The organism is Ancylobacter terrae (assembly GCF_045108345.1).
Lineage (GTDB): Bacteria > Pseudomonadota > Alphaproteobacteria > Rhizobiales > Xanthobacteraceae > Ancylobacter.
Genome location: NZ_JBJGXH010000001.1, coordinates 334,179 through 448,676, shown reverse-complemented (window position 1 = coordinate 448,676; position 114,498 = coordinate 334,179). Strand labels below are relative to the sequence as shown.

98 protein-coding genes and 1 other RNA gene (2 of these 99 running past the window's edge) are annotated in these 114,498 nt (G+C 68.4%); 57 read left to right on the top strand and 42 right to left on the bottom strand.

The window, feature by feature from the left end; translation table 11 throughout:
• Positions 1–451: the 3' portion of a phosphoserine phosphatase SerB gene (gene serB / locus ACEUEL_RS02070; protein ID WP_405701652.1), read on the top strand. The gene continues 440 nt to the left of window position 1, outside the view; only the last 451 of its 891 coding nucleotides appear in the window; its start codon lies off the left edge, out of view; the stop codon is at positions 449–451.
• A 16-nt stretch (positions 452–467) separates the two neighbouring features.
• On the opposite strand, the gene ACEUEL_RS02065 is transcribed toward serB, so the two are convergent.
• A complete protein-coding gene (locus ACEUEL_RS02065; RefSeq protein WP_405701650.1) occupies positions 468–4,088 on the bottom strand; it encodes an AsmA family protein in 3,621 nt (1,206 codons plus the stop codon).
• A 107-nt stretch (positions 4,089–4,195) separates the two neighbouring features.
• Positions 4,196–5,617 carry an FAD-linked oxidase C-terminal domain-containing protein gene (locus ACEUEL_RS02060; RefSeq protein WP_405701649.1) on the bottom strand — a complete coding sequence of 474 codons (1,422 nt, stop codon included), beginning with the start codon at positions 5,615–5,617 and terminating at the stop codon, positions 4,196–4,198.
• A gap of 228 nt (positions 5,618–5,845) precedes the next feature.
• On the opposite strand from ACEUEL_RS02060, the gene ACEUEL_RS02055 reads away from it, so the two are divergent.
• Both ACEUEL_RS02055 and ACEUEL_RS02050 read left to right on the top strand, forming a co-directional pair.
• Positions 5,846–6,358, top strand: a complete 513-nt coding sequence (locus tag ACEUEL_RS02055; protein ID WP_405701647.1) for a thioesterase family protein — start codon at positions 5,846–5,848, stop codon at positions 6,356–6,358.
• A 142-nt stretch (positions 6,359–6,500) separates the two neighbouring features.
• Entirely contained in the window at positions 6,501–6,704 is a 204-nt protein-coding gene (locus ACEUEL_RS02050) for a hypothetical protein (protein WP_405701644.1), read from the top strand.
• A gap of 54 nt (positions 6,705–6,758) precedes the next feature.
• On the opposite strand, the gene ACEUEL_RS02045 is transcribed toward ACEUEL_RS02050, so the two are convergent.
• From ACEUEL_RS02045 to ACEUEL_RS02035, 3 genes are all read right to left on the bottom strand, one after another.
• Positions 6,759–7,682: a 50S ribosomal protein L11 methyltransferase gene (locus ACEUEL_RS02045; RefSeq protein ID WP_405701643.1), complete on the bottom strand. Its 924-nt coding sequence runs from the start codon at positions 7,680–7,682 to the stop codon at positions 6,759–6,761.
• Positions 7,683–7,764: 82 nt separating this feature from the next.
• A complete protein-coding gene (locus ACEUEL_RS02040; RefSeq protein WP_405701640.1) occupies positions 7,765–10,089 on the bottom strand; it encodes an ATP-dependent helicase in 2,325 nt (774 codons plus the stop codon).
• 200 nt (positions 10,090–10,289) lie between these two features.
• On the bottom strand, positions 10,290–11,072 hold the full coding sequence (locus tag ACEUEL_RS02035; protein WP_405701639.1) for an ABC transporter substrate-binding protein: 783 nt from the start codon (positions 11,070–11,072) through the stop codon (positions 10,290–10,292).
• A gap of 173 nt (positions 11,073–11,245) precedes the next feature.
• On the opposite strand from ACEUEL_RS02035, the gene ACEUEL_RS02030 reads away from it, so the two are divergent.
• The 3 genes from ACEUEL_RS02030 to ACEUEL_RS02020 all read left to right on the top strand — a co-directional run bounded on the left by ACEUEL_RS02030 (position 11,246) and on the right by ACEUEL_RS02020 (position 14,067).
• Positions 11,246–11,875 (top strand): LysE family translocator, encoded by a 630-nt coding sequence (locus tag ACEUEL_RS02030; RefSeq protein ID WP_405701637.1) that lies wholly within the window; start codon positions 11,246–11,248, stop codon positions 11,873–11,875.
• Between the two features lie 105 nt (positions 11,876–11,980).
• Positions 11,981–13,819: an aminopeptidase P family protein gene (locus ACEUEL_RS02025; protein WP_405701635.1), complete on the top strand. Its 1,839-nt coding sequence runs from the start codon at positions 11,981–11,983 to the stop codon at positions 13,817–13,819.
• 95 nt (positions 13,820–13,914) lie between these two features.
• Complete coding sequence (locus tag ACEUEL_RS02020; protein WP_405701633.1) at positions 13,915–14,067, top strand: DUF3309 family protein; 153 nt, start codon at positions 13,915–13,917, stop codon at positions 14,065–14,067.
• Between the two features lie 33 nt (positions 14,068–14,100).
• On the opposite strand, the gene ligA is transcribed toward ACEUEL_RS02020, so the two are convergent.
• The 13 genes from ligA to ACEUEL_RS01955 form a co-directional block, all read right to left on the bottom strand.
• The gene (gene ligA, locus ACEUEL_RS02015; RefSeq protein ID WP_405701631.1) at positions 14,101–16,263 is read right to left on the bottom strand and encodes an NAD-dependent DNA ligase LigA; all 2,163 of its coding nucleotides are present in this window, start codon (positions 16,261–16,263) and stop codon (positions 14,101–14,103) included.
• A 9-nt stretch (positions 16,264–16,272) separates the two neighbouring features.
• On the bottom strand, positions 16,273–17,952 hold the full coding sequence (recN, locus tag ACEUEL_RS02010) for a DNA repair protein RecN (RefSeq protein WP_405701629.1): 1,680 nt from the start codon (positions 17,950–17,952) through the stop codon (positions 16,273–16,275).
• Positions 17,953–18,005: 53 nt separating this feature from the next.
• On the bottom strand, positions 18,006–18,872 hold the full coding sequence (locus ACEUEL_RS02005; RefSeq protein WP_405706525.1) for an outer membrane protein assembly factor BamD: 867 nt from the start codon (positions 18,870–18,872) through the stop codon (positions 18,006–18,008).
• Between the two features lie 263 nt (positions 18,873–19,135).
• The gene (gene lpxC, locus ACEUEL_RS02000) at positions 19,136–20,077 is read right to left on the bottom strand and encodes a UDP-3-O-acyl-N-acetylglucosamine deacetylase (RefSeq protein WP_405706523.1); all 942 of its coding nucleotides are present in this window, start codon (positions 20,075–20,077) and stop codon (positions 19,136–19,138) included.
• A 318-nt stretch (positions 20,078–20,395) separates the two neighbouring features.
• A complete protein-coding gene (gene ftsZ, locus ACEUEL_RS01995; protein ID WP_405701626.1) occupies positions 20,396–22,162 on the bottom strand; it encodes a cell division protein FtsZ in 1,767 nt (588 codons plus the stop codon).
• A gap of 90 nt (positions 22,163–22,252) precedes the next feature.
• Positions 22,253–23,542 (bottom strand): cell division protein FtsA, encoded by a 1,290-nt coding sequence (gene ftsA / locus ACEUEL_RS01990; protein WP_405706520.1) that lies wholly within the window; start codon positions 23,540–23,542, stop codon positions 22,253–22,255.
• A gap of 32 nt (positions 23,543–23,574) precedes the next feature.
• Positions 23,575–24,423, bottom strand: coding sequence for a cell division protein FtsQ/DivIB (locus tag ACEUEL_RS01985; protein WP_405701624.1), 849 nt, complete (start codon positions 24,421–24,423; stop codon positions 23,575–23,577).
• A 113-nt stretch (positions 24,424–24,536) separates the two neighbouring features.
• On the bottom strand, positions 24,537–25,457 hold the full coding sequence (locus tag ACEUEL_RS01980) for a D-alanine--D-alanine ligase (RefSeq protein ID WP_405701622.1): 921 nt from the start codon (positions 25,455–25,457) through the stop codon (positions 24,537–24,539).
• 26 nt (positions 25,458–25,483) lie between these two features.
• Complete coding sequence (gene murB, locus ACEUEL_RS01975) at positions 25,484–26,404, bottom strand: UDP-N-acetylmuramate dehydrogenase (protein WP_405701620.1); 921 nt, start codon at positions 26,402–26,404, stop codon at positions 25,484–25,486.
• On the bottom strand, positions 26,401–27,798 hold the full coding sequence (gene murC / locus ACEUEL_RS01970; protein ID WP_405701618.1) for a UDP-N-acetylmuramate--L-alanine ligase: 1,398 nt from the start codon (positions 27,796–27,798) through the stop codon (positions 26,401–26,403). Before murC ends, murB begins: the two co-directional genes overlap by 4 nt.
• Positions 27,799–27,862: 64 nt before the next feature.
• Positions 27,863–28,975, bottom strand: coding sequence for an undecaprenyldiphospho-muramoylpentapeptide beta-N-acetylglucosaminyltransferase (gene murG / locus ACEUEL_RS01965; protein ID WP_405701615.1), 1,113 nt, complete (start codon positions 28,973–28,975; stop codon positions 27,863–27,865).
• Between the two features lie 13 nt (positions 28,976–28,988).
• Entirely contained in the window at positions 28,989–30,152 is a 1,164-nt protein-coding gene (locus tag ACEUEL_RS01960) for an FtsW/RodA/SpoVE family cell cycle protein (protein ID WP_405701613.1), read from the bottom strand.
• 440 nt (positions 30,153–30,592) lie between these two features.
• Positions 30,593–32,083, bottom strand: coding sequence for an amino acid permease (locus tag ACEUEL_RS01955; RefSeq protein ID WP_405701610.1), 1,491 nt, complete (start codon positions 32,081–32,083; stop codon positions 30,593–30,595).
• A gap of 210 nt (positions 32,084–32,293) precedes the next feature.
• Here ACEUEL_RS01955 and ACEUEL_RS01950 point away from each other — a divergent pair, with 210 nt between their 5' ends.
• Positions 32,294–32,530, top strand: a complete 237-nt coding sequence (locus ACEUEL_RS01950; RefSeq protein ID WP_405701607.1) for a hypothetical protein — start codon at positions 32,294–32,296, stop codon at positions 32,528–32,530.
• 40 nt (positions 32,531–32,570) lie between these two features.
• On the opposite strand, the gene murD is transcribed toward ACEUEL_RS01950, so the two are convergent.
• Positions 32,571–33,965, bottom strand: a complete 1,395-nt coding sequence (murD, locus tag ACEUEL_RS01945) for a UDP-N-acetylmuramoyl-L-alanine--D-glutamate ligase (RefSeq protein WP_405701604.1) — start codon at positions 33,963–33,965, stop codon at positions 32,571–32,573.
• Between the two features lie 159 nt (positions 33,966–34,124).
• Between murD and ACEUEL_RS01940 the strand changes: the two genes are divergently transcribed.
• Both ACEUEL_RS01940 and ACEUEL_RS01935 read left to right on the top strand, forming a co-directional pair.
• A complete protein-coding gene (locus ACEUEL_RS01940) occupies positions 34,125–35,003 on the top strand; it encodes an MBL fold metallo-hydrolase (protein WP_405701601.1) in 879 nt (292 codons plus the stop codon).
• A 110-nt stretch (positions 35,004–35,113) separates the two neighbouring features.
• A complete protein-coding gene (locus ACEUEL_RS01935) occupies positions 35,114–35,437 on the top strand; it encodes a hypothetical protein (RefSeq protein ID WP_405701599.1) in 324 nt (107 codons plus the stop codon).
• A 253-nt stretch (positions 35,438–35,690) separates the two neighbouring features.
• Here the strand turns inward: ACEUEL_RS01935 and mraY are convergent, their stop codons facing one another.
• From mraY to rsmH, 6 genes are all read right to left on the bottom strand, one after another.
• The gene (gene mraY / locus ACEUEL_RS01930; protein ID WP_405701597.1) at positions 35,691–36,776 is read right to left on the bottom strand and encodes a phospho-N-acetylmuramoyl-pentapeptide-transferase; all 1,086 of its coding nucleotides are present in this window, start codon (positions 36,774–36,776) and stop codon (positions 35,691–35,693) included.
• Positions 36,777–36,944: 168 nt separating this feature from the next.
• Positions 36,945–38,387 (bottom strand): UDP-N-acetylmuramoylalanyl-D-glutamyl-2,6-diaminopimelate--D-alanyl-D-alanine ligase, encoded by a 1,443-nt coding sequence (locus ACEUEL_RS01925; RefSeq protein WP_405701595.1) that lies wholly within the window; start codon positions 38,385–38,387, stop codon positions 36,945–36,947.
• The gene (locus ACEUEL_RS01920) at positions 38,380–39,852 is read right to left on the bottom strand and encodes a UDP-N-acetylmuramoyl-L-alanyl-D-glutamate--2,6-diaminopimelate ligase (protein WP_405701592.1); all 1,473 of its coding nucleotides are present in this window, start codon (positions 39,850–39,852) and stop codon (positions 38,380–38,382) included. The genes ACEUEL_RS01925 and ACEUEL_RS01920 overlap by 8 nt, the downstream gene beginning before the upstream one ends.
• Before the next feature lie 217 nt (positions 39,853–40,069).
• A complete protein-coding gene (locus tag ACEUEL_RS01915) occupies positions 40,070–41,863 on the bottom strand; it encodes a peptidoglycan D,D-transpeptidase FtsI family protein (RefSeq protein WP_405701590.1) in 1,794 nt (597 codons plus the stop codon).
• A gap of 17 nt (positions 41,864–41,880) precedes the next feature.
• Entirely contained in the window at positions 41,881–42,552 is a 672-nt protein-coding gene (ftsL, locus tag ACEUEL_RS01910) for a cell division protein FtsL (protein ID WP_405701587.1), read from the bottom strand.
• An 11-nt stretch (positions 42,553–42,563) separates the two neighbouring features.
• Positions 42,564–43,583: a 16S rRNA (cytosine(1402)-N(4))-methyltransferase RsmH gene (gene rsmH / locus ACEUEL_RS01905; RefSeq protein ID WP_405701585.1), complete on the bottom strand. Its 1,020-nt coding sequence runs from the start codon at positions 43,581–43,583 to the stop codon at positions 42,564–42,566.
• Positions 43,584–43,828: 245 nt separating this feature from the next.
• Here rsmH and ACEUEL_RS01900 point away from each other — a divergent pair, with 245 nt between their 5' ends.
• From ACEUEL_RS01900 to ACEUEL_RS01885, 4 genes are all read left to right on the top strand, one after another.
• The gene (locus ACEUEL_RS01900; protein WP_405701582.1) at positions 43,829–44,605 is read left to right on the top strand and encodes an N-acetylmuramoyl-L-alanine amidase; all 777 of its coding nucleotides are present in this window, start codon (positions 43,829–43,831) and stop codon (positions 44,603–44,605) included.
• A gap of 219 nt (positions 44,606–44,824) precedes the next feature.
• Positions 44,825–45,637, top strand: coding sequence for a lytic transglycosylase domain-containing protein (locus tag ACEUEL_RS01895; protein WP_405701580.1), 813 nt, complete (start codon positions 44,825–44,827; stop codon positions 45,635–45,637).
• A gap of 261 nt (positions 45,638–45,898) precedes the next feature.
• Positions 45,899–46,292: RNase P RNA component class A (gene rnpB / locus ACEUEL_RS01890), an RNA gene on the top strand.
• 97 nt (positions 46,293–46,389) lie between these two features.
• Entirely contained in the window at positions 46,390–46,590 is a 201-nt protein-coding gene (locus ACEUEL_RS01885; RefSeq protein WP_405701577.1) for a hypothetical protein, read from the top strand.
• Between the two features lie 6 nt (positions 46,591–46,596).
• On the opposite strand, the gene ACEUEL_RS01880 is transcribed toward ACEUEL_RS01885, so the two are convergent.
• Positions 46,597–47,730 carry an extensin-like domain-containing protein gene (locus ACEUEL_RS01880; RefSeq protein WP_405701574.1) on the bottom strand — a complete coding sequence of 378 codons (1,134 nt, stop codon included), beginning with the start codon at positions 47,728–47,730 and terminating at the stop codon, positions 46,597–46,599.
• A 256-nt stretch (positions 47,731–47,986) separates the two neighbouring features.
• On the opposite strand from ACEUEL_RS01880, the gene pyk reads away from it, so the two are divergent.
• Both pyk and ACEUEL_RS01870 read left to right on the top strand, forming a co-directional pair.
• Complete coding sequence (pyk, locus tag ACEUEL_RS01875) at positions 47,987–49,567, top strand: pyruvate kinase (protein WP_405706518.1); 1,581 nt, start codon at positions 47,987–47,989, stop codon at positions 49,565–49,567.
• Between the two features lie 576 nt (positions 49,568–50,143).
• Positions 50,144–50,641 (top strand): hypothetical protein, encoded by a 498-nt coding sequence (locus tag ACEUEL_RS01870; protein ID WP_405701573.1) that lies wholly within the window; start codon positions 50,144–50,146, stop codon positions 50,639–50,641.
• A 49-nt stretch (positions 50,642–50,690) separates the two neighbouring features.
• Here the strand turns inward: ACEUEL_RS01870 and ACEUEL_RS01865 are convergent, their stop codons facing one another.
• On the bottom strand, positions 50,691–53,114 hold the full coding sequence (locus tag ACEUEL_RS01865) for a transketolase (RefSeq protein WP_405701571.1): 2,424 nt from the start codon (positions 53,112–53,114) through the stop codon (positions 50,691–50,693).
• A 168-nt stretch (positions 53,115–53,282) separates the two neighbouring features.
• Between ACEUEL_RS01865 and ACEUEL_RS01860 the strand changes: the two genes are divergently transcribed.
• On the top strand, positions 53,283–54,197 hold the full coding sequence (locus ACEUEL_RS01860) for a 5'-methylthioadenosine/S-adenosylhomocysteine nucleosidase (RefSeq protein WP_405701569.1): 915 nt from the start codon (positions 53,283–53,285) through the stop codon (positions 54,195–54,197).
• Positions 54,198–54,371: 174 nt separating this feature from the next.
• Here the strand turns inward: ACEUEL_RS01860 and ACEUEL_RS01855 are convergent, their stop codons facing one another.
• Together ACEUEL_RS01855 and ACEUEL_RS01850 are read right to left on the bottom strand one after the other, a co-directional pair.
• Positions 54,372–55,244 carry a phage antirepressor N-terminal domain-containing protein gene (locus ACEUEL_RS01855; protein WP_405701568.1) on the bottom strand — a complete coding sequence of 291 codons (873 nt, stop codon included), beginning with the start codon at positions 55,242–55,244 and terminating at the stop codon, positions 54,372–54,374.
• A complete protein-coding gene (locus ACEUEL_RS01850; RefSeq protein WP_405701567.1) occupies positions 55,241–55,444 on the bottom strand; it encodes a hypothetical protein in 204 nt (67 codons plus the stop codon). The genes ACEUEL_RS01855 and ACEUEL_RS01850 overlap by 4 nt, the downstream gene beginning before the upstream one ends.
• Positions 55,445–55,786: 342 nt before the next feature.
• On the opposite strand from ACEUEL_RS01850, the gene ACEUEL_RS01845 reads away from it, so the two are divergent.
• Positions 55,787–56,173 carry a hypothetical protein gene (locus tag ACEUEL_RS01845; RefSeq protein WP_405701565.1) on the top strand — a complete coding sequence of 129 codons (387 nt, stop codon included), beginning with the start codon at positions 55,787–55,789 and terminating at the stop codon, positions 56,171–56,173.
• Between the two features lie 101 nt (positions 56,174–56,274).
• On the opposite strand, the gene ACEUEL_RS01840 is transcribed toward ACEUEL_RS01845, so the two are convergent.
• On the bottom strand, positions 56,275–56,970 hold the full coding sequence (locus ACEUEL_RS01840) for an SIR2 family NAD-dependent protein deacylase (protein ID WP_405701564.1): 696 nt from the start codon (positions 56,968–56,970) through the stop codon (positions 56,275–56,277).
• Between the two features lie 167 nt (positions 56,971–57,137).
• A complete protein-coding gene (locus ACEUEL_RS01835) occupies positions 57,138–58,124 on the bottom strand; it encodes a ParA family protein (protein WP_405701562.1) in 987 nt (328 codons plus the stop codon).
• 482 nt (positions 58,125–58,606) lie between these two features.
• On the opposite strand from ACEUEL_RS01835, the gene ACEUEL_RS01830 reads away from it, so the two are divergent.
• The 4 genes from ACEUEL_RS01830 to ACEUEL_RS01815 all read left to right on the top strand — a co-directional run bounded on the left by ACEUEL_RS01830 (position 58,607) and on the right by ACEUEL_RS01815 (position 61,984).
• The gene (locus tag ACEUEL_RS01830) at positions 58,607–60,076 is read left to right on the top strand and encodes an N-6 DNA methylase (RefSeq protein WP_405701559.1); all 1,470 of its coding nucleotides are present in this window, start codon (positions 58,607–58,609) and stop codon (positions 60,074–60,076) included.
• Entirely contained in the window at positions 60,069–61,043 is a 975-nt protein-coding gene (locus ACEUEL_RS01825; protein ID WP_405701556.1) for a hypothetical protein, read from the top strand. The genes ACEUEL_RS01830 and ACEUEL_RS01825 overlap by 8 nt, the downstream gene beginning before the upstream one ends.
• A 113-nt stretch (positions 61,044–61,156) precedes the next feature.
• Positions 61,157–61,693, top strand: coding sequence for a hypothetical protein (locus ACEUEL_RS01820; protein WP_405701554.1), 537 nt, complete (start codon positions 61,157–61,159; stop codon positions 61,691–61,693).
• A gap of 9 nt (positions 61,694–61,702) precedes the next feature.
• Positions 61,703–61,984 carry a putative phage abortive infection protein gene (locus ACEUEL_RS01815; RefSeq protein WP_405706515.1) on the top strand — a complete coding sequence of 94 codons (282 nt, stop codon included), beginning with the start codon at positions 61,703–61,705 and terminating at the stop codon, positions 61,982–61,984.
• Here the strand turns inward: ACEUEL_RS01815 and ACEUEL_RS01810 are convergent.
• The 4 genes from ACEUEL_RS01810 to ACEUEL_RS01795 all read right to left on the bottom strand — a co-directional run bounded on the left by ACEUEL_RS01810 (position 61,961) and on the right by ACEUEL_RS01795 (position 64,584).
• Positions 61,961–63,250: a hypothetical protein gene (locus ACEUEL_RS01810; RefSeq protein WP_405701553.1), complete on the bottom strand. Its 1,290-nt coding sequence runs from the start codon at positions 63,248–63,250 to the stop codon at positions 61,961–61,963. The genes ACEUEL_RS01815 and ACEUEL_RS01810 overlap by 24 nt on opposite strands.
• Positions 63,251–63,501: 251 nt before the next feature.
• Positions 63,502–63,798, bottom strand: a complete 297-nt coding sequence (locus ACEUEL_RS01805) for a hypothetical protein (protein WP_405701551.1) — start codon at positions 63,796–63,798, stop codon at positions 63,502–63,504.
• A complete protein-coding gene (locus tag ACEUEL_RS01800; RefSeq protein WP_405701549.1) occupies positions 63,795–64,079 on the bottom strand; it encodes a helix-turn-helix transcriptional regulator in 285 nt (94 codons plus the stop codon). Before ACEUEL_RS01800 ends, ACEUEL_RS01805 begins: the two co-directional genes overlap by 4 nt.
• A 91-nt stretch (positions 64,080–64,170) precedes the next feature.
• The gene (locus ACEUEL_RS01795; RefSeq protein WP_405701547.1) at positions 64,171–64,584 is read right to left on the bottom strand and encodes a helix-turn-helix domain-containing protein; all 414 of its coding nucleotides are present in this window, start codon (positions 64,582–64,584) and stop codon (positions 64,171–64,173) included.
• A gap of 5 nt (positions 64,585–64,589) precedes the next feature.
• On the opposite strand from ACEUEL_RS01795, the gene ACEUEL_RS01790 reads away from it, so the two are divergent.
• The 29 genes from ACEUEL_RS01790 (at position 64,590) to ACEUEL_RS01650 (ending at position 95,758) form a co-directional block, all read left to right on the top strand.
• Entirely contained in the window at positions 64,590–64,838 is a 249-nt protein-coding gene (locus ACEUEL_RS01790) for a helix-turn-helix domain-containing protein (RefSeq protein ID WP_405701546.1), read from the top strand.
• A gap of 65 nt (positions 64,839–64,903) precedes the next feature.
• The gene (locus ACEUEL_RS01785) at positions 64,904–65,248 is read left to right on the top strand and encodes a hypothetical protein (protein WP_405701544.1); all 345 of its coding nucleotides are present in this window, start codon (positions 64,904–64,906) and stop codon (positions 65,246–65,248) included.
• Positions 65,245–65,550: a hypothetical protein gene (locus ACEUEL_RS01780; protein WP_405701542.1), complete on the top strand. Its 306-nt coding sequence runs from the start codon at positions 65,245–65,247 to the stop codon at positions 65,548–65,550. The genes ACEUEL_RS01785 and ACEUEL_RS01780 overlap by 4 nt, the downstream gene beginning before the upstream one ends.
• Before the next feature lie 8 nt (positions 65,551–65,558).
• Positions 65,559–66,173 carry a hypothetical protein gene (locus ACEUEL_RS01775; protein WP_405701540.1) on the top strand — a complete coding sequence of 205 codons (615 nt, stop codon included), beginning with the start codon at positions 65,559–65,561 and terminating at the stop codon, positions 66,171–66,173.
• A complete protein-coding gene (locus ACEUEL_RS01770; protein WP_405701538.1) occupies positions 66,170–67,276 on the top strand; it encodes a DUF7146 domain-containing protein in 1,107 nt (368 codons plus the stop codon). Before ACEUEL_RS01775 ends, ACEUEL_RS01770 begins: the two co-directional genes overlap by 4 nt.
• Before the next feature lie 12 nt (positions 67,277–67,288).
• Entirely contained in the window at positions 67,289–67,984 is a 696-nt protein-coding gene (locus tag ACEUEL_RS01765; protein WP_405701536.1) for a hypothetical protein, read from the top strand.
• Between the two features lie 15 nt (positions 67,985–67,999).
• Positions 68,000–69,850 carry a hypothetical protein gene (locus ACEUEL_RS01760; protein ID WP_405701533.1) on the top strand — a complete coding sequence of 617 codons (1,851 nt, stop codon included), beginning with the start codon at positions 68,000–68,002 and terminating at the stop codon, positions 69,848–69,850.
• Between the two features lie 653 nt (positions 69,851–70,503).
• Positions 70,504–71,142 (top strand): hypothetical protein, encoded by a 639-nt coding sequence (locus ACEUEL_RS01755; RefSeq protein ID WP_405701531.1) that lies wholly within the window; start codon positions 70,504–70,506, stop codon positions 71,140–71,142.
• 323 nt (positions 71,143–71,465) lie between these two features.
• On the top strand, positions 71,466–73,052 hold the full coding sequence (locus ACEUEL_RS01750; protein ID WP_405701529.1) for a hypothetical protein: 1,587 nt from the start codon (positions 71,466–71,468) through the stop codon (positions 73,050–73,052).
• Positions 73,053–73,540: 488 nt separating this feature from the next.
• On the top strand, positions 73,541–73,738 hold the full coding sequence (locus ACEUEL_RS01745; protein ID WP_405701528.1) for a hypothetical protein: 198 nt from the start codon (positions 73,541–73,543) through the stop codon (positions 73,736–73,738).
• Positions 73,735–74,397 (top strand): hypothetical protein, encoded by a 663-nt coding sequence (locus ACEUEL_RS01740; protein ID WP_405701526.1) that lies wholly within the window; start codon positions 73,735–73,737, stop codon positions 74,395–74,397. The genes ACEUEL_RS01745 and ACEUEL_RS01740 overlap by 4 nt, the downstream gene beginning before the upstream one ends.
• A gap of 127 nt (positions 74,398–74,524) precedes the next feature.
• The gene (locus tag ACEUEL_RS01735) at positions 74,525–74,746 is read left to right on the top strand and encodes a hypothetical protein (protein ID WP_405701525.1); all 222 of its coding nucleotides are present in this window, start codon (positions 74,525–74,527) and stop codon (positions 74,744–74,746) included.
• Positions 74,746–76,347 carry a portal protein gene (locus ACEUEL_RS01730; RefSeq protein WP_405701524.1) on the top strand — a complete coding sequence of 534 codons (1,602 nt, stop codon included), beginning with the start codon at positions 74,746–74,748 and terminating at the stop codon, positions 76,345–76,347. The genes ACEUEL_RS01735 and ACEUEL_RS01730 overlap by 1 nt, the downstream gene beginning before the upstream one ends.
• Positions 76,344–76,709 (top strand): hypothetical protein, encoded by a 366-nt coding sequence (locus ACEUEL_RS01725; RefSeq protein ID WP_405701521.1) that lies wholly within the window; start codon positions 76,344–76,346, stop codon positions 76,707–76,709. The genes ACEUEL_RS01730 and ACEUEL_RS01725 overlap by 4 nt, the downstream gene beginning before the upstream one ends.
• 254 nt (positions 76,710–76,963) lie before the next feature.
• On the top strand, positions 76,964–77,524 hold the full coding sequence (locus ACEUEL_RS01720) for a hypothetical protein (protein ID WP_405701519.1): 561 nt from the start codon (positions 76,964–76,966) through the stop codon (positions 77,522–77,524).
• A gap of 80 nt (positions 77,525–77,604) precedes the next feature.
• Entirely contained in the window at positions 77,605–78,471 is an 867-nt protein-coding gene (locus tag ACEUEL_RS01715; protein WP_405701518.1) for a phage capsid protein, read from the top strand.
• A 36-nt stretch (positions 78,472–78,507) separates the two neighbouring features.
• Entirely contained in the window at positions 78,508–78,783 is a 276-nt protein-coding gene (locus tag ACEUEL_RS01710) for a hypothetical protein (protein WP_405701515.1), read from the top strand.
• A 73-nt stretch (positions 78,784–78,856) separates the two neighbouring features.
• Positions 78,857–79,474, top strand: a complete 618-nt coding sequence (locus tag ACEUEL_RS01705) for a hypothetical protein (protein ID WP_405701513.1) — start codon at positions 78,857–78,859, stop codon at positions 79,472–79,474.
• Positions 79,471–81,552, top strand: coding sequence for a hypothetical protein (locus ACEUEL_RS01700; RefSeq protein WP_405701510.1), 2,082 nt, complete (start codon positions 79,471–79,473; stop codon positions 81,550–81,552). Before ACEUEL_RS01705 ends, ACEUEL_RS01700 begins: the two co-directional genes overlap by 4 nt.
• The gene (locus tag ACEUEL_RS01695; protein WP_405701508.1) at positions 81,552–82,154 is read left to right on the top strand and encodes a hypothetical protein; all 603 of its coding nucleotides are present in this window, start codon (positions 81,552–81,554) and stop codon (positions 82,152–82,154) included. Before ACEUEL_RS01700 ends, ACEUEL_RS01695 begins: the two co-directional genes overlap by 1 nt.
• A gap of 3 nt (positions 82,155–82,157) precedes the next feature.
• On the top strand, positions 82,158–84,092 hold the full coding sequence (locus ACEUEL_RS01690) for a hypothetical protein (protein ID WP_405701506.1): 1,935 nt from the start codon (positions 82,158–82,160) through the stop codon (positions 84,090–84,092).
• Complete coding sequence (locus ACEUEL_RS01685; protein ID WP_405701504.1) at positions 84,089–89,002, top strand: LPD38 domain-containing protein; 4,914 nt, start codon at positions 84,089–84,091, stop codon at positions 89,000–89,002. The genes ACEUEL_RS01690 and ACEUEL_RS01685 overlap by 4 nt, the downstream gene beginning before the upstream one ends.
• Positions 89,003–89,028: 26 nt before the next feature.
• On the top strand, positions 89,029–91,500 hold the full coding sequence (locus ACEUEL_RS01680; RefSeq protein ID WP_405701502.1) for an Ig-like domain-containing protein: 2,472 nt from the start codon (positions 89,029–89,031) through the stop codon (positions 91,498–91,500).
• A gap of 162 nt (positions 91,501–91,662) precedes the next feature.
• Complete coding sequence (locus tag ACEUEL_RS01675; protein ID WP_405701500.1) at positions 91,663–92,475, top strand: hypothetical protein; 813 nt, start codon at positions 91,663–91,665, stop codon at positions 92,473–92,475.
• Positions 92,476–92,479: 4 nt separating this feature from the next.
• Positions 92,480–92,884: a hypothetical protein gene (locus tag ACEUEL_RS01670; protein WP_405701499.1), complete on the top strand. Its 405-nt coding sequence runs from the start codon at positions 92,480–92,482 to the stop codon at positions 92,882–92,884.
• A 3-nt stretch (positions 92,885–92,887) separates the two neighbouring features.
• Entirely contained in the window at positions 92,888–93,214 is a 327-nt protein-coding gene (locus ACEUEL_RS01665; RefSeq protein ID WP_405701497.1) for a hypothetical protein, read from the top strand.
• Positions 93,211–93,432, top strand: a complete 222-nt coding sequence (locus tag ACEUEL_RS01660) for a hypothetical protein (protein ID WP_405701496.1) — start codon at positions 93,211–93,213, stop codon at positions 93,430–93,432. Before ACEUEL_RS01665 ends, ACEUEL_RS01660 begins: the two co-directional genes overlap by 4 nt.
• A gap of 101 nt (positions 93,433–93,533) precedes the next feature.
• Complete coding sequence (locus ACEUEL_RS01655) at positions 93,534–94,883, top strand: hypothetical protein (protein ID WP_405701494.1); 1,350 nt, start codon at positions 93,534–93,536, stop codon at positions 94,881–94,883.
• A gap of 5 nt (positions 94,884–94,888) precedes the next feature.
• Entirely contained in the window at positions 94,889–95,758 is an 870-nt protein-coding gene (locus tag ACEUEL_RS01650) for a hypothetical protein (RefSeq protein WP_405701492.1), read from the top strand.
• Between the two features lie 276 nt (positions 95,759–96,034).
• On the opposite strand, the gene bcsN is transcribed toward ACEUEL_RS01650, so the two are convergent.
• Positions 96,035–96,892, bottom strand: a complete 858-nt coding sequence (gene bcsN, locus ACEUEL_RS01645; RefSeq protein ID WP_405701490.1) for a cellulose biosynthesis protein BcsN — start codon at positions 96,890–96,892, stop codon at positions 96,035–96,037.
• Positions 96,893–97,208: 316 nt separating this feature from the next.
• On the opposite strand from bcsN, the gene bcsA reads away from it, so the two are divergent.
• The 7 genes from bcsA (at position 97,209) to ACEUEL_RS01610 (ending at position 107,031) form a co-directional block, all read left to right on the top strand.
• Complete coding sequence (bcsA, locus tag ACEUEL_RS01640; RefSeq protein ID WP_405701488.1) at positions 97,209–99,392, top strand: UDP-forming cellulose synthase catalytic subunit; 2,184 nt, start codon at positions 97,209–97,211, stop codon at positions 99,390–99,392.
• Positions 99,393–99,394: 2 nt separating this feature from the next.
• Positions 99,395–102,130 (top strand): cellulose biosynthesis cyclic di-GMP-binding regulatory protein BcsB, encoded by a 2,736-nt coding sequence (locus ACEUEL_RS01635; RefSeq protein WP_405701487.1) that lies wholly within the window; start codon positions 99,395–99,397, stop codon positions 102,128–102,130.
• Entirely contained in the window at positions 102,127–103,209 is a 1,083-nt protein-coding gene (locus ACEUEL_RS01630) for a glycosyl hydrolase family 8 (RefSeq protein ID WP_405701485.1), read from the top strand. The genes ACEUEL_RS01635 and ACEUEL_RS01630 overlap by 4 nt, the downstream gene beginning before the upstream one ends.
• A complete protein-coding gene (locus ACEUEL_RS01625) occupies positions 103,200–105,359 on the top strand; it encodes a hypothetical protein (RefSeq protein WP_405701484.1) in 2,160 nt (719 codons plus the stop codon). Before ACEUEL_RS01630 ends, ACEUEL_RS01625 begins: the two co-directional genes overlap by 10 nt.
• Positions 105,360–105,571: 212 nt before the next feature.
• Entirely contained in the window at positions 105,572–105,991 is a 420-nt protein-coding gene (locus ACEUEL_RS01620; RefSeq protein WP_405701482.1) for a hypothetical protein, read from the top strand.
• A gap of 27 nt (positions 105,992–106,018) precedes the next feature.
• Complete coding sequence (locus tag ACEUEL_RS01615) at positions 106,019–106,597, top strand: OmpA family protein (protein ID WP_405701480.1); 579 nt, start codon at positions 106,019–106,021, stop codon at positions 106,595–106,597.
• A 47-nt stretch (positions 106,598–106,644) separates the two neighbouring features.
• Positions 106,645–107,031 (top strand): acyl-CoA thioesterase, encoded by a 387-nt coding sequence (locus ACEUEL_RS01610; RefSeq protein ID WP_405701478.1) that lies wholly within the window; start codon positions 106,645–106,647, stop codon positions 107,029–107,031.
• On the opposite strand, the gene mgtA is transcribed toward ACEUEL_RS01610, so the two are convergent.
• The 6 genes from mgtA to ACEUEL_RS01580 form a co-directional block, all read right to left on the bottom strand.
• Positions 106,976–109,600 carry a magnesium-translocating P-type ATPase gene (mgtA, locus tag ACEUEL_RS01605; protein ID WP_405701475.1) on the bottom strand — a complete coding sequence of 875 codons (2,625 nt, stop codon included), beginning with the start codon at positions 109,598–109,600 and terminating at the stop codon, positions 106,976–106,978. The two genes, ACEUEL_RS01610 and mgtA, sit on opposite strands and share 56 nt — an antisense overlap.
• A 124-nt stretch (positions 109,601–109,724) precedes the next feature.
• Positions 109,725–111,128 carry an NAD(P)(+) transhydrogenase (Re/Si-specific) subunit beta gene (locus ACEUEL_RS01600; protein WP_405701474.1) on the bottom strand — a complete coding sequence of 468 codons (1,404 nt, stop codon included), beginning with the start codon at positions 111,126–111,128 and terminating at the stop codon, positions 109,725–109,727.
• A gap of 13 nt (positions 111,129–111,141) precedes the next feature.
• A complete protein-coding gene (locus tag ACEUEL_RS01595; protein ID WP_405701472.1) occupies positions 111,142–111,597 on the bottom strand; it encodes a proton-translocating transhydrogenase family protein in 456 nt (151 codons plus the stop codon).
• 345 nt (positions 111,598–111,942) lie between these two features.
• On the bottom strand, positions 111,943–113,097 hold the full coding sequence (locus ACEUEL_RS01590; protein ID WP_405701471.1) for a Re/Si-specific NAD(P)(+) transhydrogenase subunit alpha: 1,155 nt from the start codon (positions 113,095–113,097) through the stop codon (positions 111,943–111,945).
• An 8-nt stretch (positions 113,098–113,105) separates the two neighbouring features.
• Positions 113,106–113,399: an aa3-type cytochrome c oxidase subunit IV gene (locus tag ACEUEL_RS01585; RefSeq protein ID WP_405701469.1), complete on the bottom strand. Its 294-nt coding sequence runs from the start codon at positions 113,397–113,399 to the stop codon at positions 113,106–113,108.
• Between the two features lie 84 nt (positions 113,400–113,483).
• Positions 113,484–114,498, bottom strand: the 3' portion of a protein-coding gene (locus tag ACEUEL_RS01580) for an ABC1 kinase family protein (protein WP_405701468.1). Its footprint extends 362 nt past the window's final position; only the last 1,015 of its 1,377 coding nucleotides appear in the window; the start codon falls outside the window, past its right edge; its stop codon occupies positions 113,484–113,486.

Below are 114,498 nucleotides of genomic sequence, written 5' to 3'. Positions count from 1 at the left end.
CATCGCCGATCGCATCAAGCTGACGCCCGGCGGCACCGAGTTGGTGCGGACCATGCGGGCGAATGGCGCGCGCACCGTGCTGGTCTCGGGCGGCTTCACCCTGTTCACCGGCCGCGTCGCCGCCGCCATCGGCTTCGATGCGCATTTCGCCAACACGCTGCTGGTCGAGGACGACCGCTTCGCCGGCGGCGTGGCCGAGCCCATCCTCGGGCGCGAGGCGAAGCTCGCCACGCTCGAGCAGCAGCGCGCCACGCTCGGCCTCGCCGCGTCCGACACGATGGCGGTCGGTGACGGGGCGAACGATCTGGCCATGCTCGGCGCGGCGGGGCTGGGCGTCGCCTATCACGCCAAGCCTCAGGTCGCCGCCGCTGCCCACGTCCGCATCGATCACGGCGATCTCACCGCCCTGCTCTACCTGCAGGGCTATACGCGCGACGAATTCGCCGCCTGACGGCGCAAGGAACGCCTCAGGGGAAGCTGGGCGCGTTGCGCGGCGCGTCGGGAATGGGCGCCGGCGGGCGCAGCACATCGGCGCCCGGCATCTGGAACGGTGCCGGCGGGGGTGGCAACACCCGGGTTTCGATCTCGCGCGGGCGCACGGGAGCCGGCAGGCGGGGGCGCGGCGGGGCGGCGGCACGCGGCGCCGGCGCATCGGGCGCAGCTGCCGGACGATCCGGAGCGGAGGGCCGCTCGGGAGCCGACGGCGCCACCGCTGGCGGGGGTGCCGGTGTTTCGGGAACACTGCCAGGCGAGGGGGCCGGATCGCCGGTCGATGCGCCGGCATCCATCACCGGGGAACGGCCATACACGGCCTCGAGGCGCTTCGTCTCGCGCTCGACGGCCCGCATGTTGATGGCGGTGCCCAGCGCGGCGACATCGAGCCGTCGCTCGGGCGCCCACAGAGGCCCGCGCCAGGAGAGGGTCGCGCCCGGCGTCGCGCTGGCGCGGGAGTCGGTGGCGTCCTCCATTTCGAGGGAGGCGTCGAGATTGAGGCGTGGCAGATCGAGGCTTCCCGTCGCGGCAAAGCGCATCGATCCGACCGATACGCGCGCCGTGCCGGTCTTCACCGTCCCGCCGATGACGCTCAGCGGCGCCTCGATCCGCCCGAGCCGCAGCGGCCCGCGCGCCAGTGCCTGGTCGAAGAGCTGGACGAGGCGGCGATTGTCCGGTGGCGCGCCGCGTTCCGTCCCGAGCATCACATATTGCAGGCTGCGCGGATCCGCGCCGGCGAGATCGAATTCGTCGACGCCGAGGCTGCCCTGGCCGGCGAGCGCCTGCGCGAGCGCCAGCGGCGTCCGGCCCGCACCGGTCAGGTCGAGCACCAGTGTGGCGCGCCCCTTGACCACCGGCCGCCCCCCTACGGCCGCCACCAGCGGCACGATGTCGACACCGCTGGCATTGATATGCCCATCGGCCTCCAGCACCTCGCCGCGACGGCGCAGCTTGCCGTTGGCCGAAAGGCGTCCATCGGCAAGTGCACCGCTGATCTCATCGACCGTAGCCGTGGTTCCGTCGTGGCGCAGGCGAAGCCGGGCGCCGGTCATGACCAGGGCGCCGGGCAGGTCGAGATTGGCGATGTCGAGATTGGCGCGGAAGGGAAAGCCCGCGAGAGGCGCGGCGGCGAAACGTCCGTCCGACCAGGCACCCGTTCCCGACGCCGCCCCGGTGACGAGAGCGGCGAGGCGCAGCAGCGCCAGTCGGTCCGACGCAAGATCGGCTTGCCAGGGCTCGGCGAGGTCGGGCGAATAGCTGAGCGTGCCTTTCAGCCGCGTGCCGGCGAGCGTGCCGGACAGGTTCTCGATCCTGTAACTGTTGCCGGAGAGCGCGAAGCGCCCGGCAAAGGCGGCGTCGATGGTACCACCGGCCGGCACGGCCATCGCGAGATTGGGGAAGAAGCGGACGAGGTCGGCACCCTCGAGCGAAACGTCGAACTGGGGTTTCACCCCCTGCTGCGCATCAGGCTGCAGCGTGCCGCGCGCGCGCAAGGCGGCGCCCGCGAGGGCGAGGCTGGCATCGAGGGCTTGCGCGCCATCCTTCGGCGTCATGGTGGCCTCGATCCGGGCAACGCCGAGCCCCGACCGCAGGCCGCCGATACCGAACCGGGACAGGAGCGCGGCGCCATCGGCGATGTCGAGGCCGAGGCGCCCGCCGAGGGTGTTCCAGGCGCCGTCGGCACTGCCCTCGGCCGTCCCCGAGAGGGCTCCGAGGCGACCGCTGGCGGACAGCGTGACGGCTCGGCCGGACGTATCGAGCTTCACGGCGAGATCGAGCGGTGCCAGCGTGGCACCCAGCCTGTCGGCAACGCCGGCCGCGGCAGTGGCACCGGCAAAGCGCAGCAATGCGGGCAGGCCGGCCGCTTCATTTCCCGCCAGACGCAGGTCGAACTGTGCGGCCGGCGGGGCATCGGGCGCCGCCAGCCGTCCCGAGCCGGTGACGTCGATGCCGCCGAGCCCGACCACGTCGATGTCGTCGATGGCCAGCCCCCGCGGTCCCGCGCTCAGGCGGAAGGCCGCCTTGTCCGCGCCGAGACCCGCGAGCCGGATTCCGCTGCCCGTGAAGGCCAGGGCGACCGGCAGCCCACTCGTCGCGGCGAAGGCGCGCCGGACCGGCTCGACCAGCGGATCGAGCTCCAGCCCGGCCGCGGTCAGCGCGGCCTCGAGCCCACCGGTAGCGGGAGCCGCCGGGTAGGCATAGGTCAGCGTCCCGCCGACCCGCGTTACCGCCCCCAAGGCGAGATCGAGATCGGCGAGGCGAAGCCGATCGAGGCCCGCCGCGAAGCGGGCGCCGAGCTTGAGCGGCCCGGCGGGGAAGCCGGCCAGCACGGAAACGGCACCGGGTGCCGCCCAGCCGGCGAACACCACCGGGTCATCGGATTCGAAGGCGAGAGTGCCGGCGAGAGCGCCGCCATCCGCCGAGGCGGTGGCGCCGGTGATCCTCAGCGCGGAACGGCCGGGCAGCTTCGCTTCAATGGAACTGACCTGCCATCCCGTCGCCGACCAGCCGAACGCGGCACGCAGATCCCGCGTCGGCGCGCCGCCGAGGAGCAGCGTATCGGCCGAGAGCGTGACGGCCGCCGTCGGGACAAGGGTGATCACCGGCGCGAGCGCCGCGCCCATCGCGTTGAGAGCCGCGGTAGGAGACATGCCGGCGGCAGCGCCGAGATCGATCTGGCGGGCGGCGAGCGTGAGATCGAGCCGGGCGTCGCGGCCTGTCGCCAGCCGGCCCGATCCGGTCAGCTCGACCGGCCTGTCGCTGCCACCGAAGCTCAGGGTGAACTGATCGGCCTGGATCGCCTCGCGGCCGGCCTTGACCGTGCCGCCGAAACTCCAGCCGGACTTCGCCAGCGGCAGCACCGCAGCGGGGTCGGCCTTGCCGCCGACGCTCACCCGCCCTTCGAAGGCCGGCACGCCTGCGGCAAGCCGCAGGACGCCGTCCACGTCGAGCCCGAGCGGCGTCTCCAGTCCCTGAAGGTTCAGCCGGAGCTTGCCCGCACCGTCTGCACCGACCGCACCGAGTCCGCTGCGCAGCGTCATGCGATGCGCCCCGACACGGACCTCACCCTCGAGCTTGAAAGGCCCGCTGGTACCGCCGACGTCGCCGCGCAGATCGAGATCGTCGATACGGAGCGTGCGGTCGGCGCCGCGGTCAAGCACATCCAGCGTACCGTTCTCGACGTCGAGCGAGGCGACGCTGAAGCCGGCGGGTCGGGTGGCCCCGGTCGGCAGCGCGATGCGCCCGGTCGCGTCGACAACCAGCCGCAGGCGCGGCTCCACGAGTGTCAGCCCCTCGGCCACCACCTCGCCACGCATCAGCGCGCCGAGGGAAAGCGCGGCCCGCACCTCCTCGACCGAGCCCCCGGTCGAGACATCGTCGGAGCCGATCAGGACCTTGCGCAGCACGAGACGAGGAGTGGGCAGCAGTTCGGCATCAATGCCGCCGCGCACCAGCACCGGCGCCCCGACGACCCGCGTGGCCTGGGCCTCGAACGCCGAGCGCCATTGCGTCCAATCCACCAGGAACGGCGCCGCGAAGGCCGCTGCGACAGCCAGAATGATCGCACTCGCGATCGTCAGCAGAAGCGTCTGCACCTGGATCCTCCGGGCCGGTCGATGGGACGGACTTCGGCCGGTCTCGCCGCCCCCTCAGAGCCCCGCGAGGCCCGACGGAAAAAGCGCCACCTGTGCGCGAGGGGCGTTCATCCCGCCGCGCCGGAATCCGGCAGCACCTTGCCGGGGTTCATGATGCCATAGGGATCAAGCGCCTGCTTTATGGCGATCATGGCATCGATGGTCGCACGGCCGTGCTCGGCTTCCATATATTTGCGCTTGCCCTGCCCGACGCCATGCTCGCCGGTCGCGGTCCCGCCCATGGCGAGCGCACGCGTCACCATCCGGCCGATGAACAGCTTCGCCTTCGCGACATCCTGAGCGTCGTCCATGTCGACCAGCGTCACCGTGTGGAAATTGCCGTCGCCGACATGGCCGACGATCGGTGCGATCATCCCCATCTCCTCGATGTCGCGCTTGGTCTCGTCCACGCAATCCGCCAGCCGCGAGACCGGCACGCAGACATCGGTCGCCAGCGCTTTAGCCCCCGGCTTCAACGGCAGGCAGGCCCAGTAGGCATCGTGCCGGGCCTGCCACAGGCGGCTGCGATCCTCGGGCCGGGTCGCCCAGTCGAAGGCGCCACCGCCGAATTCGGCGGCAATCTCGCCGAACCGTTCCGCCTGCTCCTTCACCCCCGCCTCGGTGCCGTGGAATTCGACAAAGAGCGTCGGCTTCTCGGCAAGGTCGAGCTTGGAATAGGCGTTGCAGGCCCGGACCTGAACCTCGTCCAGCAGTTCGATACGAGCGACCGGCAGACCGCTCTGGATGGTGACGATGACGGCATGACAGGCGGCGCGGATGGTGGGAAAGGCGCACACGCCGGCGGAAATCGCCTCGGGCAGGCCCTGCAGCTTGAGAGTGAGGCTGGTGATGACACCGAGCGTGCCCTCCGCACCGATCAGCAGGCGCGTCAGGTCATAGCCGGCTGCCGACTTGCGCGCGCGGCGGGCGGTGGTGATCGCCTCGCCGTTCGGCAGCACGGCGGTCAGCGCGATCACATTGTCCCTCATGGTGCCGTATCGCACGGCGTTGGTGCCGGACGCCCGGGTCGAGGCCATGCCGCCCAACGAGGCATCGGCGCCCGGGTCGATGGGGAAGAACAGGCCGACATCCCGCAGATGCTCGTTCAGTTGCTTGCGCGTCACGCCGGGCTCGACCACACAGTCGAGGTCCTCGGCATGCACCGCCAGCACGCGGTTCATCCGCGAGAGATCGATGCAGATGCCGCCCTTCGGCGCGTTTACCTGCCCCTCGAGCGAACTGCCCACGCCATAGGGGATCACCGGCACACGCGCCTCGGCGCAGATGCGAACCACCGTCTGCACCTCATCCGCCGTCTCGACGAACACGACCGCGTCGGGAGCCTCGTTGGGCAGCCAGGTGATTGAGTTGCCGTGTTGCTCGCGGATCGCGCGCCCGGTCGTCAGACGGTCGCCGAACTGCGCCCTCAACGTCGCGACAACGGTCGAAATGGCCGGGGCGGCGGTGGCTTCCTGAGCGATCTCAACCATTTTGATACCTCACATGCGGATGCGCAGCCGTCCGGCATTCCGATAGCCGACAATTCCTCAAACGCAAATCCCGTGACGCTGGAATTGGCGCTAACCACGCTCCACGCTCGACTCGATTTTAGTTACGCGAATGCCATCTCGGCAGGTGACGATTGCTGGAAAACTCGGCACAATGCTTCCCAATAAGGCATAGCGGGTATCGGAACCGCTCATACAGGGATCGGCGTCATGCTCGGCGGGATCGATTTCGAACCCGTGTTTTTCGCTCCGTTCGTCTCCTCCGTCATGATGGTGGAGCCGGATTGGGTCGACTATAATGGCCATCTCAACACGGCCTATTACTCGCTGCTGTTCGATCGCGCCGTCGACGAGGCCGTGTTCCTGGTCGGTCTCGGCCCCCATTACGTCAAGTATCGCAGCGCCTCGTTCTTTACCGCCGAGTCCCACCTGCGCTTCCTGCGCGAATTGCGCGGCGGCCAGGAGGTGCGGGTGACCTTGCGGCTCATCGATTACGATGAGAAGCGGATGCATATCTTCCAGGAACTCCACCATGCCCGCGAGGGCTGGACGGCGGCAACCTGCGAGCAGATCGCCCTGCATGTCGACATCGGATCACGTCGCGTCACGTCGTTTCCGGACGACATCCTCGAGCGGCTGGCGCTTATGAAGGCGGCACATGGTGCCCTGCCCGATCCCGACGGGCTGGGCCGGCGGATCCGCATGCCGGTGCATCTGGCCTGACCCCGCTGCGCATGCGATCTACGCAGGACTGACATTCCCCTTGCGGCAGTTTCGCCGCAGGGCCGACGGCGTATGCTGCGCAGCAAGTCGTCGGAGGAACCCAAGAAGGTAACCACTCTGTGCCAACAGAAGGAGTTGCCTCATGGCCGTTGCAACCTTTACCGCCGGACAGACGGAACATACTGCGCGTGACACCCGGACTGCGCCCCGCGCCGCCGGTTCGTTCTGGTCTCGTCTTTTCGACCGGATAACGGAAGCGCGCATGCAGCAGGTGCGCCACATGCTGATCCAGCAGGGTTACGGCGCCGTGCTGTCGCCGCCTGCCGGTCGCGAAGCGGCGAAGTAACCCCGGCCCGGCCCGCTCGGGCGATCGACCGGCGATCGGCGTCCCTCGCGGGCGTCACGCCGGCCGGTGCCCGCTCGCCGCCAGCTCCAACGTCACCCAGCCTTCGATCGTGCGACGACGTACCAGGTGGAGCCCCTGCGCACGGTAGGCCGCAAGCGCCGCATTGGCGTGCGAGGGCAGCAGCCCGGACAGCACCACCGTTCCGCCCGGCGCCAGCAGCCGACGCAGCGGCCGTGCGATGCCCTTGAGCGGCGCCAGCAATATGTTCGCCAGGATCAGATCGTAGGGTCCGCGGGCCTTGAAGTCGCGCGCGCCCAGTCCCGGCGCGTGCAGGAACGTGATCTCGGTGCCGGCGCGATTGGCCCGCGCATTGGCGGCAGCGGTGCGAACGGCGACATTGTCGATATCGCTGGCCAGCACCGCCTCGTGGAACAGGCGGGCGGCGGCGATCGCCAGCACGCCCGTGCCGGTGCCGACATCGAGCACACGGCGCGGCCGGCGGCGCTTGCCATAGGACACGATCGCCCCGAGGCACCCCTTGGTGGTGCCATGATGTCCGGTGCCAAAGGCGAGCGCCGCCTCGATCTCGATGCCAATGCGGCTGCCTTCACCCAGCCGGTGGCGATCATGCGAGCCGTGGACGAAGAAGCGCCCGATCGCGACCGGCGCCAGCCCCTCAAGCGAGGCCGCCACCCAGTCCTTGCGGTCGAGCGTCGCGAACACCGCCGCCGCCGCCGCTTCGGGCGACACCAGGGCGACCAGTTCGCGGACGGCGTCCTCGTCCGGCGCCTCGCCGAAATAGATCTCGACCGCCCAACCCGATCCTTCCGCGCTGTCCTCGACCTCGAAGGCCGAAGTCGCCACCTCGGCGGGGTCAAAGCTCTCGCCCAGGAATTCCGCAATGGCGCGCGCCTCGCGCTCGGGCGCGTCCACGCGCATCACATGCGACGCCCCGTTGGGCGGCAGACCTTCAAGCATGGCGAACCTCGATGGAACGGCGGGCGCCGCTGTAGTGCCAGAGGCGTTCACCGAGCGCCAGTGGCGAGCGGCATGGCCAGCCTCATGCCGCCGACACGAAATTCTCCAGCACGTGCTTCTCGCCGGCCTTGTCGAACTGGATGAGCAGCTTGTTGCCCTCCACCGCCATCACCTCGCCATAGCCGAACTTCTGGTGGAAGACGCGGGCACCGATGGTGAAACCGGCAACGGGCCCGGTCGATCGGGCGATGAGTTGTCCCTCGATCACCGTGCCCCCGCGCCCCGGCGTCGGCGAATAGCGCCCGGCGGGCTCGGCAAGGCCGCCCATGCGGCCGGCCGCCGCGTTCTGAGCCCGCTGCCAGCCGGGCGTCGAATAGCTCGATCCGAAGGCACCGCCCTGGTCGAACCGGCTTGGGCCATAGCCATAGCGGCCCGCCTGGCCGCCGCCCCAGCCCTGGCCGCCCTTCGATTCGGTAACCTCGACATGCGCGTCCGGCAGTTCATCGAGGAAACGGCTCGGCACGCTGGATTGCCACGAGCCATGGATACGCCGGTTGGAGGCGAAGAAGACCTTGGCCCGGTGGCGCGCGCGCGTCAGCCCGACATAGGCCAGCCGGCGCTCCTCCTCCAGCCCCGCGCGCCCCTGCTCGTCCAGCGCACGCTGGTGAGGGAAAAGGCCTTCCTCCCAGCCCGGCAGGAACACCGTGTTGAACTCCAGCCCCTTGGCGGAATGCAGCGTCATGATGTTGACGGCATCCATCCCCCCCTCCCGCTCGGCGTCCATTACCAGCGAGATATGCTCGAGGAAGCCGACGAGATTCTCGAAGCTCTCCATGGAGCGGACGAGTTCCTTGAGGTTGTCCAGTCGGCCCGCGGCATCGGCAGAGCGGTCCTTCTGCCACATGTCGGTATAGCCGCTCTCCTCGAGCACGATCTCGGTGAGCTCGGTATGGGGCAGCCGCTCCATCTGTTCGCGCCAGCGATCAAAGCTCGCGACGAGATCACGCAGCGCCATCCGCACCTTAGGCTTGAGATCGGAACCCGCCACGAGCTGGCGTGCGGCTTCCAGGAGCGGCACGCCGGCCGCGCGCGCCTGATCGTGCACCTGGCGCAGCGCCGCGTCGCCAAGACCGCGCTTGGGAACGTTGACGATCCGCTCGAAGGCCAGGTCGTCCATGGGCGAGACGATGACGCGCAGATAGGCCAGCGCATCGCGGATCTCGGCCCGCTCATAGAAGCGTGGGCCGCCGATGACGCGGTAATTGAGGCCGAGCGTGACGAAGCGGTCCTCGAATTCCCGCATCTGGAACGAGGCCCGCACCAGGATCGCGACATCGGACAAGCCGTGCCCGGCGCGCTGCAGATCCTCGATCTCCTCGCCGATGGCGCGGGCTTCCTCCTGGCTGTCCCAGGCACCGGTCACCGTCACCTTCTCACCCGCCTCGCCCTCGGAAAACAGCGTCTTGCCGAGCCGCTCCTCATTGTGGGCGATGAGATGCGAGGCGGCGGCGAGGATATGGCCGGTGGAGCGGTAGTTGCGCTCGAGCCGGATCACCTTGGCGCCGGGGAAATCGCTCTCGAAGCGCAGGATGTTGTCCACCTCGGCACCGCGCCAGCCATAGATCGACTGGTCGTCATCGCCGACGCAGCAGACGTTGTGGGAGCCCTGCGCCAGCAGGCGGAGCCACAGATACTGGGCGACGTTGGTGTCCTGATACTCGTCGACCAGAATGTAGCGGAACCGGCGGTGATACTCGGCGAGAACATCGGGATTCTCGCGCAGGAGGCGGATGCCCTCCAGCAGCAGGTCGCCGAAATCGACCGCGTTCAGCGTCTTCAGCCGCGCCTGATAGGCGGCGTAGAGCGCCTGGCCGCGGCCACTGGCGAAGGTCGCCCCCTCGCCGGCCGGCACCTGCTGGGACGTGAGGCCGCGATTCTTCCAGCCGTCTATGGTGTTGGCCAGCAGCCGCGCCGGCCAGCGCTTCTCGTCGATGCCCTCGGCCTGGAGCAACTGCTTCAGTAGCCGGATCTGGTCGTCGGTGTCGAGGATGGTGAAGCCCGAGCGCAGGCCCACGAGTTCGGCATGCCGGCGCAGCATGCGCACGCCGATGGAGTGGAACGTGCCGAGCCAAGGCATCCCCTCGACCGCCTCGCCGACGATCGAGCCGATGCGCTCTTTCATCTCGCGCGCCGCCTTGTTGGTGAAAGTCACGGCGAGGATCTGCGAGGGAAAGGCGCGGCCGAGGCTGAGGATATGAGCGATGCGGGTGGTCAGAACGCGGGTCTTGCCGGTGCCGGCGCCGGCAAGGACGAGGAGCGGCCCCTCGAGCGTCTCCACCGCCTCGCGCTGTTCCGGATTGAGGCCGGCGAGGTAGCTGCCGGCCAGCGGGCCACGACTACCCGTCATGCCCGCCGCAGCCATGGCACGCGCGGCTATTCCCCCGGGCCGTGGCGCCGGTGGTGCCGGATCAGGGGTGCGGGGCTCATCCTCGCGGGAGCGTTTCAACCGATCGGCCAAGATGCGACACTGTCCTCAGCTGTGATTCCGATGCGAACAAAATGGCATCGCCCTCCCGCTTTGGCGAGGGCGCGGCGCGCCTTCCGCCATCACGGGCGCGGCAGCGGCTTCACCGTCGCCGATGACTTGTCGGGCAGAAGGCCGAACCAGTCGCGATGGATTTGTGCCAGCGTACCGTCCTTCTTCATCTGCGTGATGGCATCATCGACCTTGTCGACGAGAGGCGAGTTCTTCCGAAGCACGCCGACGAATCGGTCGGTCGTCGGAATGCGGGTCACGATGGCGAGATCCGAACGCTTCCCGGCCTCGTGGAGGAGCAGCGGCATATCGGCGACAAATCCGTCGACGGCACCCCGCGAAAGCTGGTCCAGCCCCTCGTCCGGCCGCGAGACCTTCTGAATCACGGCGAAGCCATAGCGCAGCTTGTTCGCATCCAGCCAGACCTCGTTGCCGCTGCCGGCCTCCACCGCCACGACCTTGCGCGCCATGTCGGCCAGCCCGCGAAGACCCGATTTCTTCTGGACGACGAGGCCTCGGCTGAAATCGTAATAAGGCTGCGTGACTTCGTAGCGGCTGGCCCGCTGTTCCGTGAGGACTATGGCGTTCATCGCCATATCCACGCGCTGCTGGTCGACGGCTTCGAACAGATCGCGGTTGGTGACGCCGACGAACTCGACGCGCATTCCGAGGCGGTCACCGATCCGATTCGCGAGATCGACCTCGAAGCCGACAACCTGATTCGTCTCGTTTCGGAACTCCCAGGGCTTGGTGTCGAGAACACCGCCAACCCGAAGGATGGGGGCAGAGGCACTGTCCGCGGGAGGTGACGTCATCAGGGCGACCGTGAAATTCAACGCCGCCAGAACGACCAATGGCCGACGCTTCTGCAAGAGCCGACGTATCAAACGAGCGTCCTCATGGAGCCTACCCCGCAGCCCGGCGGATCGTTACGGCGCAACCCGCCGTATGCCGCCGCCATTGACGCCTATCGTGAACCGCCCGATGGTCCTGCATTATCCGTTTCCCGTCCAGTTGGACCTCCCCCATGACCATCGGCCTCCTCTCTATGACAGCGCTCGCCGGCGCGCTCTATGTCCTTTCACCGGGTCCGGCGTTTCTCGCGCTGTTTTCGCTCGCCGCCACCCATGGCCGCATGGCCGGAGCGCGGTTCGTAAGCGGACATCTGGTCGGTGACGTGTTCTGGGGAACACTCGCCTTCGCAGCGATCATCGGCGTCAATCAGCTCGGCCCGACACTGTTCGACATACTCGGCGTCGCCTGCGGCCTCTATCTCATCTATCTCGGCGCGAAATCAGTTCTGGCGAAGTCGGGATCGGTGGCACCGATCGGATCGAACCGGCCCCTGACCACCGGCATATTGTTCGGCCTCACCAATCCGAAGGCCTACCCCGTCTCCGTCGCCATGTTCACCGCACTGACCGCCCACTATGCGGCTTCTATGTCATGGGACGCGGCACCGAGTCTAATGGCCGCGGCCTTTGCAGGGTTCGTCGCGGCGGACATCATCCTCGTCTGGGCAGCGGGTCTTGCGCCCGTGCGGCGCTTCTTCCTGCGCCACGGCCTGGCCGTCACCCGGGTGGTCGGCGTCCTCTTCATCGCATTCGGCGCCAAGTCGCTGATCGACGCGGCACGCGCCGTTGCCGCGCGAGACTAGCGCGCCCCGCCGCGGCTCCCGGTGGCGAGCGGCTCGCGGCCTTCCTTTTGTCCTTGTCGATACCCCGTCGCCGCCACGGGGCGCCCGGTTGTGGGAGTACACGCCATGTTCGAGGCCCGTTTCCAGAACTTCGACGATGCCGCCGATCCCGCCCGCGGCGCGATCCACCTCGCCTTGCTCCGCAAGGAACTCGCCCGCCGCGATCTCGACGGCTTCGTGGTGCCCCGGGCCGATGCGCACCAGAACGAGTATGTGCCGCCGTGCGACGAACGCCTCGCCTGGCTGACGGGCTTCAGCGGGTCGGCCGGGGTCGCCGTGATCCTGACGACCGAAGCGGCCATCGTGGTCGACGGCCGCTATACGCTGCAGGCGCGTCATCAGGTTGATCCGGCCTCCTTCGCCGTGGTGCCGCTGGCCGACACGTCGGCAGAGCAGTGGATCGAAGCTCACCTGCCCGCCGGCGGCCGGCTCGGCTATGATCCCTGGCTGACCACGATGGATGGGGTGGATCGGCTCCGGCGAGCGGTGACGGCCGCCGGCGGCGTTCTCGTCGCGGTGGACGGCAACCCGATCGATGCGGTGTGGCACGATCGTCCGCCAGCCCCCGTCGCACCGATCGTCATCCGTGCGCCCGCGCTCGCCGGCGAGACGGTTGCGGACAAGCTTGCTCGGATTCAGAGCGCCCTGCGCGCCGACAAGGTCGACGCGACCATCCTGTCCGATCCGCACGGCGTCGCCTGGACCTTCAACATCCGCGGCGGCGATGTCGCCTTCACGCCGCTGCCGCTGTCATGGGCGGTGATACCCGCGGAGGGCCGTCCGACCCTCCTCATCGATGGGCGCAAGCTCTCGAACGTCGCCCGCGCCGAGTTGGCGAACCACGCTGAAATCGTCGAGCCGGTTTTCCTCGACAAGGCCATCGGCCTGCTCGCGGGCAACGGCGCGACCTTCCGGCTCGACCAGGCAACGGCTCCCGCGCATCTCGCCGCGCTCGTCGAATCGGCCGGCGGCAAGGTGAGCAAGGGGCCGAGCCCCGTCGCGCTTCTTCAGGCCACGAAGAATCCCGCTGAAGTCGCGGGAATCCGAACGGCACACCGGCGCGACGGTCTGGCTCTGGCCCGTTTCCTCGCCTGGTTCGACCGCGAGGCTCCCTCCGGCAAACTGACCGAGATCGACGCCGTCAGCGCCCTCGAGACCTTCCGGCGCGAGACCGGCGCGCTGAAGGACGTCTCCTTCCCCACCATTGCCGGGGCCGGCCCCCATGGCGCCATTGTCCACTACCGCGTGAGCCGATCAACCAACCGCAGGATTGCCACAGGTGAACTGTTTCTCATCGATTCCGGCGCGCAGTACGAGGACGGCACGACGGACGTCACCCGCACGCTTCCCGTGGGCGATGTCGGCGCGGAAGAACGGGACCGTTACACCCGTGTCCTCAAGGGGCACATGGCGATCGACCGGGCGGTCTTCCCGGCCGGCACCAGCGGGGCCCAGCTCGATCCGTTCGCCCGCCAGTTCCTCTGGGCGGCCGGGCTCGACTACGACCACGGCACCGGCCACGGCGTGGGCGCGTATCTCTCCGTCCACGAAGGCCCCGCGCGGATTTCGAAGCTCGGCACCGTGGGGCTGCTGCCCGGCATGATCCTTTCCAACGAGCCCGGCTACTACAAGACCGGCGCCTATGGCATCCGGCTGGAAAATCTCGAACTCGTGGTGGAGCGGCCAGCCCCGGCCGGGGCGGAAAAGCCGATTCTCGGCTTCAGCTCGCTTACCCTCGCACCCTTCGACCGGCGCCTGATCGAGCGGTCCCTGCTCACCGTCGAGGAGGTCGACTGGATCGATAGCTATCACGCCCGTGTCCGGCACGAACTGCTCCCGCTGCTCGACGACGACACGCAAGGCTGGCTCGCCGCCGCGACGCGTCCCTTGTCGGAAGGGCCGTAACGGCGGCACGGGATGCTGCCGGTCTTATGGAACCATCGTAGAAATGACGCGTTACCGGTGCGGATCTTGGAAACATCCGCTTCGGAGGCGCCAGCATGACAACTCTTCTGATCATCATCTTGGTTTTGATTCTCGTTGGCGCTCTGCCGAACTGGGGATACAGCCGCAACTGGGGCTACGGGCCGAGCGGGCTCGTCACGATACTTCTCGTCGTCCTGATCGTGCTGCTCTTGACGGGACGCATTTAACGGCGGGGCTTTGGTCGGCGGCTTGAATGACCGTCAGCCGCCGGCCAGGGCCAGCCACTCATCTTCCGTCAGAACGGAAACCCCCAGTTCCCGGGCCTTGGCGAGCTTGGAACCGGCATCCTCGCCGGCGACCACATAATCCGTCTTCTTGGAAACCGAACCAGAGACCTTAGCGCCGAGCCGCTCGGCCATGGCCTTGGCTTCGTCGCGCGTCATGCGCGTCAGCGCGCCGGTGAAAACCACCGTCTTTCCCGCGACCGCACCGGTCGCGACGATCGCCTCGACCGGCTCGACCGTCACTTCCGCGAGAAGCGCATCCAGCGCTTCCTCATTGTTCGGCTCGGTGAAGAAGTCGACCACAGCTTCGGCAACGATTCCGCCGATACCCTCGATCCCCACGATCTCATGCCAGGCCTCGTTTCCCTTGGGAAATTCGGTGCCGGGTGGAATGGCGGCCTGCGCCGCATCGCGCAACGGCTGGATCGCCCCGAAATGGCGCATCAACCGCTTGGCGTTGGTCTCGCCGACATGGCGGATGCCGAGCGCGTAGAGGAAGCGATTGGCCGCTATCCGGCGCCGCGCTTCGATAGCGGCGAAAAGATTGCGGGCCGACGTCTTTCCCCACCCTTCCCGGTTCTCCAGACGTGTGAGCGAGCCCTCCTCGCTGCGCTGGAGGCGGAAGATGTCAGCAGGTGCCCGCACCAAGCCCCAGTCGTAGAAGGCCTGCACCTGCTTCTCGCCCAGCCCCTCGATGTCGAACGCATCCCGCGAAACAAAATGACGGATGCGCTCGACCGCCTGGGCGGGGCAGATGAGACCGCCGGTGCAGCGACGGACCGCCTCCCCCTCCTCCCGCACCGCATGGGAGCCGCAGGCCGGGCAGACGGTTGGAAAGATGTACGGCTTCGCCTCGGACGGCCGACGCTCCACCACGACATCGACCACCTGCGGGATAACATCGCCGGCGCGCTGAACGACCACCCAGTCGCCCTCGCGGATGTCGATGCCGCCGCGGATGGGTTCGCCGCCCCCGCCGATCCCGCGAATATAGTCTTCATTGTGCAGCGAGGCGTTGGAGACCACGACGCCGCCCACCGTGACCGGCGTCAGCTTGGCGACCGGCGTCAGGGCACCTGTCCGCCCCACCTGGATGTCGATCTTCTCCAGCTTCGTCGTCGCCCGTTCGGCGGCGAACTTGTGCGCGATCGCCCAGCGCGGCGAGCGCGATACGAAGCCGAGCCGGCGCTGCAGTTCGAGGCTGTCCACCTTGTAGACCACCCCGTCGATGTCGTAGCCGAGCGTCGCCCGTTGCGCCTCGATCAGCCGGTAATGCGCGATCAGTTCCTCGGCCGAGCGGCAGCGCACGGTCAGCGGGTTCGTCGGCAACCCCCAGCACTCGAATGCCTCGATCACGCCGAACTGCGTGTCAGCCGGTAGCCCGCCTTCGCTCACCTCGCCCCAGGCATAGGCGAAGAAGCGCAGCGGCCGGCTGGCGGTGATCTTCGGGTCGAGCTGGCGCAGGCTGCCGGCCGCGGCGTTGCGGGGGTTCATGAAGAGCGGCTTGCCCGCCGCCTGCTGCCGCTCGTTCAGCGCGGCGAAATCGGCGTGGCTCATATAGACCTCGCCGCGCACCTCGATCACCTCGGGTACATCGGGAGCCGTGAGGCGCTCCGGCACGTCGTCGATGGTGCGGACATTGGCCGTAACGTCCTCACCCTCGAAGCCGTCACCGCGCGTCGCGGCGACGCTCAGCCTGCCGCGCTCGAAGCGCAGGGAGCAGGACAAGCCGTCGATCTTGGGCTCCGCTGTGAAGACGATCTCGGCGTCACTCGCGAGCCCCAGAAAGCGCCGCACCCGGCCGACGAATTCCTCGACATCCTCGGTCGCGAAGGCGTTGCCGAGTGAGAGCATCGGCACCGCATGCCGGACCTTGGCGAATTTCTCGGAGGGCGTAGCTCCGACACGGTTAGAGAGGCTGTCGCCGGTCCTGAGTTCCGTGAACGCCGCCTCGAGCGCTTCGTACCGCCGGCGCAACGCATCATACTCGGCATCAGAGACGGTCGGCGCATCGTCGCGGTAGTAGCGCTGGTCGTGCTCGGCGATCTCCGCGCCGAGACGCTCATGTTCCGCCGCCGCTTCCTCAGCCGTCAGCTTCTCGATTTCGGGTTCGCGGCGGGGTGACGGGCGGGTGGCCATGATGAACGACTATCTCCCCGATTCCGCGCTCTTCAGCAGCCGTTCCGCGGCCGCGCGCGCCTCGCTCGTCACCTCGGCGCCCGAGAGCATGCGCGCGATTTCCTCGCGGCGATGGTCCGGGGCAAGAGGCGCCACCCGGGTCGTGACCGCGTCGAGGCTCGCATTGGCCTCCTTGGCGATACGGAAATGGTTGCTGGCGCGTGCCGCCACCTGCGGGGCATGAGTGACTGCGATCACCTGCACCCGGTCGCCGAGCCGGCCCAGTCGCGCGCCGATGGCATCGGCCACAGCCCCGCCGACGCCCGTATCGATCTCGTCGAACACCAGCGTCGGGGCCGAACCGCGATCGGCCAGCACCACCTTCAGCGCCAGAAGGAAACGTGCCAGCTCGCCGCCCGAGGCCACCTTCATCATTGGCCCAGGCCGGGTGCCGGGATTGGTGCGCACCCAGAACTCCACGCGATCGAACCCGTCCGCGCCGCCGCCCGCAAGATCCGTCTCGATCTCGGTGACGAACTGCGCGCGCTCCAGCTTGAGCGGCGCGAGTTCCTCGCCGACGGCAACGTCGAGTTCTCCGGCGGCGCTCCGGCGCAGATCCGACAGCTCGATCGCCGCCTGGCGATAGGCGCTCGCCGCCTCCTCGGCACGGGCGTCGAGCCGCCTCAGCGTCGCTGCACCCTGGTCGAGGGCCTCCAGCGCCGCCGCGAACCGCCCCGCAAGCGCCGGAAGGTCATCCACCGCAACCGCATATTTTCGCGCCGCCGCCCGCAACGCAAACAGCCGCGCCTCGGTTCGCTCCAGTTCCTGCGGGTCGAAATCGGCGGCGCGCAGCGCCGCGTCGAGATGCTGATGGGCCTGGTCGAGGCAATCAAGCGCCTGATCGAGCGCCTGCACCGCCGGCCGGATGAGCGCCTCCGCCTCGCCCGCGCGACGTTCCAGCCGGCGCACCGCCGCCGCCAGCGCCGGAACCGGCGAGGCGGCGCCACCGACGGCCTCCTGCGCATCGACCAGATCGGCGGCGATCTTCTCGAACCGCATCATCTGGGCGCGCCGGTCGGCGAGCAGCGTCTCCTCCCCGGCCTCGGGCGAAAGAGTGGTCAACTCGTCCAGGGCATGGCGGGTAAAGTCCGCATCCTTCGCCGCCTGATCGAGCCGGGCACGCTCGGCCTCCGCTTCCGCCGCCGCTGAGCGGTAGGTCCGCCACAGCGCGGCGACCGCCTCCGCGCGACCAGCTAGGCCACCGAAGGCGTCGAGCAGCGAGCGATGGGTGGCGGGATCGACCAGCGCGCGGTCGTCGTGCTGGCCATGGATCTCGACCAGCCCCCGGCCCAGCGTGCGCAGCATCTGCGCGCTGACCGGCTGGTCGTTCACGAAAGCCCGCGTGCGCCCGTCGGGATGCTGGATGCGGCGCAGCACCAGCGCGCCGTCGTCCTCGATGCCCGCATCCGTGAGAGCGATCCGAGCCGGATGGTCGAGCGCAAGATCGAACTCGGCCGTCACCTGTCCGAAGCCAGCGCCCTGCCGCACCAGCGAGCCATCACCACGCCCGCCCAGCGCCAGGGTGAAGGCGTCCAGGAGGATCGACTTGCCCGCACCGGTCTCGCCGGTGAGCACCGTCAAGCCGGCCCTGAAGGCGAGATCAAGCCGTTCGATGAGGACGATGTCCCGGATCGACAAGGCCGCCAGCATCGATGAACGCTCCAGAACGAATCCGCGACGGACGGGACGCCCGGACCCTTCTATCAGCCGAGGCCGATCTTCTTGAATGCCTTGCTGATCCAGGAGCCCTGATTTTCGACGGGCTCGAGGCCCTTCGACTGAACCAGACGATAGGCGTCCTTGTACCACGAACTATCAGGATAATTGTAGCCGAGCACGGCCGCGGAAGTCTGCGCCTCGTTGACGATACCCAGCGCCATATAGGCTTCGGTAAGGCGGTAGAGCGCCTCCTCGGCATGGCGGGTCGTCTGGTACTTCGTCACCACCACCTTGAAACGATTGATCGCGCCGGTGTAGTTGCGCTGGTCGAGATAGTAGCGGCCGATCATCATCTCCTTGCCGGCCAGCTGGTCGCGCGCAACCTCGATCTTCTTCTTGGCGCTGGCGGCATATTCCGTATCAGGATACTTGCGTATCACGTCTTCCAACGCGTCGATGGCGCGCTGCGTGCGGGCCTGGTCGCGGGAGATGTCGGGGATCTGGTCGTAATAGGAGGCCGCCATCAGATACTGGGCATAGGCCGCGTCCTGCGTGCCTGGATGCAGCGAGATGTAACGGCGGGCGGCGGCGATGGTCTCGTCGTATTTGCCCTGTTCGTAGTTCACATAGGCGATCATGAGCAGCGCCTTGCGCGCCCAGTCCGAATAGGGCTGCTGGCGATCGACGTCCTCGAAGCGTTCCGCGGCGCCCGCATAGTCGTCGCGTTTCATGAGGGTCAAGCCCTCATTGTAGAGGGTCTCGGCGGGAACATCCGGGATGACCAGATTGTCCTCCTTGGCGGCACAGCCCGCCAGCCACAGCCCGGCCACCAGCAGCCCCGCCATGCGCAGCGTGCGCGGGCCAACCGCCCGGATAAGTCCACGGGCCCTCGGGCCGCCATTGCGAGTCATCGACAAGTACGCTCCCCGCACATCACACCGCACGGCCAGCGCATCGATGCCGGCCAATTGCCCCAGACAAGCGGCTAAAGACGCTTTCCGTCCGGAATAAGGCGACTGAAGCCTACGCGGCGTCGACTGGTTACATCCAACGCATATTCGCGCCCACAGCGACATATCGGCATTCGACCAGCGACCGCCTCCGAAACGAAGAAGGCTCCCGCCGCGCCATCGCGGAGAGAGCCTTTGCCTCGACGGGGGCAAGCGCCAGCGGATCAAAGCTCCGGCGCGTAGGCCGGCAGCGCAATGGCGAGACCGAGCTCGATGTTGCCGCGAACGGGGCGGCGGGCCGGAGCGCGCGCCTCGACGATCTCATAGGCGGAGCGATCCGCCAGCAGGGCGTCGACGACTGCAAAGTTGAGCTTGTGCCCGCCCCGGTACGAGCGGTAGCGCGCCATCAGCGGCATGCCGCCGAGCGCGAGATCGCCCACCGCGTCCAGCGCCTTGTGGCGCACGAATTCGTCGGCGTAGCGCAGACCATCGGCGTTCATGACGCTGTCCTGGTCCAGGCAGATCGTGTTGTCGAGCGAGGCGCCGAGCGCGTAGCCGGCCTTCCACAGGCGCTCCACGTCACCCACGAAGCCGAAGGTGCGGGCCCGCGACAGTTCGCGACGGAAGACATCCGGCGAAAGCGTCGCCGCATAACGCTGGCGACCGATCAGCGAGTGGTCGAAATCGATATCAATCTCGATGCGGAAACCCGCATCATAGGGCGAAAGCTCGCCATAGCCGTTGGCGGTCTCGACGCGCACGGTCTTCAGCACACGGAGGAAACGGCGATTGCGACCCGTCTCGACGATACCGGCGTTGTCGAGCGCGGCCACAAAAATGTCGGCGCTGCCGTCGAAGATCGGAACTTCCGGGCCATCCAGATCGACCCGGGCATTGTCGACGCCGAGGCCGGCGAAGGTGGCCAGCAGGTGCTCGACGGTCGACACCGCCGGGCCACGGTCATCGCCCAGCACCGTGGCGAGATCTCCGGCCCGCACCGAGTTGCGGGAGGCACGCACGCGCTGGCCGGAATCGGAACGGTGGAAGACGATGCCCTGGTCGGCCTTCGCCGGCGAAATGCTGAGCCGGGCAGCCTTGCCGGAGTGAACACCGATGCCCGCCAGATCGATGCGGTTGGCAATCGTGGTCTGCCTTACAGCATTCATCCCCAACCCAAAAAGAGCGAAGGCCTGCCGCATCTGCGGCTCCTTCATCTCTCCCCCAAACTTCCCCAAAACCACCACAGTCGGGACGCCCTGTTCAGCTTGTGCTGCCGAATCAATCGCGACCCGTTGTTATTGTCTGAACGATACCGACCGGATTCCCGCGTGCCAAATCACGCTTGCTTACCGTATGTTACCGTCCTGCAGCACATCGTGTCACAGACTATTTCTCAGGCTCTTCAACGGCTTGCGCCCGGAGCGATGCCCCGGGCGTGCAGTGCGGCAGGCGTCTTTGTTACGCCATGTTTCAGCGTCCCGTGATCATCCCTGGCGCCGCAGAAAGGCCGGAATGTCGAGGTGCTCCTCCTCGCTCGGGCGGCTCGCCACCGGGCGGCCATGCGCGTCCAGCGGGCGACCGGCCGGCGCGCGCTTGGCGTAGTCACCGGAAGCATCCGGACGACGCTCGGCGAGCGGGCGCGACTCGGGAGCGGCCGGCTGCGGCGCGCGGCGGACCATCGGACGCATCTCCGCCGGCGGCTCCTGCTCCTCGTCTTCCTCGCGACGGCCGAGGCCGACATTGGCGAGACGCTGCAGCAGGGTCATCCGCTTCTTCTCGGCGTGGTGCGGATGATGGGCGTGATCGGGAGCCTCGCCGCGAGCGGCGCGGATCTCGTTCTGCGCCGGCACCGGCAGTTCGTCGACGCGGGGCATGCGGGGCGCGCGGTTCACCGGGCGCTCGGCCTGCGGCGGGATGAACGGCTCGATCACCTCGTCCTCATAGCCGGCATGGGCGGTCGGCTCGGCCGGCGTCAGATACGGCGCAGGCTTCGGCGTGACCTGCCGGATGGTGACGTCGTCGATCGCGGCTGCCGGCTGGGCCTGGGCATAGCTCGGCGCGGCATAAACCGGCTCGGCGTGGTCGGAGGCGTAGACATGCTCGCCCTGCGAGGGGGTCGCGAAGGCCGGCTCGCCATAGCTCGCCTCGTCCGCCAGCGCCGAGGCGACCGAACGCAGCGCCGCATCACGGCGGGCTTCCACCGCGGCGCGGCCGGCGTTCGAGACACGACGCCCGCCGAGATCCGCGAGGTTCGACAAACCGTGCGGGATCTGCTCGGGAATCACAGCCGGATCGATGCCGGTGGCGACCACGGAGACACGGATCAGGCCGTCGAGCGTCTGGTCGAAGGTGGCGCCGAGGATGATATTGGCGTCCGGATCGACTTCCTCGCGGATACGGGTCGCCGCCTCGTCCACCTCGAACAGGGTGAGATCCTTGCCGCCGGTGATCGAGATCAGCAGGCCGCGGGCGCCGCGCATGGACACTTCATCCAGCAGCGGGTTGGCGATCGCCGCCTCGGCGGCGTGCAGGGCGCGCTTCTCGCCGGAGGCTTCGCCCGTGCCCATCATCGCCTTGCCCATCTCGCGCATCACGGCGCGGACGTCGGCGAAGTCGAGGTTGATCAGGCCTTCCTTGACCATCAGGTCGGTGATGCAGGCGACGCCCGAGTAGAGCACCTGGTCGGCCATCGCGAAGGCGTCGGCGAAGGTGGTCTTCTCGTTGGCCACCCGGAACAGGTTCTGGTTCGGGATCACGATGAGCGTGTCGACACCCTTCTGCAGCTCGCCGATGCCCATCTCGGCGATGCGCATGCGGCGCTGGCCCTCGAAGTGGAAGGGCTTGGTGACGACGCCGACGGTGAGGATGCCGAGTTCGCGGGCTGCGCGGGCGATGACGGGAGCCGCACCAGTGCCGGTGCCGCCGCCCATGCCGGCGGTGATGAACACCATGTGCGCGCCGGCCAGGTGATCCCGGATCTCGTCGAGCGCCTCTTCCGCCGCGGCGCGGCCGACTTCCGGCTGCGAGCCCGCGCCCAGCCCTTCGGTGACCGCGACGCCCATCTGGACGATGCGTTCGGCCTTGGACAGGGTCAGCGCCTGCGCGTCGGTGTTGGCGACGACGAAGTCGACGCCCGACAGGCCGGCGGTGATCATGTTGTTGACGGCGTTGCTGCCGGCGCCACCCACGCCGAAAACGGTGATGCGGGGACGCAGTTCACGAATGTCGGGCATTTGCAGATTGATGGTCATGTCTATCGTCCCTTTACGCCGGCGGGTCCCAGCCCCGTCACGATCCCTGTAGAGCCGGTTCCGCCGGCGCGGATTGGAGTGGCGATCACGTCAGAAGGCCTCCCGAAGCCAGTGCCCGACGCGCGAGAAGTAGCCGTCGGCCGGAGCATTGGGGGCGCGTCGGCGCCTCGCCTCGAAATGCTCGAAGCCCGCGACCTGCGGATAGACGAGGAGGCCCGCCGCCACCGCGAAGGTGGCCCCACGCGCCGCCTCCGGCAGACGCGATATGCCGAGCGGACGGCCGATCCGGACCTGCGGCCCGAGGATGCGGCCGACGATCTCCGGCAGACCGGTGAGTTGCGCCGCGCCGCCGGTGAGCACGATGCGCTGCCCCGCTCCGCCGGCATGGCCGGAGGCGACCAGGCGCTCACGCACGAGTTCCACCGTCTCCTCGATCCGCGGGCGGATGATCTGCAGCAGGCGCGATTTCGGAACGGCCTGCGGGAGGTCGCGCTCGTCATCGCCGATCGACGGCACGGTCAGCATTTCGCGATCGTCCGAGCCGATCGCCGTCACGCCGCCGTGCAGCGTCTTGAGCCGCTCGGCATCCGCCACGCGGGTGGAGAGGCCGCGAGCGACATCGTTGGTGATGTGCTGGCCACCCAGCGCGATGCCGTCGACATAGACGCAATGGCCGTGCGAGACGACCGAAACCGTGGTCGTGCCGGCGCCAAAGTCCACCAGCGTCACCCCGAGTTCCGCTTCGTCGTCCGCGAGCGTGGAGAGCGCTGCCGCATAGGGCGCCGCCACCATCGCCTCGACGCCGAGATGGCAGCGCTCGATGCACAGCAGCAGGTTGCGCACGGTGGCGGTGCCGGCCGTCACGACGTGAAGGTCGACGCCGAGCCGGTGGCCCAGCATGCCGCGCGGATCGCTGATGCTGGTGGCGCCGTCGAGGGCATAGCCAACGGGAAGCGCATGCAGCACCGCCCGGCCGTCGCCGACCGCGAAGGTCGAGGCGGCGTCGAGCACCCGCCGGATGTCGCCCTCGGCGACCGCCGGCTCGGGCAGCGTCACCTCGGCGGCGAAGTGCTCGGAGGAAAGCCGGCCACCGGCGATCGAGACGATCACGGAGGCGATCTGCACGCCGGCCATGCGCTCGGCCGCGTCGACGGCATGGCGGATGGCGTTCTCGGCCCGCTCCATGTCCACGACGGCGCCGGCCTTCATGCCGTGGGCGCGGGTATGGCCGATGCCGAGGATCTCGACCGAATGGCTGCGCCGGCGCAGCACGTCACCGCCGTCGCGCGGCTTCAGTTTGGCGATCAGGCAGACGATCTTGGAGGTGCCGACGTCCAGCACGCCGACCACCATGGTCCGGCGCGGCGGCAGCGGGCGCATCTTGGGGGCGATCTCGAAGGGGGCGCGGGGTCTCACGTGTTGCCCCCCTTCTTCGCCTTGGACTTCGCCTTGAGCGCGTCCTGACGGTCGTTGTAGGCCGCTTCGGAGAGCCGGACCGACACCCGATCGGACAGGCGCAGATCGATGACGGTCACATCCCGGGTCAGCAGCTGCTTGTCGCGGTCGAGCACGGCCAGCGCGGCCAGCGCGCCGTCGATATCCTGCTCGGGCAGACGGACGTCGATGCCGTTGCGCATTTTCAGCGTCCAGCGCCGGTCGGCGACACGGATCGCGGCGCGCACCTGGTCGCGGACGCCCGGCACCCGATCGAGCGCCTCGACGACCTCGACCACATGCTTCTCGGCGCCATCGCCGACCACGATCGGCAGGCGGACGAAGCGCGGATCGTCGGAATAGGGCGCGATGACCGTGCCGTCGCGGGCGATCACGTTGATCTTGCCGCCCTTCTGCCAGAGCGCGAAGCCCTCGCGCTCGACCACCAGGATGTCCAGCCGGTCGGGATAGAGCTTCTGCACCGTTGCCTGCTTGATCCAGGCGAGCTGTTCCAGCCGGGTGCGTGCGCCTTCCGCATCGAGGAAGGGCAGCGAGGAGGTCGGCTTCACGCCGGCGGTCGCGAGAATCTCGTTCGGCGAGACATGCGACTGGCCCGACAGGTTCACCACCTGGATGCGGAATCCGGCGACGTTGGCGGCGGCGTCGACGACGTCGCGGCCGGTCTCGATGACGCTCTCGACATGACCGCCGCGCTGGATGCCGTAGGCCGCGGTCGCGGCGTAGAAGGCAGCGAGCAGCCAGACGCCGCCGCCATTGGCGAGGCGCGAGGAGCAGAGGCCAACCATCAGCCGCCTGGCGCCGATCATCAGCCGATCGGTAGCCCGGGTTTCCGGCTCCACCGGCGCGGGACCGTCGGCGGATCGCCGGGCGGCTACTCGGGACACACCCAGCCGGGCGCCGACCGGACTCTGCCGGGGCGTCAGCGGTCGAGCGAAGCGTCCTCTACCATCCATTTCACAAGCTCGCCGAACGAATAGCCCGCATGGGCCGCCAGTTCGGGCACGAGCGACGTCTCGGTCATGCCGGGTTGCGTGTTGACTTCCAGACAGACGAGCCCGGTTTCATCCCCGGAACGGTCGTCGAATCGGAAATCAGCCCTGCTCACCCCCCGGCAGCCGAGCGCGCGGTGCGCCGTAAGGGAGAGCATCCGTACCTTTTGGTAAATATTAGGTAAAAGTTTAGCAGGAAGAATGTGGCGAGACCCGCCCGGGGCGTATTTTGCCTCGTAATTATAAAAGCTTACGTCGGATTCGATCTCGATCACGCCGAGCGCCTCATCGCCCATCACCGCGCAGGTGAGTTCCAGCCCCGGCACGAAACGTTCCGCCAGCAGGTTCTCGCCCAAGTCCCAGTCGGACCGCGTTAACTCCTGCGGCGGATGGGCATGCTGCTCGGTCACGATGAAGACACCGACCGAGGATCCCCCGTCATTGGGCTTCAGCACATAGGGCCGCGGCAGGGCGTGCGCGCGGGCCGCCTCGAATCGCGAAATGATTCGCCCCTCCGCGACCGGCACGCCGGCGGCGGCGAGGACGATCTTGGCCTGCGCCTTGTCCATCGCCAGCGCCGAGGCCAGCACGCCCGAATGGGTGTAGGGGATCTGCAGGATCTCCAGCACGCTCTGCATCATCCCGTCCTCGCCGGGACGCCCGTGCAGGACGTTGAATGCGACATCGGGGCGGAGCCGGGCCAGCACTTCCGCGATGTCCCGGCCGACGTCGACCCGCGTCACCCGGTAGCCAACGCTCTCCAGCGCCTTGGCGCAGGCCGCACCCGAGCGCAGCGACACCTCGCGCTCCGACGACCAGCCCCCCATCAGCACCGCGACATGCTTGCCCATGGCGCTCTCCATCACGGCATTTAGCGCTAGGCGGCGACGCCGATGCGCTTGATCTCCCACTCCAGCTCGACGCCGGAATGCGCCTTCACGCGGCGGCGCACGTCCTCGCCCAGCGCCTCGACATCGGCCGCGCTGGCACCGCCGGTGTTGACGAGGAAGTTGCAGTGCATCGGCGAGACTTGCGCCCCGCCGAGCGTGAGGCCCCGGCAACCGGCAGCGTCGATCAGCTGCCAGGCCTTCTGCCCGGGCGGGTTCTTGAAGGTGGAGCCGCCGGTCTTCTCGCGAATCGGCTGGGAAGCCTCGCGTGCGGCAGTGATGCGGTCCATTTCGGCGAGGATCGCCACCGGATCACCGGGCCGGCCCTGGAACAGCGCCTGGGTGAAGATCAGATCGGCCGGCACCGAGGAATGCCGGTAGCTGAAGCCGAAATCGGCATTCGTCAGCACATGGACATTTCCCGCACGGTCGACGGCGCGCGCCTCGACGAGGCCATCGCGCGTCTCGCCATTATGTGCCCCGGCGTTCATCTTCAGCGCCCCGCCAATGCCCCCCGGTATGCCGCGATAGAAGGCCAGCCCGTCGATGCCGGCATCCGCCGCCGCCTTGGCGAGGCGCACATCCGGCACCGCCGTCCCGACCCGCAGGCGATGCCCCTCCTCCACCGCGACCCCTGAGAAACCGCGCCCGAGCCGGATCACCACGCCCGGCACGCCCCCGTCGCGCACGATGAGATTCGAGCCGAGACCAATCACCGTCACCGGCACATCCACCGGCAGATGAGACAGGAAATAGCTAAGATCGGCCTCGTCCGCGGGCGTGAACAGCGCCTGCGCCGGCCCGCCGACGCGGAACCAGACGAGATCGGCGAGCGGCTGGTTGGCCACGAGCCGGCCGCGCAGCTCCGGCATGCGGGCGCCGAGATCGCCGGTGATGTCCGGAAAGCTCACCCTTCGAGGTCCTTCGGCAGGTTGTAGGCCCATTGCGTGATATTGCCGGCACCGAGGCACACGACATAGTCACCGGGCTTCGCCAGTTCCCGCACGATACCCGCCAGCGCGTCCGGGCCCGGCAGCGCCGTCACCGAGCGGTGGCCACGGGCGCGGAGGGCATCCACCAGATGGTCGCGATCGATACCCTCGATCGGCGGCTCGCCCGCCGCATAGACCTCCGCCACGATGACATGGTCGGCATCGTTGAAGCAGGTCGAGAACGGGTCGAACAGCGACTGCAGGCGCGTGTAGCGGTGCGGCTGCACCACCGCGATCACCTGCCCCTCGGTGGAGGCCCGCGCCGCGCGGAGCACCGCCGCGATCTCCACCGGGTGATGGCCGTAATCGTCGTAGATGGCGACGCCGTTCCATTCGCCGGTGCGGGTGAAGCGCCGCTTGACGCCGCCGAAGCTGGCGAGCGCGGTGCGGATAGCCTCGTCCGGCACGCCGAGCTCATGCGCCACCGCCACCGCCGCGGTGGCGTTCAGCGCGTTGTGGAGCCCGGGCATGGGCAGGGTGAGGTCGCGCAGCTCGTGCACCACATTGCCGTCCCGATCGCGGAACAGCACGCCGAAGCGGCTCCTGCCGCCGCGCAGATCGACATCGACCAGGCGGGCATCCGCCTGCGGGTTGGCGCCATAGGTGATGACGCGGCGGTCTTCGACCCGCCCCACCAGCGCCTGCACTACCGGATGATCGGTGCACATCACCGCGAAGCCGTAGAACGGAACGTTCTCGACGAAGGCCCGGAAGGCCTCCTTCACCGCGTCGAACGTGCCGAAATGATCGAGATGCTCGGGATCGATATTGGTGACGATGGCGACTTCGGTCGGCAGCTTGAGGAAGGTGCCGTCGCTCTCGTCCGCCTCCACCACCATCCAGTTGCCGCCGCCCAGATGCGCGTTGGTGCCATAGGCGTTGATGATGCCGCCATTGATCACGGTGGGGTCGAAGCCGCCGGCATCGATCAGCGTCGCCACCAGCGAGGTGGTCGTGGTCTTGCCGTGCGTGCCGGCGATGGAGACGCAGCTTTTCAGCCGCATCAGCTCGGCGAGCATCTCGGCCCGCCGCACCACCGGGAGGCGCCGGGCCCGCGCGGCGACGAGTTCGGGATTGTCGCGCCGGATCGCCGAGGAGACGACCAGCACCGCGGCGCCCTCGATGTTCTCGGCGGCGTGGCCGATGAAGACCTTGATGCCTTTCTCGGCCAGGCGCTTCACATTGGCACTCTCGGCAACGTCGGAGCCTTGCACCGTGTAGCCGAGATTGTGCAGCACCTCGGCGATGCCGCTCATGCCGATGCCGCCGATGCCGACGAAATGGATGGGTCCGAGGGAAAGCGGGAGCTTCATCGTTTCGGTTCCTTGATCGGCCCGGAGCTTTAGCCGAGGCCGCGCGCGGCGTCACCCCGGCCCATTACCGACCCGCCCCGGCGAGCGACAGGACGAGGTCGGCGAGCCGCTCCGCCGCGTCCGCCCGGCCCATGCCCCGCGCGGCGGCGGCCATGGCGGTGAGCCGCGCCGGATCGGCGGCGAAGCGGACGAGTTCGGCGGCGAGGCGTTCAGGCGTGAAGATGGATTGCTCGACCAGCAGCGCACCACCCGACGCCGCCAGCGCACTCGCATTGGCGAGCTGGTCCTGGTCGAGCGCATGCGGCAGCGGCACCAGGATCGAGGGCCGGCCGATCACGCTGAGCTCGGCCACCGTCGAGGCGCCAGAACGGCCGATCACCAGCTGGGAACGGGCCATGCGGGCCGGCAGGTCATTGAAAAACGGCGCCAATTCGGCGGTAACACCGAGCCGCGCATAGGTCTCGCGCACGGACTCGATATCCTCCGGCCGGCTCTGCTGGACGAGGCGCAGCCGCGCGCGAAGCATGGGATCGAGCCGCTCCAGCGCCGCCGGCACCACCTCGCTCATCACCCGCGCGCCCTGGCTGCCGCCGAAGATCAGCAGCTCGAGCGTGCCCCCGGGCACGGGCGGAACGAAGGGAATGGCGGCCGCCTCGCGCACGGCGGGACGCACCGGATTGCCGGTATGATGCGCCTTGGCGGCGAGTGCGGGCGTGGCGGCGAGTATGTCGGGATAGCCGGTGGCGATGGCGGTGACGCGTGGCGCCAGCATGGCGTTGGCCCGCCCCATCACCCCGTTCGCCTCGTGGATCAGCGTCGGCCGGCCGGCCAGCACGCCGGCGAGGATCGGCGGCACGGTGGGATAGCCGCCGAAGCCGACCACGACGGCGGGCTTCAACCGGCGCATCATGCGGTAGCCCTTGAGGATGCCGGTCGCGAGCGTCAGCCCGGTGCGGGCGAGCGCCACCGGCGAGCGCCCGCGCACGGTCTCGGCCGGCAGCACGTGCAGCTCGCGGGCCGGGAAATGCCCGGCATAACGGGCGGCGCGGGCATCGGTGGCGAGGTCGACGACAACGCCGCGCGCCGTCAGCACGCCGGCCAGCGCCTCGGCGGGAAACAGGTGGCCGCCGGTGCCGCCGGCGGCCAGCAGGACGAGGGTCTTTTCGCTTTTATCCATGAAGACCAGTCGGTTATGCCGGCTTGGCGCCGAGCCGGGTGCCCAGCCGCTCGAGCTCCGCCAGCGTCGCGCTGCGCGGCCGGCGACGGGTGAGCGCGACGAGCATCCCCATGCCATAGGCGAGCGACAGCAGCGAGGAGCCGCCATAGGACACGAAGGGCAGCGTCATGCCCTTGGCGGGCATCAGGTGCAGGTTGACCATCATGTTGATGCAGGACTGCAGGCCGAACAGAATGGCAAGGCCCGACACCGCGAAGCGCACGAAGGGATCCTCGTCTTTCATCGCGTGGGTGAGGGCGCGCAGCACGATGAAGGCGAACAGGCCGACCAGCATCAGGCACAGCACCGCGCCGAACTCCTCCGCCGCCACCGCGAAGATGAAGTCGGTGTGCCCGTCCGGCAGGACCCGCTTCACCGTGCCCTCGCCCGGCCCCTGCCCCAGCCAGCCGCCATTGAGGAACGAATCGATGGCGAGGTCGATCTGGTAGGTGTCGCCCGATTCCGGGTTGAGGAATCGGTCGATGCGTTTCGACACGTGCGACACCGTCAGATAGGCGACCACCATGCCGAACGAGCCGATGCCGAACAGGCTGATCACCCATACGATGCGCAGCCCGGCGAGGAAGAACAGCCCGCTCCAGACCAGCGACACCAGCATGGTCTGACCGAAATCCGGCTGCAATACCAAGGGTGTAGCAACCACGCCGATCAGCCCGAAGGCGAGCAGCTGGGCCGGCATCTCCGGCCGCCGGACGCTCTCCGAGAACAGCCAGGCGGCGATGATGACGAAGGTCGGCTTCAGGAATTCGGAGGGCTGGATGGTGATCCCCGCCAGCGTCAGCCAGCGGCGCGAGCCCTTCACCTCGGCGCCGAACACCAGCGTGGCGTAGAGCAGCGCGAGGAAGACGATGAACAGCACCAGCGACACCCGCCGGATCTGCCGCGGCGACAGGAAGGAGGTCGCGACCAGCACGATGATCGCCGGGATCAGGAAGGTGACCTGCCGGTTGACGAAGTGGAACGGGTCCGGAATCCCGATTCGCGCGGCGATGGAAGGACTTGCCGCCAGAGCGAGGACGATGCCGATGACCATCAGGGCGCCGATCGCGCCCAGCAGCAGACGGTCGACGGTCCACCACCATTCACCGACGACGGTGCGTTCGGCACGCGAGATCATGGATTCAGGGCTCCGGCCAACAGAGCCGGCACTATCGGACCATTAGGGTTGACGGGGCCTTAATGCGATTCGTCGAATTCGCCCGTCACAGGTATCTGAGGACCGCAAACAGGAGTGACCAGTCAGTGCGGTGAGGTGGATGGTCGGTGCGATCGGTACGATGGGTGCGACGGCTCGCAACCGGATCCTGTCACGGTATCCAGAAACCTCACGCGACCGAACGGCGGCGCGCACGGCGTCGTCCATCCTGCCTTCCCGCGCGCGGGTCATGCCGGCCGGAGCGCCGCGCCGGACCGGCATCGTCCGCCGCGATGGGCGCCCCCTCCGTCACGCGGTCCCGGATCGCGCCTCCGGCGCGTCCGGGATGACGGAGGGCGCGGGCGAAACCGGGACCGGGCGACAGGGCGCGCGGCCGGGAGGCGCCTCCCGGCCGGCAGCCCTCAATGCGTGCGGTATTCCGCCTGCCCCTTGGAGAGCGCGAACTCCTCCTCCGGCGAGAGCACCAGCTTGTGCCGGCCGATCACCGCGAAATAGGCGACCCCCACGGCGAACCAGATCACCACGCCGATGACGCCGGCGCGGTAGACCGGGTCGGAGAGCTGGAAGAACAGCGTCACGATGGCGATCACCACCGTCGCGCCCGCCCCCACCACGCCGAACGGGCTCCTGTAGGGCCGCTCGATATGCGGGGCGTTCCTCTTCAGCAGGATGTAGGACAGCGCCTGCATCACATAGGAGAGCATCGCCCCGAACACCGCCATGTTGAGCAGCGTGCCGCCGATCACCAGCGCCCCCTGCTCCGCCCCCACCGCGAACCAGATGGCGAGCATGATGGCGAGCGCCACCATCGCGCCCACGAACATGGCGACATGCGGCGTCTTGCGGGTGCCATGGGTGACCGACATCCAGCGCGGGAAGTAGCCGGCGCGGGAGAGCGAATAGATCTGCCGGCCCTGCGCATAGATGATGGTGTGGAAGGACGCGATCAGCCCGATCACCGCCACCAGCGCCAGCACCTTGGCGAGCCCGTCCCCATAGATGGCGCGGAAGCCGTCGAGCAGCGGCTCGCCGGACTTGCCGAGCGCGAAGGCGCCGTTGGCGACGGACGAGTTCAGCCACAGGATCATGAAGGCCGAGACGATCAGCGTGCAGATGCCGAGGATGATGCCGCGCGGCAGGTCGCGCTTGGGATCGATCGATTCCTCCGCCGCCAGCGGCAGCTGCTCGATGGCGAGGAACAGCCACACCGCGAAGGGCAGCGAGGCCAGCACGCCATAGATGCCGAAGGGCAGGAACGGCCCGCCGCCCGCGGGCAGCTCGGTGCCGTCGGCCGCGATGTTCAGCGCCCAGCGGTGGAAATCGACATTCGGGATCGCCGACACCCAGAAGGCGACGAGGCAGGCCAGCGCCAGCAACGTCACCACCAACGTCACCTTGAAGGAGAGCTCGACCCCGACGACGTTCAGCCCGACGAACACCACATAGCCGAACACCCAGTAGACGGGCGTGAACTCCGGCGGCGTGCCGAAGATCGAGCCGAGATACGAGCCGATGAAGAACACCACCACCGCCGGGGTGACGACATATTCGACGTTCTCGCACAGGCCGGTGATGAAGCCGCCCCACGGGCCCATGGCGGTGCGGGCGAAGGAATAGGCCGCGCCGGTGTGCGGCAGCGCCGCGCTCATCTCGGCGATGGAGAGGGTGAGGCCCAGATACATGATGGCGATGATGATCGCCGCGATGAACAGGCCGCCCCAGCCGCCGGTGGAGAGGCCGAGATTCCAGCCCGAGAAATGGCCGGAGATGACCGCGCCCACCCCGAGCGCCCAGAGCGAGGCGACGCCGGCGTAACGCTTGAGCCCGCGCGCCTCGAAATAGGCGACGTCCACGCTCGTATAGGTGACGCCGCCGGTCGGCTGGTTCGACATGTGCCGCTATCCCCTGAATTCGCGGCCTCGTGCGCGGGACAGCGCATCGCCCCCGCGTCGAACCGCCCGTTTGTGATGTCGCCTCCCCGCGCCTGCCGCACGGAGAGGCATGCATGTTTTCAGGGCATTTCAACTTGGTCAATGGGAAAGACGGAGAAGTAAATGGGTTTGGAATGATGACGTTAGGGAAGTAAATGACGTTACGTCATCTTGGCAGCGCCGCTCATCGGGATGGCAGATACGCCGCGTCGGCGCGGGCCTGACAGGAAACGTCGCACCGCCGCGTCATCCGGGCTTATCCCGGAGGCCCACGCCGCCGCCGCCTCGCACCACGCCAACATCATCCCCGGGCTCGTCCCGGCGATCCACGCCTTTCCGCCCGGCGATATCATCACGGAAGACGTGGAGGACCGGGACAAGCCCGGCCATGACGGCGAAGCCGCCTAGGGGTAAAAGGCAGGCCGTTCGCCCGGACGGCGCGGTGACCTTACTCCGCCGCGGCGGGCAGCCCCTTCACCAGTTCCCGGAACCGGTCGCCGCGCACCTCGAAATTGGGGAACTGGTCGAAGCTGGCGCAGGCGGGGGAGAGCAGCACCACCGGGTGCTTGAGCCCCGAGGCGGCGGCATCGCGTGCGGCGGCGGCGACCGCCGTGGCGAGATCGCCGGAGATCTCGTGCGGCACCGCCCCGCCCAGCGTCGCAGCGAAGTCCGGCGCGGCGACGCCGATCAGATAGGCCTTGCGGATGCGCGGGAAATAGGGGGCGAGCGGGGCGATGCCGCCCTCCTTCGGCTTGCCGCCGGCGATCCAGAACACCTCCTCGAACGAGGACAGCGCGCGCTCCGCGGCATCCGCATTGGTCGCCTTGGAATCGTTGACGAACAGCACGTCGCCGATCCGCCGCACCGGCTCCATGCGGTGGGCGAGGCCGGGGAAGCTCTTCATCGCGGTGGCGATCACCTCCGGCGCGAGACCGAGCGCGCGGGCGGCCGCGAAAGCGGCGGCGGCGTTCTGGCCGTTATGCGCCCCGTGCAACGAGCCGATGCCGGCCAGCGGCAGGGTGAAGCGGGTGGCGCCGCCCTCGGCCACGATCAGGCGGCCGTTCTCGAAGTAAATGCCGTCGGCGAGCGGCCGGCGCACCGAGATGCGCACGACATTCGTGCCGGCGCGCTCGGCCCGATCGGCGATGGCAGCGCTGAGATCGTCGTCGACCCCGACCACCGCCGTGCCGCCCGGCTCGACGCCGGCGATGAGGCGCTCCTTCACGGCGGCGTAGTGTTCGAGCGTGCCGTGCCGGTCGAGATGGTCCGGCGTCACGTTGAGCAGGATGCCGACCGAGGGGTCGAGCGTCGGGGCGAGGTCGATCTGGTAGGAGGAGCACTCGATCACATGCACCCGCCCGCGCGCCGGCGGCGCGAGGCCGAGGATGGCGGGGCCGAAATTACCGCCGATCTGCACGTCGCGCCCGCCCACCTTCAGGATGTGGGCGAGCAGCGCCGTGGTGGTCGACTTGCCGTTGGTGCCGGTGATGGCGGCGAAATGCGCGCGGGGCGCGTGCGCGCGGCGCTCGCGGCAGAACAGTTCGATGTCGCCGATCACCTCGACCCCGGCATTGCGGGCGAGGCCGACGCTCCAGTGCGGCGCGGGATGGGTCAGCGGCACGCCGGGGGCGAGGATGAGCGCCGACACCGCCCCCCATTCCAGCGCGCGCAGGTCGCCGGTCGGGATGCCCTCGGCGGCGGCCGTCTCCACCGAGGCGGTCGAATCGTCCCACGCCACCACGTCGGCGCCCCCGGCGATCAGCGCGCGGGCGGTGGCGCGGCCGGAGCCGCCGAGGCCGAACAGCGCGACGCGGCGGTCCTTGAACGTGGTGACGGGGATCATGGTCGGGTTCCGATCGGGCACGGGCGGGAGCGGCTGTCGCCGGCGCCCCTTGGCTAGCCTATTTTCGCGCGTCGGGAAATCGGCCGCGCCGGCGGCGCGCAACCTGTTCTACTGTACCGCCCGGCAACGGCGCGCGGCGCGATGAAGGAAACGGACGGCATGATCGAACTCGGCTCCACCCTGCGCGTGCTGCGCCCGCACCCGAACGTCTACGCCTTCTATGACGGCCGGGTGCCGGGCGTGCGGGCCTGGTCGGCGGCGCCGAACTGGCTCGACGACGGCGCCTATGCGCTCGGCTGCGCCTCCTACGCCATCGCCGACGGCGGCGAGGCGCTCGTCTACGACACCAACATCTCGCTCGCCCACGCCCGCCACATCCGCCGCACGCTGGAGGAGGACGGCGCCCGCCGCTTCACCGTGGTGCTGAGCCACTGGCACGACGACCATGTCGCCGGCAACGAAGTGTTCGCCGATGGCGAGATCCACGCCCTCGCCCTCACCGACTCCCTGCTGCGCGCGCACCGCGAGGAACTGGAGAACGGCGATCCGCCGATCCGCCCGCTCATTCTGCCGACCCACACCTTCGAGGGGGCGAAGAGCTTCACCGTGGGGCGGCTGAAGGTCGAGGCCCGCCCCGCCGACATCCACAGCATCGACGGGCTGACGCTGGTGCTGCCCGATCAGCGCCTGCTCTTCGCCGGCGACACGCTGGAGGAGCCGATCACCTATGTCGCCGAGCCCGGGCGCCTCGCCGTCCACCTCGCCGAGCTCAAGCGCATGGCCGGCTGGGGGATGACGCGCATCCTGCCGAACCACGGTTCCGAGGAGATGATCAACGAGGGCGGCTACGGCCCCGGCCTGATCGAGGCGACGATCCTCTATGTCGAGAAGCTGCTGCGGCTGAAGGACGACCCCGCGCTGGCCAGCCTCGATCTGCGCCATTTCGCGCCCGAGGTCTTCACTGTGCCCGGCATCGTCTATTTCGCGCCCTATGAGGAGGTGCACGCGAACAATGTGAAGAAGATGCTGGGGGTGTGAGTCGCCGCAATCCCGGGATGGTTGGACGGCGGAAGCGAACGCGCTATCACCTCGCCGACGGCACCGAGACACCGTCGATCGCTCTCAGCGCAACCTTACGGAACAGAACGATGGGAAACGCCCGCCTCGCCTTGCTCAGCCTCGCCGCCCTGCTCGGCGGCACCGCCTCCGCCCTTGCCGCCGATCTGACATGGCAGCCGGGCAACGGCCAGTCCTGCGATGTAGCCTGCCGTGCCCTCGGCATGCAGCCGGTGCAGTCGGGATTCCACGCGCCGGGCGGGCGCGAGACCAAGGACCCGTTCTACATCTGCTCGGCGAACTACAACGGCTACCGGCCGGGCTACAACCTCCGGCCGAGCTGGAGCAATGCCTGTTACATCCCCTATGGCGGCAAGGAGGTCGCGGCCAAGAACTACCAATGCGGCTGCCTGTAGGGGGAGGCGCGCTGCATCGCCTGTTTCGCGCCCATGAGGAGGTGCACGCGAACAATGTGAAGAAGGTGCTGGGGGGCTGGGGTGAGGGGCCGGTTGGCTCCACCTCTGTCCCTCATGCCCGGGCTTGACCCGGGCACCCAGCTTTAGCTGGCACAGCACGCCCAAGTGGGTCCCCGGGTCAAGCCCGGGGATGAGGGAGAACGGTATCGACTGCGCTTCAAGCGTCAGCCCGTGGCGCCCCGCCGCCCCGCCCTCACCTCAGCTTCAGCGTCGACAGCCCGATCAGCGCCAGCACCACGGCGATGATCCAGAAGCGGATGACGATCTGCGGCTCGGTCCAGCCCTTCTGCTCGAAATGGTGGTGGATCGGCGCCATCTTGAAGACGCGCTTGCCGGTGAGCTTGAACGAGGCGACCTGCACGATCACCGACACCGCCTCCAGCACGAACAGGCCGCCGATGATGATCAGGACGATCTCGTGCTTGGTGGCCACCGCGATGGTGCCGAGCAGCCCGCCCAGCGCCAGCGAGCCGGTGTCGCCCATGAACACCTGCGCCGGCGGGGCGTTGAACCACAGGAAGCCGATGCCCGCGCCGAGCAGCGCGCCACAGATCACCGCCAGCTCGCCGACGCCGGCGACATAGTGGATCTGCAGATAGTCGGCGAACAGCACGTTGCCCGACAGATAGGCGATCAGCCCGAACGAGGCGGCGGCCACCATCACCGGCACGATGGCGAGCCCGTCGAGCCCGTCGGTGAGGTTCACCGCATTGCCGGCGGCGACGATGACCAGCGCGCCGAAGGCGACGAAGAACCAGCCGAGGTCGATCAGAAGATCCTTGAACAGCGGGAAGGCCAGTGAGGAGGAGAGCGGCACCCGGCCGACATGCATGATCACCACCGCCGCGGTGCCGGCGATGACGAACTCGATGGCGAGCCGCGTCTTGCCCGAGAGGCCGGCATGGGTCTGCTTGGTGACCTTCAGGTAGTCGTCATAGAAGCCGATCAGCCCGAAGCCGATGGTGACGCACAGCACCACCCAGACATAGGGGTTGGAGAGGTTCGCCCAGAGCAGGGTCGCCGCCATCAGCCCGGAGAAGATCATCAGCCCGCCCATGGTCGGCGTGCCGCGCTTGGTGATGAGGTGGGACTGCGGCCCGTCGGTGCGGATCGGCTGCCCCTTGCCCTGCTTCAGCCGCAGCGTGGCGATGATCGAGGGGCCGAACATGAACACGAACAGCAGCGCCGTGATGATCGCGCCGCCGGTGCGGAAGGTGATGTAGCGGAACACGTTGAGCGCGGGCACGCCCTGATGGAATTCGGCCAGCCATTGCAGCATGTCGTCTAACCTTCCGCGGGCACCCGCCCCTGATCGTCCGCCGGAACCCCGGCCCCTGGAGCGCGATCCGATCGGCCTGAACCGATCCGATCGGCAAATCGCCCTCTGACAAATTGATCGATAACGCCGGATCGATCGACGTGCGCCGCACGCCGGCCGGCGCGTGCTCTAGCCCCGCGCCGCGGCGTCCCGCGCGGGGAACTGCTCGGCGAGCGCCCGGGCGAGCGGGCCCATGCGGCTGCCGTTGGAGCCCTTCACCATCACCGCGTCGCCGGCGCGCAGCGCGCCCGCCACCGCCGGCAGCAGCGCGGCCGCATCCGGCGCCCAGCTCCCGCGGCGCTCGTCCGGCAGCGCCTCCCACAATTCGCGCATCAGCGGCCCGGCGCAGAAGACGAGATCGGCCTGCGCCGTCACCGGCCCGGCGAGGTCGCGGTGCAGCTCGGCTGCGGTGGCGCCGAGTTCCAGCATGTCGCCGAGCACCGCGAGGCGCCGGCCGCGCCCCTCGACTCGGGCGCCGCCCAGCACGGCCAGCGCCGCGCGCATCGAGGCGGGATTGGCGTTGTAGCTCTCGTCGATCAGCAGCGCCTCGCCGCCATTGATCACCAGCCGCACCCGCACGCCGCGCCCGGGCGGCGCGCCGAGGTGACCGAGAGCCTCTGCCGCCCGGCCGAGATCGGCGCCGGCGAGCTTCGCCGCCGCCAGCACGGCGAGCGCGTTCTGCACGATGTGGCGGCCGGGCAGACGGGTGGTGAAGCGCACCGCCTCGCCCAGCACGTCGGCGGTGGCGATCGCGCCGTCCGGCCCGAGATCGACCTCGACGAGGCGCACCTGCGCGTCGGCGGCCTCGCCGAAGCCGACGATGGTGGCGATGCCGGCGGCGCGGGCCGCAGCCGCGAGGCGCGCGAACTGCGCGTTGTCGGCGTTCAGCACCGCCGCCCCGCCCGGCGTGACGCCGGTGAAGATCTCCGCCTTGGCGTCGGCGATTTCCGCGAGGCTGGCGAACTCGGCGAAATGCGCCGCCTCGATGGCGGTGATGATGGCGATGTGCGGGCGCACGAAATCGACCAGCCGGGTGATCTCGCCGGCATGGTTCATGCCGAGCTCGAACACGCCGTAGCGGGCCGAGACCGGCAGGCGCGCGAGCGAGAGCGGCACGCCCCAATGGTTGTTGAAGGAGGCGGCGGAGGCGTGGGTCTCGCCATCGGCGCCCAGCGCGAGGCGCAGCGCCTCCTTGGTGGTGGTCTTGCCGACCGAGCCGGTGACCGCGACGATCGTCGCGGATGAGCGGGCGCGGGCGGCGCGGCCGGCCTCCTCCAGCGCGCCGAGCACGTCGTCGACGGTCAGCAGCGGCGCCGCCTCGGGCATTTCCAGCAGCCGCTCGCGGGCGACGACGGCGAGCCCCGCCCCCCGCTCCAGCGCCGCCGCGACATAGTCGTGCCCGTCGACGCGCTCGCCCTTGATGGCGAAGAACACCTCGTCGGGCGCGATGGTGCGGCTGTCGATCGAGACGCCGGTCAGCCCGGCGGAAGGCAGTCCCGTGATCGTGCCGCCGGTGGCGTCGGCCAGTTCGCCCGGCGTCCACAGCGGCGCGGGCGCGCTCGCATCAGCCATGTGAAGTTCCCCCCAGCCACCCGATCACGCTGTCGCGATCGGAGAACGGCAATGTCCGGTCGCCGATGATTTGGCCGGTTTCGTGACCCTTGCCGGCGATCAGCAGGACATCCCCCGGTTTGAGCTGGGCGATGCCGGCGCCGATCGCCTCGGCACGGTCGCCGATCTCGTGCGCGCCGGGGGCGCTGGCGAGGATCTCGGCGCGGATCGCGGCGGGCGCCTCGCTGCGCGGATTGTCGTCGGTGACGATGACGATGTCGGCGCCCGCGGTCGCGATCGCGCCCATCACCGGGCGCTTGCCGCGGTCGCGGTCGCCGCCGCAGCCGAACACCACGATCAGCCGGCCCTTCGCATAGGGCCGCAGCGCGGCGAGCGCATTGGCCAGCGCGTCCGGCTTGTGGGCGTAGTCGACGAAGATGCCCGCCCCGGCGCGGGTGCCGACCAGCTCCAGCCGGCCCGGCACGCCTTCGAGGTGGGGCAGCGCCGAGAGCGCGACGTCCGCCCGCGTGCCGGTCAGCATGGCGAGACCGGCCGCCACGAGCGCGTTCGCGGCCTGGAAGGCGCCCACCAGCGGCAGGTGCAGCTCGTGGCGGACATTGGCCGCCTCGACCACGAGGCGCTGGCCGAGACCCGAATCCTCCCGCTCGATCAGCGCAATGCCGGCGCCGTTCGTGCCGATGCCGAGCACGTCGAGCCCGTGATCGGCGGCGCAGTCGGCGACCTTGCCGCCCTCCTCGGTGTCGATCCACACCGCCGCGCCCGACCCCTTCGGCAGCAGGTGGGCGAACAGCCGCAGCTTGGCCTCGAGATAGGCCTCCATGGTCGGGTGGTAGTCGAGATGGTCGCGCGAGAGATTGGTGAAGCCACCCGCCGCGAGCCGCACGCCGTCGAGCCGGTGCTGGTCGAGCCCGTGCGAGGAGGCTTCCAGACAGAGATGGTCGACCCCCTCCCCGGCGAGCTGGTCGAGCGTGCGGTGCAGTTCGATCGGGTCGGGCGTGGTCAGCGAGCCATAGACCGCGCCGGAGGGCGCCACCACGCCGAGCGTGCCGAGGCTGGCCGCCTTGTGCCCCTGCCGCGCCCAGATCTGCCGCGTGAAGGCGGCGACCGAGGTCTTGCCGGAGGTGCCGGTGACGGCGGTGATGATCGCCGGCTGGCGCGGAAAGGCCCGCGCCGCCGCCAGCGCCACAGCGCGCCGGGCATTGCCGACGCGCACGAAGGCGACGGCCGGGTCGAGCCCCTCCGGCCGCCCGCCCTCGCCGACCACCGCCACCGCCCCGCGCGCCACCGCGTCGGCGGCGTAGCGGGCGCCGTCGGCCCTCGTGCCGTGGAGGGCGAAGAACACGTCGCCGGGGTTGGCCTTGCGGCTGTCGAGCACCGGCAGGCCGACCGCGAGGGCGGGATCGGCCTCGGCATAGTCGGCATCCGCGCCGACGAGGTCGCGCAGGCTGGAGCGGGGATCAGTCATGGCGGCAGGCTCCGCGAGCGGGCGCCGCAGCGGCGCGGTGAGGGAGCACCCCGGTTCGGACCCGCCTCAGCGTCGGCTTCATCTGCCATCCCCACGTGCGGCGAGCGCGGCTCCACCGGTTCCGCCGCGCCACACGCTGGGGTAGCCGAATCAGAACCCGGCTAGGCAATAGCAGATTCGCGCTTGCCCGGGCGAGACCCGGCCGGACGCGCCGGCCTCAGGGGTTCTGCGCGAGCTTGTAGTTGTTGAGCAGGCTCTCGACCGGCGGCACGTCCTTGCGCGGCATGATGCCGAGGAGGGGCGCGATGCGGGCGATGATCTTGCCGGTGGTGGGCCCCGAGTTCCAGCCGGCGGTGGCGAATCCATAGGTCCCCGGCGCGGCCTGCGGCTCGTCGAGGATGACGAGGACCAGGTAACGCGGGTCGTCCATCGGGAACACGCCGGTGAAGGTGGTCAGCAGCTTGGTCTTGGAATAGCGCCCGCCGATCACCTTCTCGGCCGTGCCGGTCTTGCCGCCGGCGTAATAGCCGGCCGCCAGCTCGTTCATCTTGGTGGCCGAGCCCTTCTCGGCGTTCAGGCGCAGCAGGTAGCGCATCTTGGCGCTGGTCTCGGGCCTGATCACCCGCTGGGACAGCTCGGCGACCTGCTCGGGCGTGCGCTTCATGAAGGTCGGCGGGATCAGGTAGCCGCCATTGACCAGCGCGTTGACCGCCATCACCGCCTGCAGCGGCGCCACCGCGAGGCCGTGGCCGAAGGCGATGGTGGCGGTGTTCAGCTCGCCCCAGCGGCGCGGCACGATCGGCGCGGCGCTTTCGGGCAGCTCGGTGCGCAGCCGGTCGAGCTGGCCCATCTTCTTCAGGAACGCCTTGTGCGCGTCCACCCCGCACATCAGCGCCATCTTGGCGGTGCCGATGTTGGAGGAATAGGTGAACACCTCGGCCGCCGACAGCACCCGGTTCTGGGCGTGGTAGTCGCCGATCTTGAAGCGGCCGAAATGCAGCGCCCCGCGCGCGTCGATCGGCGTGGTGACGTTGATCTTGCCGGCGTCGAAGGCCATGGCGAAGGTCAGCGCCTTGAAGGTCGAGCCCATCTCGAACACGCCGGTGGTGAGGCGGTTGAGGTTCTTCGGGTCGAGCGCCTTGCCCGGATCGTTGGCGTCGAAATCGGGCAGCGAGACCATGGCGACGATCTCGCCGGTCTTGACGTCGACGATGGTGCCGGCGGCGGCGATGGCCTTGAAGCGCTCCTTCGCGGCGACCAGTTCGTCGCGCATCACGTGCTGCACGCGCAGGTCGATCGAGAGGTTGACCGGCTCCTGCTCGCGGTCGGTGGCGAAGCCCGCGAGGTGGAGTTCCGACAGGCCGCGCGAATCGATCCACTTCTCGAGGCCGGAGATGCCTTCATTGTCGATGTTCACCGAGCCGAGCACATGCGCGCCCAGCGTCGCGCCGGGATAGACGCGCCGGTTCTCGGAAAAGAAGCCGATGCCCGGCAGGCCGAGCCGGTGGATCTCCTGCTGCTGCTGCGGGGTGATCTCGCGCTTCAGCCAGGCGAAGCCGCGCTTGGAGGAGAGGCGGTTGCGCAGCTCCTCGCCATTGACGTCCGGCATCACCGCGGTCAGCGCCTCCACCGCCTCGTCGACGTCGATGAGGCGCTTGGGCTCGCCATAGAGCGAGGCGGTTTTCACGTCGGTGGCGAGGATCAGCCCGTTGCGGTCGAGGATGTCGGGCCGCGCGGCGGCGACCGCGTCGGCATTGAGGTTGCGGCGGTAGCCCGGCAGGTCGGAGGCCGAGGCCAGCATGGCGAGGCGGCCGGCGATCACCGAATAGACGCCGGCGAAGACGAGGATGGCGAGCAGGATGCGTGCGCGCGCCACCACGGTCGGGTCCGGCCGCCCGCGCCCTGCGGCGCTGCGCAGCACGCCGAGAAAGGCGCGCCAGAGCACCCCGGGCGCGGCCTTGAGGCGGGCGAGGAGCGCTCCGGCGAGCGCCTTGGGCGAGGGCAGCTTCATCGAAAATCTCCGCAGGATCATTGTCCGACCGCTCCCGGCGGCAGCATCGGCGCGGTCGAGGTCACCGGCGCGGTCATCAGCGCCCGCCCCTGGGGCACGGCGGCGCCCGGAACGGCGGGCGCCCCGCCCATCACCCCGGCGGGCGGCATGGCGTAGAGCGGCAGCGGTCCGCGCGGGGCGGGCGGCGCGGCCGGCACCGCCGCGGGCGGCAGCGGATTGGCGATGGCGACCGGCGCCTCCCGGCGCGGGGCGGGCGGCGCCATCGCCGACGGCGCGGGCCGCGGCGCCGCCGCGGCCGGGGCGGCGCCGGGTGTCGCCCTCGCCGGCGCCTTGTCGCGCGGCAGCGACGAGGTGGTCATCGGCCCGTCGACCAGCGCCTCGATCATCCCGCCGAGCACGTCGTCATTGGCCGCGGGCTTCGCCGGCAGGTTGGCGAGGGTGTCCATGCTGTCGACGCCCAGCGGCTGCATGTCGAGATGCCGCTCCGCCAGCGCCTGCACCCGGTCGGGCGCGGTGCGCCGGGCCCATTCGGCGTTGAGCATGGCGATGCGGTCGCGCTCCTGCCGGATCTCCGAGCGCAGCTTGGCGATGCGCTGCGCTTCGGAGGTGGCGGCGTATTTGACGTTGTACACAGCCCCGGCGGCGGCCAGCAGCGCCAGGATCGAGACGAGGTTCAGAACGCGGAACATGATCGGGAACCTCAGCGGCGGACGGGACGGGCATCGGGTTCGGGCAGCGGCGGCAGCAGATCGTCGAGGTCGCCCCCGGGATGGGGCGGGGCGGCGGTGCGTTCCCCGGCCCGCAACTTGGCTGACCGCGCGCGCGGATTGCGGGCGATCTCGGCGGCGGAGGGTTCCACCGCGCCCTTCGCCACCAGCCGGAAGCTCGGCGCGCTGGCGGCGACGGCGGGCATGTGCCGCGAGCCGGCGGCGGGCTTGGCCCGCCCGTTCAGGAACGTCTTCACGATGCGGTCTTCGAGCGAATGGAAGGTGACCACCACCAGCCGCCCGCCGGGCTTCAGGATGCGCTCGGCCGCCACCAGGGCGCGGGCGAGCTCGCCCAGCTCGTCGTTCACGGCGATGCGCAGCGCCTGGAAGGTGCGCGTCGCCGGGTGCGGCTCGTGCGGCTTCGCCCAGACCACGGAGGCGACGATCTCGGCGAGGCGCAGCGTGGTGTCGATCGGCGCCTCGGCCCGCGCCTTCACGATGGCGCGTGCGATCGGGCGCGACAGCCGCTCCTCGCCGAAGCGGTAGATGAGGTTGGCAAGCTCCCCCTCGGGCAGCTTCGCCACGAGGTCGGCCGCCGAGGTGCCCTCCCCCGACATCCGCATGTCGAGCGGCCCCGCCCGGCGGAAGGAGAAGCCGCGCTCGCCCTCGTCGAGCTGCATGGAGGAAACGCCGATATCGAGCACCACCCCGTCGACCTGCGGCGCCCCCAGCATGGCGGCGACGCTGTCGAGATTCGAGAAGCGGTCCTGCGAGACCGCGAGGCGCCCGGGATGGGCCAGCACCAGCGCGGCGCTGCCCGCCACCGCGCTCGGGTCGCGGTCGATGCCGATTACCCGGCAGTCGGCGGCGTTCAGAATGGCGCGGCTGTAGCCGCCCGCCCCGAAGGTGCCGTCGACATAGACGCCGCCGTCCCTAGGCGCGAGATGGGCGACCACCTCGTCCAGCAGGACCGGCAGATGCGGGGCGGTCGCCTCCGGGCCGGCGCCGGTCATCGCACGCACCTCGCGTCGGCGCCCCGTCCGCCGGTCCCGGCGCGGCGCGCGACAGCCCGCGGCCGCGGGCCGGCCGGCGGGACGCGATCGAAGGGCGCGCGGAGACATGGGCGATGGGAGCTGGCGTTCAACGGAGGGCACGGGCACGAGGGGTTGGCGAGACGGAATGACTCGCCGCCATTAACGCTCTCTGAACCTTAAGAATCGGTTGAATCACCCCCCGCCGGGCGATTAGCTCTCGCGCCATGGACCCCGCGCCCGACGCCCTCGCCCCGGATTCGCCGCTCGTCGCCGACCTCATCGCCTCGCCGAACCATGGCGAGCGGATCGGCGTCGCCGCCCCCGACATGCTGGTGCTGCACTACACCGGCATGGCCTCCACCGAGGAGGCGATCGAGTGGCTGGCCGATCCCGCGCGCGCGGTTTCCGCCCATTACGTGGTGCGGGAGGACGGGCGCATCGTGCAGATGGTGGCCGAGGCCCGCCGCGCCTGGCACGCCGGCGCCTCGTCCTGGGCCGGGGCCACCGACATCAACTCGCTCTCCATCGGCATCGAGATCGCCAATCCCGGCCACGACCACGGCTACCCGGACTTCCCCGCCCGCCAGATCGAGGCGGTGACCGCGCTGGCCAAGGACATCGTGACCCGCCGCGCCATCCGCCCCGACCGCGTGCTGGCCCATTCCGACATCGCCCCCGACCGCAAGGCCGATCCGGGCGAGAAATTCCCGTGGGAAAAGCTCGCGGCCTTCGGCGTCGGCCATCTGGTGCCGGAGGAGCCGCCCACCGACGGGCGCTACTTCATGCGCGGCGAGCACGGCCAGCCGATCGAGGCGCTGCAGGCGATGCTGGCGCTCTACGGCTATGGCGTGCCGATCACCGGCACCTATTGCGGACGCACCGAACAGGTGGTGACGGCCTTCCAGCGCCATTTCCGCCGCGCCCGGGTCGACGGCATCGCCGACGTCTCGACGCTGGCAACCCTGTACCGCCTGATCGCCGCACGGCCCGGCGAGGGGTAAAAAATCGCCCGCGACGGTCGATTTGCCGCAATGCGGCAGAGCCCGCAGCAACCTCTTCGCACTGCAGTATAAATCCTGGGGTTGCCGTACCCCTCCCGCACGACTGTGGCGCGACCCGCCCGGCGCGCGCCGCAACCATCGCAATAGAGCCTCATTGAGGTCCGATTTCGCGGGCCAATGCGCCACCTTCGCGTAAACAGTACGAAGGTCAATTCCCGCATGACGCTCAAGAAGATCGGCTGTTCTGCCGTTGCCGCAGGCTTCATCTCGGCCTTTATCGCCACTTTCGCCTCGGCAAGCCCGAACAACGCTCCCGCGAGCAGGAACACCACCGGAAATACCGACACTTCCTCCACCATTCCGGCGCTGGTCGAGGCGGAAGCCCGCGCCAACGGCGTGCCGGTGGCGCTCGCCCGCGCCGTGGTGCGCATCGAAAGCAACTGGAACCCCGCCATGACCGGCCGCGCCGGCGAGGTCGGGCTCATGCAGATCAAGCATCCCACCGCCCGCGGTATGGGCTATGCCGGCACCCGCGAGGCACTCTACGAGCCCGCCACCAACATACGCTGGGGCATGCGCTACCTCGCCGGGGCCTACCGCCTCGCCGGCGGCGACACCTGCGGCACCGTCATGCGCTACCAGGGCGGCCACGGCGCCAGGCGCATGTCACCGGCCGCCCGGGTCTATTGCGGCAAGGCGCTGGCGCTGATCGGCAGGCCGGACGCGCCGGTGAAGGTCGCCGCCGGCGCCACGCCGGTCCGGGTCGCCGCCGCGTCCGTCGCGACGGCGGCAACCGCGACACGCAGCACGACACGCAGTACCTGGGCCGTCGCCTCGACCGGCAGCGCTCCCGTGGTCGTCGCCACGGTGGCCGATCGCGCCGCCCCGAGGGCCGGGCGGAAGCCTCAGGCGGCGCCGCACCGGTCCGCGCACATCGCCCCGGCGACGCTCGCCGCGAACGCGGCACCGGCCCGGGTGCCGGCCTTCGCCGCGCCCGCCCGCATGGCCCCGGCCCGTCTCGCGGCGAACTGACCCACTTGCGCGCGCGGGCGCCGGCAGACCCGGTGTCGCGTGACCCCGTCGCCCGCGCGCGCATCCCCGACGGGCGGCCTCCGGTCGAACCGTCATGGCCGGGCTTGTCCCGGCCATCCACGTCTTCGCTCCGCCTCGCCAAAGCCGTGGATCCCCGGGACAAGCCCGGGGATGACGCCGCTCATGGAAGTCCGGGGGATGGTGTCGCGGGCGCCCGGCAAGACTTGACGGCACGACCCATGTGGCCCATGTGCTGCCCCGCCAGCCGGCCGGACGGCCGCGTCGCCCTTCACGGGCGCCGAGGAAAGTCCGGGCTCCACGGAGACACGGTGCCGGATAACGTCCGGCGGGGGCGACCCCAGGGAAAGTGCCACAGAAAGCAAACCGCCTCGGGTCCGCCCGCGGCAAGGGTGAAAGGGTGGGGTAAGAGCCCACCGCGCGTCCGGCAACGGAAGCGGCATGGTAAACCCCACCGGGAGCAAAGTCGTATAGGGGTGGCGTGGGCCGGTCTCCGCAAGGAACCGCCCGATCCCGTCTCCGGATAGCCGCCCGGGTTGACTGCTCGAGGCGCCGGGTAACCGGCGTCCCAGAGGAATGGCCGTCGCGCGGGAGCGATCCCGCCTTACAGAACCCGGCTTACAGGCCGGCTGGCACCCTTTTTCGTGAACGTAAGGTGAGCCTCCGCCGGCTTGCGGCGGGCGGGACTGGGCCGGCCGGGCATCGTGCGCGCTCCCGTGGCGCCGGCGCGGGCGATGAGGCGCGCACCGCGACGGCATGAACGAGACGAGCCGCCGGACGCCTTCCGGGTCGACCTGAAGAAGCTCGACCTCTCCCCCGGCGCGCCGGTGAGGACGCGCACCCTCGCCGATAGCGAGGTCCATGCCGGCCAGGGGAGCGCCAGGTTCGCGCCGGCCGAGCCGTTCCGCGTCCTCCCCGCCCAGCCGCCGGCGTGAGGCGGCTCAGTCCTCGCCGGGAATGGCGGCGGGCGGCTCGATCGGGGCGAGGAAATTGAACGGGTTCCGCGCCGGCGTCGCGCGCTTCGGCCGGTCCGGCTCGGGCGCATAGCCGCGCGTCGTCGAGCCGGTGACGACGGGATCCGCGCCCTTCTTCCACTGCACCATCGGCACGCCGGCCGGCGGCACCAGCCCGCGCGGGGGCGGCTGCACCGGCGGCGGCGGATAGGCGGGCGCGGGATAGGCCGGCTGGGCGGCGCCATAGGGGTCGAGGCCAGAATAGGGCGGCTGCGCCGGCGCGGGATACGCCGCCGGCTGCGGCGGCTGGTAGCCGGGATCGACGCCGTGCGGCGCATCCGCGCCCGCCTCCTCGGGCGGGTTGGTCTCGGCCGGCACCTCCGAGGGGCGGCCCGGGAAGGAAACGCCGGTCGCGGGCGGCAGCGGCGTCGGCGGCATGGCGGGCGGGATCGGCACGCGCGCGGCCGGGTTGCAGATCGCACGCCCGCCATTGTGCCGCATCAGGTCGACATGGATGTGGTCGTAGTGAAAGGCGTTCGAGCCCGGCGCCAGCACGGTGGTGAAGCGCTCGCAGGCGCTCGCCTGCACCGTCCGCAGGAAACCCTGCTCGTCGGGCCGCCCCTTCCAGCCGGTCTTGACGCTCACCTCGCGCCCGTCGGCCAGCACGAAGCCGCCGATGTCGAGCGCATTGCCGAAGGCGTGCTCGGAGATCTTGCCGGTCTTGGCGCCGTTCATGTTGCGGCAGGAATAGGAGGACATCTGCCGCACCTGCACCACCGGCTGGCCGAACCAGGCCATGGCGGCGGGCTGCACGCCCTCGATCAGCCAGCGGTCGACCGCCGCGGTGGCCGGACAGGCCATGGTCGCGGTCGGGGCGATCGCCACCTGGCCGTAGACGAGGCCGGACACCTTGAAGGGATGGTCCATGCCGCAGGTGCCGGCGCCGTCGATGGCGCGCACCGGCGTGGTGTAGGCGGAGGGCTTGACCAGCCCCTCCGCCAGGCACCGTTCTTCCGCCTCCGAGCGCCAGGGATCCCGCTTTTCGAAAAGCGAGAATTGGCAACCGGAGAGCCCCATAACGACGAGCGGGGCTACGCAAAACCAGAAAACGCCGCGCGTCATGACGCTAAAATGCGACGCAGTTCGTTGACGCCGGGTTAAGCATGGCGGCCCGTCGCGCGAAATTCCGAAAAGGCTGATCGGCCTGCGGCTTAGCCGCGATCTCCGCGGGCGGCGCAACGCAGGGTAAGCCGGCCGCGCACTGTCGCCGCGCTGCGCTGCACGATGGCTGTCACGAGACAACCTTATACTTTTGGTTCATAGGGAAGTCGGATGCCGGCCGTCGCGGCCGGCGAACAAGCGGAGAAGAGCAATGCACATGAGGCGTGAGCGCGCGACCAAGATCGTGGCGACGCTCGGCCCGGCGTCGTCGAGCCCGGAGAAGATCCGGGCGCTGTTCGAGGCGGGCGTGGACGTGTTCCGGCTGAACTTCAGCCACGGCACCCAGGCCGACCACGGCCGGGTACTGGGCATCGTGCGCGCGCTGGAAACGGAAGCCCGGCGGCCGATCGGCGTGCTCGCCGACATGCAGGGTCCGAAGCTGCGCATCGGCAAGCTGGTCGACGGCGCCATCACCCTCACCCCCGGCACCACGATCCGCTTCGACACCAAGGACACGCCCGGCGACGCCAAGCGCGTGCCGATCCCGCACCCGGAGATCATCGAGGCGCTGCACGAGGGTTCCACCGTGCTGCTCGACGACGGCAAGGTGCGCGTGCGCGTGGTGAAGAAGGGCCGCGGCTACATCGAGGCCGAGGTGGTGGCGGGCCTCCGGCTCTCCAACAACAAGGGCTTCAACGTCCCCGACGTGATCCTGCCGGTCTCGCCGCTGACCGAGAAGGATCGCGCCGACCTCGTCTTCGCCCTCGACCAGGGGGTGGAGTGGATCGCGCTGTCCTTCGTGCAGCGCCCCGAGGACGTGATCGAGGCGCGCGAACTGATCCAGGACCGCGCGGCGATCAACCTCAAGCTGGAGAAGCCGGCGGCGATCGAGCACCTGACCCGGCTGGTCGAGCTCTCCGACAGCATCATGGTGGCGCGCGGCGACCTCGGCGTCGAATTGTCGCTCCCCGAGGTTCCCGCACTGCAAAAGCAGGTCATCCGCGAATCCCGCCGGCAGGGCAAGCCGGTGATCGTGGCGACGCAGATGCTGGAATCGATGATCACCGCCCCGGTGCCGACCCGCGCCGAGGTCTCCGACGTCGCCACCGCGGTCTATGACGGCGCCGACGCGGTGATGCTCTCCGCCGAGAGCGCCGCCGGCCAGTTCCCGGTCGAGGCGGTGGCGATGATGGACCAGATCATCAAGAACGTGGAGCGCGATCCGGGCTACCGCAACATCATCGATTCGCAGCGGCCCGAGCCCGGCCACTCGATCGCCGACGCGGTGACGCAGGCCGCCTACCAGGCGGCGAACGCCATCGATGCGGCGGCGATCGTCACCTACACGCTCTCGGGCACCACGACGCTGCACGCCGCCCGCGAGCGCCCGCGCATTCCGATCCTCGGCATCTCCGCCAAGCTCGCCACCGCCCGCCGGCTGGTGATGAGCTACGGCGTGCATGTCGTGCACGCGCCGGAGGACATCCACACCTTCGGCGAGATGGCGACCAAGGCGACGCAGGTCGCGGTGGACGAGGGCTTCGCCCAGCCGGGCGACCGCCTCGCCATCACCGCCGGCGTGCCCTTCGCCAAGCCCGGCACCACCAACGTGCTGCGCCTCGTCACCATCGAGAAGAAGGCGGAGAAGACCAAGCCCACCGAGGACGAGGTGAAGGCGCACAAGCGCGCCCCGGCCAAGTCAGCGGGCAAGGCCGCCGGCAAGGGCAAGAAGGACGAGAAGGCCGCCCGCACGGCCGAAAAGCCCGCCGCCCGCCGCGCGGCGGGGACGCGGCGCTGAGGCGCACGCCGATCGCCCGACGTCATGGCCGGGCTCGTCCCGGCCATCCACGTCTTTTTGCGCGGTGAAGGCGAAGGACCTGCATCCCCGGGTCAAGCCCGGGGATGACGCCCCCGCCCGCCGACGCCGCCGATGCCCTCTCCCCGTCGGGAAGAGGGTTAAGGGTGAGGGCTACGGCGAGCGGCACCGCCCTTTCCGGAGCGGGGACATCCCCCTCACCGACCCGCTTCGCGGGCCACCTCTCCCCGGCGGGGAGAGGGAAGAGACGGAGAAGCCCGGCGCACGCCGCGCTGCCGGCACACGGCGCTGTGGCGCGAAGGTCGAAAATCGAAGACTTTAAATTATTGATAAAAAACAAGTTTTCTAAAATTGACAGATGAGGCCCTCTCTTTGAGAGGGCCCTTTCTTTTTGCAGTAGCGATCCGTGAACCAAATTTACCCAGACCCCGAACACCTCACCGTCTGCTCGCCATAAAAACTGCTCTAATTTAGATAGAACACTCATAATCTGTTGACAGCAGATAAAAACCAGTTTATGTGTTGTATATTGTTGAAATCAAATTTGGAGGATTGACGATGAACTCAAATTTCAGCTCTACCCTGTCACGAGATTTGCGCGAACTTTATAATAAAGATGAAAGTGCCAAGAGAATTTTCTTGTGGTTCGATGACAGGAAAAAAGACTCTTGGGAAATGCCTGTCCGAATTGCGGCTTATCGCACCAATATTTCTGAGAGAGAAATTCGCCGAGTATTTAAGAAGCTTGAAGAAATTGGATGTGGCCGATTTATTAAAGGGCGAGGAGAGAACGCCGAGAGCAGAATGGCTTGGAAATTAAGTATTCGTGGAATTGCATCTGCCGCAAAGGGGGAAACCTTAAAGGTTGAAGAGGTTGCAGCTGCCCCCGAAGACACATTGGAAGCGGAAGAATCTACGGCTTCTATGATTGGATTTGTTACTCATACATTTAGACTTCGGTCAGATTTTGAAGTAAAGATAGAACTCCCCTCCGACTTCACTGAGGGTGAAGCGGAGCGGTTAAGCCGGTTCCTAAAGGCTATCCCTATCGTCTAGCAAAAATTGTCCATCCGAGTAGGTTACCGAAACGAACTCAGTGACCTCCTCACAGCGCCTTCAGATGCCGGATCGGCCGGCCCGGCGAGACCGACTGGGCGGCGGCGACGATGGCGTTGGCGTCGATGCCGTAGTGGCGGTAGAGATCGGCGATGGTGCCGGTCTGGCCGAAATGCTCGACGCCCAGCGCGCGCACCCGGTGCCCCGCCACCGCGCCGAGCCAGGACAGCGTCGCCGGGTGGCCGTCGAGCACGGTGACCAGCCCGCAGCCGCGCGGCACCTCGTCGAACAGCCGCTCGACATGGCTCTTCGCATGGACGAGGCCGCGCTCGCGGGCGCGGGCACAGGCGTTCCAGCCGGCATGCAGCCGGTCGGCGGAGGTGACGGCGAGCAGGCCGACATCCTTGCGGTCCTCCGCCATCAGCCCGATCGCCTCCAGCGCCTCGGGCGCCACCACGCCGGCATAGGCGACGACGACCTGGCAGTTCGGCCCGGGGCGGCGCACCCAATAGGCGCCGTCGATGATGTGGCGCGCGGTCTCCGCCTCGATCGCCCGGGCGGGCTGCGCCAGCGCGCGCGTCGACAGCCGGAGATAGACCGAGCCGCCGGCCTCGTCGCCGAGCCAGCTCGACTCCGCCGGGGCGGCCGGCGCCGCTCCGTCCGCATCCTCCCGCTGCAGGAAATCGAACGCCCAGCGCAGGATGACGGCGAGTTCGTCGACATAGGCCGGCTCGAACGAGGCCAGCCCGTCCTGCGCCATGCCGATCAGCGGCGTACCGATCGACTGGTGCGCCCCGCCCTCCGGCGCCAGCGTCAGCCCCGAGGGGGTGGCGACCAGGATGAAGCGGGCATCCTGGTAGCAGGCATAGTTCAGCGCATCGAGGCCGCGCTGGATGAAGGGATCGTACAGCGTGCCGACCGGGATCAGCCGCGCCCCGAACAGCGAGTGCGACAGGCCGAGCGCGCCGAGCAGGATGAACAGGTTCATCTCGGCGATGCCGAGCTCCATGTGCTGGCCCTTGGGCGAGAAGGTCCAGTCGAAGGTGGAGGGGATGCGCTCGGCCCGGAACAGGTCGGCCAGTTCCCGCCGCGCGAACAGGCCGCGCCGGTTCACCCAGCCGCCGAGATTGGTCGAGACGGTGACATCAGGCGAGGTGGTGACGATGCGGTCCGCCAGCGGCCCGCCGGCGCGCGCCACCTCCGCCATGATCAGGCCGAAGCCCTGCTGGGTGGAGAGCTCGGCCTGGGTGGGGCGCGGCAGTTCCGCCGGCACCTCGACGGTCGGCGCGGCATAGCGGCGCCGGCCGCGGGCGTTGAACGGCACGTTGGCGAGGAAGCGGTCGATCTCGGCGGGCGCGACGTCGAGCCCCTCGTGCCGGTCCCACTCATGGCCCGGCCGCACCTTCATCGCGGTGCGGAAGCTCTCCATCTGCGCCGGCGTCATCAGCCCGGCATGGTTGTCCTTGTGCCCGGCGAGCGGCAGGCCGTAGCCCTTGATGGTGTAGGCGATGAACAGCACCGGGCGGTCGTGGTCGACGGCCGCGAACGCCTCGACCAGCGAGGGCAGGTCGTGGCCGCCGAGATTGGTCATCATCCGCGCCAGATCGTCGTCCGAGCGGCGCTCGATCAGCGCGGTCACCTCGCCCTGGTCGCCGATCTCGTCGATCAGCCGCTTGCGCCACGCCGCCCCACCCTGGAAGGTCAGCGCCGAATAGAGCTGGTTCGGCGCCCGGTCGATCCAGTCGCGCAGCTTGTCGCCGCCCGGCTCGGCGAACGCCTCCATCAGCCGCGCGCCGTATTTCAGCGTCACCACCTCCCAGCCGAAGGCGCGGAACAGCGCTTCCAGCCGCGCCGGCAGCCCCTCGCGGATCACCGCGTCGAGGCTCTGGCGGTTGTAGTCGAGGATCCACCAGCAATTGCGCAGGCCCTGCTTCCAGCCCTCGAGCAGCGCCTCGTAGATGTTTCCCTCGTCCATCTCGGCGTCGCCGACGAGGGCGATCATCCGCCCCTCCGGCACGCCGTCGGCGAATTTGTGGGCGTGGACATAGTCCTGCACCAGCGAGGCGAACAGCGTCTGCGCGACGCCGAGCCCGACCGAGCCGGTGGAGAAGTCGACGTCGTCGACGTCCTTGGTGCGGGAGGGATAGGACTGCGCGCCCTTGAAGCCGCGATAGGCCTCCAGCTTCTCGCGCGTCTGGTTGCCGAGCAGGTACTGGATGGCGTGGAAGATCGGCGAGGCGTGCGGCTTCACCGCCACCCGGTCCTGCGGCCGCAGCACCTTGAAGTAGAGCGCGGCGAGGATGGTGGAGAGCGAGGCGCTGGAGGCCTGGTGCCCGCCCACCTTCAGCCCGTCATGGCTGGGGCGGAGATGGTTGGCGTTGTGGATAGTCCAGGCCGAGAGCCAGGCCACCTTGCGTTCCAGCGCGGCGAGAATGGCGGCGTCCGATCCTGGCCGGCGCTTGGTGTCGCTCATGCCCTGCCCTCCCTTGGCTGAGGGCGAGCATGCGTCGCCCCCGCGCGGGCGGCAAGCGCAGAGTGGAGCCGTTGCCGGCGATTTCGTATGAGAACAATAATGGTACCGCGCCGGCGCGCCCGCGGCCGGCCGTGCCCCACTCCTACCACCCCCCGCCGAGGCCGCAGCATGAGGTTTTCGTCCGTCCTTCTGTCCGCGCTCGCCATGCTGCTCGCCCTCGCCCCGGCGGCGCGGGCCGAGCCCGTCGACGCGACGCCGCGCATCGCCGTGCTCTCCGCCTACGAGCCGGAATGGAAGGCGCTGGAAGGGCTGAGCGCGGATGCGGTGCTGACGAAATACAAGGGCGTCAGCTTCGTCACCGGCACGCTGGAGGGCAAGAAGGTGGTGCTGGTGCTCACCGGCATCAGCATGGTCAACGCGGCGATGACCGCGCAGATGGCGCTCGACCGCTACAACGTCACCCGCATAGTGTTCACCGGCGTCGCCGGCGGCGTCGACCCCGCGCTCAGCATCGGCGACATCGTGGTGCCCGACCGCTGGGGCCAGTATCTGGAGGCCATCTTCGCCCGCGAGACCGCGAAGGGCTTCGAGCTGCCGCCGGGCTCGACGACCGACCTGCCGAATTTCGGCATGATCTTCCCGCGCGGCGTCCGCGTGTTCCGCGAGGGACAGGACGGCGCCCCGCGCCAGTTCTGGTTCCCGGTCGATGCCGCCATGCTGGAGGTCGCCCGCAGCGCCGGCAAGGGTGTCGCGCTGGAGCGCTGCACGCCGACGACGGTGTGCCTCGTGAAAGCCCCGCAGGTGGTGGTCGGCGGCAACGGCGTGTCGGGGCAGGCCTTCGTCGACAATGCCGACTTCCGCGCCTATGTGTTCGACACCTTCCGCGCGCAGGTGCTGGACATGGAGACCGCCGCCGTCGCCCATGTCGCGGCGACCAACGCCGTGCCCTTCATCGCCTTCCGCGCCCTCTCCGATCTGGCCGGCGGCGGCCCGGGCGCCAACGAGATCCGCATCTTCGAGCAGCTGGCGGCGAACAATTCGGTCGCGGTGATGCGCGCCTTCCTCCGGGCCCTGCCGCCATGAGGCTCGCGCGGGATTAACCGGCAGTCAATCTCACGCTCACCGGCGCCCGAAACGAGAAGCGTTGATCCGTAAGGGTTTTCGGGCGTTTCGGGCGTGAACAAAACGGAACCGTGAGACGGGCGTGAGACGCAATTCGCCCGTCTCACGTCTCACGTGAGACGATGCCTGTTCCTGCTACGTTTCGAGGGCGCTTGTGGGCACCCAAGTCGCCCTGCCCTTCCGCCCCGCGAACTGCCTGACATTGGTGCCGCGAAGGCCGTGCGAGCCCGGCAGGCAGCGCAGCGCGTGGCGCCACGCACCGGCCGACCAGGCGGTGCCGGCGAAGAGCTGATCGAGGAACGTGCTGCGGTTTGCCACCCATGCGCCGCCGGCGGCGGGCAGGATGCCGGCGGCTTCCAGTACCGGCCGCCAGCCGGGTGCCTTCAGCGCGGCGCGCACGGGCAGCACGAGGCCATCGGCGTCGACCAGCTCGGCCGACAGCAGCCGGGCGAGGCAGGCACGTCCGCCGGCCTCATCCATCCCTGGTGACGCCTCCCCGATAGCGCCGCCGAGCGCGGGAAGGCCCAGCCGCACCCAAAGCTCGCGCGCGGCGGCACGGCCATAGAGCCGGCGGGCGGCCTCCACCGCACTGACGCGCGAGGCGAGGCTTTCGGCCTCGTAGGTCTCCACCGGCACCGCCGGCGGCGCCTCGCGCGGGCGGGCAAAGAAGTGCTCGAACAGTACGCGGTAGCACTCGCGCTTGTAGGTGAGCACACGCTGGCGGGTTTCCTCGTCCTTCACGCGGCCTTCATCGATGCCGAACAGCCAGCCATTCAGCAGATCGAGCCGCAGCAGGGTCGTTTCCTGCACGCCGCCGGGGGAAGGTATGACCATCATGGTCATACCTTCGACCATGATGGGGTCGCGCTTCATCCTCTCAAGCTGCTTGTTCCACGCGATGCCTAGGCGTTCGCAGATGGACTTGATGACGACGAAGACGGCGCCATCGAGCTCGGCCGTCCAGAGCAGGTCACCGTGAAATTCGATGTGGGAGAGATCCGCATTCATTCCGCCGTGCCCTCCATGCGGGCGACGGCGCGCGAGGCAGCGCGCAAGCGATCGGCCATCACGCCGTGCAGGATGGCGACGGCGTCGCGCCAGCGGGCAGGGTTCGGATGCTCGGCTTCGGTGAGGAAGGCGCAGCACTCGAGGAGGAGCGAAGCCTCGTTGATGGCCGACTGCAGCTCACCGATATACTCGTCGTTCATGATCACCTCGGGTGGGTAGGGACTACCCGCTGCACCCTGAGGTGGACGATTTGAATGTGAGGTATTCCTTGCCGAGCCGCCCATGGCGCTGACCCCTAGCTCTCCTTGTGGCGGGAGACGCACGTTTCTCAGGCGAAACGCCTCCCGGGGCTGAGAAACACGGCTAGGACGTGCCCCCACGCCTTTAAGCTTGCGCTCTGGACATGCGCGCGGGGACCCCGGAAGATGTGATAACGGAATCACGCAACTGTCGGGTTGCGCGGCGCCGCCTAGCTGGTTCGTGTGGAGTTTCTCAGGCTCCAGGCGGAATCGTGAGGCGGTTTGTGGGGAAGGTCAAGGGGGATGGTCCCTCGCTGGGTAGAGTGGATCGGCGTCGCTCTCGCCTTGTGGCCATTCATCGCGATCGTCTGCATCAATGGATGGAAGGCTATGGCAGCAGCGGCAGGCGTGATCGGTCTCATATCCGCAGGGTGGTATTTCCTTGTTCCGGCCCAGCCCAAATATGTGCCTGTCGGCTTCCTCGAAGAGACGCGCACCTTCGGCGGCTATGAATGTACCAACGATTGCACGGGTCACGCTGCCGGCTATCGCTGGGCCGCGGAAAATCCACACCGCCTGGACGAGTGCGGGCGCGGCGGGCCATCCTTCTTCGAAGGCTGCCGCGTGTACACGGACGAGCCTTATCGCGGGGCGGAAGAGGATGACCAGGGCGAGGTGATTGAGGAGTGAGGTTAAATGTTAGCTCGCAGCTAACATCATCGGAAGCTGAGAAATCGGCGTTCTCGATAGCATCGAGAGCCAAAAAGACAGAGAAAAATCAAGGAGTTCGATCACCATAAACGCTCGTCGGAAAGCCTGTCTCTTGCCAGTTCAACTTGCGGCCCCAGCGCCGCCAAGGATTCCACGAGTTCCGCGTGCTCGGACTTACCAGAATAGAATAGCGGAACTAGATTATAATTCCTCTTCATCATTTCTCTATAATCGTTCGACCACTTATGAGAAGTTACAAAGTAATTTGGAGGCGAATCTCGGAAAGATCTCGCGTAATTCTCTAGTATGAGACTAATATCTGGATCAGAGCCGCCACAGCCGATAAATATAAACGTATTTGTAGTCACGAGAGCTTCTATTATGTGATAAAAGTTTGCATTCCGAGAACGCATCGAGGCATAATCATCTCTCGTAAATATAAGATGAGAAGGGCTGTCTATACATCCATGAATTTTAAGTATCAGTCTCTGACGCTCATTCGAACGAATGAAGCGAGCAAGATCATCCTCGTGATATTTTTTAATTCTGACACTATTAGAAGACTTTCCTGTCGCAAAATTATCGTAAATTCGATCAAAATTTGGCGTAACAATAATGCCGACATCGAGATCAAAAATATGCTCGTGTATTTTACTATGCTTAAAGCCCGGATAAAAAAATTTTTCCTCTAAGAATCCGATCCAATGGTGGTCAAGCCTCTGTTTTATCAACTGGCAGCACGTAAGCAGGTCGCCATCCTTCAGCAGCCTCAGCATTTCCTTCCGCGGAGAGGGGCACCTGCCTATGCCCTCACGAAGGAATTCGACCCAAAGAGGCGGCCGTGATCCGTTTGGAGAAAGAGCGTTTCGTGACACGCCCGCCCCTAGAAACAGCACCGCGCGCCGCCGAGCAATTGCGGTAATGAGATCCGCCGGCCAGTCAATCAAGATAGCAACCCCAGGTTAAGCTCGAAATTAAAAGCTATCTCAGAAAAAATCTGTTCCGATCTCTCAACACGAGTGAAATGGGATCCCACTATTCCATCTGCACTCTTAAGTGCAAACAAGGGCTTCCTATGAAACTGACTCATGGGTATCAAACTGTGCAGATTCGGAATTGTACCAAGCTCATAATCAACATACGTCGGCTCAGATTGATGATCAGCGATAATACCCTTCTGTATGGTCAAAGGGATTTGTTTCATTATTTTCTCGTAGGCGCGGACTGCCCGCCTTTCACCGCTTGAATTCTTCTTTGCTGTGTACTGCTGGCTGACGTAGCCAGCTAGCTTTAATTTCCAGTCAACTTGGGCAACCTCAAGGTCTGCCAAGTCATCAATACCATCCATGGCCCGAAGGAGCTTACGCTTCCAATCCGACAGCCACGTTGATATATTCTCGGTCGCCCTCAAGCTGAAGATATCGATAGATATAGGAACAACAAAGAAATCACACGCAAGCAAGACCGCCCTATTTATCGAGCCAAGAGACGGACCCATGTCAAAGAAAACATAGTCGTATTGACTGCAGCTTTCCAAAAATTGCCTAAACATAAATGTCGTTCGAAGACCACGAACACCGGCACTATTCCAATCAGCCGCCAGCGTATCCTCAATGAGAGCAAAACGAGGATCGCCCAAAAGAACATCAACACCAAAACTGTCAGACCTACTAAATTTGTGCGATGTAGAGTAACCCTTACCTTTCGACAGAGGAAGCGCCACACTATGAATTGTGTAGGACGCCTGTCGGCTATAAATGTCATCGATTACATTATCGTTAAACATATACATAGTTGCATTAGTCTGCGGATCGGCATCGACAACAAGTATCTTGCGATGACTTTTTTTTGATAAGTACCCCGCCAAATTACACATAAGTGTTGTTTTGCCAACACCGCCCTTATTAGTGAAGAACGCGATCGACTTCATATCAAACCCATGATCATATTTTGACGCATGTTCCTGTCAATACTACAAACGCGGCTCCGCGGAGATATCACTTTCCAAGCTTGGCGATCGGCACATAATGCTCCGCTGACGGCGCTCAGCGCAACAGCAACTAAATTCGTCCGGCAACTGCAGTGCACATCATCGATCGTATAGACTGAGTTGCAATCCATTTCCCGGGGACCGGCCGGGGTGACGGCCGGAGGCTAACGGTCACTGTGCAGAACCGCAGCGGTTGGGATTGTCGGATATAATGCAGGACATCAGGACCCACCCGGAAGACGCATTGCCTAACCAGGCTAGAACATATAAAGAACAAATACCTCCTCGCGTGAATGGCTGGTCATCGTGACACTCGACGCGATGCTCGGAGCCGATTATCCAACTCATTGCGCCGGAGGGCTCCAGCGCGCGGAGGCGGGTGTGTCGATTGGGCTGTTCCATAGTCTGCCGAGGCGCTGGTGATGGCACTCCTCAGCCAGAAGCATAGCGGCGCGTATTTCACGCCCGATCCGGTTGTCGCCGCGCTGGTCCGCTGGGCGGTAAGCGATCCGGCCGATCGGATGCTCGACCCCTCGTGCGGGGATGGGCGCTTCCTGGCGGGGCACCGGAACAGTGTCGGCATCGAGCAAGACCCGCGCTCCGCCGCAACCGCCGTGGAACGCGCTCCGTGGGCACTGGTCCATGAAGGCGATTTCTTCACCTGGGCGGGCGAGACGGCGGAGCGTTTCGAGTGCGCGGCGGGTAATCCGCCCTTCATCCGCTATCAGACCTTCAAGGGCGCAGTGCGCGCCCGTGCGCTGAACCTCTGCCTTGGTCTCGGCGCGGAATTTACCGGCCTCACCTCCTCCTGGGCGCCGTTCCTGGTCGCGACCGCGAGCCTGCTGAAGCCCGGCGGGCGCATGGCGTTCGTGGTGCCGGCCGAGATCGGCCATGCGCCCTATTCCGCGCCGCTGCTTGAGTATCTCGTGGCGAACTTCTCCCGCGTGCAGGTGGTGGCGGTTCGCGAGAAGCTGTTCCCCGACCTCTCGGAGGATTGCTGGCTGCTCTATGCGGATGGACATGGCGGGCGAACCTCCAGCATCCGCTTCACCGCTCTCGATCGATTCGATCCGGCCAAGGCCATAGCGCCCCTCGCGGCGGGCGAAGATGTGCCGGTGACCGAGTGGCGCGAGACCTGGGGCCGGCGGCTGCGTCCCTTCGTGCTGCCGGCGTCGATCCGGGCGATCTACGCCCGGGCCGCCGCCCATCCCGCATCGCTGCGGTTCGGCACGGCGGCGCAGATCGGCATCGGGTACGTGTCGGGCGCGAATGACTTCTTCCACTTGAAGCCGTCCCTGGCGACGAAGCTGGGCATTCCTGCGGCCCTTCTGCAGCCCGCCGTGCGCAACGGCCGTGCCCTGCCGGCGAAGCAACTGACAAAGAGCACGATCCAGCAATGGCACGCTTCCGATGAGCCGTTCATGCTGCTGCGCCTGCCAAAGGTGAAGGTTGGCGAACTGCCCAAGGAAGTCCGGCGCTATCTCGACAGCAGCGCCGGGCATGAGGCGCGCGAGGCTTACAAATGCCGCGTGCGAGAGCCGTGGTTCTCGGTGCCGGATGTCCAGCAGCCCGATTATTTCCTGAGCTACATGTCGGGCGTCTCGGCCAACCTCGTTCGCAATGCCGGCGGCGCTACCTGCACCAATTCCGTGCACTGCGTTCGCGTTCGCGATGCCAAGGCCATGCAGCGCGTCGCGAAGCACTGGACGGATGATTTCGTCGCGCTCAGCCGCGAGATCGAGGGCCACCCGCTGGGCGGCGGCATGCTGAAGCTGGAACCGCGCGAAGCAACGCGGATCCTCGTGCCTGCCGAGGAACTGGCGCGCGAGCACGACGACGAGGCGATGGCGGAAGCCGTCACGACAATGCAGCGCTGGCGGCACTATGTCTGATCCCGGTATTCCCGATCCCGAGTTGCCCGACGAGGATCTGGCGGGGGCCCAGCCTCCCGAGGATCCGAGCTTTCCCAAGACGTGCCAATGGACCAGCCAGCGCGACGCGCTCGCGCATTTTGCATCGTATGAAGGCGCGACGCAGAGCCAGCAGCATATCAAGCCTCTGCATTGGTACGTTGCCTGCCGACTGGTGATCGAGGGTGGCTTTCGTCCCGAGGAGATCACGCCTCGACCACCCTTCAGGGTGACGAAACGACAGGGAAAGTGGCATCTGGCCTATGATCCCGCGCTCGCCGAGGGCGGCGAGGCGACTGTGCTCGGCGGGCTGAAAACCAAGAACGTCGACGTGGTGGTCAACAAGCCGGGACTCGGCCCGGTGCTCGCGATCTCCTGTAAAGGCATGACGGGGGCCTTCCGCAATCTGACCAATCGGATGGAAGAGACGATCGGGGAGTGTACAAACCTCCACATCACCTATCCGGCCATGGTGTTCGGCTATTTGTTCGTGATCCGCGCCAACCGGCTGATCGAGAGTGCCGCGGCGATCGCCGGGACCGAGAACGCGCCTCCAGCCAGGCAGCTCAAGGCCAACGACATTGCCATGGCGATGGGCGGCGAACCCGTTGAAAGCATCATGCGCTTTCACTCTGCCCTGCGCGAGCTGACCGGCCGTCGCGGCATCCGCAATGATGTCTCGCGATATGAGGCTGTTTCGCTAGCGCTCGTGGAAATGGCAGATGCCGATCTTGGCGCGCTGCTTCCCACCTATCCGGCCGCCGACAGTCCTCTGCGGCTGGAGCAGTTCTTTGAAACCCTGTATCTCCGATACGATGAGCGCTTCGTATATGCGGCTCCGGACCTGAAGCGGGTTACGCAGCGGCTGGAATGGTCTCCTGCGTCCCCCGCGTTCCTGGCGGGCCTGCCGCACGACAAGATTGATTATCCCCTGCGCTTGTCTGAGTGACACCCGCCAAGCGACCGCGGCTTACAATCCCCTTCGCTTCTGGATTGTAACCGACTTATCGGCTTCGGAATCAGATACCGTCATCCGCAATCTGCTGGCGCGCGGGAGGACCCATGACGGACAACAGCAACGGACAGATGTGGGTTTTGCCTCGTTGGGTGGCAATCGCAATCGTAGGGGCTATCCTTGCAGCCTGGGGACTAAACTGGGCTGCGCTCCTGTTTGGCAAAGAGGAGCGCGGCATATTTGGCGACATGTTCGGCGCCTCGAATGCGCTCTTCTCGGGTTTAGCCCTTGCTGGCTTGATATACGCGATATTTCAGCAACGTGAGGAGATCGCGTTGGCCAAGAGCGATCTCGCGGAAACCAAGAAGATACTAGACGATCAAACACGTCACATAGAAGCTCAGAATGAGCGAATGCGAATTCAATCATTTGAAGCTACGTTTTTTCAGATGATGCGCTCACTTGATGATCGCTCAAAAAATATTGTATCCTATAATAACGGAAACAATTTGACAGGAGACGCCGCCATTGAAAACATCATTCGCGGCATTGAACAACGAATACATATTGGAGCTTCTGATGATCCATTGCTTATAGAAAGCATAACAACCGACATATGGTTGGCTAAAGCAAGCCGTCTTTAAAGTTATTATATTATTCTATATAATACGATTAAATACATCGATCAAAGTTCGATCAACAATAAACAAATGTATGCTAATATTGTTCGTGCCCAATTAACGCAAGATGTGTACTTAGGAATATTTTATTTATGCTTAAGTCGACAAGGGAAAGATAAATTTAAACCACTTGTTGAAAAGTACGCCTTGTTGAAACATCTCAATTTAGAACGAGGCGCAGCGAGAGAGCTCCAGCATCTATTTGATCCGGGCGCCTTCCGTCGAAGCTCGTCACAATCCCCCCTTCCCCTCTAGCCACGCGGCCGCCTTCCCGACTGCGCTGGCGGCCATCTCGGGGTGGCGGCCGAGGTAGTGCTTGAGGATCTGCGTGGCGCTGGCCTCGCTGTGGCCGGTGACGCTGATGATCTCGGGGATGGTCGCCCCTGCCAGTGCCATCCACGTCACGGCGGTATCGCGCAGGTCCTGGTCGCGGAAGTCCGCCAGCGAGGGGCACGGCTCCAGCTTCCACACGGTCGGCTCGGGCTCGTTGCGGCGGGCCTTGCGGGCGGCGGCGCGCAGCGTGGCGGTGGCTTCCTCGTCCATTATGCCGGCGACGGCGGCGGCGCGGACGGTGCGGTAGAGGATGGCGTACCAGCTCTGGCCGAAAGGGCGGCCGCTCTTCTCGTCGATGATGATCTCGGGATGCTGGACGCGGTGGGCCTTGCGGCGCTCCCGCGCGGCCTTCAGCCGGGCCATCAGCGCCGGCGAGGGCGGCACCAGCACCACGGCGCCGGTTTTCTTCTGGCGGAACAGCAGGCGGCCATCCAGGTCGCGCCCGTCGACCAGCAAGAGGCGATCGCTCTGCCGCTGGCCGGTGAGCAGCCCCATGACGACGGCGTCGCCGATCTCGGGTCGGCCGAGCAGGTCGGCGGCGGCGATCAGCGCGCGCATCTCGTCGACGGAGCCGATGCGCAGGCGCGGCGGCGGCTGCTCCATTTCGAGCTTGCTGAAGGGCGAGGCGCCGACGCGGCCGGCGCCGTGGCCGAACGCCCAGGCGGAGGAAAGCGCGGCCATGACGCCGCGCGCCATGGCCGGACCCTTCTCCTCCAGGAGGCGGTGATAGATGCCGAGCGCGGCGCGCCGGTTGAGCTGCGCGGCCGGCGCGGCCCATACCCGCCCCTCGTCGAAGCCTTCGAGCGTGCGGCTCATGCTGCCGAAGAACCTGCGGCTGGCGGCCGCCAGCGGGCGGATGCGGCGCTTGCCCTTCACGATCTCGGCCGTGCCGAAACGCGGGTTCTTCTCCGGGTGCTGCCAATCGCGGATCAGGTCGCCGACCGTGTAGGTGTCGGGCTTGCGCGGCGGCAGGAGCTTCCGGCCCTCCGCCTTCGCCTTGCGGCGCTCCTCCACCTCGGCGGCGCGCTTCACGGCGAAGGCCAGCGCCTCGGCGAGGGTGAACCATGTGCCGTCCGCGTGCCGCAGGTCCTCGCCCCGGAAGCCGAGCGCGCGGTGCGAGGGCGTCGCGACATAGCGCGGGCGGCCGTCGCGCACATTGATGAAGGGAATTCGGACGACGGGCTTCATGGGCTCTCGCGGGGCGGACGCGCGTGAGGCCGATGATGAAGCCGGATCGGGGCGGGCGGCAATGGACATGTGCGCTCTCCGAAAGAACACGGCCCGGAAGGGTGCGCTTCCGGGCCGGTGCAGATGGGTCGTTCGCTTTCAGCCACTCCCGAAGGCGTAGCCTATGGCGGTGATCAGCAGGCCGAAGCCGAGGCAGGCGAAGAGGCGGAAGATCTCGCGGGCGACCAGCGAGGCGAGTAGCGCGAAATCGCTCATGGCCGCGCCTCTGCGTCGCGAGCTGGCACGCCGCGCCGGGCGGCGGCCACCTGCTTCGCCTTCGCGCGCCACTCCGTGGCCAAGGCGGCGCCCTGCTCGGTCGGCATCAGGTGCAGGCCGCCGAAATTGGAGGTGGTCGCCAGCCCGCGCTTGATCAGCTTGTTGGCGGTGGTTTGCTGGATCGAGATGGTGCCGCCCCGGCAGCCCCAGCCGCCGGAGCGGCGCCACAGCGTGTGGCGGGTGATGAGCAGCAGGGCGCGCTTCTGCGGGGCCGTCAGCTTTTCCGGGGTCATGCCGCGCCCCCATAGAGCTGTTCCAGCGTCGGGCCGGACTGGCTGGGCCTTGGCGGCGCCGGGCCGCGCTCGACGAGGCCGGCGGCGCCATCGATCCACGCCACCACGGCCGCCCGCGACCACATGCCGAGCGAGCCCGGCAGGCGCTGGGGGAAACCGTGCTCGCGGGTGAGAACGGCAAGCTTGTCATAGAGGTGAGCCTTGCTGACGCCGAGCCAGCGGGCCAGCTCCTCGCGGCCGACAGTCGGCGGCGGAGCCGGGAAGGCGCCGGGAATTTCCATGGGTTACGACCTCCACGCAGTGATTTGCGTGGAGCAATGGGACATTTTGGCTCTTTTTCTGTCAATAAGAAAAAGAGCCGAATTGGCTTATTCAGCGATAGGCGTCCGCTAAGGCTCTGATCGCCTTCGTTATGTGGGCTCTCTGCTCGTCTGTCAGGCCCTGAACCAGGCCATCAAGCGATGCCTCGGCGGGATCGCGAAACAGATCTCCGGGTGAAACCCCGAGCGCGGATGCGATGGCAACAATCATTGTTGGGCCGGGCTCGCGCTCGCCGCGCTCATATTTTCCAACGCCTGTCACGTGAAGATCGAGGCGCTCCGCGAGCGTCTCTTGGGTGAGTTTCTTCGCCTTTCGCCACTCCCGGAGGAAGAAGACTTTCGGCGGCGCGACGGGGCTCGGTGGCGTGCTTGACATGCACGCATCGTAGAAAGGCACCCGGGGCCGGTCCCGAGCGAGAACGGCTCTTTCCCTGATTGACGAAATAGAGCCAATATGGCTGATCATGGGGTATGGCCGCAAATCACTGTGCAAATCACTCTCTCCGTCGTTGGCGCCTTGAGCGCGGCCTGACCTGTGATCAGGCCGGCGCGCTGATCGGCGTGCACGGCACCGCGTTCGGCAAGTACGAGCTGGGACGGCGCTTCCCGAGACCCTCGATCCTTGCCGCCATCATCCGCGCCACCGATGGCGCGGTGACCGCCAATGATTTCCTCGCCGCCGAACACGCCGATCCCTCACCTCTTGAGGCCGCCGAATGACCGCCGCCCCCACCGCTTCCGTTGTGTCACTCTCCAATGTTCGGGCGTCCCTGTCGGCGTCGTCCGTGTCCCGCCCGCGGAGCTCGCGTGCCCCCGCGCTACATGTCGACGCCCTCGCGCTGGGCGCGTTCCTCCGCCGCCGGCACCCGTCCGACACCGCGAAGCAGGTCGCCACCGAGACGGGCGTGCCCTCGCGCACCGTCCAGAAATGGCTGATCGAGGGCGCCGCGCCCACCTTCGCCCATGCCATGCGGCTGGTCGCCGCCTACGGGCCGGCACTGATCGTCGCCTGCGTTTCACCCTGCCCCGGCTGGGCGGCCGCCGCTGCGCGCGATGAACGCCGCCGGGCGATCGAGGCGGAGATGGCGCGCCTCGCCGGCGAGCTCGACAAGATCGGGGGCGCACGATGAGCGATGGCCTGACGCTGATGGCGGCGGTGGGAACGCCCGGTGCGTATCAACGCACGCTCCACCGCAAGACCGATGGCACGCTGGTGCTGAAGGAAGGCGGGCGCGTGCTCGCCACGGTGCGCCGCGATGTGGTGGTGGATCTCGCCATCGCGATCTGCGCGGGCGAGCAGCGCGCCGCCACGCAGCCGGGCGCGCTGCTGGCGCTCGCCACCTATCTGCTGGCGCTTGAGGTGCGGCATGAGGCGAACCTGCCCCCGACGCCAGCGCCTGCCGACCCCTCGAACCAATCCCAGCGGCCATGAGGGGCTCCATGTCCGCGCTGCGCCGGCTCGAAAAGACCGGTCTTTTGTCAACCGTCTCCCCGGAAATGCGTGGGGTCGGTTCGGCCTCACGAAAAAAAATCTGCCCGAAATTCGCGGCGCTGGAGGCGCGGCGGATCGCGGCCGGCGCGACGGTGATGGAAGTCTGCTCCCGCGCCCAGGTCGCCGAGCGTGCCTATCGTCGTGCCCGCCTCGGCATCGTTGCGCCCCGGGCCTCCACCCTGCGGCGTCTTGAGACGGCGATCGAGCAGCTCGGCCGCGAGGCGGGGCGCGATCCCGCCGAGCTGCTGCCGAAGCTGTGGGTGGCGATCCTCGCCATGGTGGCGATCGACATGGGCGTGCCCCCGGCCATCGCCGTGGCGGCCGATCCGCATGCGAACCTTAAGGGCGATGCGCAATGGCGCGCGGCGGCGGAGGTGCGGCACCGGGCGCTCTATCTCCTCGTCACCGTGCATGACGTGTCGATGGCCGCGGCCGCCGGTGTCGCCGGCATCTCGAAGCAGGCGGTGAGCAAGGCGCTGCGCGGGATCGAGGATGATCGCGACGACGAGCGCGCCGATCGCGGCCTCGAAATGCTCGCCGCGCCCTTCGAGGTGGCGCGATGAGCTTCGATCGCGGCCATATCGAGGATGTGCGCCACGCCGGCAAGGCGTCGATCCGCTCGCTGGTGAAGCACATATTGCCGGACCCGCAGGGCTATTTCTCCGGCGCTTATTACTTCTGCCGGAACCCGGGCCGGACGGGTAAGCCTGATCGTCGCGTCGGCTCCTTCTTCGTGTTCCTCACCGGCGCGGCCGCCGGTGGCTGGCGCGACACCTCTTCCGGCGAGCAGGGCGACGTGATCGACCTGGTCGCCCTGGCGCTGCGGCTTTCGCGCGGCGACGCCATCAAGTGGCTGGCCAACTGGACGGGCATCCGCCAGCTCACCGGCCCGGCGCTGCTGGCGAAGCAGGCCGAATGGCGCGAGGAGGAGCGACGCACCGCACATGAGGACGCGCGCGAACTCGACGAGCTGCGGCGCCGCGCCAAGGCGCTCTGGCTTTCGGGCAAGCCGATCGCCCCGCCGGCGCCGGGTGGCGCACCTTCGCCCGCCTGGCGCTACCTGACCGAGGCGCGCGCGATCGACCTGCCGGGCATCGGCGGCGCGCCCTCGCTGCTGCGCTGGCTGCCGTCGCACAAGCATGTCGACAGCGGCCGCGAATGGCCGTGCATCGCGGCCGGCATCGTCGACATGAAGGGCGACATCATCGGCGTGCATCGCACCTGGCTGCGGCATGATGGGCTGGACAAGGCGCCGGTGCGATCGCCCCGCAAGGTGTGGCCGCGCGGGATCTCCGGCGGGCTGATCTGGCTCTCGCGCGGCGCCTCGAAGCACGGGCCGATCGAGGCCGGCCGGCGTGGGGAAAGCTCGATCGTCATCCTCGCGGAGGGCATCGAAGATGCGCTCACCGCCGCTATGGCGGAGCGGGAGGCGCGCGTCGCCGCATTCATCAGCCTCGGCTATCTCGGCGATCTCTCCGACATGCCATGGGCCTCCGGCTACGTCGTGCTGCGGGACAATGACTGGGCCAGCCCGCAGGCAGTCGCTCAATTCGATGACGCTTTCGCCCGGCTTCAGGGCTTCGGCAAGCCGTGCGAGTGGATCGCTTCCCCGCACGGCAAGGATTTCAACGATCTGGCGCAGGCGATTTCCGCCGGCGCGCTTTAGGGGAGACGGGCGATGCATCGGGCGGAGTTGCGCGACGAGTTCATCCAGGCGGCGCTCACCGGCGGGCACGGTAGCGCCATGTCGGTGATGCTGGCGCTGGACGCGGGGGAGCTGGCGGCCGCGGCGACGCCGGGCGACGGCGACGGGCAGGAGCTGGCGAATTTCTGGTATCTGCCCGGCGACTTCACGCGCGCCATCGGCGATGCCGACGCCAATTCGCTGATCGGCGAGGCCATCCTTGAGCAGCTCGCCACGCTGGCGCTCGCCTACAATGTCGACAGCGGCGAGGTGATGTTCCGCCTTGCCGCCGAGCGCGGGGCGATCGACGCGCGCGGCGAGGAATGGAACGACCTGCCCCCGGCCCGCCGGCGGGCATGGGAGCTCTTCGCCCTGGTCGCCAACCGCGTCTATTCCGTGCTGATCGAGGAGGCGCGGGCGAGCGAGGGCGTGACGCGGATCGGCCGGGTGCCGGCGCTGGCGGAGACCATCTTCGACGAGGACAAGGAAGGGCCGATCGACGAGGTGCGCGCCGCAGCGCTGAAGATGATGACGGCGCCGGCCGTTGCCGAGCCCGCACCGGAGCCGGCCGCGCCGGAAGCGGAACCGGCCATGCTTTCGGCCTTCAACCCGCCGGCCGCCGAACTGCCGCCGGAGGAGCCGCCGGCCAAGGCCAAATCCAATGGCAAGAAGTCCGCCAAGGCCGGCTGAGCCTGAGAGCATCACATGGCCGAAAACAGGCGTGGCGCCGGCGTTGTCGCGGGCGTCATCGGGAAAGCCGTCCGCGGCGTCCAGAGCCGGGTCGAGCGCCAGCGCGAGATTGCCGATCCCGAGATCGGGCAGGATCGCGATGGCGTTCACCCGGGGCAATGGCGCGCGAAGGGCCTCGCCGATGTGTGGGGCCTGCCGCCCGGCTGCCCGGTGCATCCGCTCGGGGTGGACGGGCAGACGCTCTATTTCATCGACGATATCGGCCAGCTCTTCGTCATCCCCGAGGGCCGCCAGTGCGGGCAGGACGTGATCCAGCGCCTGTTCGGAGCGCGCCCGCTCTACCTCTATTGGGCGTGGCCCAAGATCACCCCGCCGAAGAAGGAAGGCGACCCCTTCACCGTGACCGGCTGGAAAGCCGAGATGGTGCGGCAGGACCTGTTCGCGGCCGCCAAGAAAAAGGGCGTGTGGAACCAGGTGGAGCGCATCCGCGGACGCGGCGCGTGGAAGGGCAAGGACGGCGAACTGATCATCCATTGCGGCGATGTGCTCTACATCGGCAATACCGTCGTCGACACCGGCGAGCGCGGCGAATTCTTCTACCCGCGTCGGCCGACCCTGCCGCACCCATGGGCGGCGCCGGTGACCGACGACATCAACCCCGGCCCCGAGCTGCTGGAGATGCTCCGCACCTGGTCGTGGGAGCGGCCGGACGTCGACCCGATCCTGATCCTCGGATGGCTGGTGGTCGCCATGCTCGGCGGCGCGCTGGACTGGCGCCCCTCGATCTTTCTCGTCGGCGACGCCGGCACCGGCAAGTCCCACCTGCAGCGGCTGATCAAGGCCGTCCTGGGCGGCATGCTGGTGCAGGCGACCGACACCACGTCGGCCGGTATCTATCAGCGCATCGGCACCGACGCGCTGCCGGTGGGCGTCGACGAGCTCGAGGCGGAGGCCGACAACCGCAAGGTCATCGCAGTCGTGAAGCTGGCGCGCCTCGCGGCCTCGGGCGGGCTGATGCTGCGCGGGGGACAGGACAATGCCGGCGTCGAATTCCAGGCGCGCTCCACCTTCCTTTTCAGCGCCATCAATGCGCCGCCGCTTCCGCCGCAGGATCTTTCGCGCCTCGGCGTGCTGACGCTGCGCGATCTCGACCCGGCCAAGATCGCCGAGCCACCAGTGCTCAAGCTCGCCGACACGATCGGCCCGCGCATGCTGCGCCGCCTGATGGACCGCTGGGAGGCGTGGCCGGAGCTGTTCGAGCGCTACCGCAAGGTGCTGTTCAAGGGCGGCCACGACAGCCGGGGGCAGGACACCTACGGCACGCTGGTCGCGGCCGCGCACCTGCTGCTGGGCGACGCGGCCATGGCGGAGGCGAGCACGAACGCGATCGACAACTGGTCGGTCATGCTCGGCGTCGACGCGCTGCCCGAGCATGTGCAGCGCCAGAAGAACTGGCGCAACTGCGTGTCGCATATCCTCGGCGCCCGCGTGCCCGCCTGGAAGCAGGGCAACCGGCAGGCGGTGGGTCAGCTCATCGAGGACCTGAAGGAAGGGCGGGACAGCCTGACCCTCACGGAAGCGCAACGCCAGCTCGCCCAGGCGGGGCTCGGCCTGGTGCGCGACCTCGCCATCGCGGACGGCTTCATCCTCGCGGTGCCGAACACCTCGCCCCTGCTCTCCGAGCTCTTCGAGGGCACGGTGTGGGCGGGACAGGCGGGAATAGGCGGCTGGTCTGGCGCCCTGCGGCAGGGGCCGCCAGCCGTCATCATCACGGACAAGCACAAGAACCTGCGGAAGATAAACGGCATGAACGTTCGATGCACGCTCATCGCCCTGCACGAATTCGACAGACTAGGCGAGAGGTGAGGCGAGATGAGAGTGAGAATATCACCCTGCGGCGGCGCCAGCTTCTCTTCAACGTGTGGATCGGCGGAGCGCGCCGGCGCCACAGTGCCCTAGCCGGCGGCCTCTAGGGCCGCTGGCGGCTGGAACCCGGCCGGGGGCGCGCTTCGCCCTCACGATCGACCAGCGGCCGCAGGCCGCGCCGATTGGCGCGCCCCGCGCGCCCTCTTGCATCAACGTGCCGGCCGACCAGGCCGGCGCCGATCCATCATCACCCCAGCCCCCGTCGCGCCCATGAACCCGCACCCGCTGCGCCAGTGCTGCCCCCATCTGCAAACCCCCGCCCGTTCGCGGTTGACGGGTCCGCGCGGCCGTCAGGATCAGGGAATACTTGCGGTCGGGGCCTTGGGCATCGGGTCGGGTAACACCGGCAACACCTCGGTAACACCGCTCGGGCGCCGGTGTTACCAGCGTAAGCCGCTGAAATAGCAGCGGAAACAACCGAAAATCGTGAGGCAGTAACACCGGCAACACCGGATGCGCCTCACATATGCACACGCACGCGCGCGCGTATGGAGGGTGGTGGTGTTGTCGGTGTTATCAGTGTTGAGGGGTATATAACTATATGAAGAACAACGGAAATCTCGGTAACACCAGCGGTAACACCGGCGCGTCTGGTGTTACCGGCGCCCGGCTGCGGCAGGCAATTTATCGCGGGGGTTTTGCGGGTGGGTGAGCGCGCCGACGACGGGAAAAATTCGCAGGGCGCCCTGCCGGGCATCGGCGCCGACCCGATGCGGCTGCGCCAGCCGGGCCGGCCGGCGGGCGCGGAGGCGCGCTCGAAGCGCCAGCTCCGCGAGCACCTGGCGCAGCTCGGCTATCGCGATCCGGCGGTGGTGCTCGCGGAGACCATGTCGATGAGCGAGGCCGCGATCCAGAACGCCCTCAACCGAAACGAGGACGGCACGGCGGTGCCGGCGCTGGAACGCTGCTCGCGGAAGGAAGCGCATGCGATCCGACTGCGGGCCGCGGCCGAGCTGCTGCCGTTCGTGCACGGCAAAATGCCGACGATCGAGCTCCAGCCGGAGGAAGCGCTGCCCGTCCTGGTCATCGAGGTGGGCACCAACCAGCTCGACATCGATCGCGGACGGATCGACGGCGGGCGCGCGGCCGAGCCCATGTCGGTCGGCCTGCCGATGCTGGAAAATCAAGGGGTTACCGATGGCGCGACGCGACCGTCTCACGGGGCAACCGTCTCACGGGAGCGCGAAAGCGAGGCGGATCAACGGGTTGAGGGCGACCATGGCGTTGATTGAAAATCAACGGCACGGCGCTCCCGGCGGGGTCCGGCCTCGTTTGAGCGAGGCGCCCCTCGATCGATCCGCCGGGCCGGTGGCCGGCGCCGGCGGCGCGGCCGCGAGCCCCCCGGGGGCCTCGCCGGGGCTTCCCCCGAGGGCCGCCCCCTCCCCCCCTCAGGGGCATCGGTGCGCACACCGTCGTCGATTTCAGCCCTTCGGCATCCCCGATGATGGGCTGACGGTTCGGAGAGGGCGCGCCGATCAACCGGGGCGAAAGGGGGTCGGGGTTTCCGGCTTCGTCACCGCGACGGCATGGGCCTACGCAAGCGCAGGGGTGCGGGATGCTCGATGAAACCGACGTGCGCTCACTGGTGGCGGACCTAGAGCGGGATGAAGAATTCGATATTTTCAGATATCGCCCGCCGGGTCCAGTGTCGCAGGCGTTTCTGAACAACCAGCGCGACCTCACCCAATTCCTCATGGGGCCGGTGGGCGGTGGCAAGACCACGGTCTGCGCCTTCAAGCGCGTGCTGGCCGCGACACTGATGCCGCCGGATCGCAAGGGCGTGCGGCGCTCGCGCTGGATCGTACTGCGGACCAGCTTCCGCGACAGCGAACGCACAGTGCTGAAAAGCTGGCAGCTCTGGTTTCCCAAAACCTATCCCGGGTCGACCTGGACGGGCGGCAATGACCGGCCCGTGACGCACATCCTGCGCTGGCGGCTCTTCGACGGAACGACGGTGGAAGCGGAAACGCTCTTCATCGGCCTCGGCGAGCACAAGGTGGCCGACGTGCTGCGCGGCCTCGAAATCTCGGGTGCCTGGCTCAATGAGGCGGACACGTTGAGCGACGACGCGCTGGCGGCGGTCGAGCAGCGCGTGGGCCGCTACCCGAACAAGACCGAGCTCGCCGACGAAAGGGCGCCGCGGCACAAACAGGTGATCGGCGACCTCAATGCGCCCGATGAAGACAATTGGGTGCACGCGAACTTCATGGAGAACGGCAAGCCCGGCCGCGTGCTCTATGCCCAGCCCTCCGGGCGGCATCCCGACGCCGAGAACCTGAAGCACCTCGAGGCGGGCTATTACGAGGACATGATAGCCAACCAGGAAGACTGGTTCGTGCGGCGCTTCGTCGACAACCAGTTCGGCTACTCCCGCGAGGGCAAGCCGGTGTTCACTGCCTTCGACCGGCAGCGCCACGTCGAGGCGCGCGAGATTGCCGTAGATCCGAACCTGCTGACGCTGATCGGCCTCGATGCGGGACTGCACCCCGCCGCCGTGATCGGGCAGGTCACGCCGCGCGGCCAAATCCGCATCACCGATGAGCTCTACCTCGGGCATGGCTACGGCGCTGATCGCTTCGGCGAAGCGCTGCTGGATCTGATGGACCGTCGCGGATATCCCCCGCGCACCGGCCGGAACGTGCGTGCCTTCGCCGATCCGGCTTCGCAGTATGGTGCCGACCGCGAGGGTGGCGAGCTGGCGTGGATCGAGAGCATCGGCGTCGTGCTCGGCCTGGCGGTCGGTGTGCCGATCTCGAATGAGCTATCGCTGCGCATCGGCGCCGTGAGCCAAGAACTGCGGCACATGCTCGACGATGGGCGCCCGCGCCTGGTCCTCTCCCCGCATTGCAAGACGCTTATCCGGGGTCTCTCGTCGGCCTATCGATACAAGAAGAGGATCGACGGGCAATTCGAGCCGACGCCGGAGAAGAACGCCGCGTCGCATCCGATGGACGCTCTGCAATACCTGGTGCTCGGCTTCCGCGGACGGGCCGGCGTCGTTGCGGAAGCCGGCCGCGGGGGGCGGGTCGGTGCCGGCCGCGACGGTGCAGCCCCACCGATGGGCCACAATGGCGGGCCGCCGATGGCCGGGAATTTCGATCCGCACAAGGTGGGTGTGAACGGCGGGCGCGCGCGATGGTGACGCTGCGATCGCCGGCGACGATCCTCGATCTCGCGACTTGCGCTGGCAACGGCTCGGCGTATCGGTGGGCAGCAATCCGTTCTCAAGCAGAAGCGGGACGCACCTGGGTGGTTCAGCATGCTGGTGGGGAAGTACTGGCGGCCGGCGGTCTCCTTCCCAACGGGGGAGCATGGTTCATTGCCGCACCAGCCGCCAGTGGTTACATGCTACGGATCACCCGGCTGATGCGTTCCGTGCTCGCCGCCGAGCGTGGCGCTTGGGTTAGCGTCATGACGCCCGAGGGCGAACGCCTAGCCCGTCTGATGGGCTTCATCCCGATATCGCAAACCCTTTGGCAGCGACAGGTCCCGAATCCGCATGTCGGCGCCCCGGCCCCCTTGTAACGCCTACAACCAGTGCTAGCATAATTCGAATAAGCAGCAAGGAACCAGGACTCACCGGGATTGGACAGCTTGACATCCTAAGATATCAAATCGTGGGGAAAAAAAATGACCAGCAGCCAACGAATAGCGATTATTGTATTTGGCTCTTTGCTGGCTACATGTGTAGCACTTTTGATAATATCCAATTTCCTTGGGCCAGTTGCTCAGGAATCTGTTGCGTCAGTATCACGAGATGGCTTTAAGACAGTGCTTGGAGCCATGGTTGGCGCGTTGTCAGTTATACTTGGGGGAGCAAAAAAATGATGAGAGTCATTATCTTAGTTCTGGTTTACATGTCGTTGAGCCTTCGCGCCAGCGCGGCACCGCTTCCATCAACCACCGAGTTCATGAACATACTCATGTCATGCGGAATGGGCTCCAGCGTAAAAATAGATGGGAACCTGAAGGGATCAATTCAAGACGCATACGAGAAAGGCAGAGTTGAAGGGAAATTAAACCAGCAAATAATGACCGACATAATCAGACTTGTTCCTGAGAATGAAAGAGCAAAAGTTTATGAAATATATGTAGGTTGTGTAAATAAAAGATTATCACAAATAGAAATTGAAGAGAATAAGGAATATAGAATTGAGTTTGTTTCAAATGGAATGTGGATTGATAATACTGGAATTGGCGATGTCTATGCAAGCAGGAGCAATATAGACTTTCTTGTTAATGGAGAAGAATATTATTCTATGAGTTTGGACGAGGGCTTTGATGGTTTTAATTTATATTTAAAGAAAGGCACTCACACTTTGACTTATAAGACAGACGTTCGAGCTAGGTCAGGAAGACGAGCTCGGTCTAATTGTACCGTAAGTTTTTCAGTGGAAAGAAATCAAACATTTGCGATTAATATAAAATTTGATGTATATGATAAAGATCGTGACTATGTATCAAAGTGTTATTTAAATAAGGTTTGATATATATAATTTCGTCAAGTGAATAAGAGATTAATCGGCTCGGTTATTTCACAAGCTCCATTGCGACGCGGTAACGGTTGACCCAGCCTCTACCGCCCTAGCGTTGGCCTCCTTGAGGAGGCTTCCCATGGGCGCGATGTTCGGTGGCGGATCGGAAAAGGCGGCAGCGCTTGCGCAGCGGCAGGCGGCGGCGGCGCAGCGACGGCAGTTGGCCGATCTCGCCCGGCAGCAAGGCGAAGTCGACCAGGCAAAATCGACCGGCGGCGGCACGCGCGGCCGGCGTCTCCTGACATTCTTCGACGCACTCGGTGCGCAGCAGGGCGCCAGCACCATGGGCGGTGGCTCCTGATGGCGGACGCCGTGGCGATGCCGGCCTCGGTGACGGCCGGCCTGAAGAAGCGCCGCGACCGGGCGCAGGGCGTGCGCGACCAGTTCCAGCCGCTGCTGGATGACGCCTACAAGTTCGCCATCCCCTTCCGAAAGGACGCCTCGGAAAGCCCCGGCGCCGAGCGGGTCAATGAAGTCTACGACCACACGGCGATCGTCTCCGCCTTCCGCTTCGGCGGCAAGCTGCAATCGGACCTCGCTCCGCCCGGCGAAACCTTCTTCAAGCTCGAGCCGGGGCCGCTGGTGCGCCAGCCGGACGCGCGCGAGCAGCTCTCGACCGATCTCGAGGGCATTCGCGACGTGCTCGCCGCGACGCTGATCGACGGCGAATGGGACAATGCGTTCGCCGAGATGGCGCTCGATCTCGCGGCCGGCACAGGCTGCATGCTGATCCTGGAGGGCGAAGGCGAGAAGATCGCCCGGTTCATCACCGTGCCGCTCTCCGAAATCCTGCTGGAAAGCGGTGGCTACGGCGAGATTTCCGGGGTGTTCTGGAAGAAGAAATGGGCGGTGCGCTCGATCCGCGAGACGTGGCCGAAGGCCAAGTTCGAAGAGAAGCTGGCGGAATATGAGCAGAAGGCGCCGGAAACCGAAATCGACCTGCACCAGGACACGGTTTGGGACGCCAAGCGCAAGCGCTGGCGGCACACGGTCTGGTGCAACGAGCAGGAAACGCCGCTCTCGACGCGCGACTATCGAACCTCGCCCTGGCTGACGCCGCGCTACTTCAAGGTGTCGGGCGAGACCTATGGGCGCGGCACGATCATGCTCGCCATGCCGACGATCCGCACCCTCAACACCGCCCAGCGCTACACGCTTCAGGCGGCCGCCATCGCCATGATCGGGATTTACACGGCGATCGATGACGGCGTGTTCAACCCCGAGAATTCGCCGATCATGCCCGGTGCCTTCTGGAAGGTGGCGCGCAATGGCGGGACGCTCGGCCCGTCCGTCCAGCGCTTCCCCGATCCACGCATCGATCTCTCGAACCTTGTCTTGAACGACCTGCGCATGGGTGTGCAGGCGGCGATGATGGACCAGTCCCTGCCGCCCGACGGGGCGGCGGTGCGGTCGGCAACGGAAATCCTCGAACGGGTGAAGCGGCTCGCCTCCGACCATGTCGGGGCCTTCGGGCGCCTGGTCGCGGAAATCATCGTTCCGCTGGTGCGCCGCCTCATCGAAATCTGCTTCAACCGGCGTGTCATCCAGTACCAGACACCGATCGACCAGCTCCTGGTCCGCGTCGCCGTCTCCTCGCCGCTCGCCATCGCCCGCGAAACCAGCCGCGTGCAGAAGATCGTGCAGTGGCTCGAGATGGTCATGATGCTGATGGGCGACAAGAAACACCACGTCGGCAAGTTCGCCGATGCGCTAGCCGAAGTCGGCCGCGTCATGGACGTGCCCAGCAACCTCATCCTGAAGGAAGAGGAGCGCAAGCAGGCCGAGGCGGCCGACCAGGCGCAGGCCATGGCGCTCGAGCTCGCCCGGGCTGGCATCGGACACAATGGCGGGCCGGCGATGGATGCCGGCCCCACCGAACCTCCCCCGGAGACGCTCGCATGAACCTCGATGTGAACCTCGAGGAGATGATCGCCGCCGTCGCGCGCGGCGATTTCTCCGGCTTCGACAAGCTGCAAACCGATCGCCTCGAGGAGGGCAAGAAGGCCGCCCGCCGCCGGCGCGAGGAGCGCGAGCGCCTGGCCGCCGCGGCCGCGCGGCTCTTCGGCACGCCGGACGGCCGGCTGCTGCTCGAATGGATCTTCCGCCGGACGTTGCGGCGGGTCGCGTTCCACTACCAGCCCGGCCTCAGTCTCGAGGAGGTCGGCATGGCGGGGCTGAAGCGCGAGGGCGCCAACGAGCTCGCCTTTGAAATCCTGCGTCTCGTCGCCGAGGGTCTCGGCGAGACGCTCGAAATCCGCACCTGACCCGATGAGGTTCCGCGATGTTCGGCTTCCGCTTCTTCGTCACGATCTTCCGCGCGCCTGAGGGCGATGCGGCACCCGCTCCCGCCCCAGCCGCCCCGGCGCCGGCGGCAGCCGCTGCCGCCCCGGCGGCGCCCGCTCCCGCAGCGCCGGCTGCACCGACGGCGCCCGCACCTGCGGCGGCTCCGGCAGCGCCTGCCGCTCCCGCCGCTCCGGCCGCGCCAGCGGCGCCGCCGGCCCACCAGGCGGCGGATTACATGGTGCAGTGGGACGGCGATCATAAGGACCATCTCGCCGGCGCCTTCGCGGCGGACGATCCGCTTTATGCCTCCGCCCGGGACGCGGCGCTGAAGCACGGCATTCCGCCGAAGGCCTTCGGCGCGTTCCTCACCGACGTGTTCGGCCCCGCGCTGGCGAACGGCGTGCTGCCGCCGCCGTTCAACCCGCAGAAGCAGATGGAGGCGTGGGGGCAGAGCCTTGGTATCACCGACAAGACCGAGCTCGCGCGGCAGCATGGCGACCGTGTCGCCTTCGCGTCCGGTCTCGGCAAGCAGCTCGGCCTTTCCGACGCCGGACAGGTGGAGCTCGATGTGCTGACCGACACCGCGGCGGGCCTCGAGGTGATCGACAAGCTGCGGGGCCTGCTCGATGGCGACGGCATTGGCGTGTCGGCCGAAGCGCAAGCCAGCCCGGGGCGGGACACGCCCGCCAGCCTTCGGGCGGCGATGAAGGACCCTCGCTACGACAGCAGCTCTCCCAAGTACGACGAGACATACCGCGCGAGCGTCGATGCCCGCTACAAGAGGCACTACGGTTGACGCTTCCTCCGCGCGCCTAGCTTTGCCCCTGCCGGGGGATCACCGCCACACCCCGCGTGTCGTTTCACACGGGGGACGTGATGCAGAAGATCGATGCGACCTTCATCCAGCAGTACAAGGACAAGGTAATCCTCGAAATCCAGTCGGAGGGCTTCCTGCTCTCCGGCACGATGCAGAGCGAAGAGAAGATCGAAGGCTCCAAGGCGATCTGGCCGAAAATCGGCGCCGGCAAGGCCCGCAAAAAGCAGCGGGCGCAGCGGGCGGTGCCCATGAACCCGGATGCCGGCCAGACCGAGGCTCTGCTCGAGACTTGGGAAGCTTTCGACTACGTCTACAAGTACGATCTGACCCGCACCAACGTGAAAGAGCGGGACAACCTCGCCAAGATCGGTGCCCAAGCGCTCGGCCGCGCCAGCGACGAAGACATCATGGGCAAGCTCAATGCGGCGGCGCCGACCGCCGGCTACCGTTATGTCAACGGCGGCGCCAACGCCTTCAACGCAGCCTACGCTCTGACCATGGTGCAGAAGGCCCAGCGGGCGGCAAAGGGCGTGTGGCGGGGTGACAATTTCTGCCCTCTGCCGAGCCTCCTGTGGAACCAGTTCCTCGCCGCCAAGCAGGTATCGAGTTCGGAGTACACCGGGCCTGATCTGCCTCTCGCGAAGATGACCAGCGCGAAGACGTGGAGCGGGGTCCATTGGTTCCTCGCGCCCGATGAGCTGTTCCCTGTGCCGTCCGCCGGCAATGTGGACATCATCCTCTATCCGCGCTGGGCAATGGGCTACTGCCTCAACTTCCAGCTCCAGACCATGTGGGACTGGGAGAACGATCTCGGGGCCTGGTCCTGCCGCATGGAACACGAGGCGGCGGTCGCGGCGCTTCAGCCCGACGCGCTGGTGCGCGGCCGGTTCCCGAACCCCGACGACGGCACCATCGTCTTCACCTGATCGCGCGGCGGTTACTCAAGCTCTCGGAGACAAATCATGGCTTTCGCACTTCAGGGCTGGTCGCGTCTCGTCGCTGGCCCCTCCGTTGGTATCGGCCCGGGGTCGGTTCGATCCAAGTACATGTATGTCAGCCTCGACACGGCGGCTGCCGTCGAAACGACGGGGTATTTCAACGTCATGGCGTCGCAGCTCACCGTTGGCGACCAGATTGACTGCTCGCTTGATCTCGGCGGCACGCCCCGTCGTCGCGATTACATGGTCACCGCTATCGCGGCGGGGGTGGTGACCATCGGAGCTCAGAACGTGGCCTGACGACGAGGTCACGTCTGACGGCGGCCGGGGAGGCGGACCCCCGGCCGCCACCCTTCTCCTATGAGGCGCGCCCATGCTCGATCCCCTGCGCATCGTCCAGATGGCTGCCGCCCGCATTGGCGAGGAGGCGCCGACCTCGCTCGCGGAGGCCGCCGGCGATGACAGCCTCGAGCTGGTCTATCAGTCGGTCACCGACTTCTGCCTCGACCTGCACACCTGGGACTTCACCCGCGAGCTCCGCCAGCTTCCGCAGCTTGCGGGCATCGCCTCCCCGGTCCTCGGTTATCCCTATGTGTTCGAACTGCCGACGGACGCGATCGGCGAACCGCTGCGCGTCGTCGACGACATCGCGACGCCGGATCGGGCCTTCTATGGGTGGACCCTACACGGGGCGCGCATCCTCGCTCTCGCCTCGCCCCTCTACGCGGTCGTGAATGTGCGCCCTCCCCCGGCGCGCTGGCCCGGCACGTTCCGCGAGGCGGTGGTGCTGGCGATCGCCGCCGAGCTCGCCCTTTCCATGGCCTCGAATGACGGATTGCGCGCCGAGCTGCGCGTGAACGCCTACGGGACGCCGTCGCAGGATTTCCGCGGCGGCGCGATTGGCGTAGCTATCCGAAACCAGGCGTTCCGCACGCCGGCGAAGCGGCTCGCCTTGGGCACCGATCCCCTCAGCGCGAGCTGGCGCGGATGAAGCGCGCGGGCCGCAAACAAGCGTCGTTCACCGCTGGCGAGATTGCGGGCTCGCTGTGGGAGAAGGACGATTACAAGTATTTCTGGTCCGGCCTGCGGGAGGCTGTGAACGTCGACGTGACGCCGCAGGGTGGGCTCACCCTGCGCCCCGGGCTGCGGCGGCGCGCGCTGCTCTCCTCGAGCGCGGCGCGGCTCTTTCCCTTCACCGCTTCGAATGGCGCGGCCTATGACATCGTGGCCGATGCCGCCGAGTTCACCGTCTACGAGCTGGCGACCGAGCACACCGGCATTGCGCATCCCTATTCCGAGGCGCAGCTAGGCGACCTCAACATGGCGCAACTGCTCGACACCGGCATCTTGACCCATGTCGACACCGAACCGAAACGGCTGAAACACGCTGGCCCGACGAGCTGGACGCTCGACGCGGCGCCGCTCACCGGCTTGCCGCTGTACGATTACGGCGGGGTCTACACGAACGGCGTCTCGGCCGAATGGGAAATCGAGTTCATCGGCTTCCGTGAAGGGGACACGCCGCGGAACAACGAGGTGGTGTTCACCCTCACCGTCTCCAACATCGAGACGGCCTCGCTGCGGCTCGGCCTGACGGTCTCGGGGCCGGAACAGGCGGCGAGCGCCACGCGCATGCGCGACGCCCTGCGGGCCCTGCCGAACATCGCGCCGGGGATCTCCGTCGTCGTCGTCGATGCCACGGACGACCGGTTCAAGATCATCTTTTCCGGCACCGGCAACGAGGGCGACGGCTGGGCGGTCTCCGGCCGCGTCATCAACAAGGCCGATGCCGCCGTCGTGTGCTCGAAGAAGGTGGTAGGTGTTGCCCCGGGCGAGCCGATCATCTCGGCCGGCAAGGGCTATGTGCGCACTGCCGCCTTCTACCAGCAGCGCCTGCTGCTCGGCGGACTGAAGGGCTTGCCGAACGCCTATCTCGTGTCGCGAGCCGGCTACTACTACAATTTCGATCAGCGGCTCGACACCGCCAACGGCCCGTTCCTCGTGCCCATGGACACCGCCGGCGGCGAAGCCATCATGCGCATCATCGCCGGGCGCGACCTGATCATCCTCACCAGCGAGGCGGAATACTCGATCGCCGATCGGGCGCTCTCGAAGACCAGCCCGCCGGTGCATGTGGAAGCCAGCCGGAACGGCGCCGGCGGCCGCGCGGTCGCCGAGAACGAAGGCGCCATCCTGTTCGCCCTGGCGGAGGGTGGCGGTATCGGTGAATTCCGCTGGCTCGACACCAACGGCAACTATGTGACGGGCGATCTCGGCCTGCTCGCGCCGCACCTGGTGCGGGACGTGGTCGATCTCGCCGTGCGTGGCAAGACCGGATCGCAACAGGGCAACCGTATCGCCCTGGTGCGGGCCGATCGGCAGATGGTGCTGGGCACGCTGCTCCGCGACCAGGAGGTCACCGCCTTCAGCCGCGTGGCCAGCGACGGCGCTTTCATCGCGGCATCGTGCAACGGACGCAACGAGCTCGCGACGATCTGCGAGCGGCCCGCCGGCGCCGGACTTGCCCGGTCCCTCGAGGTGTTCGAGGAGGGGCTCCTGCTCGATGACGCCGTGGCATTCGCGTTCGATCCGCCGGCCGCGGGTGTGAACGGTCTCGCGAGCTTCGAGGGGCGCGAGGTGTGGACGATCGGTGACGGCAACGTGTTCGGCCCGTTCACCGTGGCCGATGGCACGATCGCGCTGCCCCGCGCCTGTGCGACCGTGACGGTCGGTCGCTGGACGCCGCCGCGGATCACGACGCTGCCCCTCTCGCGCGAGGTGGGGCCGAAGATTGTCGCGATCGGCAAGGGGCGCATTCACTCGGTGCACCTGCAGCTCGAGGACACGACATCGGTAGCCATATCCGTCAACGGTGGCCCGCCGATCGACCTGCCGCTGTTTGCCATGGCCGACATTCCGGCCGGAGCGTCCGAACTCTCCATGGGTTTCACCGGCCTGCGCTCAAAGCGGAACCTCAAGGGCTTCCGCGACGATCCGCGCGTGACCGTGACGCAGGTACGTCCCGGGCGCCTCACCCTGAAATCCATCGTGGTAGAGGCGGCGCTCTGATGGCGTTCCTGGCTCCCGTCATCGGCGCCCTGGGCGCCACCGCCGCAACCGCCGCAGCCGTGCCCGTCGTCGGCGCCGCCGGCGCCGCCGCGGTGCCCACCTTTCTCGCCGGCGCCGGCGCCACCGGCATTGGCGCCGCCGCAACGACGGCAGGGTTGTCGGCGGCCTCGATCCTGTCGGGCGCGGCATCCGTGCTCGGCGCGTTCGGCTCGCTGGCCTCGGGCGCGGCGGACAGCCGGGCGCTGACCATGCAAGCCGGACAGGCGGATCTCGACGCCAAGCGCGAGCAGAACCTCGGCATTCAGCGCCGCACGGCAATGAAGCGGGAGCTGCTGACGGTCCTCGGCGAGAACGACGTGAACGCTGCGGCCGCCGGCATCGACCTCTCCACGGGGATCGCGGAGGACATGAACGCGGCCGCCGAGACCAGCCTGGCGCAAGAGCTGTCCATCGACCGCGCCGACCAGGACTATCGCGCGGCGCAGCATCGGGCGCGTGCCGCTGGATTTCGCTCGCAAGCACGGGCCCGACGCATGGCGAGCTATCTCTCGGCCGGCGGCAGCCTGCTGCAATCCTCCGTCTCGTCGGCAGTCAGGGGCTGAACCATGGCGAACCGCAGGGCCGCCTCTCCCGGCCGGTTCCGCGCGCTCGATGCGCAGGGGCAGGTATCCGCCGCCATGCCCGGCGCGGAGCTCGACAATGGCGCGGCGGGCCGCGCCGCGGCATCGGTGTTCGGGGGCCTCGCCGACCAGCTCGGCGTGATCGCCGATCGAGCGGCCGCGCGCGAGGGCGAGGATGCGGGCCTCGCCGCCGGCGCCGCCGCGGCCACGGGCGCGCCGCTCGACTTGCGGCGCGATGGGACCATCCGGGGCGACGCCTACGACGCCGCGGCCGAGCGCGCCTATAGCTGGCGGCTGGCGGCCAACCTCGATGACGCGCTCGGCGAGGCATTCGACGCGAATGCCGACAACCCGGACGGCTTCAACGCGGCCGTGGCGCAGCAGCGCGAGCGCTTCCTGAAAGACCCGAACCTTTCCGACCCTCAGGTGCGCGAGGCTTTCGAGCGGAATTTCGCGGAGCGCTCCCGCACCTATGGCAATGCGGTGCAGCGGCAGGCGGTGGCGCGGCAGCGGGCGGATGCGCAGGCGGCCGCCGATGAGCAGTTCGTCGCCGCGCGCGGCGAATTCGAGCGGCGATCCTTCGTGCTGGGCGGCACGCGCGGCGGTGATGAGGAGCTCGACAAGGAATACCGCGTCAACGCCTCGATCATCGATGGCCAGATGGCGGCGGGCGCGATCACTCCGGCGGAGGGGCGCCGGCGCAAGGATGAAATGCGGCTCGCCGGTGTGCGGGCGCGCATCCGCGGCACCTATGACAATCTCCCCGATCTTGCCGCCAAGGAGAAGTTCGCCGCGGGCCTCATCGATGCGTGGGGCACCGGCGAGGGACCGCTCGGGCAGCTCGATTACAACACCGTCTATGGGCTGCAATCGCAGCTCATCGGGCAGGCCCGGGCGGAGCGCGCGGCAGCCGAACAGGAAAACCTCGAGGGCCGGATCGAACTCAAGGCCGCGCTGAACGACGACGTGGCCAGCCTTGGAGCGACAGGAAAGCCGGTCCTGCTCGGCGATCGGGAAATCGACCCTGTCGACGTGGCGCGCATTCTCGGACCGCGTGAGGCGGCGCAGTGGAGCGATCGGCGGTCGGCGGCGCTGAACCTGTTCAACGCCACGGCGGATTTCGCGTCTCTGCCGGATGGGGCGATAACGGCCCGCCTCGAGGCGCTGGCGCCGCAGCCTGGCGCGGAGGGGTTCTCGGCGCGTCAGCAGGTCTACGAGGCGGCGGCAAAAAAGGCGCGCTCCATCATCGATCTGCGTCGCACCGACCCGGCGAGCGCGGTCGATGGCACGTTCGCGTCGGTGCAGCAGGCCAAGGCGGGCTTGAACCCCGACGCTCCCGAGACCTATCGGCGGCTCGCGCAAGCCCGCCTCGCCGCGCAGCAGGAAATCGGCATCGCCGAGCTGGCCCGTCAGCCGCTCACCCGGCGCGAGGCGCAGGCGCTCGCCCTCGACGTGAAGCGCGCCAGCAATCCCGGCAAGGCGACGCTCGATCTCGCGCGCTCGGTCAGCGACCGCTACGGGGATCTTTCCGACGAGGTGCTTGTGCAGGTGCTTCGGGAAGTCGGCTCGGACGTCGATGCGGAGGCCACGGCCGGCCACCTTCTGCGTCGGATCGGTACGCCGGCCGGGCCTGCCGCCCGCTCGCCGGCCACCAGCGCGGTGCGTGGCGACACCGGGCGCGGCGAGGCGGCGATGGGTGGGCAGCAGGACCGGCCGCAGGCCTTCCGCGAGGTGCCCACCTATCAGTCGATCGAACTCCTGCTGGGCAATCCCGCGCTCGCGGCGCAGTTCGATGCCCGCTTTGGGGACGGCTGGGCTGCCTTCTATCTGCGCCAGCGGCAGAAGGATCAATCGCGGGTGCAACCCGCCCCGGCCGCGGCGTCTCCCGACCAGGGCGAAAGCTGGATGCCGGGGCAATGAGCGACGATATCGATCCGTTCGACACCACACAGGCCGCGGCGCCGACGCTTTCCGCCGGGCCGGCGCCGTCCGTCAGCGAACGCTTCTGGGCGAATTTCGAGCAGGCGCAGCGCACCGGCACGCTGGGCGGCGCGACGCGCGATGCGCTACTGCCGGAGATCGAAACCGGCCGCGCCCGCTTCGATGCCTATTACGAGGCGTTGCCGGGCTGGTCGACCTGGGATGAAGGGCTGACCGCGCTTGCCGGCCAGATCGGCGGCTCGATGACCGGCCTTGAAAACTACATTCCGATCGGCGCCGGCGTGCGGCTCCTCGAGGCAGCGGGCCGATCCGGTACCAGCATCGCCGCGCGGATATTCGCCGGTGCAACCGACGCGGCCATATCGAACCTCGTCATCGACAGCGCCATTCAGGGCATCGAAATCGCCAGCGATCGGCGCGACAGTTTCAGCGTGACGCAGCTCCTGGCGTCGACAGCGCTGGGCACCGTCGCCGGCGGCGCCTTCGGGCCTCTCACGCATCGGGCGCCAGCGGCGGCTGCCGATCGCGCGGCGCCTGAAGTGCGTCCGCCTGAACCCGTCGCCGATATTCCCTCTGCCGCCCCCACACCCCCGGAGGCCGCGCCCTTGGCCGCGCCGCCACCCGACGCCGCGCCGATATCGGCGGAGCCTTTGCCGGGTGGCGCCGTCCCGGCACCTCGCGCGCCGGAGGCTCAACCTTCGCCGCCCGTCACGGCCGGCGCGCCCTTGCGCATCACGATCCGGCCGGAAGAGGTGCCGCCCGCCCGCAATATCGACGCCATCGTCTCCGACCTCGAAGCGCTACCCGCCGCAAAGGAGGCCGCGGGACAGGCGGATGTTGCCCGGTCGCGCGATCTCCATTCGCGCGAGGGCGCCCTCTTCGGTGAGTTGCGCCGGGCGGTGGGCATCGATGACGCTACCGATCCGCGCGATCCACGGCACTCCCACGTCGGAGAGCTGTCGAACATTCTGGTGCGCGACCTGCCCGATGCCCGCGCGGCGGGTGCCGCCGACCAGGTCGCCTCGCTCGAGGCGCGGCGCGACGAGCTCGTCAGTCTGCTGCTGCCCGAAGAGGTCGCCACCGCTCAATCGCCCACATTGGGCGAGCAGTTGCAGGGCCTCGCCGAGGGGCGCGCGCGTGGGCTCGATGACACCTCCGTCCGTGCGATGTCGGCCGAAGGCAGCGGGGAGGCCTTTCCCCGTGTCGCCGAGCGATCCGGTGTCAATCGCCCCGCCGGCGGCGTAGCGGCAAGCGCCGAGCCGCCGAGTTTCGTCCGGCTGAAGGAACTATCTGAAACCTTGCGCGACGCGATCGCCGTGCCCGCCGTGCGGCAGGGCCGCATGACCATCAAGCGCGCGCGGGGCACCTACAATTTCGACAATGGCGCCCTGCGTCTGCGCCGGCAGGATGATTGGGAGACCTTCACCCATGAAATCGGCCATGCGGTGCAGGCGCGTTTCGGCGGGCTGGACGGCACCGCTGCGGGCGACCTTGCGCCGCTGATGAAGCGTCACGCCGGCGAGCTCGAGCCCATGGCCTATGTCGGCGCCAATCCGGCGCACAAGCTGGAAGAGGGCTTCGCCGAGTGGTTCCGGCTGTTCATGACGACGCCAGACCAGGCGCAGCTCGCGGCCCCCAAGTTCGCGGCCGAGTTCCGCGACTTCCTCGCGCGCGAGGCCCCGGACCTGCCGCCGGTGCTCGAGCAGGTGCGCGGCGCCTATCGCGACTGGATTGCCCAGCCTTCGGGCCGGGCGGTGCAGTCGACCATCGCCACGGCGAAGCGGCCCGGCTGGGTGCGACGGCAGGCGGCGAACGTGAAGCGCTACGGGCTCGGCGAGACCATCGCCGAGAACATCCAGCGCGCCTATACCGCGATCTTTGACAACCTGCACCCACTACAGCGATCGGTGCGGGCGCTGGCCAAGATTGCCGCCGAGCAGCAGGGCAAGCCTATCGACCTCGATGTGATCGATGATCCCTACAAGCTGGCGCGCCTGTCCCGCAACGCACAGTCGGCCGGCCACATGGACATCATGCATGGCGTCGTGCCGTACCGTGCGACGAACCCGTCAACGGCCTCGCTGCGCGATGCCATCATCGAGGCGGTGGGCGCGCCTAATGCGCTCGGCCGCTGGGATGACGCGAAGGTGGTCGAATTCGGCGCCTATCTCTGGTCGCGCCGCGCGCTGGGCGAGTGGGAACGCTTCGAGAAGGGGCTCATCCCCAACCAGCCGGACAAGCTGACCAAGGGCGACCATGCGCTGCATGTGCAGGAAGCTGAAGCGGCGAACCCACAGTTCGTGACGGCGGCCGCGAAAGCTCATGAATGGCAGCTCGCCCTCTGGGACAAGAAGCTGGCGGCCGGCCTGATCACACCCGAGCAGCATGCGGACGGGCTGAAAATCCGCGACTACGTGCCGGGCCTGCGCGCCTTTGACTATGACGGCGATCCGGCCGGCGCCGTTTCGGGATCGCGCGGGGGCGACGCGAAGGGCGGCTATGTGCGACGCTTCAAGGGATCGACGCGGGACGTGATCAACCCGCTCGAAAGCATGATGACCGACGCCTATGAGACGGCTTCGGCCATTGCCCGCAACGATGTGGTCAAGGCGCTCGATCGCCTCGCCCGTATCGCCGGCCATGGCGGGGCGGCGATTGCCGAGCGCATCCCGGCGCGCGAGATGCGCATGATGCTCGCGGACCCGCTCGAGGTGATCGAGGCGGCCGCGCGCCAGTCCGGCATGAGCGGCCCGGACGTGATTGCCCTGCGCGACATGGTGGAAAGCCTCGTTGGCGATGAGCCGGCGCGGATCTTCCGGCCGGCGGTGATCAACACCAAGGGCGAGACCATCGTGTTTTTCCGCGACGGCGGCGATCTGCGCGCCCTGCGCCTCGCCGACCGGGAATTCGGACTGGACATCTACCGCGCTCTCAGCGCGATGGGGCCGGCGGAAAAGAACCTGTTTCTGGACATGGCGTCGCTGTCATCCTCGGCACTCCGCACGGGCATTACCGCGGACCCGGCGTTTGTTCTCGCCAACCTGATCCGCGACCAGGCAATGGCCTCCATCTTCTACGGGAGCCCGTTCCGCCGCCTCGCGGGCACGGTGCGCGGCATGGCCGATGAGGTGCTGGGGCGTGAGGCGGCACGCAAGTACAACGCGGCCGGCGGCATCATGGGCGGGCAGGAGGTGGCAGCTCTGCGCGATGGCGCGGTCGATCGCGACCTCGCGGCCCTGCGGAACAAGGGATGGCTCACGCAGCGCTTTCGCCATGCCGATCCGCGCAAGTGGATCAAGGGTATTGCCGAAGTGACCGAGATATCGGAGACCGGCATGCGGCTCGGCCTCTTCAAGGAATTTCACCGGGAGGCGCAGGCGCGCGGCCTCAACGACTGGGAGGCGACGCTCGAGGCCGCGTGGCGCGCCCGCGATCACATGGATTTCGGGCGTCGCGGCTCGCAGATGGCGGCAATGAGCCGCCTGGTGCCGTTCCTGAACGCCTCGCTTCAGGGGTTCGACAAGGTGTCGCGCGAGATGATCGAGCCGGCCTTCCGCGCCGTGGTGACGGCGGAGGATGCCCGCCTCAAGGGCGAGGCCATGAAGAAGTGGGGTCGACTTGCCGCGCTCACCGTGGCCGGTCTCGGCATCCATGCGCTTATGAGCCGGCACGACGACTATGCGGAGATAAGCCCGACCACCCGGGCCACGCACTGGATGGTGAAGACGGGCGATTACTGGACGGCGATCCCCAAGCCCTTCGAGCTAGCCGTCGTTCTGAATGCCGCGGAAGCGGCCTGGGATGCTTTCGCCGAGCACGATCCGCTCGCGGCTTCCCGCTATCTCGATGGGCTGTTCTCGGTGATCGCCCCCCCTAACCTCTTCGAGGGCCTCCCGATCCTGAAGTTCTATTACGAGGCCAAGACCAACACGGACATGTTCACCGGCCGGCCGATCGTGCCCGCCGAGCTCGAGGGCATGGAGCCCTGGCTGCAATACACGGCCGCCACCTCGCAGATCGGGCGTGTGGTGGGCAAGGCGATCAATCAGCCGCCGGTGATGATCGACCAGTTCGTGACCTCGCAGTTCGGTTCTGTGGGGCGCACGGCCATGGCGCTGTCGGATATGGCGAGCGGCGACAAGCCCACGCAGGGGTGGGATGAGGTCTTCCTCACGCGCCGCTTCGTGAAATCCGCCTCGCGCGGCTCTGCATCGTCCAAGGCGTTCTGGGATCTCGTATCCGAGCGCAGCGGGTCGCTCGAGGGCGCGGCGCGAAGCTGGCGGGCGATGATGGACGCCGGCGACGTTGCCGCGGCCGATGACTACCTGGCGTCGCTGACGGCAGACAAACGGGCCTATCTCGTATCCGAGATGATGCCGGCGCCGGTGCAGCGGCTCAACCCGCTGATCCGCGCCCGGTCGGCGGTGCGGGCGATCGGCAAAATCCGACGCGACATCGCCTCCAACCTGCTGATCGACGGCGAGGGCAGCCCGATCGACATTTCCTCGGCCGATCGTGGGACGGTCGATGACATCCTCGCGGATCTCGCCATGGTGGAAGCGCGGAACGCGCTGATCGCCATCGGCGAAAAAGGATGGCAGATGCGCAAGCCCATGGATACGGACGGCTATGTGCGTGAGCTCGAGGCGGTCTCGCCCGTCGTGCTGGGCCTGCTCGCGGACCGCTATGCGACGGCCAAGGTATGGGATCGCGGCCTGGTGGAGCGCGGCTGGCCGGAGCTGCGCAAGCGCCTGCTCGAGGACGGCAGCGATGCCTTCGTCAAGGACCTCGAGGGCGAGGCGAAGGCGGCCGGCACCGAGCTCGGCGGGAAGCGCATCAAGCGCCGCAGCAAGCCCGCCGTGCCGGGCCAGCCGGCGACGGTTGACTGACCCATGCCGCCCGCAGCATGGGCGGCATGAGCACCTCATTTCCGATCCTCCCCGCCGATACCCGGGAAAGCACGCAGATTGCGAGTGTTGCCGGGCAAACCCATTTCCCGTTCGGCTTCCCGATCCAGCGCCCGGCAGACCTCGCGGTCTTCCGAACGCTGGCGGGTGGTGCCGAGACACTACTCGCTTTAGGCGCCGACTACAGCATCGAGGGCGTCGGCGCTCCATCTGGCGGCACGGCCGTGCTGACCGCAGGCGTGGCGATCGGCACGGTCATCCGGTCCCTCGGCCTCGCCGAGCCGGGGCGGCAGACGAACATCACCGCCGGCGGCTACTACGACCCGGCGGCGCTCGAGGCGGAGCTGGATCGCGCGGCCCTGCGGGATGTCGAGCGGCGCCGCGACATCGGCAAGACCAACACCCGGATCGACAACATCGATGGCGCCGCCGCGGAGGCGGCCACGCAAGTTTCGCTCGCGGTGCAGGCCGATGTCACCGCCAAGAACACCCAGGCGCAGCAGGCCGCTGCGGTCGCCACCTCCAAGGCGGCGGAGACCCTTGCGGCCGCGGCGGTGCTCGGAACCCCCAAGATCACAGCCATTGAGCCGACCCCGGTGGGCGGCAAGATCGGCGACGCGACGCCCCTTCTTCGGGGCAAGGCATTTCCGGCTTCCCGCGTCGACGTGATCGTCACGGAGGTCGGCGGCACCGGGCCGGTGGTCGACGGCAGCACCCGCGCCAATGCCGCCGGCGAGTGGTCCTACACCCTGCAATCCGCGCTCACTGCCGGCCTCGACTATCTGCTGGAGATCGCCAGCATGCCGATATCCGATGCGTGGACCGTGGCGGTGGACAGCGTGCCCTGGCTGATCAAGGCGCCAAACGACGTGGCGCCCATCTGGGCCATCGACGTCGGGCAGGGCTATGGCTGGTATGACGGCGATGATTACACCCTCGCCGGACTGATCGCGGCCACGCCGGGCGGCACGAGCCTCGGCAGCAATGCCTATGTCATCGGCCCCTATATCGACACCAGCACCGACTATGCAACCAACGGCGATTTCGCCAGCGGCACGACCAACTTCACCGGCGCGAACGGGGCGGCGGTGGCGAATGTCGCGGGCGAGCTGGAGATCACCCACGTCAACACCTACCTCTCCGGCTTCCGGATGTTCGCCCTCACCGGCTCGTCCTGGTACGCGCAACCCGTGGTGATGAGCTACAGCGGCCGCAAGGCGGACGGCTCGGTCACCGGTGTGCTCGAGGCGCGCATCTCGGCGCAGGCAGGGCTCGGCACGGCGTATACGGGAGGCCAGATCACCGGCACCGGCAACGCCACCGTGCAGGTCGAAGGCGCCATCGAGTGGCTGCCCGGCGTCACCCAGAGCCTCTATGTCGGCGGTGCCACCCTGAACAGCGACCAGGGCGGAAAAAAGCACATCGTCGACAATGTGCACGTCTACAAGGCGGCGGCGATAAAGGGTCAGGTGCGCGGCGAACACTCGTTCCGGGTTGCCGGACGGGGTGGCCCCGCGTCGGGCGTCGCGGAGGCGCTCTGGGCCGAGGACTGCAACCTCAACTTCATGCCGAGGTTGCGGGTGTTTCGCTCGGCCGCGGGCGACCTCACCCTTGCCGAGACCGACACCGCCGGCAACACCACGACGATCAACTGTGGCGCTCTGGCCGAGGGTCAGGACTTCGAGCTGTTCTTTGGCAACCGCGCCGACAGCGCCAACGACGAGAAGTCCTTCTTCGTATACCGCGACGGCATCCTGAAGAACGGCCAGCTCAACTGGTCGGGGCGCGGCTATACGCGGGCTCGCCTCCACGTCAATACGGGCAATGTCAACCCGTGGGGTGGCGACCGTAGCAAGACACAGGTGCAAGTCTGGGGCGCGGCGCAGGACCGGCTGTTCGGCCGTTTCGCGAGTTCGATGGCCCAAGGGTTGAACCGCATCCTGGTCGCGGGCGACAGCGGCTCGGCGTGGACGCTGGGCGTCAACTTCCCGGTGCTCGTGGAAGCGGCGGCCGGGCGCATCACCTTCGGGGCTGGCGTCGGCTCCAGCACTCTCGCGCAGCAGCTCGCCCGCGTGCAGTCGCTCGGCTTTATGAAGGGTCTGCCGCTCATCCACTTCGACCTCGCGGATAACGGCTGGGTCAACGAGGACACGACGTACGGCCTCTACATGCAACTCGCCGACAATCGCGAGGGCAAGATCGTCATCTGCCAGACCAACGCGCGCAACGCCACCGAGCGAGACCGGCACAACAGCCTTTATACCCGTCTGGTGGCCCAGCTCGGCACCGGCCGCGTCATCAAGACCTATGAGCTGTTCGCGGCCCTGAGCAACGGCTCGGCGCCGGACGCCGCGGCGGTGGCGGGCGGCTGGTGCCCGCCGAGCTGTATCGACAATTCGGACGGCGCCGGCGTCCATCTCAAGCTCGCCCCCGGCACGCTGCTGGCCAACACCGCCGCCGCCAAGATCCTGGCGCTGTAGGAGATCCGCTGATGCCCTATGATCCCTCGAAAGATCCGTGGACGTTCTCGGCGCCGCGCCCCGACGGGCTCGGCCGCGCCGGCGCGCTGGTGCTGGCGCCTCGGTTGACACTCCCCGGCAGGGGCGATGCTGCGGGCTCCATCCGAGACGGGAGCCCGGCGCATGATCAACCGCACGACCTTCTTCGCCTATGCGCGCCGCGCCCCGTTCGGCGGGAGCCTTCGGCAAGCGCAGATCGACGGCATGGAGGCGATCCTCAAGGTGTGGGAGGCCACGCGCCTGCCGGGCTCGGCGCCGGCGCGGCACTGGCTCGCCTACATCCTTGCCACCGCATTCCATGAGACCGACGCCACCATGCAGCCGATCCGGGAATATGGCCGCGGCAAGGGCAAGCCCTATGGCAAGCCGGGGCGCAATCGCGGGCAGGTCGCCTATGGCCGCGGCTTCGTGCAGCTCACCTGGGACGACAATTACGAGCGCGCCGACCGCGAGCTGAAGCTCGGCGGCAAGCTCATCGCCAATTACGACCTGGCCATGCGCCCCGACATTGCCGCGGAGATCCTCGTGCGCGGCATGATCGAGGGATGGTTCACCCGCAAGAAGCTCGGCGACTACTTCATCGGCGCCATGACGGACGCTCTTGGCGCCCGCCGCATCGTCAACGGCACCGACAAGGCGAAGCTGATCGCCAGCCACTACACCGCCTTCCTCGGCGCGCTCGAGGCGGCCGATGCGAAGATGCCGCAGCCGGCCGACGTGGCGCCGGAGATGGCGAAGGCCGACGACGTGCCGGTGACGCGCTCGGGCTCGATCGCCACGGTGGCGACCTCGGCCGCCGGCGCCGGCGCCGCGCTCATCGCCGGGATCGACAATCCGTGGACGCTGGCGGCGCTGGCGCTGCTGGTCGTCGCCGGCGGTGTCGGCGCCTGGCTGCTGCTCACCGGCCGTGTCGAGCTCAAGCGCCTGGCGCGGTGAGGCCATGCTGGCGATCATCCTGCGATGGCTCACCGGCGGCGGACTGAAGGCCCTCGCCGAGATCTACGCCAAGGGGAAGGACAGCGCCGTCGAGAGCGAGCGCATCCGCGCCGAGATCGCGAAAGCGCAGATCGATGCGGAGATCGCGGCGCGCAAGGCGGCGCTCGAGGTGCGGCTCTCTACCGCCGGCTTCTGGGAGATGCGGCTCATCACGGCGGTGATCGCTGCCTGCTTCACGCTGCACCTGGTGCTGGTGACGCTCGACACCTGTTTCCGGCTCGGCTGGCGCATCCCCGCCTTCCCTGCACCCTTCGACCAGTGGCAGGGCACGATCCTGCTGAGCTTCTTCGGGATCTACACGGTCGGCAAAGGCGTGAACGCCATCGCCGCAGCCATCGCGCGGAGGTGAGACGTGACGGGGCCGATCACATGGGAGATGGCCACCGCGCTGTGCTTGATCCTCGGTGCGATCGCCGGGGTGTGGTGGCGCATCGAGAACCGGATCACGCAAGCCGTTGGCGGGGCCCATACCTCCGCCACGGCTGCGGGAGCCCAAGCCTTGCTCGCCCAACAGCAGCTCTCCGAATTCAAGGTGCAGGTGGCGGAAACCTATGCGCGCCGGCACGACCTTCGCGAGATGCGCGACGAAATCATCGGCCGGTTGGATAGGCTCGACGGGCGGATCGATGTCGCGCTCTCCGACAAGCGCGCCGGCGCCCGAGGACCAGCGAAATCGTGACGCCACACCCCCGCATCCCGCCCATGATCCGGCTGAGCCGCGAGCGCGTCACGCTGGTGATCGAGATGGCGCCGGAGGGCGATTGTCTGGTGCCGCCTCTGGTGATCGAGCTCGATCCAGCCACGCGCCTCGCCCTGCTGCAAACTCTGGCGGAAGACGTGAGACGAATGATTATCTGGAGGGGGCCCGTCTCACGGCACATTCCCTTAACTATTTGAAAATACTCAGATCAAAATTAACCGGCAGTTAACCATAACCGCCGATCCTCGGGGAAAGACCGGAATCGGATCGTCCGGCTCCGGCGACGGGGTGAAGGCGCATGACGACAGGCGCAACGGAACGCAGGGGCGGTGCACGCGCCGCCGGTCTCGCGGTGTCGGCCGCGGTGCTGGCGCTGGCGCTGGCGGGGCGCGCCGCCGCCGATCCGGTGCTGTGCGACCTCTCCGCCCAGGCGCTCGCCTGCGCCGGTTCCGGGCCGAACGCGGCGATAGCCACCGGCACGCTCTCCACCGCCATCGGCGCCAACGCCGAAGCGACGCAGCCGAACACGACGGCCGTCGGCCAGGGCGCCAAGGCGTTCAACGACAATGCCAGCGCCTTCGGCCAGCTCGCCGTCGCCAACGGCGTCTCCTCGACCGCCATCGGCCGCAATGCCAACGCCAATCTCGACAACACCACCGCGGTCGGCGCCGATTCGAGCGCGCAGGGCCTCGGTGCCTCCGCCTTCGGCCAGTCGGCCAAGGCCGACAACACCGCCGCCACCGCGCTCGGCCAGGACGCCATCGCCAGCCAGGTGAACGCCACCGCGGTGGGACAGGGATCGCGCGCCGCCGGCACCGCCTCGACCGCCATCGGCCAGCAGGCGAGCGCCAACGGCGTCAAGTCGACCGCGCTCGGCCAGAGCGCCAACGCCAATGCCGAAGGCGGCACGGCGCTGGGCAATTCCGCCGCCGCGAACCAGAAGAACGCCACCGCCGTCGGCCAGAACGCGGTCGCCAACGGTGTCGGCTCCACCGCCATCGGCCAGGGCTCGGTCGCCGCCGCCGCCGGCTCGACCGCGCTCGGCAACGGCGCCAACGCCTCGGCCGCCAACGCGACCGCGCTCGGCAACGGCTCGATCGCCTCGGGTGCGGGGGCGACCGCGCTCGGCAACGCCAGCAAGGCCTCCGCCGCCAATTCGACCGCCATCGGCAACGGCGCCACCGCCGAATATGCCGGCTCGACCGCGCTCGGCGCCGGCGCGACCACCACCCGCGCCAACCAGGTCGCGGTCGGCACGGCGTCCAGCAGCTATACCTTCGCCGGCATCACCTCGCAGGCGAGCCGCGACGCCCAGTCCGGCCCGATCCAGGTCGTCACCACGGACGCCAGCGGCAACCTCGCCAGCGCCAACATCAACGACCTCGTCGACTTCTCGCCCGTCTTCGCCGAGATCACCAAGGTGCAGGAAGGCGTCGCCATGGCGATGGCGATGGACACGCCCACCCTGCCCTCCGGGCGCAACGTCGCGGTCAGCGCCCAGTGGGGCAGCTTCGGCGGGCAGAACGCGCTCGCCCTCTCCGGCATCGCCCGGCTGTGGGACGACAGCCTGTTCCTCACCGGCGGCGTCGGCCTCGGCCTCAACGAGGGCCAGGTCGGCGGCAAGGCCGGCATCATGGTGGCGTGGTGACGCCGATGGAGACCGACGGCCGCACCGCCCGCCGCGCCGCCCTGCTCAGCGTGCCGCTGATGCTGGCTCTCGGCGCGGGCCTTGCCCGCAGCGTCGTCGGTGCCGAAGCCGCCGCCCCGGCGACCGACGCGGCGGCCATCGCCGCACCCGCGCCTGCGCCTGCGCTCGGCGCAGCTGCCGCCCCGCAGCTCGACCTGCCGCCCGCGCCGGTGCTGCTGGCGCTGGTGCGCAACGCGCTCGCCGCGGTCAACCAGGCCAACATCACCGGCAATTATTCCGTGCTGCGCGATCTCGGCGCGCCCGCCTTCCGCGAGCGCCAGACCGTCGCGACGCTGGCCGACCATTTCCGCGGCCTGCGCGAGCGCCAGCTCGACTTCGCCGCCACCCTGCTGCTCGACGCCAAGCTGACCCGCGCGCCCGAGATCACGCCGGAGGGCATGCTGCGCATCGCCGGATTCTTCCCGACGCAGCCGCTCAAGGTCGAATTCGACCTCGGCTTCGCCCCGATCGCCGGCAATTGGCGCCTCGCTTCCGTGACCATCGACGCCCGCGAGGGCGAGGGCGCCGCGCCCCTCGCGGCGAAACCGGTCACCACCAGCACCATCGCCGCAAGGGCCGGCGACGCCGATGCAGGCCCTGCGGCCCCGGCGAAGGCGGCTTCCGCCATGCCCGACCAATCCCGGCCGGCGAAGTCCGAGGAGCGCGTGGCGCAGTCCGCGGTGCCGCGCCTGCCCGCGCTCGTCACCGCCGACACCCCGGCCGGCTGGAAGCCGGCGGCGCTCGCCGCCCCCCCGACCTCGGCGCAACTGCCGATGCTGGCCGCCGAACGCGCCCGCATCCTGCCCACCCCGCCCGGCGACCGCCCGCGCGGGTGACGGGCGGAAGGCAGGCGCCCGGGCACCACATACCCCCCGCGCTGTCATGGCCGGGTCGGCTCGATACCCCTGACGAAGGGCTCCCGGGACGCTCTCGACCTCCGCCATCATGGCCGGGCTCGTCCCGGCCATCCACGCCGTCAGCGTCGCGTTTCAGCAAAGGCGTGGATCCCGGGACGGGCCCGGTGATGACGGCGGCCCGGGAGGGCGAGGCGATCGACGCCCGAACGGCCGATGCCGCAGCGCTCGACCGCGGCCGGATGCCGGACGCTGCGCTCAGTTGGCGCCGGGCGCCGGCACGGTGGGGTAGCCCTCCAGCGGCGTCGAGGGCGGCTGCGGGCCGGTCGGCGCCGCCTCGGCCGCCGGCGCGCGGCGGCGCGCAGGGGCGGGCGCACGCGGCTCGGGGCCGAGGCCGCCGTCCAGCACCGTGCCCATGCCGAGCGGGCCTTCCGGCAGCGTGATCGGCCCGCCGACCCGCCCGGTCTCGGGCGGCACCGGCAACGGGCGGCCATAGGGATCCCAGGCCGGCGGCAGGAAATAGGCGTTGATGGTGTAGCCGTACATCACGCTGAGCAGCTTCGCCTCGGTCGCGCCGGTCTGGCACAGCCGGAGGCGCACCGCGACGACGCCGCGCCCCTTGATGATCGGCGAACGCGGCACCTGCGCCTCGATGCGCTGCCAGCCATAGATGCACAGGTCGGTGCCGGTGCGGCCGATGGCGTAGCCGAACGGGCCGTAGCGGTTCTGCACGAAGAAGGTGGAGACGTGCATCGGCACGTCCGGCAGGCGCTTCTCCATCTCCTCGGCCAGCGCCTCCTCGGAGAGGCGCTCGTCCTTACGGGTGCGCTCCGCCCCGACATTGCCGGCGGCGGGGCCGAACATGACGATGTGCAGCGCGTTCTGCCCCGGCGTCGCCGAGCGGGTGCTCAGCACCACCTCCTGCTCCACCGCGTTCTGGAACTGGATCTCGGTCACCGCCAGCACCTTCGGCCCGCCGGGCGGGGGCAGGATCAGCGCACGGGTGATCGGCACCTCGTTGGTCTGGCTGGCGATGGTGGGATCGGCACCGCGCAGCGGATAGGGCGCGCAGGCGCCCGCAAGGCCCGCGAGGCCGAGAACCGCCAGGACGGGCATCGCGAGAACGGGGATCGCCGGGCGGCCCACGCGCCGGCAGTCGGACCGCCACCGCCGGGCCTGCGCCGGTCGGTCCGTTCCCTGCCGCGTTCCTGTCACCGCCACGTCGCTGGTCCACCCGGGGTTCGAAAGAGGATCGCGACGGCGCGGGCGCGCCGAATCGCTTGGCTCGGCGGAATCCTAACCCGCCGTCATCTCTCGGGGAATCGGCGACGAATGGCGGTGATGGATAGATTTCCCTAACCACTGCCCGACCACAATGGGCGCGTCTGGCGCTCGCCGGCAGGCTTGACGGTAACCGGGAACGCAAAACGACATGCGCAGGGTCTGGATCGCCTGTCTGTGGGCCATCGCAACACTTGCGGTGGTGTTCCTCATCACGCTGCCGATCAGCCTGCAGGCCCATCTGATCGCCGGCTGCATCGTCGTGGCGGTGATTATTCTTCTGAAGATGTTCGCGCCGGTCGGCCCCGCCCGCATGGTCGCGCTGGCGCTCGGCACGGCGATCGTGCTGCGCTACGTCTACTGGCGCACCACCTCGACGCTGCCGCCGATCGGCCAGATCGAGGACTTCATCCCCGGCTTCCTGCTGTACATGGCCGAGATGTACAGCGTCTTCATGCTCGGGCTCAGCCTGTTCGTGGTCTCCTCGCCGCTGCCCCAGCGCGTCGCCCCGCCGATCCCCGAGGACAAGGTCCCGACCGTCGACGTGTTCGTGCCGACCTACAACGAGGAACCCGCGCTGCTCGCCTCGACGCTGGCGGCGGCCAAGGCGATGGACTACCCGGCCGACAAGTTCACCGTCTGGCTGCTCGACGACGGCGGCACCGACCAGAAATGCGAGCAGGACGACCCCGCCGGCGCGCAGGAGGCGCAGGAGCGCCGCCGCGAACTCGCCGCGCTCTGCGAGGGGCTCGGCTGCCGCTACCTCACCCGCCGCCGCAACGAGCACGCCAAGGCCGGCAACCTCAACAACGGCCTCCAGCACTCGACCGGCGAGATCATCGCCGTGTTCGACGCCGACCACGCCCCCGCCCGCAGCTTCCTCAAGCAGACGGTCGGCTATTTCGGGCAGGACGAGAAGCTGTTCCTCGTCCAGACCCCGCATTTCTTCATCAACCCCGACCCGCTCGAGCGCAACCTCGACACCTTCGACCACATGCCGTCCGAGAACGAGATGTTCTACGGCATCATCCAGCGCGGCCTCGACAAATGGGACGCCGCCTTCTTCTGCGGCTCGGCGGCGCTGCTGCGGCGCAAGGCGCTGGACGAGACCGGCGGATTCTCCGGCATCTCCATCACCGAGGATTGCGAGACGGCGCTCGAACTGCACGGGCGCGGCTGGCACTCGGTCTATGTCGACACCCCGCTGATCGCCGGGCTGCAGCCGGAGACCTTCGCCAGCTTCATCGGCCAGCGCTCGCGCTGGGCGCAGGGCATGTACCAGATCCTGCGCTTCCGCTTCCCGCCGGGCAAGCGCGGGCTCAGCCTGCCGCAGCGCCTGTGCTACATGTCCTCGACGCTGTTCTGGTTCTTCCCGATCTCGCGGATGATCTTCCTCATCTCGCCGCTGTTCTATCTCCTGTTCTCGCTGGAGATCTTCAACGCCTCGGGCGCCGAATTCCTCGCCTATACGTCGACCTACATGATCGTGAACCTGCTGATGCAGAACTATCTCTACGGCCGCTACCGCTGGCCGTGGATCTCCGAGCTCTACGAGTTCATCCAGTCGGTCTACCTGTTCCCGGCCCTGCTCTCGGTGATGGCCAACCCGAAGAAGCCGACCTTCAAGGTCACCGCCAAGGGCGAGACCATGGACGAGAGCCACGTCTCGGAGATCGGCAAGCCGTTCTTCATCATCTTCGCGCTGCAGTGCATCGCCGTGCTGCTGACCTTCTGGCGCGTCATCACCGAGCCCTACACCGCCGACGTCACGCTGGTGGTCGGCGGCTGGAACCTGCTGAACCTGATCATCGCCGGCTGCGCGCTGGGCGTCGTGTCGGAACGCCAGAACCGCCGCCGCAGCCACCGCGTCAACCTGCAGCGCCGCTGCGAACTGCTGCTCGGCGAGCGCTCCTATGCCGCCATTATCGAGGACGTCTCGATCGGCGGCGCCAGCATCCGCGTGCCCGCTTCCGGCGTGCCGGCGCTGGAGCGCGGCGCGGACGCGGCGATCCGCTTCAAGCCGCAGTCCGACCCCGGCATCGACACGCTGCCCATCATCGTGCGCAACATCACGCGCGACGGCGAGGGCCAGTCGCTGGGCGTGCAGTACGACGCCAAGGTGCCGCTGCACTACCGGCTGATCGCCGACCTGATCTTCGCCAATGCCGACGACTGGAAGAAATTCCAGTATTCGCGGCGCAACAATCCCGGCGTGCTGCGCGGCACGGTCCGCTTCTTCGCCACGGCGATCTACCAGACCGGGCGCGGCCTCGCCTATTTCGTCCACCTGCACAAGCTCGAACGCGCCGCCCGCAGCGCCATCTCGGGGAAGTGACCATGGCGCTCGACCCTCGGCGATGGGTGGCCGGCATCGCCCTCCTCGCGCTGCTGCCCGCCGCGGCCCCCTCGCCCGCATGGGCGCAGGCGCCCGCCTTCGACATGAACGCGCCGGCGAACGGCGCGACGCCGGCGCCGCCGGCCGCCGCACAACCCTTCGGCATGGGCGCGCCCGCGCCCGGCCCCGCCCTGCCGCCCGGCACGCCGCCGGCGCTGGCCAATCCGCCCGGCGCCGCGAGCCCGGCCCCGTTCGGCATGGGCGCGCCGGCACCCGCCGCGCAGAACCCCGCCCCGCCGGCATCGGGGCCGGCGCCGTTCAGCATGGGGGCGTCCCCTGCCAGCCCCTCGCCCGCGGCACCCTCGGCCCCGTTCGGCATGGGCGCGCCATCCCCGGGGCCCGCCCTGCCACCCGGGACGCCGCCGGCGCTCGCCAATCCGCCCGCCGCGACGCCCGCACCCGCCGCCGCGGCGGCGTCCGGCCCGGGTCGCGAGCCGCTGCCGGACCGCCTGCTGGTGCCCGACCGCCGGCTGGTGCTGGAAGGCGAGGTCGATTCCCGCGCGTGGTCGATCCACCTCACCCGCGAGGAGGCCGCGCGCCAGGCGACCCTGTGGGTCAGCTACCTGAACGCCGTGGTGGTGATGCCCGAGGTCTCGCGCCTGCGGGTGATGATCAACGGCCAGGCGGCGCTGGAGACGCCGATCGCCTCCTCGCAGGCGCCCGCCCGCATCTCCGCCCCGCTGCGCGCCGGCCTGCTGCGCGCGGGACCGAACCTGATCCGCTTCGAGGTGCTGCAGCGCCACCGCACCGACTGCTCGGTCTCCTCGACCTATGAGCTGTGGACCGAGATCAACACCGCCGCCACCGGCCTGTCCTTCGCCGGCGGCCGCCCCCCGCTCGCCGGCGGGCTGGACGACCTGCCCGCCATCGGCGTCGACGCGCTGGGCCAGACCGTGCTGCGCGTCATCACCCCCGGGCCGCTGGAAGGCGGCGGCAGCGCCCGCGTGCTGCGGGCGGTGCAGGCCATCGCCTTGCGCGGCCAGTACGCCAATCCCCTCGTCGTCCTCGTCGAGAATCCCGCGGCGGCGCCCGCGGGCCGGGCGCCGGGCACCCTCACCGTCGTGCTGGGCACCGCGGGCGAGCTGCCCCGGCTGATGGCCGCGCCGCCGCCGGAGGCAGGCCTGCGCGCCGCCGCGCTGCTCATCGACGACGCGCGCAGCGGCGGGCCGACGCTGGTGCTCTCGGGGCCGGGGGCGAACGATGTCGACGCGGCGATCGAGCGGCTCGGCGCCCTTGCCCGCCCGCCCGCCGATTCCGTCGCCACCGCGAGCTGGATGGCGCCCGATACGCCGCTCTTCACCGGCGCACGCCGCATCCGTCTCGCCAATGTCGGCGTCGCCACGCAGGAGTTTTCCGGCCGGCGGCTGCGCACCCGCTTCGCCATCGCCCTGCCGGACGACTTCTACGCCAATTACTACGGCGAGGGCTCGCTGTTCCTCGATGCGGCCTATACCGAGGCGGTGCGCCCCGGCAGCCATGTCGACCTCTACGTCAACGACCAGATCGCCTCGACCACCGCCATCACCAATTCCGGCGGCGGCCTGATGCAGCGCCACCGCATCACCTTCCCGCTGCGCAATTTCCGCCCCGGCGTGAACCAGCTGTGGCTCGAGGTGGTGCTCGACACCGAGGCGGATTCGCGCTGCCTGCCCGGCGCCACCCTGCCGGGCGCCGACCGCTTCGTGCTGTTCGATTCGACCGAGTTCGCGCTCGACGACTTCGCCCGCATCGGCCGCCGTCCCGATCTCGCCGCCCTCGCCGCGAGCGCCTTTCCCTATCCCCGTGATCGCAACCCGCTCGCCGTGGTGCTGGCCCGCCACGACGGCCCCACCGTCTCGGCCGCGGCGACGCTGATGGCGCGCCTCGCCTTGCAGGCGGAAGCGGCGATCCCGATCGATTCCTCGCCCGCCTCGGCGACGCTGGGCGAACGCCCGGCGATCTTCGTCGGCGCCATCTCGCAGACCGCCCCCGGCGTACTCGGCCAGCTCGGCATCGCCGAGAACACGCGCGTGAACTGGCCGGCCGGCCCGGCGGACGAAGGCGCGCCACGCCCGCCCGGCGCCGCCGCCACCTATGACGACGTGCTCCAGCGCCTGCGCGAGCGCCAGAAGAACGCGCCCGCCGCCGGCCGCGACGGCGAAGGCGGCGATACCGGCGAGGTCTACCAGCGCTGGCGCGAGAGCCTCTCGGGCGGGGGCGGCATCACCGGGCTGATGGACGGCTTCGAGAACTGGCTGAAGCGCACCTTCGACATCTCCTATTCCTCGCTGCGCATCGGCGCGGCGGTGGAGACCCAGTTCGAGCCGCCGACGCGGACCTCGGTGATGATGGCGCAGGGCTCGAACCCGAGCGGCAACGGCGCCTGGACGCTGGTCGCCGGACGCTCGGCGCAGGCGCTGTCGGAAGGGCTCGGCCGGCTCACCATGAACCAGCCCTGGAACCGCATCGGCGGCGCCATCACCACCTTCCAGATCTCGACCGACCGGATCGAGCAGCGCGCGCCCGCGAGCTACCGCTTCGTGGTGACGACGCCGCTCGGCTTCTCGAACTTCCGCCTCATCGCGGCGAACTGGCTGTCCATCAACATCCTGCCCTATGCGCTGATGCTGGTGGTGTGCGGCACGCTGCTCGGCATCTCCACCTCGTTCCTGCTGCGTCGGCTGGGGCGCAAGTCATGAGGAAGCCCCCCGTGATTCGCGCGATCCTGCGCCGGCTCCTCGCGGGCCTCGCCGGCCTCGTCCTCGCCGGCGCGGCGGCCGCGCAACCGGTGGCGACCGCCATGATCCCCGACGACGCCTGGCAGGCCTACCGCACCCGCTTCGTCGACCCCACCGGGCGCGTGATCGACGACGCCAACGGCAGCATCAGCCATTCCGAGGGCCAGGGCTACGGCATGCTGCTGGCCTTCGAGGCGGGCGACCGCGCCACCTTCGAACGCATCTGGAGCTTCACCCGCACCGAACTGATGATCCGCGACGACGGGCTCGCCGCCTGGCGCTGGGATCCGGGCGCCACCCCGCACATCACCGACATCAACGCCGCGAGCGACGGCGACATCCTGATCGCGCTCGCCCTCGCCCGCGCCGGCCAGGCCTGGAACGAGCCCGGCTATCTCGCCAGCGCCCGCAAGCTCGCCCGCGCCATCGGCGCCAGCGTGGTGAAGCGCGACGGCAACCGGCTGGTGCTGCTGCCCGGCGTCACCGGCTTCTCCTCCGCCGAGCGGCGCGACGGGCCGATCCTCAACCTCTCCTACTGGATCTTCGAGGCCTTCCCGGTGCTCGCCGCGCTCGCCCCCGAGACCGATTGGGCCGCCCTGCAGAAGAGCGGGCTGTCGCTGCTCGCCGAGGCCCGGCTCGGCCCGGCACGGCTCCCGCCCGACTGGATCGCCGCCCCGCCCGGCAAGCCGGTCACCCCCGCCGCCGGGTTCCAGCCGGTCTTTGGTTACAATTCATTAAGGATAGTTCTTTACCTTTTGAGAGCAGGTATCAAGGACACGGGGACCCTCGAAATCTTTCGGCGCAGTTGGATTGTCGAGAATGGCGGCGTGCCCGCCATCGTCGACATTCCGACCGGGAACGTTCTGACCAGATTGACCGAACCGGGCTACCGCATGCTCGGCGCGAGCCTGGCGTGCGCGCTCAGCGGAACACCCATTCCGGCGGATCTGCGCCGCTTCGAACCGACGCTCTACTATCCCTCGACCCTCTACCTGCTCAGTTATTCCATGGTGGCCGAGAAATATCCGCGATGTCTGTAAAGAGAGCCGTTCTGCTGCTCATGCTCGGGGGGGCGGTGGTCCCCGCGATCGGGCAGCAGATCGAGCTCCCGGCGACGGCGCCCGCCACCGCCGCCCGGCCCGGCACCACGCCGCGCCCGCAGGTCGACGAGAGCGCGCTGCGCTATTTCGCGGCGCAGGGCGACACCCGCCGCCTCGAGGCCGAGACCGCCCGCCTGCGCGCCCTCTACCCGGACTGGAACCCGCCCGCCGACCTGTTCGGCCCCGTCGCCCAGTCCGATCCCGAGCTCGAGAAGATGTGGCGGCTCTACGCCGACGGCAAATATGCCGACGTGCGCAGCGCCATCGCCGCCCGCCAGGCCGCCGATCCGCAATGGGTGGTGCCGACCGATCTCGTCGCCCGCCTCGACGAGGCCGAGGCGCGCCGCCGCCTGATCAACGCCTCCGACGCCAGCCAGTGGGCGAGCGTGCTGCGCATCGCCACCGACACCCCCGCCCTGCTCACCTGCACCAATGTCGACGTGCTCTGGCGGGTCGCCGAGGCCTTCGCCAAGACCAGCCAGCCCGATCGCGCCCGCGACGCCTATGGCTATGTGCTGGCGAACTGCACCGATTCCGGCGAACGCCTCGCCACCGTGCAGAAGGCGATGCAGACGCTCGACGACAAGCGCCTCGCCGAGCTGATGCAGCAGGAGAAGCGCGACCCCTCCGGCCGGGGCGAGTTCGTCGCGCTGCGCGACGATCTGCTGCGTCGCCGGCTGGGCCTCGCCGCGCAGGACCCGACGCTGACCGTCTCGCCGGACGACATCGCGGCGGTGGAAAAGCTCGCCCGCGACGGCACGCAGGCCGGCGACGCGCTGCTGCTCGGCTGGTATCTCTACCGCCACGGCGAGCCGGCGCGCGCGCTCGACTGGTTCAAGATCGCGCTCGACCGCAACGGCGGCGCCAAGGCCGCCGAAGGCTATGTGCTGACGCTGATGGCCGGCAAGCAAGCGCTGGAGGCCGAGCCGATCGCCTGGAAATGGCGTGATTCCAGCCCCGAAAACGCCAAGGCCTATCTCGATGTGGTGGTGAGCCTGCTGACCGCCGACCCGCCCCCGCGGCTCGCGCCCGAGGTGCTGGCCCGGTTCAGCCCGGTGGTGACCAAGGAGAAATACGCCACGGGCGCGCAGGCGCTCGGCTGGTACGCCTACAATACCGGGCAGTTGAAGACCGCCGCGAGCTGGTTCGCCACCGCGCTGGAATGGGCGCCGGAGGAGGAGCCGGCCGCCTATGGCCTCGCCGTGACGCGGCTGCGGCTGCGCGACCGCGCCGGCCTCAACGCCATCGTCGCCGCCTGGAAGGACCGCTCCGAACGCATCTACGCCCTCGTCTCCCCCGAGGCCCGCCGCCGGCTGGAGCAGCAGGCCGGTGCCGGCCAGCCCGCCACCACCTCTCTGTCCCCGGTCGCGGCCCAGCCCGCGCCCCTCGCACCCCGCGAGCCGCTCCCGCTCGACGCTGCGCCCTATGAGCCGGCGCCGGCGCGCCTCAGCCGCGCCACCCGGGTCGCGGACGGCATCGACGACGGCTGGAACGGCGGTTCGGGAAGCGGTGGCGGATCGCGCGGCGCCGCGGCCGCGGCGCTGCAGTCGAAGCGCTTCGGGCGCTGCGTCTCGCTCTCCGACGAGGGCTTCCGCCGCGGCACGCTGTCGGGCGGCGAGGCGGTGGCGCGCGGCTGGTGCCTGATGGAACTGGAGCGCCCGCTCGAAGCCGCCGCCGCCTTCGACCTCGCCCTGAAGAACGGCTCCGGCCAGACGCTGGAGGACGCCGCCTACGGCAAGTCGCTCGCCTATCTGCGCAAGGGCATGACCAATGCCGCCGCCGTCGCCGCCACCCAGGCGCCTAACGACAGCCGCCGCCTCGTCCAGCTCAGCGCCGACATCATCACCCAGCGCGCCACCGCCGCCTATGACGACGGGCGCTGGGTCGAGGCCATCATCGCGCTCGACGAGCGCAACCGCCTGATGCCCGAGGACCAGGGCCTGATGCTGCTGCGCGGCTGGGCCTATTTCCAGCTGAACGACTACAATTCGGCGGACCGCATCTTCAAGTCGCTCGCCGCCGCCGGCAATCCGGAAGGCATGAAGGGCGTCACCGCCATCCTCGAGAAGCGCAAGCTGATCCGGTATTGATCGGCCATGGCGAGCAGGCGAACAAACGTTCGCTCGCAACAGTTTGCGCCAGTCTCCGGACCTTTCGGTCAACCTGTCGGGAAAACGCAAGTCTTCATACGAATTTCGTGAAAATTTGCACCAATCGCCGTTGTGGTTGTTTCACTCTTTCTGCTAGCGAACGGCAGGCTGAATCACAGCCACGCGATCATCAACGACAAGGGGGACGGGGAATGAACCGGGCGATCATCGCACTGGCATTCGGCATCTTCGCGCTGTCCGGCGCCGGGGCGCAGGCGCAGACCATGAGCTACGCCCAGGCCGGCGCGCTCATCGCCAAGAGCTGCGGCGCCGACATCGAGAAGTTCTGCCGCGGGCTCAACCTGGGTGGCGGCCGCATCGCCACCTGCCTGACGCAGAACCAGGCGAAGATCTCGCCGCAGTGCATCAGCGACTACCAGGCCGCCGTGGCCTCGGTGCAGAAGCGCGTCGCCGCGCAGGCCGCCGCGTTCCAGGTCTGCCGCCGCGACGCCGCCGAATTCTGCAAGGGCGTGAAGGCGGGCGACGCCAACCTGCTGAACTGCCTGCTCGACTCCGTCAAGGTCGTCGACGCCACCTGCAGCCAGACGCTCACCGACGCCGGCTGGAACTGATCCCCGCCCGACAGGAGATTTGAGGCCATGAAGACCTCCATCCGCGCCCTCCTCGTGGCGGCGATCGTCGCCAGCCCGATCGTGCCGGCGTACGCCCAGACCGCCGACAGCAATGCCGAGATCCTGCAGGGCCTGCAGAGCACGCTGAGCGATGCCCCGCAGGTGTCCGCCCAGGCGCTGCGCGACCTCGCCAAGGCCCACATCGTGCAGTACCCCGGCGCCAACCCGCCCCCGCTCTCGGTGCAGCTCGACAACCTCGCCCAGATCAACGTGCAGATTCAGTTCGATCTGAATTCCGCGATGATCAAGCCGGAATCCTACCGCACCATCGGCTCGATCGCCGACGCGCTGCACCACCCGATCCTGATGGGCTACCGCTTCATCGTGGTCGGCAACACCGACGCCACCGGCACGCGCGAGCGCAATCTGGTGCTCAGCCAGGAGCGCGCCGACGCCATCGTCCAGGCGCTGACCACCACCTTCGGCGTCAACCCGGCCAGCCTCGAATCGGTTGGTCTCGGCCAGGAAGCGCTGCAGGACACGAAGAATCCCGACGCCGCCGTCAACCGCCGCGTCCAGATCTTCAACATCGGCAAGCTGAAGTGAGCCCCGGCGACGGGCCGTCCCGCGCCGCGATACCGACGAGGTTTCCGATGCCGCAGGACGGCCCGCCGCCCCACCACCCGGTGATCCGCACCATCGCCATGCCGGCGGATACCAATCCCGCCGGCGACATCTTCGGCGGCTGGCTGATGGCCCATATGGACCTCGCCGCCGGCAACGTCGCCACCCGCCGCGCGCGCGGGCGCGCCGCTACCATCGCCGTCGAGGCGATGACCTTCCTCAGCCCGGTGCTGGTCGGCGACGAGGTGAGCTTCTATGGCGAGGTCCTCGCCACCGGCCGCACCTCGATGAAGATCCATATCGAGGCCTGGCGCCGCAAGCGCGAGGACGACGTGCTGGTCAAGGTGACCGAGGCGACCTTCACCTTCGTCGCCATCGGCGAGGACCGCCGCCCCCGCGCCCTGCCGCCGGAATAGACCGGCCGCGCACCGCCAGTCCCTTCGCCCATTCCGCCGCCACGAGATACGCGACCACGATGGCGACGATGCCGATCAGGGTCGGCGTCGTCGGGGTCACGAAGCCGAGCCACGCGCCCGCCGGCGTGAAGGGCAGCGCGAGCGCCAGCGCCAGCGCCCCCAGCGAGGAAGCGACCAGCGCCGCCCGCGGCGGATCGCGCCAGGGCCGCTCGCGGGTGCGGATGATGAAGATCACCAGGATCTGCGTCGCGATGGATTCGAGGAACCAGGCGGTGCGAAACTCCTCCGGGCTCGCCGCGAACAGGAAGATCAGCGCGGCGAAGGTGATCAGGTCGAACAGCGAGGAGAGCGGCCCCATCACCCCGGCGAAGCGCAGCAGCGCGCCCATGTCCCAGACCTGCGGCCGCCGCACCGCCTCCGCCCGCACTCCATCGAAGGGAATGCCGAGCTCGGAGAGATCATAGAGCAGGTTGTTGAGCAGGATCTGCGTCGGCAACATCGGCAGGAAGGGCAGCACCAGCGAGGCCACCGCCATCGACAGCATGTTGCCGACATTCGAGCTGGCGCCCATCCGCACATATTTCAGGATGTTGGCGAAGGTCCGCCGGCCTTCCTCCACCCCGTCGGCGACCACGGCGAGGTCGGGGGCGAGCAGGATCATGTCGGCAGCGGCCTGCGCGACACCGGTGGCGCCGTCCACCGACAGGCCGATATCAGCGGCGCGGAGCGCGGGCGCGTCGTTGATGCCGTCGCCGAGAAAGCCGACCACCGCCCCGTCCGCCTGCAGCGCGCGCACGATGCGCGATTTCTGGTCGGGCGCGAGGCGGCCGAACGCATCCGCCGCGCGCACGCGGATGGCGAGCGCCTCGTCGCCGAGCGCGGCGATCTCCGCGCCGGTCAGCACGTCGGGCGCGGGCAGGCCGACCAGCCCGGCGAGCCGCCGCACCACCAGCGGGTCGTCGCCCGAGAGGATCTTGAGCCGCACGCCCGCCTGCGCCAGCCGTGCGATGGCATCCGCCGCATCGGGCTTGGGCGGATCGGCGAAGGCGCACAGCCCCTCGAAGACGAGCCCCTTCTCGTCCTCGACGCCGATCGCCGCGCGCGCTTCCGGCATGATCCGCGAGGCGACCGCGACGGTGCGCAGCCCCTCTCCCGCCAGCGCGGCGATGTGGTCGGCGATGCGGCGGCCGGCGGCCGCGTCGAGGGGGAGACACGCGCCTCCTTCGCGCCGGAGCGTGCAGGTCGCCAGCACCGCCTCCGGCGCGCCCTTGACGATCAGCAGCCGCCCTTCGGGGCCGCTCGCCAGCACCGAGCCCCGCCGGCGGGTGAAGTCGAACGCCTGGCGCGCCTCGAGTCGCCAGCCCTGCGCCGCGCCTTGCCCGGCCGCCGCGAGCGCGGTGTCGAGCGAGCCGCGGTCGCCCCCGAGTTCCGCCGCGACGGCGCCGAGTCGAGCCGCACGCGGATCGGCGTTGCCGGCCGGATCGAGGCTCTGCGCCAGCGTGATCTGCGCGGCGGTCAGCGTGCCTGTCTTGTCGGTGCACAGCACGGTCATCGCGCCGAGATCGTGGATCGCGGCCAGCCGCTTCACGATCACCTTGCGCTTGGCCATGCGGATCGCCCCGCGCGCCAGCGTCACCGTGGTGATCATCGGCAGCAGTTCGGGCGTCAGCCCGACCGCCAGCGCCACCGAGAACATCAGCGATTCCAGCACCGGCCGGCCGAACATCACATGCGCGGCCAGCACCACCACCACCAGCGCCAGCGTCAGCCGGGCGATGACGAGGCCGAGTTCGCGCAGGTCCCGCTGGAAGGGCGAAGGCGGCTGCGTCTGCGCCAGCGCGGCCGCCGCCGCGCCGAACACCGTGTCGCGCCCGGTGCCGACGACGAGCCCGGTCGCCTCGCCGGTCTGGGCGACGGCACCGCGGAACAGCGCGTTGCTCGCCTCGCCGGGGCTCAGCGCGGCGACCCGGCCCGGGCGCTTCTCCACCGGATAGGGCTCGCCGGTGAGCATCGCCTCGCCGGCGGTGAAGGCCGCCGCCTCCAGCACCAGGCAGTCGGCGGGGACGATGTCGCCGGCGCGCACGCGCACCACGTCGCCGGGCACGAGCTCCTCCACCGGGAGCGAGACCAGCACCCCGTCGCGCCGGACCTCCGCCCGCAAGGCGACCGACTGGCGCAGCAGCTCGGCCGCGCGCACCGCGCCGCGCTCCTGCACGGTGTCGAGGCCGACCGAGATGGCGAGGATGGCGACGATGATCAGCCCGCCGACGCCGTCGCCGGTCGCCGCCGAGACGAGGCCGGCGGCCAGCAGGATCAGCGACAGCGGTTCGAGCAGGCGGCGCAGCACGGCGGCGGCGAGACCGTCGGTGCGCCCGGCGGCGTCGGCATTCGGCCCATGCTCCGCGCGCCGCCGCGCCGCCTCGGCGGCGGAGAGCCCGCTGCCGTCGCAGCCGAGCTGCGCGAACAGGGTCGCGCGATCGAGCGTCCAGAACGCCCCCGTCGCGGCCGCCTGTGTCCGCTCGCCGCCCGCCTCCACGCCGCGCTCCCTCGTCCGGCCCGAAAGCGGCATGATCGCCGATCCGGCGCCGGGGGGAAGCGTAGTTTCCCGCAAACGCAACCGCCCGGCGGAGGGCTCGCGAGCCTTCCGCCGGGCGGTACGAAATCAGCCGTAGCCGGGCCCGAAGGCGGCCCGGTCAGTGGGCGAGGTTCTTGACGATCTCTTCCACCATCTTCTTCGCGTCGGCGAAGAGCATCATGGTGTTGTCGCGGAAGAACAGCTCGTTCTCGACGCCGGCATAGCCGGCGGCCATGCCGCGCTTGATGAACAGCACGGTCTTGGCCTTCTCGACGTCGAGGATCGGCATGCCGTAGATCGCCGAGGTCGGGTCGGTCTTCGCGGCCGGGTTGGTCACGTCGTTGGCGCCGATGACGAAGGCAACGTCCGCCTGGCCGAACTCGGAGTTGATGTCCTCCAGTTCGAACACCTCGTCATAGGGCACGTTCGCCTCGGCGAGGAGCACGTTCATGTGGCCGGGCATGCGGCCGGCGACCGGGTGGATGGCGTACTTCACCTCGACGCCCTCCTCCTTCAGCTTGTCGGCCATCTCGCGCAGCGCGTGCTGGGCCTGCGCGACCGCCATGCCGTAGCCCGGCACGATGATGACCTTGGCCGCGTTCTTCATGATGAAGGCGGCATCCTCCGCCGAGCCCTGCTTGACCGGCCGCGTCTCGACCACGCCGCTGCCCGCCGCGGCGGTATCGCCGCCGAAGCCGCCGAGGATGACCGAGATGAAGGAGCGGTTCATGCCCTTGCACATGATGTAGGACAGGATCGCGCCCGAGGAGCCGACCAGCGCGCCGGTGATGATCAGCGCCGTGTTGCCCAGGGTGAAGCCGATGCCCGCCGCCGCCCAGCCGGAATAGGAGTTCAGCATCGAGACGACGACCGGCATGTCCGCGCCGCCGATCGGGATGATGATCAGGCCGCCGAATACCAGGCTGGCGATGACGATCAGCCAGAACACCGTGTGGCTTTCGGTCAGCGTCAGGATGACGATGAGCACCACGATCAGGATCGCCAGCGCCGCGTTGATGACGTGGCGGCCGGGCAGCATGATCGGCTTGCCGCTCATGTTGCCGTTCAGCTTGGCGAAGGCGATGACCGAGCCGGTGAAGGTGATGGCGCCGATGGCGACGCCGATGCTCATCTCGACCAGCGCCTGCGCATGGATGTGGCCGGGATCGCCGATGCCGAAGGCCGCCGGCGCATAGAGCGCCGCCGCCGCCACCGCCACCGCCGCGAGGCCGACCAGCGAGTGGAAGGCCGCGACCAGCTGCGGCATCTGCGTCATGGCGATGCGCTTGGCGATCACCGCGCCGATGCCGCCGCCGATGGCGATGCCGCCGATGACCAGCAGCCAGCCGCCGAAGCCGGCCGGCGGGCTCGCCGCGAGCGTGGTGAGCACGGCGATGGTCATGCCGACCATGCCGAACATGTTGCCCTGGCGCGAGGTGACGGGGCTGGAGAGCCCGCGCAGCGCGAGGATGAAGAGCACCCCGGAAACGAGGTACAGGACTGCGACCAGATTGGCGTTCATCGGTGCAGGCCCCTCACTTCTTCTTCTGGTACATGGCGAGCATCCGGCTGGTGACCAGGAAGCCGCCGAAGATGTTCACCGAGGCCAGGATCAGCCCGAGGAAGCCGAAGCCGCGCGCCCAGCCGGTGCCGTGCGCGACGGTGTCGACGCCTACCGCCAGAAGCGCGCCGACGACGATCACCGAGGAGATGGCGTTGGTGACGCTCATCAGCGGGGTGTGCAGCGCCGGCGTCACCGACCACACCACGTAATAGCCGACGAACACCGCCAGCACGAAGATGGCGAGCCGGAACACGAACGGGTCGATCGCGCCGCCCGTGATCCCGTGCGCCGCGGCGCCCACCGCGGCCGCCGCCGCGTCGGCATAGGCCTGGGCAGCGTCCGCCGCCTGCCGCGCGACTTCCGCCGCTACCCGGGCTCCTTCCAGAGCCTCAACCGCTCCCGGAGTGGCCCCCGCTGGATTGGCCATGTTTCATCCCCTTCACATTGTCAGGGCTGCCCGCGCCGCCCTCAGGCTTGATTGGTGTACATTATACCAGCACGGGAAACGATCAACCAGCCGTCGCGCCGCACCGGACCGCAATCCGGGACCCCCAGCGACGCCGGTGCGCACCTGTCCTCACCGCACGAGCCGCGGAGTCAGGCCGAACCGGGATGACGCCATTGGCGCGCACCCATCCCCGCACGCGCAATAGGCCCCAGACGCTTGATTGGCAAGGACTTGTGTCGCAAGCCGCGCGTTCCGGCACCGGCCGGTCGCTCGACCGGCGCGCCGCCGCACGAACGGCGGCGCGCCGGGATCGCGAACGAGGTATCAGGCAGCGCCGGCAGCGGCGTCCTGCGGCTTGAAGGAGGGATGCACGACCGCACCGTCCTTGGTCAGCAGGGTCGCCTTGACCAGCTCGTCGTCCCACTTGACCGCCAGCGCCTTGGCGCCCTTGTCGATCAGCGTCTCGACGAAGGCGTAGAGGTTCTTGGCGTAGAGCTGCGAGGCGCTCGCCGCGACCCGGCCGGCAACGTTGAGATGGCCGACGATCTTGACGCCGTTGGCGGTGGTGACGATCTCGCCGGCCACCGCGCCCTCGACATTGCCGCCGCGCTCGACGGCGAGATCGATGATCACCGAACCCGGCTTCATCGATTCCACCATCGCCGCCGAGACCAGCTTCGGCGCGGCGCGGCCCGGAATGAGGGCGGTGGTGATGACGATGTCCTGCTTGCGGATGTGCTCGGCGGTGAGCACGGCCTGCTTGGCCTGATACTCCGCCGACATCGGCTTGGCGTAGCCGCCGGCCGTCTGGGCGTTCTTGAATTCGTCGTCCTCGACCGCGAGGAACTTCGCGCCGAGCGACTCCACCTGCTCCTTGGTGGCCGGACGCACGTCGGTGGCGGTCACCACCGCGCCGAGACGGCGGGCCGTGGCGATCGCCTGCAGGCCCGCCACGCCCACGCCCATGATGAACACGCGCGCTGCCGGCACCGTGCCGGCCGCCGTCATCATCATCGGGAAGGCGCGGCCGAACTCGGCGGCGGCATCGATCACGGCGCGGTAGCCGGCGAGGTTCGCCTGGCTGGACAGCACGTCCATCACCTGCGCGCGGGTGATGCGCGGCATGAATTCCATGGCGAAGAGATTGGCGCCGGTGGCGGCGATCGCGGCGAGTTCCGCCTCGTGGCCATAGGGGTCGGCGGTGGCGATCACCAGCGCGCCGGACTTCACGCCGGCAAGCGCATCCGCTTCGGGACGGCGCACGGCGAGGATCACGTCCGAACCGGCGACGGCGTCGGCATTGGTGGCGACGATGGTCGCCCCGGCCGCCTCGTAGTCGGCATCGACGATGCCGGAGGCGAGGCCGGCACCGGCGGTCACCACGACCTCCGCGCCGAGACCGACGAAACGCTTCACGGTGTCGGGGGAAGCGGCGACGCGCGGCTCGAATGCCGGCTCCTTGAGGGTCGAGATACGCATGGCGGTGCTCACGAAGTGACGATCAGGACGAACAACAGGACGCCGACCAGGCCGAACAGGATCTTTGGCTTGCCGTCGTCGGAGGCGAGGCCGATGGCACAGGCGACCAGCGACGCGATCGTGCCGAGGCTGGCAAGGCCCCAATGGCCATGGGCGCCGCCGATCGCCAGCGAGATCATCACGCCGACCAGCGATAGCGTGCCGACCAGGGTGAACTTGGTGAAGAAGTTGTAGGTGCCGACGTGCTCGGCGTAATCGTTGCCGTCCGCCGTGACGTATTGCGGCGCTCCGTGATCGGCCATGGCGATCCCCCCCTTCTAATGGATAATACGACCCCCTGCCGCTTTAGCGGAAGAAGCCCGGTCCGGCAACGCCGAACCCCCATCTCAACCGGAGAGTCCCGCCCGCGCCATTGCGGCGCCTTGCCGCGCCGCCACCCGCTCCACCGCGAAGTCGGCGATCGCCTCCTCGAACAGGCGGTGAAAATTGAGTTCCGCCGCCAGGTGCAGGAACACCCCGCCAAGGCCGATGGCGGCGCGGTCCATGAAGACGAATTCGCGCGGCACGGTGACCGGCCCCTTCGCCTTCAGCGCCTGATGCACGCGGAACGCCTCGCGCCGGCCGTACTCGCCGGGCGTGACGCCGTCGGCGATGGTGCGCACCCGGTCGTCGAGCAGCGGCCCGTAGATGAAGCGCGCCCAGATGTTCAGCACGTCGATCAGCTCGCGCTTCAGCCCCTTGAACCCCCACGTCTCGTAGGCGTGGACGATGCGCGCATCCTCGCCCCGCTTCAGCCCCTCGTAGAGATCGATCACGCCGGCGACGAAGGACGGCGGGAAGATGCGGATGCAGCCATAGTCGAGCAGGTTGATGCCGCCCGCCTCGCCGTCCGTCTCGAACACCGTGTAATTGCCCAGATGCGGGTCGCCATGGATCACGCCGAAGCGCGCGAAGGGCAGCCACCACGCCGCGAACATGGCGCGCGCGATGCGGTTGCGCACCTCGAGGCTCTCGCCCTTGTAGTCGAGCAGGCGCCCGCCCGCGAGCCAGGACAGCGTCAGCAGCCGGCCGGTGGAGAGCTCGGGCCGCACCGAGGGCACCCGCACCAGCGGCTCGTCGGCGAGGATCTCGCGATAGAGCGCGATGTGCATCGCCTCGCGCCGGTAGTCGAGCTCCTCGCGCACGCGGTCGCCGATCTCCTGGGCGATCTCGCGCGTGTCGATCACCGCGCCCATGCGCCGGTGGACGGCGAACAGGATTTCGAGCTGGGCGAGATCCGCCTCCACCGCCGACTGCATGTCGGGATACTGGAGCTTGCAGGCGAGCGTCTCACCGTCGAGCGCCACCGCCCGGTGCACCTGCCCGAGCGAGGCCGCCGCCGCCGGCTCCTTCTCGAAGCTG

Bases quoted from the DNA above. Each gene is read 5' to 3' on its own strand.
- ACEUEL_RS02060 (WP_405701649.1), bottom strand. From the start codon at position 5,617: ATGGTTGAGATCGCTCAGGAAGCCACCGCCGCCCCGGCCATTTCGACC.
- ACEUEL_RS02055 (WP_405701647.1), top strand. From the start codon at position 5,846: ATGCTCGGCGGGATCGATTTCGAACCCGTGTTTTTCGCTCCGTTCGTC.
- ACEUEL_RS02050 (WP_405701644.1), top strand. From the start codon at position 6,501: ATGGCCGTTGCAACCTTTACCGCCGGACAGACGGAACATACTGCGCGT.
- ACEUEL_RS02045 (WP_405701643.1), bottom strand. From the start codon at position 7,682: ATGCTTGAAGGTCTGCCGCCCAACGGGGCGTCGCATGTGATGCGCGTG.
- ACEUEL_RS02040 (WP_405701640.1), bottom strand. From the start codon at position 10,089: ATGACGGGTAGTCGTGGCCCGCTGGCCGGCAGCTACCTCGCCGGCCTC.
- ACEUEL_RS02030 (WP_405701637.1), top strand. From the start codon at position 11,246: ATGACCATCGGCCTCCTCTCTATGACAGCGCTCGCCGGCGCGCTCTAT.
- ACEUEL_RS02025 (WP_405701635.1), top strand. From the start codon at position 11,981: ATGTTCGAGGCCCGTTTCCAGAACTTCGACGATGCCGCCGATCCCGCC.
- ACEUEL_RS02020 (WP_405701633.1), top strand. From the start codon at position 13,915: ATGACAACTCTTCTGATCATCATCTTGGTTTTGATTCTCGTTGGCGCT.
- ligA (WP_405701631.1), bottom strand. From the start codon at position 16,263: ATGGCCACCCGCCCGTCACCCCGCCGCGAACCCGAAATCGAGAAGCTG.
- recN (WP_405701629.1), bottom strand. From the start codon at position 17,952: ATGCTGGCGGCCTTGTCGATCCGGGACATCGTCCTCATCGAACGGCTT.
- ACEUEL_RS02005 (WP_405706525.1), bottom strand. From the start codon at position 18,872: ATGACTCGCAATGGCGGCCCGAGGGCCCGTGGACTTATCCGGGCGGTT.
- lpxC (WP_405706523.1), bottom strand. From the start codon at position 20,077: ATGAATGCTGTAAGGCAGACCACGATTGCCAACCGCATCGATCTGGCG.
- ftsZ (WP_405701626.1), bottom strand. From the start codon at position 22,162: ATGACCATCAATCTGCAAATGCCCGACATTCGTGAACTGCGTCCCCGC.
- ftsA (WP_405706520.1), bottom strand. From the start codon at position 23,542: ATGCGCCCGCTGCCGCCGCGCCGGACCATGGTGGTCGGCGTGCTGGAC.
- ACEUEL_RS01985 (WP_405701624.1), bottom strand. From the start codon at position 24,423: ATGATCGGCGCCAGGCGGCTGATGGTTGGCCTCTGCTCCTCGCGCCTC.
- ACEUEL_RS01980 (WP_405701622.1), bottom strand. From the start codon at position 25,457: ATGGGCAAGCATGTCGCGGTGCTGATGGGGGGCTGGTCGTCGGAGCGC.
- murC (WP_405701618.1), bottom strand. From the start codon at position 27,798: ATGAAGCTCCCGCTTTCCCTCGGACCCATCCATTTCGTCGGCATCGGC.
- murG (WP_405701615.1), bottom strand. From the start codon at position 28,975: ATGGATAAAAGCGAAAAGACCCTCGTCCTGCTGGCCGCCGGCGGCACC.
- ACEUEL_RS01960 (WP_405701613.1), bottom strand. From the start codon at position 30,152: ATGATCTCGCGTGCCGAACGCACCGTCGTCGGTGAATGGTGGTGGACC.
- ACEUEL_RS01955 (WP_405701610.1), bottom strand. From the start codon at position 32,083: ATGTCGAACCAGCCGACCGGCGGCGTCACCTATACGAGCGTGGACGTC.
- murD (WP_405701604.1), bottom strand. From the start codon at position 33,965: ATGATCCCCGTCACCACGTTCAAGGACCGCCGCGTCGCGCTGTTCGGC.
- ACEUEL_RS01940 (WP_405701601.1), top strand. From the start codon at position 34,125: ATGATCGAACTCGGCTCCACCCTGCGCGTGCTGCGCCCGCACCCGAAC.
- ACEUEL_RS01935 (WP_405701599.1), top strand. From the start codon at position 35,114: ATGGGAAACGCCCGCCTCGCCTTGCTCAGCCTCGCCGCCCTGCTCGGC.
- mraY (WP_405701597.1), bottom strand. From the start codon at position 36,776: ATGCTGCAATGGCTGGCCGAATTCCATCAGGGCGTGCCCGCGCTCAAC.
- ACEUEL_RS01925 (WP_405701595.1), bottom strand. From the start codon at position 38,387: ATGGCTGATGCGAGCGCGCCCGCGCCGCTGTGGACGCCGGGCGAACTG.
- ACEUEL_RS01920 (WP_405701592.1), bottom strand. From the start codon at position 39,852: ATGACTGATCCCCGCTCCAGCCTGCGCGACCTCGTCGGCGCGGATGCC.
- ACEUEL_RS01915 (WP_405701590.1), bottom strand. From the start codon at position 41,863: ATGAAGCTGCCCTCGCCCAAGGCGCTCGCCGGAGCGCTCCTCGCCCGC.
- ftsL (WP_405701587.1), bottom strand. From the start codon at position 42,552: ATGTTCCGCGTTCTGAACCTCGTCTCGATCCTGGCGCTGCTGGCCGCC.
- rsmH (WP_405701585.1), bottom strand. From the start codon at position 43,583: ATGACCGGCGCCGGCCCGGAGGCGACCGCCCCGCATCTGCCGGTCCTG.
- ACEUEL_RS01900 (WP_405701582.1), top strand. From the start codon at position 43,829: ATGGACCCCGCGCCCGACGCCCTCGCCCCGGATTCGCCGCTCGTCGCC.
- ACEUEL_RS01895 (WP_405701580.1), top strand. From the start codon at position 44,825: ATGACGCTCAAGAAGATCGGCTGTTCTGCCGTTGCCGCAGGCTTCATC.
- ACEUEL_RS01885 (WP_405701577.1), top strand. From the start codon at position 46,390: ATGAGGCGCGCACCGCGACGGCATGAACGAGACGAGCCGCCGGACGCC.
- ACEUEL_RS01880 (WP_405701574.1), bottom strand. From the start codon at position 47,730: ATGACGCGCGGCGTTTTCTGGTTTTGCGTAGCCCCGCTCGTCGTTATG.
- pyk (WP_405706518.1), top strand. From the start codon at position 47,987: ATGAGGCGTGAGCGCGCGACCAAGATCGTGGCGACGCTCGGCCCGGCG.
- ACEUEL_RS01870 (WP_405701573.1), top strand. From the start codon at position 50,144: ATGAACTCAAATTTCAGCTCTACCCTGTCACGAGATTTGCGCGAACTT.
- ACEUEL_RS01865 (WP_405701571.1), bottom strand. From the start codon at position 53,114: ATGAGCGACACCAAGCGCCGGCCAGGATCGGACGCCGCCATTCTCGCC.
- ACEUEL_RS01860 (WP_405701569.1), top strand. From the start codon at position 53,283: ATGAGGTTTTCGTCCGTCCTTCTGTCCGCGCTCGCCATGCTGCTCGCC.
- ACEUEL_RS01855 (WP_405701568.1), bottom strand. From the start codon at position 55,244: ATGAATGCGGATCTCTCCCACATCGAATTTCACGGTGACCTGCTCTGG.
- ACEUEL_RS01850 (WP_405701567.1), bottom strand. From the start codon at position 55,444: ATGAACGACGAGTATATCGGTGAGCTGCAGTCGGCCATCAACGAGGCT.
- ACEUEL_RS01845 (WP_405701565.1), top strand. From the start codon at position 55,787: ATGGTCCCTCGCTGGGTAGAGTGGATCGGCGTCGCTCTCGCCTTGTGG.
- ACEUEL_RS01840 (WP_405701564.1), bottom strand. From the start codon at position 56,970: ATGCTGAGGCTGCTGAAGGATGGCGACCTGCTTACGTGCTGCCAGTTG.
- ACEUEL_RS01835 (WP_405701562.1), bottom strand. From the start codon at position 58,124: ATGAAGTCGATCGCGTTCTTCACTAATAAGGGCGGTGTTGGCAAAACA.
- ACEUEL_RS01830 (WP_405701559.1), top strand. From the start codon at position 58,607: ATGGCACTCCTCAGCCAGAAGCATAGCGGCGCGTATTTCACGCCCGAT.
- ACEUEL_RS01825 (WP_405701556.1), top strand. From the start codon at position 60,069: ATGTCTGATCCCGGTATTCCCGATCCCGAGTTGCCCGACGAGGATCTG.
- ACEUEL_RS01820 (WP_405701554.1), top strand. From the start codon at position 61,157: ATGACGGACAACAGCAACGGACAGATGTGGGTTTTGCCTCGTTGGGTG.
- ACEUEL_RS01810 (WP_405701553.1), bottom strand. From the start codon at position 63,250: ATGAAGCCCGTCGTCCGAATTCCCTTCATCAATGTGCGCGACGGCCGC.
- ACEUEL_RS01805 (WP_405701551.1), bottom strand. From the start codon at position 63,798: ATGACCCCGGAAAAGCTGACGGCCCCGCAGAAGCGCGCCCTGCTGCTC.
- ACEUEL_RS01800 (WP_405701549.1), bottom strand. From the start codon at position 64,079: ATGGAAATTCCCGGCGCCTTCCCGGCTCCGCCGCCGACTGTCGGCCGC.
- ACEUEL_RS01795 (WP_405701547.1), bottom strand. From the start codon at position 64,584: ATGATCAGCCATATTGGCTCTATTTCGTCAATCAGGGAAAGAGCCGTT.
- ACEUEL_RS01790 (WP_405701546.1), top strand. From the start codon at position 64,590: ATGGCCGCAAATCACTGTGCAAATCACTCTCTCCGTCGTTGGCGCCTT.
- ACEUEL_RS01780 (WP_405701542.1), top strand. From the start codon at position 65,245: ATGAGCGATGGCCTGACGCTGATGGCGGCGGTGGGAACGCCCGGTGCG.
- ACEUEL_RS01775 (WP_405701540.1), top strand. From the start codon at position 65,559: ATGTCCGCGCTGCGCCGGCTCGAAAAGACCGGTCTTTTGTCAACCGTC.
- ACEUEL_RS01770 (WP_405701538.1), top strand. From the start codon at position 66,170: ATGAGCTTCGATCGCGGCCATATCGAGGATGTGCGCCACGCCGGCAAG.
- ACEUEL_RS01765 (WP_405701536.1), top strand. From the start codon at position 67,289: ATGCATCGGGCGGAGTTGCGCGACGAGTTCATCCAGGCGGCGCTCACC.
- ACEUEL_RS01760 (WP_405701533.1), top strand. From the start codon at position 68,000: ATGGCCGAAAACAGGCGTGGCGCCGGCGTTGTCGCGGGCGTCATCGGG.
- ACEUEL_RS01750 (WP_405701529.1), top strand. From the start codon at position 71,466: ATGCTCGATGAAACCGACGTGCGCTCACTGGTGGCGGACCTAGAGCGG.
- ACEUEL_RS01745 (WP_405701528.1), top strand. From the start codon at position 73,541: ATGACCAGCAGCCAACGAATAGCGATTATTGTATTTGGCTCTTTGCTG.
- ACEUEL_RS01740 (WP_405701526.1), top strand. From the start codon at position 73,735: ATGATGAGAGTCATTATCTTAGTTCTGGTTTACATGTCGTTGAGCCTT.
- ACEUEL_RS01735 (WP_405701525.1), top strand. From the start codon at position 74,525: ATGGGCGCGATGTTCGGTGGCGGATCGGAAAAGGCGGCAGCGCTTGCG.
- ACEUEL_RS01730 (WP_405701524.1), top strand. From the start codon at position 74,746: ATGGCGGACGCCGTGGCGATGCCGGCCTCGGTGACGGCCGGCCTGAAG.
- ACEUEL_RS01725 (WP_405701521.1), top strand. From the start codon at position 76,344: ATGAACCTCGATGTGAACCTCGAGGAGATGATCGCCGCCGTCGCGCGC.
- ACEUEL_RS01720 (WP_405701519.1), top strand. From the start codon at position 76,964: ATGGTGCAGTGGGACGGCGATCATAAGGACCATCTCGCCGGCGCCTTC.
- ACEUEL_RS01715 (WP_405701518.1), top strand. From the start codon at position 77,605: ATGCAGAAGATCGATGCGACCTTCATCCAGCAGTACAAGGACAAGGTA.
- ACEUEL_RS01710 (WP_405701515.1), top strand. From the start codon at position 78,508: ATGGCTTTCGCACTTCAGGGCTGGTCGCGTCTCGTCGCTGGCCCCTCC.
- ACEUEL_RS01705 (WP_405701513.1), top strand. From the start codon at position 78,857: ATGCTCGATCCCCTGCGCATCGTCCAGATGGCTGCCGCCCGCATTGGC.
- ACEUEL_RS01700 (WP_405701510.1), top strand. From the start codon at position 79,471: ATGAAGCGCGCGGGCCGCAAACAAGCGTCGTTCACCGCTGGCGAGATT.
- ACEUEL_RS01695 (WP_405701508.1), top strand. From the start codon at position 81,552: ATGGCGTTCCTGGCTCCCGTCATCGGCGCCCTGGGCGCCACCGCCGCA.
- ACEUEL_RS01690 (WP_405701506.1), top strand. From the start codon at position 82,158: ATGGCGAACCGCAGGGCCGCCTCTCCCGGCCGGTTCCGCGCGCTCGAT.
- ACEUEL_RS01685 (WP_405701504.1), top strand. From the start codon at position 84,089: ATGAGCGACGATATCGATCCGTTCGACACCACACAGGCCGCGGCGCCG.
- ACEUEL_RS01680 (WP_405701502.1), top strand. From the start codon at position 89,029: ATGAGCACCTCATTTCCGATCCTCCCCGCCGATACCCGGGAAAGCACG.
- ACEUEL_RS01675 (WP_405701500.1), top strand. From the start codon at position 91,663: ATGATCAACCGCACGACCTTCTTCGCCTATGCGCGCCGCGCCCCGTTC.
- ACEUEL_RS01670 (WP_405701499.1), top strand. From the start codon at position 92,480: ATGCTGGCGATCATCCTGCGATGGCTCACCGGCGGCGGACTGAAGGCC.
- ACEUEL_RS01655 (WP_405701494.1), top strand. From the start codon at position 93,534: ATGACGACAGGCGCAACGGAACGCAGGGGCGGTGCACGCGCCGCCGGT.
- ACEUEL_RS01650 (WP_405701492.1), top strand. From the start codon at position 94,889: ATGGAGACCGACGGCCGCACCGCCCGCCGCGCCGCCCTGCTCAGCGTG.
- bcsN (WP_405701490.1), bottom strand. From the start codon at position 96,892: ATGCCCGTCCTGGCGGTTCTCGGCCTCGCGGGCCTTGCGGGCGCCTGC.
- bcsA (WP_405701488.1), top strand. From the start codon at position 97,209: ATGCGCAGGGTCTGGATCGCCTGTCTGTGGGCCATCGCAACACTTGCG.
- ACEUEL_RS01635 (WP_405701487.1), top strand. From the start codon at position 99,395: ATGGCGCTCGACCCTCGGCGATGGGTGGCCGGCATCGCCCTCCTCGCG.
- ACEUEL_RS01630 (WP_405701485.1), top strand. From the start codon at position 102,127: ATGAGGAAGCCCCCCGTGATTCGCGCGATCCTGCGCCGGCTCCTCGCG.
- ACEUEL_RS01625 (WP_405701484.1), top strand. From the start codon at position 103,200: ATGTCTGTAAAGAGAGCCGTTCTGCTGCTCATGCTCGGGGGGGCGGTG.
- ACEUEL_RS01620 (WP_405701482.1), top strand. From the start codon at position 105,572: ATGAACCGGGCGATCATCGCACTGGCATTCGGCATCTTCGCGCTGTCC.
- ACEUEL_RS01615 (WP_405701480.1), top strand. From the start codon at position 106,019: ATGAAGACCTCCATCCGCGCCCTCCTCGTGGCGGCGATCGTCGCCAGC.
- ACEUEL_RS01610 (WP_405701478.1), top strand. From the start codon at position 106,645: ATGCCGCAGGACGGCCCGCCGCCCCACCACCCGGTGATCCGCACCATC.
- mgtA (WP_405701475.1), bottom strand. From the start codon at position 109,600: ATGCCGCTTTCGGGCCGGACGAGGGAGCGCGGCGTGGAGGCGGGCGGC.
- ACEUEL_RS01600 (WP_405701474.1), bottom strand. From the start codon at position 111,128: ATGAACGCCAATCTGGTCGCAGTCCTGTACCTCGTTTCCGGGGTGCTC.
- ACEUEL_RS01595 (WP_405701472.1), bottom strand. From the start codon at position 111,597: ATGGCCAATCCAGCGGGGGCCACTCCGGGAGCGGTTGAGGCTCTGGAA.
- ACEUEL_RS01590 (WP_405701471.1), bottom strand. From the start codon at position 113,097: ATGCGTATCTCGACCCTCAAGGAGCCGGCATTCGAGCCGCGCGTCGCC.
- ACEUEL_RS01585 (WP_405701469.1), bottom strand. From the start codon at position 113,399: ATGGCCGATCACGGAGCGCCGCAATACGTCACGGCGGACGGCAACGAT.